Here is a 94,511-nt window from a genome sequence, read left to right on the forward strand (position 1 = left end):
AAGTCCGGACTGCCGGCCAGCGAAGCGGCCATCGTGGTGGACATCGTCCGCGAACTGCGTGAGCAGAGCGTCAACCATCATCGCCCGACCCTGCGCGCCTGTATCGCCATCGCGACCGTCCTGCAGAACTGCAAGCTCAGCCCGCGCGCCGACAACCTGTTCTTCCGCGACATCTGCCGCGACATCCTCGATATGGATGTCGCCAAGGTCCGCCGCGACGGCAACTCCCTGGACGAATCCCCCATCGATGAAGTGGTGGCCCGCATCAGCGGCCGGTCACGGCGCCCGCAGGCCGTCCCTGCGCCGCGCGAACGCGTGTTATAGTCTTCGCAACCGATATCCAGACAGCGACGTGGCGTCGGGGCGGGTTTGACACCCGCCCCCAGCTCCGGGTAGCGCGTTATAGCCATCGGACGTGATAACCGGACGTAGGGGCGGGTTTCAAACCCGCCCCTACACCAAGGGTCTGTCCGGATATCAGGTCGGAAGGCGATAAGGCGCCACCCATGACAACCCGCCGTTGAGCGAGAGGCCCGACCATGCCATCACCGAGCAAGCGAGCCACGGCGCTCGGGCGCTACATCTACGCCATCGTCCCCGATCAGGGTCGGCAGGAACTGGGGACGATCGGGCTTGATGAGGGCTTGGTCTACACCATCGGCGACGGTCGGGTCGCCGCGGTCGTCAGCGATCTGCCCAGCGGGCGCATCCGCCCCCAGCGGCGCTACCTGGCCGCCCACCAGGGGGTGCTCAAGCAGGTACTGCAAACGGTGACCCCCCTGCCCACCGCCTTCGGCCTGGTGGCCGATGACGACACGGCGATTGCCCGCATCCTCAAGGACAATCAATCCGCCTTCCTGAGCCAACTCAAGCGGGTAGAGGACGCGGTGGAGATGGGTATGCGCCTGGTGCTGGACGTACCCAATATCTTCGAGTATTTCGTCGCCACCCACACCGAACTGCGGGAACTGCGCGACGAGGTCTTCCGTGACGGCGCAGCCCTGACGCAAGACCAGACCATCACCCTCGGGCGCGCCTTCGCCGACCTGCTGGAGCAGGAGCGCGAGGACGCGACCGACCGGATCGAAGCCGTGATGCAGACCTGTTGCCGCGAACTCAAGCGCAATAACTGCCGTACGGAAAAAGAGATCATGAATCTCGCCTGCCTGGTGCCGCGCGCCAATCTGGAGCGATTCGAACAGACCGTGATGCAAGCCGCGCAGCCGTTCGACGACAGCTACGCCATGGACTTCAACGGACCCTGGGCACCCCACAACTTCGTGGAGTTGGATATCAAGCTGTAACCTTCAGCCGGGCGTTGATCATCGTTCCGGCCAGTGCCCGTGCGTCGGCCTTGATCGTAATCCCGGCCAGCGGCGTGCGTAGTCAGGGCTTCCAGCCCTGACGGTGTCAGGCCAGGATGGCCTGACTACGCACCCGGCGAGTCCAAGTGGCCGGAATCTTGATCGAGGCCCGTGCGTCGCGCATCGATGACTCCACGATTCCACAATTGAGAAGACCGCTTTCGACGGCGTCGGCAATCATCCTGCGTACTTCCGCCTGTTGAAGGTGTTGCGCTTCGTCTCGTTAGTCGATGGCGCGCAACTCAACCCGACTGTTGCCCAGTTCGATCAGATCCCCGACCGCAAGACGCTGCTCGGAGAGCATGCGCACGTGGTTGACGAAGGTGCCGTTCGCGCTGTTGAGATCGGTGAGGGTCACGAAGGGTATCTGATCCGCCGCGATAACGTTGAATTGCGCGTGTTTGCGGGAGACGCAGTCGTCGCCGAGTTGCAGGTCCGCGCCCTCCGCGCGCCCGATCGTGGCCGACCGGTGAACATGGAGCACGCGTTCGCCGCCGGTGCCGTTCGGCAACTGGATGAACAGCCGAAGATCCGCTTGGCGGGTTTCGCGAATGATGGTGGTTTGGTCCAAGCTCGCTTGAGGCTGGGCTCGCGCCTGGGGGCCCGGCGGCGTCGCCTTGCCATCGACCAAAGCGAGCAGGCGCGCCGCCGCCTGTGCGGGGTTCGAGCGAAAATCGATGTACTGGATGGTCCCGAGTCGCAGGTGGAGTTCGCCGGGGTCGCAGCCGCGCGCCATGACCGGAATGACCCGGCCGCGCAGATGCTCCAGCGCCCAGTGTGTTTCGGACTGCACCCACTCGGACTGCTGGGCGTCCGGGGAGAGGACGACGATGAACCAGTCGGTCTGCGCCAGGGCGCTGCGAATCTGCCGTTCCCAGTCGGCGGCCATCGGGATGTCGGTCGCCGAACACCACGCGAACATCCCCGCGTGATCGAACACCGGTTTGATGTGCGCGAGCACGAAGTCAACGTCCTTGCTGGAATGGCTGATGAAGACGCGTTGGCTCAAAACCGATAGCCAAAGTTCAACTCAAAGCCGTCGATATCACCCTTCCCGTAAATGTATTTCAGACCAAGACCGAAGGGGTGACTCGCAAGGTTTGGCGCCAACTTGTCGGCCGAGCGCCGCGGGCCGATGCTGATGCCGACCTCCTGGTAGTTGTCGTTGTAGAGTGCATCGCCGAAGAACCAGGTGCCGGTGACGAAGAAATCGAGGCTGAATTCCCGGCCCCAATAGCGCTTCTGCAGCGGCATGGACAGCAACAACCCGTTGCGACTGATGGTGTTTTTCAGATTGTAGTCGACGTTGAAATCGCCGATGCGCAGCGGCATCGTCATGTAGTAGCCCAGCAGGTTGCCCATGCTGAGTGAGAATCTGCCGTTATCGAACAGCAGCAGATCGCTGGTCACGGACAATGACAGGAGGTGCCCGAGCGATCCCAAATCCGTGGACCCGGCGATACCGTAACCAAACGACGGCGTCAGCGCCCACCGGGAGACGATGTTCTTCTTGTAGCTCAGACCCAACTGGCCGCGATAGGCCGTGGCGCCCTCGACCTCGATGTAGGTCAACGGCAGCCGTACAATCAGCTTGTCGTGATTGGCGAAGGTGTAGGCGTAAGACATCGGCAAGGTGTAGACGTTCTGCGTAAACTGGTCCAGACCATAGCTGCCGAACCGGGCCCCGATACCGAACGAACTGCCGGGCCCGAGGGTGTCGTAAGCCGGATCCGCACCCGCCTCATAGTCGCCGCTGACCATCTGGCTCAGCAAGCTGGCGGGATTGCCTGCCAGGGGATCGACCGCGGACACCCGCAGCAGCTCGCGAAGGATATCTTCGCCGTTCTGCTTGATGTAGTCTTCAAACAGGTCGTTGCTGGCATCACGGGTGCCGCCTTCGAAGGTCTCATTGATCCCGAGACTCGGCACCGAAAATGCCAACTGGGTGGAGTTCTGAGCGTAATCCAGGGTGACCGGCAGACCGCGAACATCAAGCTGGAACGCTCCGGCGGAAACCGCCTCGTCGTAGCTCGGGAATTGCTGTCGGAGTTCCGCGGTATCGATGGCATCGATGATGTCCTGGATATTGTTCGAACCGATACTCGCGACTTGACCATCGACACAGAGCGTGGCGTTGAAGATGTTGTTGTTGGCCGGCGCCGAGCAGGACTCGGCAAACAGCGCGCCGCTGTTCAGTGCCAAACCGCTACAGATCGCCGCGACCACAAAACCCGAAGCCTGACCCCACGAACCGGAAGTGCTCATGACGAAATCCTCAAGTTAACGACAAACATCGGGTGATGCGGCGATTTCTACCCAAAACTCCCGTCGCAACAACCGGACGGGGCATTCCGGCATGGTATCGCACAGTCGCTCGATCTCAACGCAGCTAGACTTTACGGGTTTTCCCCGATATCAGCAACCGGCGAGCGACGGCTGACTTCACAAGGTAGCAAAGATGATTCGAGCTCACTTCAAGCGCTTGAACGGTGTACCAACGATCATCGCCCTGGCGACAGGATTGTTGACCGCCGGGTGCGTGACGACCGGTGATATCCAGGGGATGGCAACCACCGGGCTGTCAACGCTCACCGGGGGCACGCAACCGCAAACGCAGACCGCCGCCGGCGCGTCACTGACCCCGGCCGAGCAGCGGATGCGCCAGCAGAGCAAAGCCTTCCAGAAAACGGTCTGGGAAGGGGTCTTGATCGGCGCCGGGGCGGGTACCCTGTGGGGCGTCATTCAGGGCGACAAAGCGAAGGATGTGCTGCTGAAGGCCGCGATCGGCGGCGCGGTGGGCGGGCTCGCGGGGGCCTACATCGCCTCCAAACAGAAGCAGTTCTCGAGTAAAGAAGATCAACTCGATGCGATGATTGCCGACGTCCGTCGCTCCAATCAGGAGACCGAAGCGCTGATTGCGAGCGTCCGCCAGGTCATTGCCGAGGACAAGAAGCGGCTGGCCGCGGTCGAACAGCGCTATCGCAAGGGCCAGGCGAGCCAGACCGAGGTGGCTGACGCCCGCCGGCGCATCACGGATAACCGGGCAGTCATCGCGCAGGCGAGCACCGGCGCCCGTGAGAAACAGACCATGTTCCAGGGTGCCGAACGCCAGTATCGACAGGACAATCCGGGCACCGACACCAAACCGATGCAGCGCGAGCTCGAAGTCTACAACCGCAACCTCAGCACCCTGGACAAACTCGCGGGCAGCGTGTCCGTCGCTTAGGAGGCAGCATGATGATTGCACTGGACACGGCGGAGATCGACATCGCGCTGTTCCGCCAATCAGCCTGGCGTCGGCCCATGCGCGGCCTGCGCATGGCGACTGCCGGGCTGGCGCTCGTTCTGGGCGGCTGCGCGACCAGCCCGGACCCGCATCAGGGCGGGTTCGTCAGCGGCATCGTGGGTCTGGCCGGGGGCGGCTATCAGCGGCGGATCGATGAGCGGGAAGGAACCTATCAGGGTGAACGCGACGCCGGGCAGCAACTCAAGGCGCAGGCGCGGGAACTGGAACAGGAACGGGCCGCGGTGCGCTCCGACCTGAAGCGGGCGAATGCGCGGCTCGCGGACCTGGAGCAGCGCCTGGCGCGGCAGCGGGCCGCCCTCAAGGCGCAGGGTGCGGCAGCCAATCGTGCCGAGGCCCAACGCCTCGCCAAGGCCCAGGCGCGGGTGGCCGGCACCAAGGGCAGCTTGCGCAGCATCCGACCCGAAGATCAGTCGGTAGCGGAGCTGAAAGCGCGCTCACAAGCGGTGGCTCGGGATTTGGACGAGATCGACACCCTGGTTGCCGCGGTGCGCGGCACAGGGTTCTGACACAGTTGGCGGTAGTCGCCTAACCGCCGTCCCGCTCACGCAGAAAAGCCGCGCGCTCGGCCGTGGGACCGATGTGAGCGGCCAGCAGATCCCAGAACTCCTCCCGGGTCTGCGCCAGTCCCAGTGCCCGCTGGACCAGTATCCGGGCAATCGGCCCCAAGGTCTTGGCCAGTGCCTGCTGGGCGCGCTCGCGCTCATCCGGCAGGATCGCCACCGGCGAGGCGGGCAGCGGCGGCGGTCCCGCGAGCGTCGGTCCGGCTCCGGACTCGATCCCGGACCCGGATAAGCCAGTGCGGGTGCTCTCCAACGCATCCGCGAGAAATTGCCGACGGTCGTCCGGCTGATCGATCCGTTGAGCCAGCGCATTGCACAGATCTTGCACCGAGGTCGCAGTCCGCATCGACCGATGCATCAGATAGCGGGCGATCGGGCCGACGTGCTGGGCAAATCGACGTTCGATGCCGGAGAGCAGCACTTGGTCGAAAGCGGCCCTACCGGGTGGCGGCACCGCCGACTCACGAGCCCGCACCGCCATCACCGTCTTGTCGATCACGGCCAGCGGCGCTGACTGGACCGCAGCCCCGCCGACCGCCTGGCGGATCGCGTCGGCCATCGCGTCCGCACTGGGAAAGCGGTCTTCCGGCCGCTTGGCCAGCGCCTGGTGCAGCACGGCGCTCAGGCGGGGACCGGCCACGTCCGCCAACGCGGAACCGGCGCTCGGCGGTTCGTTCAGCAGACTGTAGACAACCTCGGTGAAGCTCTTGCCGGGAAAGGGTCGCTGACCGATCAGCAGTTCCTGTAGCACCGTCGCCACGGAAAACAGATCGGTGCGCAGATCGACGGCGCCGCCGCGGCATTGCTCGGGGGACATATAGCTGGGTGTTCCGATCGCCGTACCGGCGTGGGTCAGGTCCGAGTTGTCAATCCGCGCGATGCCGAAATCCATCACCTTGATCCGTCCACCGCTCATGATCAACACGTTCGACGGCTTGATGTCACGGTGGACGATACCGAGCGCATGCGCACAGGCCAAGGCATCCAGCACCTGCAGGATAAACTGGACTGCCGCGGCAGGCGTGAAGCGCTCCCCATGCGCCAGCACGCGATCGAGCCCCAGACCTTCGACGTATTCCATCGCCAGGAAAGGATTCCCCTCATGCAGGGCAAAATCGAAGATCGCAACGATCCCTGGATGATTGCACCGCCCGGCTGCCTGCGCCTCCCGCTGGAAGCGTTCGATATAATTCTGTCGCTCCTCGCCATCGAGCAGATCGGCGCGGATCAGTTTGATCGCGACTTTCCGATCGATCGCCGGATCATGAGCCTCGTAGACAATGCCCATTGCACCGCGCCCGAGGGTGCGGACGACCCGGTAGCGGCCAATCGTCGGCGGCAGGTCCGCGGGTTGGTTGATCTTCAGCCCTCCAGGAGTTTCATCGCATTCTCCAAACTGCGGCGCATCCGGTTGAACGAAGCAGCAAGGGAGGCGATCTCGTCGGTCCCTTTCGGCTGGATCTCCGGGGCATTCATGTTACCCGTGCTGATCTCGTCGGCAATGAGCGACATCCGGCGCACCGGCCGCACGATCATCGTGGTCAACAGAATATTGAGCAGCACCATCATCACCAGGAACACCCCCGCCAAACCGCCCAGATACAGCTTCAGCGCGGTATTGGCCCGGTCAAGCGCAACCTGCAGCGGCACCGAGACGACCTGAACACCAACCACCTCGCCCAGCTTCCAGCCGAATCCGTTGGCTGTGCCATACAGATCGGTCATGGTTGCCGGCGCGGCGGCGGGAGTCGAGTGGCAGGTCAGGCAGGCTGGATCTTTGAGCCGGATGGGCTTGGAGAACGACAGGGTCGGCCCAAACGCCGAGTCCCGCGTACTCACGAACTCGGAGAGTTCCGGATGCCGCGTAAACTCGCCGATGATGTCCGCTTCCCAATCCGTGGCCCGGTCGGCAGGGTTCGTGGGATTCAGCGACGCCTCCTTGTAGGTATAGCTCGGCAATTGCTTTTGCAGGGTCCGCATATTGGTTTGCGCGGCCCAGGACGGCACGGTGTGAGGTAAGAAACGCAGCTTGCTCTGTTCCTGAAGCAGCGGCACGATCTCTTCGACCGTATAGATACGACTGGCGGCAGCCGCGTTGATAATGATCGACGCCTCGCGCAGCACCTCGCGGCGGGCGTCCGCAATCGTGACCTGATAAAGCAGGGCAGCGGCCAGCCCGAGTCCGAAGACGAAGGCCGCGAGCATCGCCAGATTAAACTTGGTCTTGAGGCTCATGTGACTGGCTCCTGGTGGTGTTCACGTGGCCGCGCGTCGCGCCGGCCCCTATCGGCCCCCGGCTAAACCGCGTCCAGCGCGAAAAGCGTAATTTTCATAGTGTGTTCGGCCTTGGGGATTTCACCAACTTCGGTGGAGACGCGGTTTAGTTCCGAATGAAAAGCCGCGCGGCTTGCTCCCCGGTGATGGTGCCCGTCATCGCCACGCCGAGCTCATGCTGAAAGCGGCGGATTGCCGCACGGGTCTCGGGCCCAAAGCGGCCGTCGATGGCGGCCCCGTAATAACCCAACCGGGCCAGTCCTTCCTGCACGCGCCGTCGGTCGTTGTCGCTCATCGCGCCTTCGTTGGGGAACTGGTCCGGAACGGCCGGCTCGGCCCCGGCCGGCATGAAGGCCGGCGGGACTGAAGGGGGCGGATCATCGGCCGCCAGCGGCCGCGACACCGACGGCAAGCGCAGGGCGGCCATGACGGTTCCCGGATGATCCCGCAGTTTCCCCTCCGCCGCGGTCAGCAGCGCGCCGGACTGAAGGTCAGGCGCGTTCAGGCCAGCCGCCAGAACCACCGCCAAAGCGGTCGGTTCGGCCGTGGGCAACGGCGTCGTCGCGGCGATCAGACCCACACCGGGGGGCACGCTCAGCGCATTCAAGGTCTCCAGCACGGGTGCCGTCACGCCAACGGCAGGCATCAGATCCAGTGCCAACACCCCGCGACTCGGCTGGCCGCGCACCAGCATGTCCGACAGCACCTTGGCCAGCACGCCTTGGGTCATGACATCCGTGGGTCGCTGGATCGTCGCCGATACCGGAAGCAAAAAGGGGCGATCATTCATCCCCGCGGTATAACCACAGACATAAACGAACACGCTCGCATCCGGCGCCGCCGCCATCGCACGATTGAATTCATCGATCGCGGCCGCCAACCCTCCGCTGGTCACGTCCTGTCGCTCGATCACCTGAAAGCCCTGCCCGCGCAGCGCAGTTGCAAGTTCCCGGGAGGACACCATGCAAGTCGGTAAGGCCGGGAATGAGGCATAGGCACTGTTGCCGATGACCAGCCCGATCCGCGCCGGCTGCGCCAAGACCGGCCTCACCGTGAGGAGGAGCCAGGCGCAGGTACAGAGCAGGATTGTTCGAACGATCACGGCACCGGAGTTTCGATCGTACATTGCGTGACGCCTCCCGGCGGGTTGGTCTCGGCACTCCGGAACCTGGAGGTCTGCATCTTATCTGAGTCCGATTCCCACGGATTTTAAAATTGTAGCACGCGACCCGGTCTACCAGGGTCCGCGCAGTTCCGTCACCTGCTCAAGGTGCCATGAAAGGTACCGGGCGACGGCGTTGCGAGCATGTGGGTTGGGCTGACAGGACGACTCGTGGTTCAATTCCACCTGACCCGTCGGTAACGGGTCTTTCGCACAGCGACAATCACACTGAGGAAACAACGCAACATGCTCCGCGATCACCCCCTGGCCAAGGCCCTGACCGTCATCCCGCTCCTGTTCGGTGCCCTGGCGACCCCCGCCGCCCCGGCTGCTGAGATCCGGCCGCTGAACACCGCGGTGATCAAGGCGACCACCGGACTCTGCAACCGCGGAGCCATCTGCCACGTGGACAAGGCGGGCGTCTGGATACCGCCGACCCGGGTGGCGATTGTCAGCGTGCTGGCGGCGGAACAGGCGGAGGTCGCGCTCTACGTGGATCTGGAGGTGAGTACCCGACCGGAGATGTACCAATGCGCCGGCAATGACTCCAACGGCTGTATCTTCCGCATGAAGTACGCCGGCCCCGGACTCTATGTCTATGGCGCCAACAGCGGGAACACCTATCTGGGCTCCAATGTCACCGACACCAGCATCAGTTTTCCGACCGGATATGGAATCATCGTCCCGGCCGGAACCCCGGTTTATGTCCACCTGGACGTGCGCAACCAGAGCCTGATCGACCTGAAGGTCGACCAGGACGCCTGGATTTACTATGTTCCGGTCGAGTAGGGCTCGATGGCCAGCTCGATCTGACCTGCCGGCCGCTCACGGTCCAGCTTGATGCGCAGACGCGCCTGGCGGCGTTCCCGCTCCGGCCCCGCCGGCAGGGATTGCGTGAGTAAGAGCGCCCGGGTCAGGTCGCCGCGGTGGTGCTCGCAGTAGCGCGCGAGCGCCGCCCGCGCGTTCGCGTCCCCGCGCGCCGCCAGGGCTTCCCAGATGCCGCTCGCCTGCACCCAATCGCCCGCCCGGCGGTACAACCGTGCCAGGTCGTGCAGTCCCGACGCGTCCAGATCCTGCCGATTGGCGGCCAGGATGCGCAGGGCACAGGCCGGATCGCGGCGCTGCCAGGCGGCGGCGACCAGACGACAGTCCGCCCCGTGGGCGGCCGGGTCCCGATAGACGCCGGCCAGGGCCGGGAGCAGGCCAGCCAGCGAGAGGAGATCGTCGCGGTTGTGCCGCAGCACGGCGGCCAACTGGGCGGTCTCGCCGCGCCGCAGCCAGCCCAGCCAGGCGGCCGGGGCGGCGGCACCCGGCAGGTCGCCGCTGCGCTGAAAACCGAGCAGACGGGACTCGGCGGTCACCAGCCGGCAATCCGGCCACCGTCGAGCGAAGGCCCGGCGCGTGGGACCAAGCAGATCCAGGTGCGGGAGATCGTCCAAGGGATCCGCCCGGCCGGCGAGCCGGAACCGGGTGGCGAGCAGCGGGGCATCGAAGGCGCGGCCGTTATAGGTGAGCAGCGCGGCGGTGCGGGTCAGCTCGGCGGCGATCAGATCCAGATAGACCGGCTCCGCGTCCAACCGGGTCAGCAGATACTGGCGCAGCAGCCACTCCCCGCCATCCGCGCGCAGTAAGCCGGTCAGAAATGCCCAGGTGCCCGTGCCGCCCGCCAGTCCGCTGGTCTCGGTATCGAGACAGAGCCAGGCCCCCGCGGCGCGGGCTTCCAGCCCGCCTCCACCGTTCTGACCCGCCTCACCCCAGGGTAGCTCACCCCAGGCCGTCATCCCGGCCGGCAGCACCCGCCCGTATCGCCGGTCGTTGGAGAGGCGCCGCTCCAGCCGCAGCACCCCCGGCGCCAGGCTCTCGGCCCCCAGGGCGTTCGCCAGGGCGCCCTCGTCGGGCATCCCAACCGGGATCCGGTCGGCCGTCCGCCCGACCCCCACCCGGCGCAACCGCTCGGCCAATGCGGGCCGGTCGGCCGCGGGTGCGGCCGGCGTCGGGTCCGGTGCTTGACCCCGGATGCGGCGCAGCCGCTCTTCAAACCCCATGATCCGCCGCCGCATCGGTCGCACACGACCCTTCCAGCAATCCAAGCACGCGCAGTGTCGCCGCCCGCGGCGTGATCGCCCGCTCCGCGTCGCCGGGCAGCACGGGTCCCACGCAGGCGGGGCAGCCGCCGCTGCATCCGCACCCCGCCACCAGCTCGCGGGCATCCCGCACCAGGGTCTCCGCGGCATCGTAGAGCGGTGCCGAGAGCCCCACCCCGCCCGGATAGTTGTCGTAGAGAAACAGGGTCGGCTCGAAGCGGGCGACCGCGGTCTCCTCGACCAGCGCGTTGTCGGGTCCGCGCAGGTGACCGCGTCCGTCGTTGCCGGTGACCGCAAACCAGGTTCCCTGACCGTCACCGACGGCCCGGCCCAGGTCATGCAACTCGGCCATGGAGCGCAGCGCGGCCACATGATGCAAGGCATAGGCGGCGCCCAGGAACCCCTCGATCGCCTGCTGGCGGTCGGGCAGCAGCGCCTCCAGCGCGGCCGGCTGCGCCTGCCACCAGACGGCCGTGGTGTGCAGTTCCTGATCGGGCAGATCGATGTTGCCGTAACCGATGTTGTCGTGGCTGTAATAGCGGATCTTCTTGTAACCGGGGTAGCGGCGGACCAGATGGACCTCCCCCTGGGCCACCACCCCGCCCGGTGCCGCGCCCGCCCCGCTCGCCCGTCCCTCGAAACGGTCGAGGATCTTGAGCCGGGTATAGTCGATCGCGTCGGTGTAATAGTCGGCCCGGGTGCGGGTGACAAAGGCCTTGCGGCCCGGCCAGTCCAGCCGCTCCACCTGATAGGGCTGCGACTGGATCATGTAAATGGCCCCGACATAGATGGTGCCGGGGGCGCTGGACCAGTCGACCTCGGCGATGATGGTCGCAGCCCCGCCGGTGGTGTCGATCACCACGAAGTTGCCCTCCGCCACCGAGCGCAGCGAGACCGCGTTGGCCGGATAGCTGTCCGCCACCCAGAACCACTGATCCCCCTGACGCTGCAGGACCCCCTCGTCGCGCAGATAGGAGAGCATCTCCGGCAGATCCTCGGCGCCGAACTGGTCACCATCGCGGAACGGCAGTTCGAAGGCGGCGCAGCGCACGTGTTCGAGCAGGATCAGGAGCTGATCCGGATGGATACGGGCGTGCTCCGGGGAGGCATCGAAGAAAAACTCCGGATGGCGGACCAGATATTGATCGAGCGGGTCGCTGGTCGCGACCAGCACCCCAAGCGACGGGCGCAGCCGCCGTCCGGCCCGCCCCAGGCGCTGCCAGGTGGCGGCGATGGTGCCCGGATAGCCGTTGAGGATCGCCACATCCAGGGCGCCGATGTCCACCCCCAACTCCAGGGCCGAGGTACTCACCACCAGATCCACCCGGCCGGCGCGCAGCGCCTGCTCGGCGGCGCGCCGATCGCTCGGCAGATAGCCGCCGCGATAGGCCAGCACCCGCGGCGGGCGGCGCGGGTCCTTGTCGAACACATCCTTCAGGTACTTGGTGATGACTTCCACCATCAAGCGGGAGCGGGCAAAGACGATCGTCTTGAGCCCCGACTTCACCGCCATCCGGGCGATACGGGTGGTCTGCGAACGCGCGGAGGCGCGGATGCCCAGATCCGGATTGATCACCGGCGGATTCCACAGCAGCAGCGAGCGCTCGCCTTGCGGGGCGCCGCTGCGCGTGATGGCGGCCACCGGTTCACCACAGAGGCGCTGCGCCAACTCCGCCGGGTTGGCGATGGTGGCCGAGGTAAAGATGAAGGTGGGCGACACCCCGTAGAAGCGGCAGATGCGCCGCAGCCGGCGGAACACATTGGCCACGTGCGAGCCGAAGACCCCCCGATAACTGTGCAGTTCATCCACCACCACGAAGGCCAGACCCTCGAAAAACTGGGCCCACTTGGTGTGGTGCGGCAGGATCGCCTGATGAAGCATGTCCGGGTTGCTCAGCACCAGATCCCCGCGGGTGCGCACCGCCTTGCGGGCATCGCCGGGAGTATCGCCATCGAAGGTATAGGCACGGATTCCGGTGCCGCCGGCCGCCGTGAGCGCCCGCCCCAGCTCGGTCAACTCGGCCACCTGATCCTGCGCCAGAGCCTTGGTGGGAAAGAGATAGAGTGCCTTGCGACCATCCCGCAGCACGGCGTCCAGGACCGGCAGGTTATAGCAGAGTGTCTTGCCGGAGGCGGTCGGCGTGGCGACCACCAGATGCCGCCCCGCCCGCGCCAGGTCGAATGCTTCGCGCTGGTGGGCATAGAGCCGGGGAACGCCGCGCGCGATCAGGGCCGCGGCCAGGCCCGGCGCCAACTCGGGCGGCAGGTCGAGCCAGGCCGCCGGGGTTGCCGGGCGGACCAATGCGCCGCTGATCCGCGCTTGATAGCGTGTCGTCAGCCGCTCCTGGAGGCGGATCACCGCCTGGTCCGGTGCGGCAGGCAGTCGACCTGAGTCTGGCATCGTCTGGAGTCCCCGGATGATCTGGCACGACCGGCAGGTTACACCGAAGACAAGGCGAGCGCTGAGCCCACCGCGACGGTTGCTTGATGAGCCGCGGACGGTCCGCACAGCGGACCCTACGGTAACACCGTGACCTGTAGGGTCCGCTGTGCGGACCGACGACCGTGCAAATCGCGCGATGGCCGGGTTTATGACCAAGGCGGCCCGCGCGAACGACCGGCGTCGAAGACCGATGTTCTCCCCCGCGCCCGCAAGACTCTTCTCAGGAACCGGCTTCAGGTAAACTGCCGACATTCAATATACCGACCTCCGGAGTCTCAATGGCACGCTATCACGTTTACGGCATCGGCAATGCCCTGGTTGATATGGAATATGAGATCGACTATGCCGACCTGGAAGCACTCGGCATCGACAAGGGGGTCATGACCCTGGTGGACGAGGCCAAGCAGCTCGAGATCATGCTCTACCTCGCCTCGCATCACCATCAGCGCGGCTCCGGCGGCTCGGCCGCCAACACCATCATCGCCCTGAGTCAGTTCGGCGGCAGCGCCTATTACTCCTGCAAGGTGGCCGACGACGAACTGGGCCATTTCTATATGCACGATCTGCGCGAGGGCGGTGTCGATACCAACCATCACACCGAGAAGGATCAGGGTCACACCGGCCGCTGCGTGGTGCTGGTCACCCCCGACGGGGACCGCACCATGTGCACCTTCCTGGGTGTGAGCGGCAACCTCTCCGACAACGAACTGGTGGAAGCCGCCCTGCGCGATGCCGACTGGTTCTACACCGAGGGCTATCTGGTCACCTCCCCCGGCGCCCGCGCGACATCCATCAAGGCGCGTGAGATCGCCGCGGCAGCCGGTGTGCGCACCGCCATCTCACTCTCCGACCCCAACATGGTCACCTATTTCAAGGACGGCCTGCTGGAGATGATCGGCCCCGGTGTCGATCTGATCTTCGCCAACGAATCCGAGGCCATGGGTCTGGCGGGCACCGACAGTCTCGACGTCGCGCTCGATTATCTCAAGACCCTGAGTCGTGAGTTCGCCGTCACCCGCGGCCCGAAAGGCGCCCTGGTCTGGGACGGCCGGACGCTGATCCGCATCGTCGGCAACAAGGTCGATGCGATCGACACCGTCGGCGCCGGGGACATGTTCGCCGGGGCCTATCTCTATGGACTGACCCAGGGTTGGGACCGCCAGCGCGCGGGTGACCTGGCCTCCGCCGCCTCCGCCCGGCTGGTCACCACCCTGGGACCGCGCATCCGGCGCGAGGAAACCCAGGAGATCCTGCTGGGATTTGCCTGATCGGCACGGCCGCAGACCGCCTAGGGCCCGTCCCGCCCCGTGCCGGCAAGGGGCAGTTGCTCCCAGGGCAGCGCCGGATAAGGCGCTAACCCTGCCGCCTTGCGGTTTTTGAACAGGACGTTGGTCTTGTCATAGGGCGTCGCGTTCCGGGCGACGATCCGATTCCCGCCGACCTCGACCTGCACCCGTTCGTCGACCAGATGCAGCAACCGCACGGACCCTTCACGATCGAGCACAATCAGATTGTTGCGCAACACCACCCGGTCTGCCGGGTGGTGCCCCAACCCGGTTTCCAGGCCGAAGCCGATGACATCACTGTTGGCCGTATCGGGCCCCTCGAACAGCAGACTGTCGGTGATCGTCAGAACACCGCCGTTGGGTGCGTCGATCAGGCGGCTATCGACCCCGTTCAGGGAGGCCACGACACTGCGCACGATGGTGGTCTCGGCCGCCCTGGTCTTGATCTCGTGGCCCTCGCCGCGTGCCGCCAGAAACAGACTGTCGGCAATGGCTAAGCGTCCGCCGCCGATATAGATTCCATGCGCCTGCCCGCGATGGCCCAGACGCTCGAAACGGCTCGCGCGGATATCCACCAGCCCAGGGTTCGAGCCGGTCAGTATGCCCTGCTGGGCATCATGGAAATAAACCCGCTCGACTGCGAGATTCCGACCTTCGAAACGGATACAAGCACCATTGCCGTCAGGGACCGCGATCTCGCGGCATTCGATGTCACTGATCCGGACATTGTCCGCGGCGACGACCAGACTCCCTTTGCCGCGGGCCGTCCCCTTTTCGAAGACCACGTGTCCGTGGCCGCGGATGCGGACATTGGAAACCCGAATGATCAGCGGGCTCTTGTAGATTCCCTCACCAATATCGAGCGTAGCGCCGGGGGTCAGCGCATCCGCCGCCGCCTGCGCTGACGCAAACAGCCGGGTGCCGATGCGTGCGGAGCCCGGCGGGGGGGCATCGGGCCCCCCGGGCCGTGGCCGCCAGGCCGGAATCCGGCTGAAGACCAGGTCGTCCGACAACCGCTCGCGCCCCGGATCAACCGCGGCGAGGAGTGGCAGGTGCCCGGTGCCGGTGAGGAAGGCGCTCACCCGTTCCCGCGCGGTCCAGACCAGGTCGGGCTTAAGCACCCAGACAGCGCCGAAGACCACATGCAGCGCGAGGCCGGCGATGACGAAATACCAGAGTAGCAGCAGTTTCAGGATTCTCATAAGGTGATTTCCGGGATAAGGATCTGCCAACGTGTAGGGGCGACTTAAGTCGCCCCTACAGCCCCCAGTAACGCGTCGGAAATACGACAACGATCAAGCATGTCACGTACCGACCGACTCGGTTAAGATCCGCCGATAGCCTGAACCCGGAGTCCACGCGATGCCTGTCTACGAGTTCTACTGCCCCGACTGCCACACCATCTTCAACTTCTTCGCCCGCCGTGTCGACACCGCCACCCGGCCCGCCTGCCCGCGCTGCGGCCGACCGGAGCTGGGGCGTCAGGCCAGCCTCTTCGCGATCAGCAAAGGGCGGGGACAGTCCGCGGAAGCGGACGACACCGCACTGCCGGCCGGCATCGACGAGGAACGAATGATGCAAGCCTTCGCCACCATGGCGGGGGAACTGGAGGGCCTGGACGACACCGACCCCAAGCAGGCCGCACGCCTGATGCGGCGTCTGTTCGACGCCTCCGGGCTCAAGCTGGGCGACGGCATGGCCGAGGCGATCCGCCGCATGGAGGCCGGGGAGGACCCGGAGCAGGTCGATGCCGAGCTGGGCGACACGCTGGAGAGCGAGGACCCGTTCGCCGTCTTGACCGCGGGCAAGAGCGGCGCGGACGCGTTGCGCAACCTGCGCCGCGAACTCTTACCGGCCGCCCGCGACGACACCTGGTATCCCCTGCACGGGTCGGATCATGGAACGATTCGGACAGATGCATGATTGAATAAGCGTTTTTATCAGATACTCGATCGTCTCGCCGGTCGTGCGCGCCGCATCCACCATGGGCCGCACGCGACCCTCACATTTTGAACTGCTGCCGCACGCTCGACCCTGTACGACCGACCGAAGCCCCATGGTACACTCGCCCGCTCATCCGGCAACCCCAGACCGCGACTCTACGGACATGGCAACACAGAAGACTTACCTCGTGATCTCCGCCCTCGGCGAGGACCACCCCGGCATCGTCAACATGCTCTCAAAAACCATCCTGGAGCACGGCTGCAATATCGAAGACAGCCGCATGACCGTACTCGGCGGGGAGTTCGCCGCCATGCTCCTGGTCGAGGGTAAATGGAACACCCTGGCAAAGATCGAGAACGCCATCCCCGAGCTGCAGCGCCAGCTCAACATGACCATCATCACCAAGCGCACCGGTGAGCGCGCCACCGGGCGCAACCTGCTGCCCTATGCGGTGGACGTGGTGTCCATGGACCACCCGGGGATCGTCAACACCCTGGCCGGCTTCTTTGCCGACCGCAGCATCAATATCGAAGACATGGCGACCACGACCTATGCCGCCGCCCATACCGGCACCACCATGTTCTCGGTGCACATGACCGTCGGCATTCCCTCCGATATGCACATCGCCGGGCTGCGCGAGGAGTTCATGGACTATTGTGACGGGCTCAATCTCGACGCGGTCCTGGAGCCGCTGAAGGGCTGACTCCGCGGCGCGGGCTGCCAGCCCGCGCCGCCGACCCTGCTCGTGTCCCCGGCGCCGGCTCACCAGCCGGCGCCGACGCGAATTGCCGCGACCCGCCCCCACCAGGTTCATCGATCAGCAACCCTCTGAGACCAACAGGCAGCACCCCATGAGCACACGGCTAGGCGAACCGGTTCCGGACCTGGACCTCGCACTCACCGGCGGGCAGACCCGCAAACTCTCGGACTACCGCGGTCAGGCTCTGGTCCTCTACTTCTACCCCAAGGCCAGTACCCCCGGCTGCACCCAGGAAGGACAGGACTTCCGCGACGCGGCGGACGCCTTCGCCGACGCCGACACGGTGATTCTCGGGGCCTCGCGGGACGGGATCAAAGCCCAGGAGAACTTCAAGAGCAAGCAGGGCTTCCCGTTCGATCTGGTCGCCGACACCGACGAGGCCCTGTGCCGGACGTTCGACGTCATCAAGCTCAAGAAGCTGTATGGCAGGGAGAGCCTCGGCATCGAGCGCAGCACCTTCCTGATCGACGCCGCGGGCGTCCTGCGCCGGGAATGGCGCGGCGTCAAGGTGAAAGGGCATGTCGACGAGGTGCTCGCCGCGGCGCGTGCCTGACTGACCAGGACTTGCCCCTCGCTTGATCCCCCGACCGGGTGCTCCCGCTGATGGAGCACTTGATCGAGAACGCTTGATCCCAAGGTCCAGCAGCCAGTCGACATCCGATTGACCACGTCGGAAGTACGCGCACGACCGGTTCAGGTGCTTCCCGACTTCTCCCTAACGATTCCCGTGTTGACGGACTCACGTACTCCCGATGATCAAACGCGAAAACGACAAGACCTGCCTCTTCGTCCTCGACACCAACGTCCTGATGCACGACCCGACCTGCATCTTCCGCTTCAAGGAACACGACATCTTCCTGCCGATGGTGGTTCTGGAAGAACTGGATCACGGCAAGAAGGGCATGTCCGAGGTCGCGCGCAACGTCCGTCAGGCGACCCGCTTCCTGGATCAGCTCTTATGCAACGCGGACAAGGCCGAGATCGACGCCGGCCTGCCGATCGGCCCCACCTCGGCCAACGGCGGCGGCATCGTACTGCCCGCCTCCGGGCGGCTGTACTTTCAAACCCAGTTGCTGGAACTGCGGCTGCCCGAGTCCCTGCCCGGCACCTCACCGGACAACAACATTCTCGGCACCGCCCAGGCCCTGCGCGAGCGCCGGCCCGACCGCCAGGTCATCATCGTCTCCAAAGACATCAACCTGCGGATCAAGGCCGCGGTGCTCGGCATCCCGGCGGAGGACTATTCGAACGATCAGGTCCTGGACGACGCCGCGCTGCTCTACACCGGCGCGGAGCCGCTCCCCGCGGACTTCTGGGAGCACCACAGCAAGTCCATGGACTCCTGGAAGGAGCAGGGCCGCACTTACTACCGCATCAGTGGTCCGGACGTGGCCGATTGGTACCCCAACCAGTGTCTCTATACCGCCGATGACAGCGGCTTCGAGGCGATCGTGCGGGAGAAGCGCGGCGCGAGCGAGGCCCTCATCGAGGTGGTGGAGGACTACCGCCTGCCCCGTCACAGCGTCTGGGGCATCAACGCCCGCAACCGCGAGCAGAACTTCGCCCTGAACATGCTCATGGACCCGGATTTGGATTTCGTCACCCTGCTGGGCACCGCCGGCACCGGCAAGACCCTGCTGGCACTGGCCGCCGGTCTGACCCAGGTGCTGGACCGCAGTCTCTACCGAGAGATCATCATGACGCGGGTGACGGTTCCGGTCGGCGAAGACATCGGCTTCCTGCCCGGCACCGAAGAGGAGAAGATGACTCCCTGGATGGGCGCCCTGATGGACAATCTGGAGGTCCTGACCCGCCCCGAGGGCGGTGAATGGGGCCGCGCCGCCACCAATGATCTGATGAAGAGCCGCATCCGCATCTCCTCGCTGAATTTCATGCGCGGGCGCACCTTCCTCAACAAATACATCATCCTGGACGAGGCCCAGAACCTCACTGCCAAGCAGATGAAAACCCTGATCACCCGCGCCGGCCCGGGGACCAAGGTGGTCTGCCTCGGCAACATCGGTCAGATCGACACTCCCTATTTGACCGAGACCACCTCCGGCCTCACCTATGTGGTGGACCGCTTCAAGCACTGGCCCCACGGCGGTCATATCACCCTGATGCGCGGCGAGCGCTCGCGCCTGGCGGACTTCGCCTCAGAGGAACTTTAGACTGGAACTGGTACGGGGCGCCACGGCTGACGCGGCATCGTAGGGTGGACAAGCGCAGCGCAGCCACCAGTGGCGGTGCGGGATTCGGTGGACTGCGCTAGCGCTTGTCCACCCTACGGCCGGAAGGATGATCAAGGCCGCCGACGCCTTCGACGCCAGACCATCAAATCATTAACCGGAGCTACACCCATGAACAAGCTGATCATTGCCGCCCTCCTGGCCACCCTTGTCGCACTGCCCGCGGCGTTCGCCGCCGAGAAGCAGAAGCTCAACGTCGTCTACCACGTCTCCGAGGCCGAGAAGGTCCCGTTCGTACTCAACAATATCCAGAACCATATCGACGGCGTCGGCGGACCGGACAAGGTGCATATCGTGCTGGTCGTCCACGGCCCCGCCATCACCGCCTTCAATGAAGTCGAGGCTACCGAGAAGGTGCGCGACGGTGTGGCGAAGCTCAAGGACGAAGGGGTGGGGCTGGAGATGTGCGGCAACACGCTCAAAGGCTTCAAGCTCAGCCTGGATGAATTGCTCCCGGGCTTCTCGGTGGTCCCCGAGGGCGGCGTCACCAAGATTGCCGAACTGCAATCGCAGGGCTATGTCTACATCCGGCCCTGAACCCGGTGGGGTGATACAGCCACTTCGCGGCGCGGCGGAAGATGGCTGCAACCCCTGGGTTTGCATGGCGTCGCGTGATGCCTATAATCCCGGGGGATAAGAGAACATCGATAGACTTTGGAGCATTCAATGCCAACTTACGATTACCGTTGCGATACCAATGGCCGCGTACTGGAAGTCAGCCATCGCATGAGTGACCGGTTATCCACCTGGGGCGAGCTGTGCGCGCGCACCGGCCAGGAGACTGGCGACACACCCGCGGAGGCCCCGGTGCATCGCCTGGCCACCGGCGGCAACATTATCTCCAGCACCAGCCGCGGCAGCGGCGCCGCCCCGCTGCCGGCCTGCGCCAGCGGCAACTGCTGCCAGGGCGGCATGTGCGGACTGAACTGACGCTCGGCCGGGCCTTGATCATCGTTCCGGCCGGGTGGACAAGCGCTAGCGCAGTCCACCGAATCCCGCGTCGTCCTGGTGGAGTGCGCTGCGCTCGTCCACCCTACGATCGCGCTTGGCCTGAACAACGATCAAGGCGATGAGCCGCCTGATCGCCGCCGCGTGCCCCGCCAAGGACCAGGCAACGACGCGCGGGGGTTTCGTGTTCGTTTAGTATCGAGTGGATGAAGATTGCATCCAACCCCCGCACGCATTCTCCCGGCGCGGCACCTATACTTCGCGGCTAGTCCCAATCAGAGACCGGGTGAGCCATGCCCCGCGCCAACCTGCTGCGACAACGCCTGCTGGCCCTGTTCCTGTTCGCCCTGTTCGCGTTCTTTTCACCCATTGCGACCCGTTTCGAGGGGGTGTCGAACGCCTTCGGCATCCCCGCGCTCTATCTCTACCTGTTCGGCAGTTGGGCCCTGGTGATCGGGCTGGCCGCCTGGATCTGCTCGCGGAGCCGCGAGTGATCACCCGGCCATGATCTCGGGCCCGCTGATCATCGGTGTTGCCTGCGCCTATCTCGGGGTGCTGTTCGCGGTCGCCTACTGGGCCGACCGGCGCGCCGATCAGGGCCGCTCGGTCATCGGCAGCCCCACCGTCTACGCGCTGTCGCTCGCGGTCTACTGCACCGCCTGGACCTTCTACGGCAGCGTCGGCCGCGCCGCGGCCACCGGCCTGGGATTCCTCGCCATCTATGTGGGCCCGACCTTGATGGCCCTGCTCTGGGGCTCAGTGCTGGTCAAGATGGTCCGCATCAGCAAGGCCCAGCGCATTACGTCGATCGCCGACTTCATCGCCTCGCGCTACGGCATGAGCCAGTTGCTCGGCGGACTGGTGACGGTGATCGCCGTCTTCGGGGTAGTGCCCTATATCGCCCTGCAGCTCAAGGCTGTCGCCTGGAGCTTCACCATCCTGCTGCGTTACCCGGAGGTGCGGATGCCGGAGGCGCTGAATCTGCCCTTCTGGCAGGACACGGCCTTCATCATCGCCCTGCTGCTGGCGGCCTTCACCATTCTGTTCGGCACCCGTCACCTGGATGCGAGCGAACGTCACGAGGGGATGGTGGCCGCGGTCGCCCTGGAGTCCATCGTCAAGCTGGTCGCCTTCCTGGGCCTGGGGCTCTGGGTCACCCTGGGCCTGCTGGATGTGAACGGGACCATCGGCGGCCCCGCCCTGCCGCCGGTCGGCGCCGACCCGCGCGCGGCCGCCCTGCTGGACCCCGCGCTCAGTGCGCCGATCGATTGGTTCGCCATTTCACTGCTGGCCGGGCTCGCGGTGATGCTGCTGCCGCGCCAGTTCCAGCTCGCGGTCGTCGAGAACAGCGACGAACACCAGATCCGCCGGGCCATCTGGCTGTTCCCGTTGTATCTGCTGCTGATCAACCTGTTTGTGATCCCGATCGCGCTGGCCGGGCTGCTGGCCTTTCCGGAAGGCCAAGTGAACCCGGATACCTTCGTCCTGACTCTGCCGATGGCCTTCGGTCAGCCCTGGCTGGCCCTCATGGTGTTCATCGGCGGGCTCTCGGCGGCCACCGGGATGGTGATCGTGGAGGTCATCGCACTCTCGACCATGGTCAGCAACGATCTGATCCTGCCGATCGTGCTGCGGCGCCGGCACAACCGCCGGATCGATCTCGGCCGGCTGCTGCTGCGCATCCGCCGCCTGGCCATCGTGATCATCCTGCTGCTCGGCTATCTCTACTACCGGCTGGCCGGGGAGGCCTATGCGCTGGTCGCCATCGGGCTGATCAGCTTTGCGGCTGTCGCCCAGTTCGCACCGGCGGTGTTCGCCGCCCTGTACTGGCGCGGCGGCACCCGCGAGGGGGCGCTCGCCGGGCTCTCGGTCGGCTTTCTGGTGTGGCTCTACACCCTGCTGCTGCCCTCTTTCGCCCGCTCGGGCTGGCTGCCGCCGATCTTCCAGGAGTCCGGCGTCTTCGGCATCGATCTCCTGAAGCCCCAGGCACTGTTCGGGCTCACCGGCTGGAACGACGTGACCCACTGTCTGTTCTGGAGCCTGAGCGCGAACCTGGGCGCCTTCCTCGCCGTGTCCGCCTTGCGCCCGCCCAACGCGGTCGAGGCCGCACAGGCCAACGCCTATGTCGACGCGCCGCGCCACGGCCGGCGGACCGACCTGCCCCTGTGGCGCGGCAGCGTGGAGGTGGCCGAGTTGCGTGCCCTAGCCGAACGCTTTCTCGGCAAGGAGCGCACCGGCCGGGCCTTCGCCGACTTTGCCCGCACGCGCGGCAGCGCCACGCCGGAGGGTCTCCCGGCGGACGCGCAGACCGTCGCCTTCGCCGAGACCCTGCTGTCCGGGGCGATCGGCGGTGCCTCGGCGCGGGTCATGGTCGCCTCGGTCACCGAAGAGGAGACGCTGGGGCTCGACGAAGTCTTGAACATCCTCGACGAGGCGTCCCAGATCCGCGCCTACAGCCACGATCTGGAGCAAAAATCCCGCGAGCTCGAGGCCGCCACCGCGGAGTTGCGCGCCGCCAATCTGCGGCTCCAGGAACTCGACCGCCTCAAGGACGACTTCATGTCCTCGGTGACGCATGAGCTGCGCACCCCGCTGGCCTCGATCCGCGCCTTCTCGGAGATTCTCTACGACGATCCGGAAATCGAGGTCGGCGAGCGCAAACGCTTCCTCGGCATCCTGGTGAGTGAAACCGAGCGGCTCTCGCGGCTGGTGAATCAGGTCCTGGACCTGGCCAAGATCGAGTCCGGACATGCCGACTGGCTGATCGAACAGGTCGACCTGCACGAGGTGATCATCCAGTCGGCGGCGGCCACCGGGCAATTGATCGAGGGGCGCGGAGCGCGGCTCGTACTCGACCTGGGGGCGGCCGCGTGCCCGGCCTGGGTGCTGGCGGACCGGGACCGCCTGGTGCAGGTCCTGGTCAATCTGCTCTCCAACGCCGCCAAATTCGCCCCGACCGAAAACGGGGTCGTAGAGGTACGACTGAGCCGACTGGAGCAACGCTGGCTGGTCTGTGTCGCCGACAACGGTCCAGGCATCCCGGCGGCTGAGCTGGATCTGGTCTTCGAGAAATTCCGCCAAGCCTCCAGCAGCGGTGAGAAACCTATCGGCACCGGGCTGGGGCTGCCGATCAGCCGCCAGATCGTCGAGCGCTTCGGCGGCCGGATTTGGGCCGAGAGCGCAGCGCCCAAAGGTGCTACGCTTTGCTTTGAGCTGCCCGCGGCGCAACCCGATGTCCCGGATGAGACGCTGACTGCATGAGAATCAAGCCATGAGCACCCGTGTCCTGATCATTGACGACGAGCCCAACATCGTCATCTCACTGGAGTTCCTGTTGAAGCGCGAAGGGTTCGCGGTCAGCGTCGCGCGCGATGGCGAGGAAGGGCTGGCCGCCATCCGCGACCTGCGTCCGGATCTGGTGGTATTGGACGTGATGATGCCCAAGCTCGACGGGTTCGCCGTGCTCCAGGCGGTGCGCGCCGATCCGACGCTGGCCGCCACCCGCATCCTCATGCTCACCGCCAAAGGGCGTGAGGCCGAGCAGAAGAAGGGGCTGACCCTCGGGGCCGATGCCTACATGCCCAAGCCATTCTCGACCCACGAATTGATTGCCAAGGCGCGGGAGTTGCTCACCCGTGTCGACTGAGTCCACCGCACTGAGCACGGCCGCCCCGGCCGAGACCGCACCGGAACCGCCCGCGGACCCCGGCTCCGCCGCGGCGTCATCCAGACTGCTGGCGCAAGCCGGCGGCGCCGAACAAGCGCCCCTGCGCACCCTGGCCCGCCGCCGACCACTGGTGGTGGCGCCGGATACGACCCTGCGTGAAACGCTCTATCAGATCAGCCAGGGCCAGGAAGACGCGGCGGTCATCACCGACGCGGCCAGCGGTCTCCCGCTGGGACTCATCAGTCTGCGCGAGCTGCTGCATGTCATCAGCTTCGAGGGCGGCGGGCTCGAGGATCCGGTGGCCGCCCACATGATCGGCGCCCCGCTCACCATCGCCGCGGACGCTCCGACCCATCGCGCCAAGGTGCTGATGGCCAAGCGCGGGGCACGACACCTGCTGCTCACCGAGGGCGATGGCCGGCTGTTCGGGCTGGTCGATCAAGCGGATCTGCTCGGTCTGCGCGCCGGCGGGGCCGAGACCCTGATCGCGGCGATCAGCGCCGCGCGCGACCTGAAGGCCATGATCCTGGCGGCGGATCAGGTCCGGCGCCGGGGCGCCGAACTGTTCCACGCCGGGATGGGGATCGAGGCGCTCTGTCAATGGCAGTCCGGGCTCGACGACCTGATCGCCATGCGGGTCATCGAGCTCATGGAGGACGAGTTCGATCTGCCCGCGATTCCCTGGTGCTGGCTGGTGTTCGGCTCGGCCGGCCGACTGGAACAGACCTTCGCCACCGACCAGGACAACGGGCTGATCTTCGTCCCACCCGAACCGGCAGCGACCGATGCCCTGCGTGCCGCCTTCCTGCCCTTCGCCCGCGCGGTGAACCAGGCGCTGCACAAATGCGGGTTCGAGCACTGCCGCGGCAACATCATGGCCGGCAATCCGAGCTGGTGCCTGAGCGCGGACGAATGGCAGCGGCGCTTCGGCGACTGGCTGGCGGAACCCGATCCCAAGGCCCTGCTGCACGGGACCATCTTCTTCGACTTCCGGCCGCTCTACGGGACCTTCGAGCCCGCGGATCAGTTGCGCGCCTGGCTGATCGGGGCGGCGCGCACCCAGGGCCGCTTCCTGCATAACCTGGCGGAACAGGCACTCGCGATCACCCCGCCGCTGGGCTTCGCCGGCCGGTTCAGTTTCGACCGCAACCGCGACTTCCCTCACACCATCGACCTCAAGCTCCAGGGCGCCCGGCTCTTCACGGACGTGGCGCGCGTCTGGGCACTCCAGTACGGCATCTGGGCGACCAATACCGCCGAGCGGCTGCGCGCCGCGGGGGCGTGTCAGGAACGCTCCGACGCCGACCTCGTCGCCGAGGTCGAAGCCTTTCACCTGATCCAGCGCTTTCGCATCCAGCAGCAACTGCGCACCGCGGACCCGGACGGCGTCAATCGCGTGGACCCCAACGACCTCAACCAGCTCCATCGGTTGATGCTGAAAGAGGCGTTCAAGCAGGTCAAGCGGATGCAATCACGCTTGCGTCAGCAGCGGGGACTCTAGTGGACCGGTCCATCGACCTCGACCTGAACCGGCCCGCGGCCTCGGGTGCGACCCTCCTGATCGTCGATGACCAGCCGGAAAACCTCGCGGTCTTGGCGGATCTGCTGGGCGGACGCTATCCGATCCGCGCCGCGCGCTCCGGCGTCCAGGCCTTGCGGATCAGCGGGTCTACCCCGCGGCCGGACCTGATCCTGCTGGACATCATGATGCCCGAGATGGACGGCTTCGAGGTCCTGCACCGACTGCGGGCCAACCCGGCCACCCGCGAGATCCCGGTGATCTTCGTCACCGCACTGGACGACCGGCAGGCCGAGGTCCAGGGTCTGGAGGCCGGGGCCGTCGACTTCATCAGCAAGCCGTTCCTCCCATCGGTCGTCCTGGCGCGGGTCGCGACCCAGTTGGAATTAAAGCGCGCGCGCGACCGGCTCCGCGAGGAGAATATCTGGCTGGAGCAGGAGGTCAACCGGCGCATGGAAGAGAACGCCCTGATCCAGGAAGTGAGCATCCGGGCCTTGGCCCATCTTGCCGAGATCCGCGATCTGGAGACCGGCAATCACCTCCTGCGCACCCAGGGCTATGTGCGCGCCCTGGCCGGCCGCCTGCGCCATCATCCACGTTTCGCTGCAATCCTGACCGATCGCTTTATCGAGGTCCTGGTCCGCTCCGCGCCTTTGCACGACATCGGCAAGGTCGGCATCCCCGACCAGATCCTGCTGAAACCGGGGCGCCTCACCCCGGATGAATGGGAAATTATGAAGACCCACGCCGCCCTGGGCAGCGACGCCATCGCCTGGGCCGAACGCAGTACCCCGCGCCGCCTCGAGTTTCTCGCCCTGGCGCGGGAAATCGCCCGCTGGCACCACGAACGCTGGGATGGGACGGGCTATCCCGACGGGCTCAGCGGCGAACAGATTCCGGCCTCCGCCCGCCTCATGGCCCTGGCCGATGTCTTCGATGCACTGGTCTCGGTGCGCGTCTACAAAGACGCCATCCCCTACCCGCAGGCACGCGCCATCATTGACCAGGGGCGGGGCACCCATTTCGATCCGGACGTGGTCGACGCTTTCACGGCCGGGTTCGAGACTTTCACCGCCATTGCCGAGCGCTTTCGCGACACGCATGGGCCTGTCGGGGAGCCCGTGCCGGCGTTTTGAGGGGTACTCAGGCCCGTCGTTGTCGTTGTCGTAATCGTAATCGAAAAAACGCTTCAATTTGTTCATGAGCACCCCATTGTCGATCGGGTTTCGATTACGACAACGACAACGAACGGGACGCCAAAGGCGTTCCCTGATCGCTGAACCTCACAGCAACTCACGCACCGGCCCGAAGGTCCGGCGATGCTCGGGACAGGGACCGAGTTGTCGCAGGGCCGCCCGATGCAATTGGGTCGGATACCCCTTGTGCAGCGCGAAGCCATAGCCCGGATACGTCTGATCCAATTGGCACATCAGCCGATCCCGCGCGACTTTCGCGAGGATCGACGCGGCGCCGATCACCGGCACGCTCGCATCCCCACCCACGATGGTCTGCACCGGACAGGCGCAGACCGGCGGCCGGTTCCCATCGACCAGCACCAGTTCCGGCCGGCAGGCGAGCCCCTCCACGGCCCGGCGCATGGCCAGCAGACTCGCCTGCAGGATATTGATCGCATCGATCTCCGCGGCAGTCGCGTAAGCGACCGACCAGGCCAGGCACTGCGCTTTGATCACCACCTCCAGGGCCTCGCGCCGCAACGGGCTGATCTTCTTGGAGTCCCCGATACCGGGGATGACCAGGTCCGGGTCCAGGATCACCGCCGCGGCGAACACCGGCCCGGCCAGCGGTCCGCGGCCGGCCTCGTCGACCCCGGCGATCAGGGGCGGCCCGGCGGCCGTCAGGGTCACGCTGGTCATGAGCACCGCCCGAGCGCGCTGATAGTGCTTTTCGGCATCTTACCCTTTACAGTCAAACGCAGCCCCCGTGGGAGCAAGTCCCGACGCGGAAGACAAAACGCAGTGAGGATATACTATGGCAAGCGGCTTCATCATTCCCAGATTCACCGTACGTACCAGACAGGGCTCACGATTTGGCGAGCTGGCGGATCTGACGCGCGGACACTTCAAGGGGTCGGTTGGCGCGGGCGGCCAGAACCGGCGCGAAGACGTCGGCCTGATCCAGAAAATGTTGAACGCCGCGGCTGTCCCACTCGGTCTTGGTGCGCTATCGCTCAAGGTCGATGGTCGCTGCGGCGCACTGACGATTGCGGCGATCAATGCCTATCAGCAGGCCCGGTTCAACACCAGCGATGGCCGGATCGACCCAGGCCGGGCAACGATTCGCTGGCTCGCACTCGATGCCAAGCAGGGGTCATCATTACTTGACGACGATACGACTCCGATTTTGCAGTCGCAACGGATTGGCGCGGCCCCAAACGATCCGAACTGGGATCCTTGGGCAAAGTCACCGCTGCCGTTACCGATCGCGGCCACGACCAAAGAGCAGGTGCGCGCCAATAAAGCGTTCCGGCTCTTGCCGCTGATCCGCCGACAAGCGCTGACGGCGCGGCGAGTGCTCGATGTTGCACTTGGCAGCGGGCCGGATATCCCGCTCAAGCGCACGGCCATCGCGCTGGTCATCAAACACTTTGCGAGTGCTCGCCAAGTCGATCCGCTGAATACGATACGATTACATCAAGGCAGCATCAATCAAATCTACACGCTGATCGTTGCCAACGTGATGCTGCGGGCCAAACTACCGCAATTACGCGGTCACTTTGTTGGTGTCGATAAGCTGCAGGATCATCCCGACCCGAGCTACTTGGCAGAGGCTCCGCCCGGCGGTGTCTATTTGAATAACCCAGTCGTCTTTCTCGGGGCGACACTCGACACGATCGTGGATGACGAGTCCTGGAGCGGCATCATTCTTCATGAGTTGGCACACAGTGTCGGATCACCACCGGATACACCGACGTTCGTGCAGAGGATCGGCGATCTCTATGCCAGAGATCCAGCGTACCGTCACGCCGAAACCGCCCAACGCATCGTGAGTGCGACGCCATTTGAACTGTTCGCCGTCGAAGCCATGGGCGGCACTCAGAAAATACGGTTTCATATCGATGCCGGCGGCGAGTTCGACCGGCCGCCAATTCTGGCGCAAGGGCTTCAGGTCTAAACGCGGGCCAAGACCTTGATCATCGTTCCGGCCGTAGGGTGGACAAGCGATAGCGCAAGTCCACCGAATCCCGCGCCGTCATCTGGCTCCTACGCTCCAGCGTGGGAGCAAGTTCCGACGCTCCAGCGTCGCGTCGGGTGACGCGCCGCTGGAGCGGCCGGACGGCATTCCCACGCTGGAGCGTGGGAACGAGAAGAAAAGAAGAAGTCATCTGGCTCCCACGCTCCAGCGTGGGAGCAAGTCCCGACGCTCCAGCGTCGCGTCGGGTGACGCGCCGCTGGAGCGGCCGGACGGCATTCCCACGCCGGAGCGTGGGAACGAGAAGACGAGAAGAACGAGAAAACCGCCTTGCCATCGATACCCGCCAACCTCCTATGACCTGCCGGGCACCAGCGCATCATAATCGGACACGAATCCGGCGGCCAGCAACGGCTCACGCAAGGGCGATTCAAGGGCCGGCCGGCCGTCGATGTGCTGGATCAGCAGGCGCCGCCGGCCGGTGCCCGGCGAGCGGCACAGGGCGGCCAGAGCCAAGTCCAGCTCATTGCCCGCGGACGTGAGCGACGCGGGGAAAGTCGTCAGGGTCCGCGCGCTGGTTCCCAGGTACAGCACCGGCTTGCCGGCCACCAGGTACACCCAGGCGCCGCTGACCCGGCGCGGCGCCGTCGCGGTGGACTCGGTGTCCAGGGCACCGGTTGCCGGCCAGGGAAGCAAGGCGCCATAGGGATTGGCCGGGTCCAGCGCGGCCAGCACCCGGCAATCCGCGTCCGTGAAGCCGTCGATCGGCGGCTCCTCCAGACGCGCGGCACGCAGCCGGTCGAGCGCGCCGGCCAGGGCGAACTGAGCACCGGAAAGTCCCTCGACAAAGTAGCCCCGGCGCACCTGACCGCCCTCCTCCATCTGCTTCAAGACTCGGTACAGTGGGCCGAATCCGCCCGGCAGCCCCTCAGCCTGGACCGCCTCCCGGCTCACCACGCCGTAGCGATCGAGCAGCATCCGCGCCTGCGCCAACAGCCGCTCGGTCGGCGTCGGTGCCGCCGCCGCGCGCCCCGCGAGATCGGCGACCAGTGACCAGCGACCGCCCGCCAGAGCCGCTTCCCGCCCATGACGCCGGGTCCGGGCGCCGCCGCCGAGATGCCGCAGCGGGGCGAAGGTGTCGTTGGTGATCAGCCCCACCCACACCAGGTCCCAGAGCGCGGACTCGAAGGTGTCCCGGTCCGGCCGCGGCCCGGCGCGCTCGGCCGCTGCCTGGAGTTCCATCAGAAAGCAGGCGCCGCGTTCGCGCAGATGATCGAGCAGACAGCGATGCAGCGGGGTTTGCTCAGCCGCGACCGGCGGTTCGCCGTCCGCCGGCCGCCATGCCCCGCCGGCCCGCGGATAGAGCGCCACCTTGCCGTCTTTCGGCCCTAGGGCGCCCTGCCCCACCCACACCACCTGACCGGTCGCGGCCAGCAGATCCAGATCGGCCGGGCGATACCCCGGCACCCGCGCCGGCAGCAGCACCCGGTCGAGTTGCGACCAGGGCAGCACCAGTCCGGACAACTGCGCCACCGCCTCCAGCAGCCGGTCCGGACCCCGGAGGTCCTCGCCGATCCCATGCCAGGCGGGCAGGAAGCGACCCAGGGCGGCGCCGTCCACCGGGGCCACGGCGTCGCGCGCCTGGGCCAGGGTGCGGCGGCGCAGACGCCGCAGCACCTCCGTGTCGCACCAGTCCGGCTCGGCACCGCCGGGACGGATTTCGCCGCGCACCAGACTGCCTTGCGATTCCAGAAGTCGCAGCACCGGCTCGACCTGAGCCGGCTGCAGACCCAGTCGGGCGGCGGGTTCGCGGGTGAGGAAGGGACCGTGAGTGGCGGCATAGCGCCGCAACAGCGACTCCAGCGGGGCCTCGACGGCAACGAGACAGGTTTCGGGCAGGCCGGGGGGCGGCACCGCGCCCAGGGCATCGCGGTAGCAGCCGGCATCGTCCGCGGCGATCCAGCGGCGCTCGCCGGCCACGGGGATTTGGACGGCGCGGCGTTGTTGAGTGAGGACGGCGAGCCAGGCAGTCCCGGCCGGATGCGTTTCGGACTCGACTGGTTCCGCCGCGGCGAGGGAATCGCGGCGGGACGCCGCTCCCACGGGGGGCGGGGCTTCGCAGCGAAGGGCGATCTCGGACTCGGTGAGGTCGCCGAGCCGCCGCAGCAGGTCGTGCAGTTCGTCGGGGTCGCGCGCCTGACGGCCGGCGGACAGGTGCTGCAACTCGGCTTCCAGGTCGGCGAGCACGGCGGAGTCGATCAGCTCGCGCAGCTCGGCCTGGCCCAGCAATTCGGCCAGCAGCCCGCGATCCAGGGTCAGCGCCTGAGCGCGGCGCTCCGCCAGGGGCGCATCCTGTTCGTAAAGATAGGCCGCGACATAGGCGAAGACCAGCGAACGGGCGAAGGGAGAGGCCTGGGCCGTCTCGACCTCATGGACGCGGATGGTCCGGTTGCGGATCGCGGTCAGAATCTCCTGCAAGCCGGGCAGGTCGAAGACATCGCCCAGCGCTTGCCGGTAGGTCTCGATCACGATGGGAAAAGCCGGGTAACGGCGCACCGCGGCCAGCAGGCTCTGGGCCCGCAGCCGCTGCGCCCAAAGGGGTTGGCGGCCCGCGGCACGGCGGCGCGGCAGCAGCAGCGCGCGGCTCGCGTTCTCGCGGAACAGGCTGGCGAAGAGCGCGGTGTCGGCAAGCTGTTCGGTGACCTGATCCTCGACCTCCGCCGGATCGGGCAGCAGATCGGTGAGTGACGGCAGGTCCTCGCCGTCGGCCAGACGCAGCACGATCCCGTCGTCGGTCGACATCACCTGCACCTCGAACCCCTCGCGCCGGCTCAGGCGCCATTGCAGGGCCATGGCCCAGGGGGCATGGATGGGCGCACCGAAGGGGCTGAGAATGCAGACTCTCCAATCGCCAAGCTCGTCGCGGAAACGCTCGATGACGATGGTGCGGTCGCTCGGGACCTGGCCGGTGGCCTCGCGCTGATCGCGCAGATAGGCCGCCAGATTGGTCGCCGCCAAATCGTCCAGGGGGGTGTGTGTACGCAGCCACGCGAGCACGTGCTCGCCCTTGAGCCCGGCCAATTCGCGGCAAAAGGCACCGACCGCCCGCCCCAAGGCGACCGGCCGACCGGGACCGTCGCCGCGCCAGAACGGCAGCTTACCGGGCTCACCGGGAGCCGGCGCCACCTGCACCCGATCGCGGGTAATCTGTTCGACCCGCCAGGTGGAGGCGCCAAGCAGAATGCAGTCGCCGGCCTTGGTCTCGAACACCATCTCCTCGTCCAGTTCGCCCACCCGCGGGCCGTCGGCGCCCAGATGCACGGCGTACTGGCCCCGGTCGGGGATGGTGCCGGCGTTGAGCCGGGTGATGAGTGCCGTGCCGCGCCGGGCGCTCAGGGTGTCGGTCGCCCGGTCCCAGACAAGCAGCGGCTTGAGTTCAGCGAAATCGCTGGATGGATAGCGGCCGGAGAGCATGTCGAGCACCGCCTCCAGGGCCGCCCGCGACAGCTCCCGATAAGGTCCGGCGCGCGTCACCAGGGCATGCAGTTGCGCCACCGTGCAGGACGCCGCCGAACACATGGCGGCAAGTTGCTGGGCCAGCACGTCCAGCGCGTTGCGCGGCATCCGGAAGGGCTCCAGTTCGCCCTTGAGCATGCGCTGCGCGATCACCGCGCACTCCAGCAGATCGCCGCGGAACTTGGGGTACAGGCGCCCGATGCTCACCTCGCCCACGCCGTGCCCGGCACGCCCTACCCGCTGCAGACCGCGAGCCACCGAGCCCGGCGACTCCACCAGCAGCACCTGATCGAGCGCACCCATGTCGATGCCCAACTCCAGCGAACTGGTGGCGACGATGGCCTTGAGCTCGCCGCGTTTGAGCGACTCCTCGATCTGCGTGCGCTGCTCATGGCTGACACTGCCGTGATGCGCCCGCACCAACTCCGGGACCGGCTCCGGACCCGGCTCGGCATCCAGTGCCGCCAGTTCGTTCAGCCGTTGGCACAAACGCTCGCACAGCCCTCGGCTGTTGACGAACACCAGGGTCGAGCGATGGGCACGGATGGCCGCCAGCAAGGCCGGATAGACCGCGGACCACAGGCCGGTCTCCGCGGCCGGGCGGCCGGTCTGACGGGCATAGAGCGCTCCCAGGATCGAACCGCTGGGCAGTTCCGCCGGGGCCGGCGGCGGCGGACGCTCCATCTCGGGCACCGGAACACAGACCTTCAGATCCAGACGCGGTGGGGCAGCGGCGTCCACGATATCGACCGTGCGGTCGCCGCCCAGAAAGCGCGCCGCTTCAGCCAGCGGCTGCACCGTGGCCGACAGCCCGATCCGCTGAGGGTCACGGGCGCAGCCCGCGGCCAAACGCTCCAGCGACAAGGCCAGATGGGCCCCGCGCTTGGTCGGCGCCAGCGCATGAACCTCGTCGACGATCACGGTATGCACCGCGTGCAGATGCACCGCCGCCCCTGACCCGAGCAGCAGATAAAGCGACTCCGGGGTCGTGACCAGGATCTCGGATGGCTCCAGCAATTGGTGCCGCCGTTCCGGTGCCGGGGTATCCCCGGTACGGATCGCCACCCGCGGCACCCTGACCGCCTGCCCCAACCGCTCCGCCGCCCGGGCGACTCCGGCCAGCGGCGCTCGCAGATTCCGTTCGATGTCGTAGACCAGCGCCTTCAGGGGCGAGAGATAGAGCACTTGAATGCCGGGGGGACTTGCGCACGGGTCGGTACCCGCCTCCCCCCGCATCAACCGGTCGATGGCCCAGAGGAAGGCGGCCAGCGTCTTGCCGCTGCCGGTCGGCGCCGTGATCAGGGCGTGATGCCCGGCGGCGATCACCGGCCAGCCGCGCGCCTGCGCTTGCGTGGGTGCGGCAAAGTTCTGCGCGAACCAGAGACGGGCGGCGGGGCTGAAGCATTCCATCCGCTTACGATAGCGCCTGCGATGGATCAGCGCAGCACTTCCACCGACCGCCTGCTGCCCTTCTGCGCACCTTGGCACCACGCGTCACAAGGCGTACTGTTCGCCAAGCCGATCCACTCAGCGCTCAGCAATGACCCCAAGCACGCCCGATACGGCACCGCGGACCGCCCACCTCACTCCCGGCGAACGACACCTGCTGGCAACCTTCGTCGAGCGGACACTTGCGACCCTGGGCACCGCGGGGATCGAGCGTATCCTGGTTTTCGGCAGCCGCGCCCGCGGCGGCGGCCATGCCGACTCCGACCTCGACCTGGCGGTTTTCGCATCCGCGACCGCAGCGGCTGCTACTCTGGGGCAACTGGCGGATTTGGCTACTGAGGTACAGGCCGGACTCGAGGATCTCCCGCACCTGCGGCCGCTTCTGTTTCGGGCGGGGGAACCCGTCAATCCGGCGCTGCTGCGCGCCATCACCCGTGAGGGCGTTGAGCTATGGGCGAAGAAGAGCGCCTGAGTGCAGCGTGTAGGATGGGCAGAGCGAGAGCGATGCCCATCCGGCCGCTACCGAAAGGCGCGGCCCACACAAGCCACATCAGTTCCGATCACAACCGCTGCCGCTCAGCGCGTCACGGTCGTACTCACACTGGCCGTGTTGTTGGACGGATCGGCATCCGCCGCGGTGGTCGTGACCGTGGCACTGGCCGGGAGCAGGCCGCGGGCACGCGGCTGCACCCTGAGAGATAGGGTGGCGGCAGCACCCGGGGCTATCGCGCCAAGGTAGCAGTTCACCGTGCGGGAGCCGTAGCAATTACCCTGCGATGGTGCCGAACCAACCCAAGTCACGTTAGTCGGCAGTACCTGCTGATACTTGACGCCGGTTGCCCGTGCCGTACCCAGGTTACGCAGGGTCGCCGTGTAAACGAGTTCACCGCGCACTTTGACCGGGTCCGGCGCATCGACCAGCGTCAGCGCCAGGTCGGCCTGCGGCAGCGGTGGTGGCAGGTCCTGGTCCAGTCGCGCCGTGACACCGCCGGTCACATACACCTGGCCGACGCTGCCCAAGGCGATGCTGTTGGCATAGCCGCTGCCGGAGATCAGCGCGGTCCAGTCGGCGACACCGTCGGCGCGCACCTTGGTTACTCCCATCGCGGTCATGGCGCCGGCCGCCAGGTAAGCGCTGCCGCTGGTGTCCATCAGCAACTGTGCATGTGCCAGCAATCCCACGGTGGGACCATCGGCATCCTGGTTCTCCCAGAGCAACTCACCGCTCGGCGCGTACTTGATGAAGGCTGCACCCCCCAGCCCGGTCGCGGGGAACCCGCTGACGACCGGGGCGCCGTCGGGACCGATTTCGACGAAGAAGCCGGACATCGGGTGCGTACGCTCCCACAGCAGGACCCCGGTCGGCGAGATCTTGCGCAGCACACTGCCGGTGCCGGCCGTGTAGTTGCCGTTGATCAGATAGCTGTTGCCGTCCGCGTCGCCCGCCGCGTCGCCCGCGGTCAGGCTGCGCACCCCGGCGGCGCTCCAGATCGGCTGGCCGGCGGTGTTGATCTTGGCGTAGCCGTTCATGCTGTTGCCGCGGCCGCTGATCAGCAGGTGACCGTCGGGCGTGAGCTTGAAAAGCAGCGGTGCGCCGATGCCGGCGGTATCGAACCAGGACCAGAGCGCCGTGCCGTCAGGTGCGAACTTTTTCACCGTGCTGACAATACCGGCCGGACCGCTCCCCAGACCCAGCACGTAGATAGCATTCTGCGCGTCGACCAGCACACGCTTCGTCGATGAGCCATCGAAAAAGCCCTCGTAGACCCGCCGCCACAGCAGTTGGCCGGTGGGGCTGAACTTCATCAGGATGCTGTTCGCATTCACCGGACTTGAATAACCCGAGCGCAGTGTGCCTGAGACCAGGACGTTGCCCGCGCTGTCGGCAGCCACCCAGGTGGCCATCTCATGCTTGGTGGTATCGGTGTTGTCGTAACGCACCTCCCATTGCAAAACGCCACTCGAACTGCGTTTCGTCACCCAGATGTCACCGGCGGGGTTGTAGTCCCAGGTCGCGGTAAAGACGTTGTCGGCCGCGTCGCGGGCGACCGCAACGCCGCCGGGAAGGTTCACCCAGGCGGTTTGAACCCCGGCTTGAGCGAGACCGGCAGCACAGAGGCCGATGAGGAGTAAGGTGCGTTTCATAAGAGGTATCCGGTAGCGAACAACGTTGGACAGAGGGATGCAGGCGATTCCTGCATCTGCGCTAACACCCGGCAAGCACCTTTTATTCCATCCGCTGACCGCGGCGTTCAGATCGCGGTCTGCTGGTAGATCGCCTCAGCCAGGGCCAGGAGGCCGCCGCGGTCGAGTTCGCCGGCCACCGCGTAGGACAGTGGCCCTTCCAGCCAATGAAAGACCGACACGCCGTCCTCTTGCCCGAAGCGGAAGGCGCTATCCCGCTCGTGATCTTCGTTCAGGCAAGCGTAGAGCACGACGCGCTGCCCCTGGGCGTTCTCATACATCAAGAGCGCACCCGGACCATCGTCGCTCGCGAGCAAACGCCCGCCGACCAGGCCGAAGCCCAGGGTGTCGAGTTGCGGCGCCTGGACCGGCACGCCCATGCGTTTGCTGAGCCAGGTCACCAGGTGCTGTGCCTGGTCGCCGGGGACTTCCACCGGGTGGCGGACCTCGGGGGTGTAAACGGCGTAGGCCATGGCCGCCTCGCGCACGATCGATGGTGTGCCCGCCAGCGGCGCCGTGAGGTGACCCCGCTCCAACTGCACGCCGATGATCCCCCCGGCGGCCAGGAGCATCAGACTCGCGGCCATTGCCGCCATTGGGCGCTGCCACTGCCGGAATCGCGGTTTGCGCAGCAGCCGCGGCGGCACGGGTTCCTGCGCGACCGGACCATAGAGCGCCCGCAGGCCATCCCGCAGTGCGGTGTAGTCGTCCACCTGGCGCTGCGCCCGCGGGTCAGCGGCGAGTCGTGCCGTCACCCGCCGACGTGCCTGGGTGGTCAACTGACCGTCGACATAGGCATGCAAGTCCTCAAGTTCGGGAGAGAGCCGCTCGTTCATCATTTCACCGCCTTCAGAACAGGCTTCGCGTTGGGCGTCGAACCGGGCCGCCGCTCATCCGCCATGAACCCACGCATCCGCTCACGCGCCCGATGCAGGCGCGACATGACGGTGCCGATGGGTACCCCGGTCACCGCGGCCACCTGCTCGTAGGTCATGTCCTCCAGACACACCAGCAACAACACCTCGCGTTGTTCCGGGGAGAGCAGTGCCAGTCCCTGTTCGAGATCCCGCAACGCCAGGGCGTTGTCCGCGCCGGAGGTCTTGGGGTCCGCGTAGTCGGTATGCTCCATGGCCTCGGTCTCAGGTCGCTTGCGACGTGCTGCATTGATATGGACGTTGTGCATCAGGGTAAAGAGCCAGGCGCGCAGGTCGGTCCCGGCTTCCCAGTGGTGCGCCTTGCGCCAGGCCCGCTCCAGACAGTCCTGTACCAGATCGTCCGCCGTCTGCACGTTTCGGGTCAGGGCGCGAGCGTAACGCCGCAGCCGCGGTATCTGCTCGGCGAGTAACCGGCCGTCGATTCCCTGGGTCATCGCGTCCCCGTCAATGTTCTTATGGATTGAGGTGTCATCGGCCGCACCGTGTATGAATTCCGTGGTTATGCCTGTGCCGGTCAGCATACTAAACCGCGCCCAGCGCGCTATGCGATGCTTTTGGATGGAATCGGCACCGGCAGACTCGACGATTGCTGGAGCTGGCGCGGTTTAACTGAGTCAACACGCGCAGCCAGTCGATTATTCCGTGTCTATCTTCAGTCGACAGCGCCCACGACGGGCTGCGATCCTGTCAGCCTGACGCGCTGTCGAGAAAAATTGTGTCCCAGTGGAATAAGCACGTTGCCTGGGTGTTTACCCACCATGAAACGCCCGTTTCAACGACAACCGCCCATCGACGAAAAACGAAAAGGGGGACTAAGATGAAGAAGACCGTCATGCTCGCCTGCGCTTTGCCACTGCTGGCACCCCTGGCGCTGGCCGACAACCTGGGTTTCGACGGCAAGATCGTCGAGCCCGACTGCGACGCCATGGGCGCCTGGTTCAATTGTCGCAAGATCGGCACGGCCCCGGCTCAGGTACGCCGCGGCTATGAGTACATTCACCATACCAGCAAGACGCTCGGCCCCGACGGCAACAAGAAGTACCCCGATGGAACGCCTTATTCCACCACGACCATCGCCTGTTCGAGCTGCCACTTCACCGGCGGGCATGTCCCCTTCGGTACGCCCATGTACCAGTCCCCGGCCAAGTACGCCGGGCTGCCCTACTTCCGGCCGCTCAACTACCGGCGCGACCTGGAGGACTCGATCCTCGACTGCTTTCGCAACTGCATGAACGCCGACCGCACCCCCACCAAGACCGACCCCGTCATGCGTGACATGGTGGCCTATATCCGGTGGTTGTCCGACGGGGTGACGGACCCCAATATGCAGGGACCCGGCTGGGTCAATCTGCCGGGCAACGGACTCCCGGTCGTCGACCCGGACGTAGCCAACATGAGCGGCGATCCCCTGGCCGGACGCAGCCTCTTCAACGCCGAGTGTGCAACCTGCCACAGCAAGGATGGCCCCGGCCGTGGCGAGTATCGCCGCGGCGAGAACCGCCCGCGGGTCCCCGCGCTCTGGGGCAAGGACGGTTACTCCCGCGGGGCCGCCTTTTACAACAGCCAGAATCTGGCGGGCTACATCAAGGAGCACATGCCCTTGGGAGACCCGCTTACCCTAAGTGCGCAGGACGCCCTGGACATGGCCGTCTACATCAATGACCAGCCGCGCCCGGCCGGCATGGCCGACCAGATGTTCTGCCACACCGAGACCGACGGCATCCCCGGCCCCCTGCGCAAACCCGCATCCTGGCTGGTGGGCTGCACGTATCCCGGCGAGCCCTTCACCGACCAGGACATCCTCTACGGACCCTGGGCACCCATCACCGCCTGGCGCAACGCGGAGATCAACCGTCTCAAAGGACTGAACTGACACTCAATGCCATGGCACTGATCGACGCCTCCGGTGAGGGGCCGATTACCTACGTGGAAGGCCCGACCGGGGAATTCAGTTTCCAGAGCCCATCCTGGTCGCCGGATGGGACGCGACTGACCTACCTGCGCCAAACCGGCGGCTCGTGGGGGATCATCGTCGCCAATGCCGACGGCAGCGCGCTGGTCGACATCACACCCGAGGGCTTGGCCGACTTCACCGACCCCCGATTCTCTCCCGACGGCACCCAGATCCTGGTCAGCGCCTACGCGTTCGACACTGGCGAACGCGGTCTCTACGCGATGCCGGCACCGACCCTGGCGCCAGCCCCGTTGGCGGCTGCACCCACCATCAATGCCGCCCGAACCGCTCCGTCCGCTTCACTAGCCGCCGCGCCGACGCTGGCCGCCGCAACGGTGGCCACACCGCTGCCAAGCACCACCGGTGCCTTCAGCGCCGACTGGGCGGTCGCGTTCGACCCGGTGTGCACCATCACCGGGACCGAGGGCCGCGACCGACTCATCGGGACTTCCGGCGACGACGTGATCTGCGGTCTGGGAGGCAACGATGTCATCGACGGTCGCGGCGGCAACGACGTTCTTTTCGGTGATGCCGGAAACGACACCCTGTTCGGCGGCCCCGGCACAGATATCCTGTACGGCGGCGACGGTGCCGACGTGCTGATGGGTGGAACGGGTGACGACACCCTCGCGGGTGACTCCGGTCGCGATCGACTGGACGGCGGGGCCGGTGCCGATCGGATGGAAGGCGGGGCCGGTGTCGACGTACTGATCGGCATCGATCGGGTACGCGGGAACGATCGTCTCGACGGCGGAGCAGCACGAGATGCGTGCAAAGGTGATCGCGGTGACGTCGTCGTGGACTGCTGAGCTTTAGGCGATTTCCGACAATTTGGATACCCGTCAATGTAGGTGCGACTTCAGTCGCACCTGCGTCCGAATCGGTGCGACTGAAGTCGCACCTACATCCGAGCCGGTGGTGGGTGGTATCCGGTGTTCCGGAAATGACGTCACATCATCCAAGGTGACTCAGCGTGCACCGACTGCGGTTACTCAAAGAACCTACCCAACGCTTCAACCGGCCCCGGCCGGCCAAATGCATAGCCCTGAAAAGCGCGGCAGCCGCTCGCGAACAGAAATTCCCGCTGCTCCTGCGTTTCCACCCCCTCGGCGATGACCGCCAGGCCCAGGGTATTCCCCAGCGCGACAATGGTGCGGGCAATCGCCGCATCATTGGGGTTGCTGAGCACGTCCCGTACAAAGGATTGATCGATCTTCAGTTGGTCCAAGGGCAGGCGCTGGAGATAGGCCAGCGAAGAATAGCCGGTGCCGAAGTCATCGAGCGCGAAACCGATACCCAGGTCTTTCAGCGCGGTCATTTTCGCGATGGTATCGGCGATGTCTTCCAACAGCAGGCTCTCGGTCAGTTCCAGTTCCAATCGATGCGGATCGGCACCCTGCTGTTCAAGCACGCCACGCACCTGCTCGGTAAATCCGGGGTCCCGGAACTGGCGGGCGCTGACATTGACGGCCAAGGTCAGATGGGCGGTCTGTGGTGCGCGTGCCCAAACGGCCAATTGCGCGCAGGCAGTCGCAAGTACCCATTGACCCAGCGGCAAGATCAAGCCGGTCTGCTCGGCCAACGGGATAAACTCGGCTGGGGAAACCAGTCCGCGTTGTGGATGTTGCCAACGCAGCAGCGCCTCGGCCCCGGTCATTCTCCCGTCGGCATCCACCTGGGCCTGGTAATAAAGCAGGAACTGGCCATCCCGCAACGCGACACGCAACTGGCTCTCCAGGGCAGTGCGCGCCTCCAGGACGGCTTGCATCTCCGGGTCGAAGAAACGCAGGGTGTTGCGGCCCGCCGCCTTTGCCTGGTACATGGCGAGATCGGCCCGCTTCAACAGATCGTCAACAGTCGTCCGCTGGTCGCTGATCAGGGTGGCACCGATGCTTGGGGTACTGCGGCAGTGGTGACCGGCGACCTCGTAGGACTGGGTGAGCGCGGCCTGAATCGTCGCGCCCACCTGCTGCGCCTTGGCGGCGGCCGCATCGGTCTGCTCGCTGAGATCCTGCAGGATCACGACGAACTCATCACCGCCCAGGCGGGCCACGGTGTCGGCCTCGCGCACCGACGCAAGCAGCCGTTGCGCGGTCTGCTGGAGCAAGAGGTCGCCGATGTCATGGCCCAGGCTGTCGTTCAGTTCCTTGAAATTGTCCAGGTCGATGAACAGCAATGCGCCTTGTCGGCGTCCTTGCCCGCAGGCCGCCAGGGTCTGACGCAGCCGGTCCTGAAACAACCGTCGATTGGGCAGCCGGGTCAGGGGGTCGTAGAAAGCGAGTTGCTGGATCTGGTCCTCGGCGGCCTTGCGCTGGGTGATATCCTGGTTGACAACGACTGCGCCGGCGATCCGGCCGTCGCCGTCACGAATGGGCACGGCCGAGTTGAGAATGATCTTGTGTGTGCCATCGAAACACTCGATCTCGATCTCCTCTTCAATCGATGTCTCACCCCGCTCGATCGCCCGAGCCGCGCCCCATTCGTTGGGGGCGAGCAGCCGTTTCGTGTTAGACCACCACGCCTTGTACTGCCCGAACGCCGCGATGCCGACATAGTGCGCCCCCGCCCAGATCCGTTGGCCGGCGGCATTACCGAAGACGATGTCGCCCTGTGCATTCAAGAACCAGACTCCGACGGGCAGGAACTCCAGGATGGTCCTCAAGCGCTGTTCGTTCTCCCGTACGGCCGCCTCCGCCCGTTCCCGCCGGGTAATATCGTTCAGCGTGACAACGCTGCCGAGTCGCTCGCCTTGGTGCCCCATCAAGGGCCCAATACTGACCAAGAGATTGGCGACCGACTCCGGGCGGATCAGCCGGGCTTCCAACCGACACCGCTCGCCGGCCTGCACGATCACATCCAGGGAAAACGCCGTACCATCGGCTTGATGCAAAGGAAACACGCGCGCGAACGGTTGGCCGAGCGGATTCCCACCGGCCAGGGCATGCGCCACCTCGCTGGCACGGATGATCTGGGTCGCGTTATCGCATACCACGATCGCCTCGGCCGCCTGGTCAAGAATCGACCGCGCCAATCGTTCAGCGGCAACCATCGCCTCGCTGCGTTTCTGCTCGGTCAGGTCGGTGGCGACCAGGCAAAAGCAGCCCTGGATCTCGGCGACCTGCAGGACCGTGAACGAGAGATAGCAGGGAACCGTGGTGCCGTCGCCGGCGACCAGGCTGAGCTCCCGATAGTGACTCCGCGGATCGTCGCTGTGCAGCAAGGCCCAAAAAATTGCCTGATCAGCGGGGGCGATCCAGTGTTCGAACCGCGCGCCGATGACCTGTTCGAGCGGCGTCTTCAACATGTCGGCCAAACGCCGGTTCGCGTAAAAGATCACCCCCTCCATGGTCAGCGTAAGCGCCCCCTCGCTCATCTCTTCGACCAGCACCCGGTACGGATAGTCGGCGCCCTGGAGGGTAAACACCTGCTCACCGTTGACGCCCGAGACCACGAGGGCGTCGACCTCGCCGGCGCGGATCGCCCGCAGGGTCTCCTCGGCCTCCGCCAGACGCGCACTCAGGTCTCGGTTCTCGGCAATCAATTCATTCATGAAGAACGGCTCCCTATCCGTTCCGGCGCACATCCAACCCCACGAGCACCCGCTCGCTGCTCGACATGTCGCCAATGATCCGCCGCAGGGGGAGCGGCAGTTCCTTGATGAGCGTGGGCGCGGCAATGATCTGTTGGCCTTGGGCGAGTTCAGGCTGTTGGTAGAGGTCAACCACCTCCAGAACGTAGCGCCCTTCCAGGTGTTCCTCGCAGATGGTCTTGATGTTGGCAATCGCACGCGCCGATTTCGCAGTTGCACCGGTCACGTAAAGCCGCAGCAAATAGGTTTGCGGGGGCGGACCGGTCAGCCCTGCCTCCGCCGACGGGATCGTATCAGGTACTGGTTTGGTCGACATGACATCGCTCCTCGGTCGCGGTTGGACCTGAAACACTGACAGGCGCGGGCGGTGCACCGGGCTAAGTGCGCGGTAGCAAATCCAGCCCAATCAAGACTCGATCGGTGTTCGACAGGTCACCGATGATCTTGCGCACCGGCGGCGGGAGTTGCCGCACCAACGTCGGGATCGCCAGGATCTGATCGCCGCGCGCCAGTTGCGGGTGCTCCAGCAGGTCGACCACCTCGATCTGGTAGCAGCCGGCCAGGTGTTCCTCGCAGATGCGCGTGAGGTTGGCAAAGGCGGCGATGGATTTCGGCGTCTGCCCGGCGACATAGAGCCGCAGCGTCCAGATGTCGGGGGCGTCACGGTCGGCCGGAGTGCCAGTCGGTATCGCGTCCGATGGTTCGGCGCCTGAGTCGGAGGGTTCCGTGGTCATGATGGCTCTCCGGTTCCGGTCGGGGCGTCTGCCTGGCGGCTCCAGGCCATACCCAGCCGCTCCCGCGCCAACTGCGCCTCCCGCGCCTTCTGGCGTTCGACCAAGGCTTGGGTCTCGGCCTGCTGGGCCTCGAACTCAAGGCGCAGGGCGGTGATCTGTCCGTCGAGGACGACCCGCTTACGCTCCAGTGCACGTTCCTGGCGCTCGATCTCCTGGCGAAGCGCCAACTGCTGCGCGCGTTCTTCGGCCTCTTGCGCGAGACGCGCCGACCCGGTCAAGACGCCGCCCGAACCGGTATAGACATCGCACAACTGCACACCATCGGATGTAATCAGGAATTCGCGCGTCTGATTCGAGTGCGCCATGCCGCGCGATTTGAGGATGCTCAGCACACGATTGCGTTCGCCGCCCGATTCGACGGCCAACAGCAGCAGCCAGGTGTCGATCAGCGATGAAATGGCGGCGTCGGTATGATCGGCGGCGCTGCCGCCCGCGGTCAAATTGGTAAAGAATCCGGTGATCTGACTGAGCTTCAGGAAATCCATCAGCCGCATCAGCATGGCCTTGACCTCGGCCTCATTGCCCGCGCTGATGAAGCTGTTCAATGGATCGACGATGACGATGCGCGGTTTGAATTGTTCAATCGCTTTGTGCATGAGCGTCAAGTGCAGTTCCAGCCCGGCAAAGGTCGGGCGGGCCGCCCGAAACTGGAGCAGACCTTGCTCCACCCATGGCTGCAGAGCGATCCCCACTGAACCGAGATTGCGCATGATCTGGCTGGCCGACTCCTCAAAGGCAAAATAGAGAACGCGCTCGCCCCGGCGACAGGCGGCCTCGGCAAAATGGCCGGCGAGGCTACTCTTGCCGGTCCCCGCGGTCCCTGAGACCAGGACGCTGCTGCCGCAATAATAACCCGCACCGCCCAGCATGGCGTCGAGCCGGGCGATACCGCTCGAGACCCGTTCCTCCGAAACAGGATGCTGCAAGCCCAGCGAGGTGATGGGCAGCACCGAAATGCCGTCCTCATCGATGAGAAAGGGATATTCGTTGGTGCCGTGGGCAGAACCGCGGTACTTGACTACGCGCAATCGCCGGGTCGAGATCAGGTCGGTCACACGCTGGTCGAGCACGATGACGCAGTCGGAGACGTACTCCTCGAGTCCCTGGCGAGTCAACAGGCCGTCGCCGCGCTCGCCGGTGATGATCGCGGTCATCCCCTTGTCTTTCAGCAACCGAAAGAGACGGCGCAGCTCCGCGCGCAGGATCATCGGACTGGGCAACCCGGCAAAGAGCGTTTCAATCGTATCGAGCACCACCCGCTTGGCACCGATCCGGTCAATGGCATAACCGAGCCGGACAAACAACCCTTCGAGGTCGAACTCCCCGGTCTCCTCGATCTCGCTGCGCTCGATGAACACGAAATCCAGGGCCAACCGGCGTTGCGCGATCAATGTCTCCAGGTCGAAACCGAGCGATGCGACGTTCGCCGTCAACTCCGGAACGGTTTCCTCGAATGCCATGAAGACGCCCGGTTCATTGTATTGGGTCGCCCCCCGCACCAGGAACTCCATGGCAAGCAGTGTTTTGCCACAGCCCGCGCTGCCGCAGACCAGGGTCGGCCGCCCGCTGGGCAGCCCGCCGCCGGTGATTTCGTCCAGCCCGGCGATCCCGGTCGGCGTTTTGGGCAGTAATCGTCTCTCGGGGTCCATGATGATGCTCTCGCCATTGCCTTAGGGTCATCCCGTCGTGCCATAATCATAGCCTGGAAACCCGGTCACTGGGGGGTTCTCCCGGTTGATGCCGCCTATCGGCTCAGACTGAGCCACAGCGGCAAGGTGATCATCGACAGCAGCGTAGTGACTGCCACCTGGGCGGCGATGATCCGTCCGTCCCCACCCATGCGATTGGCCAGAACATAGGCCACCGTGGAGACCGGCAGCGCGGCCAGGAGGATCGCGGTCTGAAACCAAATGCCGGTCAGACCGAAAGCCAGTGACAGGCCCCAGGCGACAGCCGGCAGGATCAATAGCTTGACCGCCACCCCGTACCACAGGTGACCACGGGCGTGGTCTAAAGCGTCCAGGCGCAGACCCGCGCCCACGGCGATCAGACCCAAGGGGAGTGCTGCTCTCGACAACAGCTCCAGGGTGGTACCGGCCAGTTCAGGGACTTCCAGACCCGTCAGGCTGAACGCGAGGCCGGCAGCCGTGGCAAGGATGAGCGGGTTGCCGATCAGTTCGCGTAGCCAGCGTCCCTCACCGTGACGGGCCAACACGGCGACCGCGGCCAGATTGGCCATGGGGACCAGGACGCCCATGAGCAACCCGAGGGCGGCGATCCCGGCCTGGCCGAGCAGCGCCTCGGCCACCGCCAGACCGACGAAACTGTTGAAGCGGAAAGAGCACTGAAAGGCCGCGGCATAGACCGGCAGCGGGTCATGAAAGAGGTTCTTGCTGAGCCGGCCGAGGCCCATGCCGGTCAGGGTAAAGAGCACCCCCACCAGCACCATCGGCCAGGCCGCCAACAGATCGAGGCGTGCGTGCGCCAGTGAATGAAACAGCAGGGCAGGAAAGAAGATGAAATAGATCAGCCGCTCCAGGTCTCGCCGGAAGCCCTCGGAAAGACCGCCGTGGCGGCGGATCGCCCATCCCAGCAGGATGAGCGTGAAGATGGGGATGATGATGGCGATGATGGGCATGGCGTGGGCGGGCAACGCCGGGTCATACTCGTGGCGTGGGAGCGAGCCTCCGGCCGCGACAGGGCCTCGCGGTTACCGCGACGCCGCATCGCGGCCGCAGGCCGCTCCCACAGGGTGTCTCGCGTGTGCCGGATACCTATTACCAGCCTCGTCAAGATTCCGGCCGCTTTGGCTCGCCGTTGCGTAGTCAGGCCATCCTGGCCTGACACCGTCAGGGCTGGAAGCCCTGACTACGCATGCCGTTAGCCGGGATTACGATCAAGGCCCTATTACCCCTCGCGGTGATAGGCAAGAATGCGCTCCACTTCGTTACGCGAGCCCAGGATCACCGGCACCCGCTGGTGCAGGTTCTCGGGCTGCAACTCCATGATCCGCTGGGTTCCGGTGATGGAGCCGCCGCCGGCCTGCTCGACGATGAAAGACATCGGGTTGGCCTCGTAGAGCAGGCGCAGTTTCCCGCCCGCCGCCTTGGCCGTCATCTTGGAATCCATCGGATACATAAAGACGCCGCCGCGGGTCAGGATGCGATGCACCTCGGCCACCATGGAGGCGATCCAGCGCATGTTGAAGTCGTCGCCGCGGGGACCTTCCTTGCCGTCCAGGCACTCCTGCACATAGCGGCGCACCGGCGGCTCCCAGAAACGCATGTTCGACATGTTGATCGCGAACTCGCGGGTATCCACCGGGATCTGCATCTTGGGATGGGTGAGGATGAACTCCCCGATGTTCTGATCCAGGGTGAAGCCGTTGACGCCGTTGCCGGTGGTCAGCACCATCATGGTCGAGGGGCCGTAAAGCGCATAGCCGGCCGCCACCTGCTGGGCACCGGCCTGAAGGAAGTCGCGCTCGGTCGGCTCCTGGCAGCCGCCGGAACAGCGCAGGATCGAGAAGATGGTGCCGACCGAGACATTGACGTCGATGTTGGATGAGCCATCCAGCGGATCGAAGGTCAGCAGGTACTTGCCGCGCGGCTTGCCGGCCGGGATGGGGTAGATCTCATCCATCTCCTCGGACGCCATGGCCGCCAGGTGTCCGGCCCACTCGTTGGACTTGATGAAGACCTCGTTGGAGAGGACGTCCATCTTCTTCTGGGTCTCACCCTGCACATTCTCGCTGCCCGCGCTGCCCAGCACCCCGACCAGGGCACCGTGGTTGACATAGTTGCTGATGACCTTGCAGGCCGTGACGATGTCATTGAGCAGAGAGGTGAAATCACCGGTGGCCCCGGCGATGCGCCGCTGCTCTTCGATGATGAACTGAGTGATCGTCGTGCCGTTATGCATGGGTACTCCTCGTGTGAGACAGGGGGTGTGAGACAGGTACAGCGATTCCCGAAAGTCGCGACTGGCCCAGCCCGACAGTATAGCGTTCGCACCTGATATCCAGACAGACCTTCGTGTAGGGGCGGGTTTGAAACCCGCCCCTACGTCCGGTTATCACGTCCGACGGTTATATAAGGACTGCGGACCCGATATCCGAATCCCCAATTGCGGCACAGCAATTCCAAATGTGGGCGGCAGCATGCGACCCCTGGTGGATGCGGCGCGCGCGAGCGCTGTGCCGGGTCCCTGACACCGAGCGGCGCGCCTTATCCACCCTACAGCGGAGCCGGTTTCGTCGGGTGGATCAGCGCAGCGCATCCACCGGCGGCCGGCGGCTACTTCGCCGCCTCATTGGCGACCCCGTGCGGCACATGACCGGTCGCGACATGGCGCCTGGCCTCGTCGCAGTGGATCTCCTGATCATCGAAAAAGATGTCGGCGTCGAAGGCTTCGAGGAAGCTGGACTTGGCAAGCCCGCCGAGGAACAGTGCCTCGTCGATACGGATATCCCAAGCGCGCAGGGTGCGCACCACCCGCTCGTGGGAAGGGGCTCCGCGGGCGGTCACCAGCGCCGTGCGCAAGGGCGCGGCCTCAGCGGGAAAGAGATTCTGCAGTTGATGGATCGCGACCAGGAACCCCTTGAAGGGACCGCCCGGCAGCGGCTCGTAAGCGGACGCCGTCTCGCTGGCGTTGAATACCGCGAGCCCCTCCTCCCGATACAGCCGCTCGGCATCGTCCGAGAACAGCACGGCATCCCCGTCGAAGGCGATCCGCACCTGCGGGTCACCCACGGCCGCGGCGGTCGACGCGGCCGACCGGACGGTCGCCGCGGCGCACCCGGCGCTGAGCGCCAAACGCACGTCGTTGGGGTCGGCGGACAGGAACAGATGCGCGCCGAAGGCCGCGACGTAGCGATAGGGACTGGCTCCGCCGGTAAAGGCGGCACGGGTGATATCGAGACCGTGGCGATGAGCGGAAGTCAGCACCCGCAGCCCGGTATCGGAACTGTTACGCGAGAGCAGGATCACCTCGACCCGTCCGCGCTCGCCAAGTGCCGTATTGAGGCTGATGAGTTTGCGCACCAGCGGGAAGGCGACCCCGGGCTCCAGAATGTCGTTCTCGTGCGCGACCTGATAGGCGCGGTAGGCGTCTACCCCTTCGGTCTCGAACACCCGATGCGACTCGCTCAGGTCAAAGAGGGCGCGCGAGGAAATGGCGACGATCAGGCGGACGGCTTTGGGTTGCGCGCCGGTCATGGGTGCTGTTCGGGTAAGATGTCGATCGGCCGCCGCCCGCCGGCGGCAGTCGGGGTTGCCGACCCACCGCGACCTACCAGGGCAGGAATCCGTTCATGAACTGCATGGGCCGACTGATGCTGCGGTTCATGGTCGACATATCGTCACGCATGGTGGACGTATTGAACGTCATGTGCTGCACCGCCCGATCGAGGTTCTGCATGCTGGTGAGCATCGGTTCCAGGGTGCTCACGTCCCGCGCCATCGAGTCGACCCCCACCGACATGCTGCGCACATTGGCGCTGATCTGTCCCATGTTGTCCGAAATCGACTGCATGTTGCTGGCGAGCACGGTCATGTTGGAGTCCACGCTGATCGCCAGATAGTGAACGTCTTTGGCGAGACTGAACACCAGATAGAACCCGTAGGCCGCCAGGATGATGAAGGCGAACAGACTCGGATAGACGATCAGTTCCCAACGCTTGGCGCTGGTCTCAAAGGCTTGGGAAAGCCGGTCGATGGCAAAGGCATTCGTCTGCGCATCGGTGATATCGGACTCCGGACCACCCACGCCCGCTCCGGCAGCGGGTCCGTTTTCTCGCTGGACTGGTGGGGTGGACGCGCTCTGGGGTTGCTCAGTTGCCGCCATGTTTGGATGACCAAAAGCTCTCTTGATTGATCGGATTCACTCGTGGAGATTTACTCTTGGAGCTTAACAGAAAACGGCCGCTGGACAAGGCCGCCGCGTTGGCCGCTCCCCGGCATCCCGCCGACCGTTCTTGCCACGCGCGCCCATCCCGGAGGCGGCGCCGCGCGCGGATGCTATCGCCGTCGAACGTGATAACCTGATGTCGGGGCGGGTTTCAAACCCGCCCCACCAAGGGTCTGTCTGGATATCAGGTGAGAAGGCTATATCAGCTCACCAGATTCGCATAGAGGACGGCTGCCAGCGCCAGAAATTCCCGCGCCGCTTTCCCCTTCGACTCGAGCTCGAAGACCGCGAGCCCCTCGCTGAACGACCGCCTGAAGACCGTCCGCTGGGACAGGCGCGGCTTGATGAAACGGATGCCGGGCAGGGACACCAGCGCGGCGGCGGCCTCGTTGGTCTCACGCACCGCGTGGTGGGTGTCCCCGCGGTTGATGAAGCCCAACACCTCGGGCGGCTGCGCCCGTTCCACCGAAGACACCAGATGCACGAAGCGCTGTACAGACCAGATGTCCGCCTGAGACGGCTGCACCGGGACAATGACCCGATCGCATAGCGACAGGGCGAGCCGCAGACTCTCCATGTCGGCGGTGCCGACGTCGATCAGGGTCTCGTCCGCGCCGCGCAACTGCTCGCGGCTCAACAGTTGCCGATCGCCCACCCGTAGCGGCGGATCGAAACGCTCCTCCTGGCGCACATCGGTCACGTCGGTCAGGGTCGCCTGGGGATCAATGTCCACCAGTTGCACCTTGACATTCGCCATGGCCAGCCAGACCCCGAGATTGAAGGTCACCGTGCTCTTACCAGAGCCCCCTTTCAAACTGCCGACCAGCGTGATCATACTGCGCCTGCTACTCCGCTTCCGCGTTCGACGATGGGTGGAACCTCATTAACCGCCCGGCTGGGGTGTCGGACCAGGCGCCGGCGCGGCTTTGCGCACGAAACCCGCCGGAACCGCGAACAGGTCATCCGGCTGCGGACCCACTCGAATATTTTTCAACTCACTCACATAGCCGCCGGGGAACTCTTCCCGCACCGCGAGCTTCAGTTCCGGGTCGTACCATTGGAAGGTCGCCAGCGGCTGTTGCTTGGGCGCCGTGGTGGTCATCTCCCATTTCTCCGCCGACCGTCCGTCGATTTTCTCGATTCCGATCAGCTTCAGCTCAACGATCTGGCCATTCGGCATCAGATGCTTCAGCGGCAGGCCGCGTTCCACGTCCAGCCACTGGGCGCCGGTCAGCGTCTGACCTTGATCGGTCGCGGACATCTCCCACTTCACCGCGGCCCGACCGTTGACATCCTCGATGCCGATCCGACGACAGGTCAGACCCGGCACGCCGGCACAGGGATCGGTCTCCGCGCTGGGCATCACCGCGGGCGCCGGCTTCGCGGCGTCGGCGCCGGCGGGAGGCGCGCCCCGCTCCAGATAATTCTTGTCGGCCGGAAACAGCATCCATTCCATACCGCGCTGCTGATCGCTGATCCGCACGACTTCACGACCCTGCTGAGTCATCTCCATCCGGGTCCGGCCATCACCTACGAACATCTTGCCCGAGGTGACCTGACCGTCCGGACCCCGGCGTACCATGTCCGCCGAGAACTGGACGCCTGCGGTGTCGGCCCAAGCCGACCCGGTGGCCACGGCAGCCAGCAATGCCGCCGCAATCATCCGTCTGTGTAATCTCATGATGCCTCGACTCCTGCGCGTTATCGTGTGCTGATAAGTTGTGTTACGCCAAGCGCCTAACGGGACTGCCAGGGAGGCTCCAACCCCGGAGTCGTATCCGCCGGCGCCGGACCGGGCGAGCGGCCTTGCCCCCGACCCGTGGGAGCCGGACGCCAACCCTGAGACTGCTCCTGGCGCCCCCGTTCCTGCTCCGACAACGGGCGGAACTGATAACGGCCGTCAGGGGCCTGGGTCCGCCAGCCGCCGCCCGCGTTCGGCGGATCCCCGCGGAATCGATAACCGGCCTCGGCCTCGGCCTCGGCCGCGGCGCCCGGCGCGTCCGCCGCATCGTCCGGACCCGCCCGGCGCCCGGCGTCGGCGCGCCCGTCCCCAGGTTCCGAACGAAACGAGTCCGAACGAAACCCCAATCCGGGATCATGGTCGTCCGCCTGCTGCCGACGCTCCCCCCAACCCCATTCCGCGGCGGACGACGCATCGCGGAACCGGGCCGGCGCCTGGTCAGGTGGCCGCGCACCATATCGACGGCCATCGTCGATGGACGACCCGTCAGCGTCCCAGGTGCCCGACCGATCGTCTGTCCACTCGGAATCCGGGGCCTGCCGAACCACCGCACCAGGATAAGACACATCACCCGTTCCCGCCGCCGCGCCCAGTCGGGGATCGTCATCCCCGAGGCCCCAGGGATTCCCCGCGGCGGCACCCAATTGGATCGCCAACCCGGCGATCATGAGCGGCCAGGCCCGGATCCAGGTTGGCGGCCTGACGCTTGCACCGGTGCGCGCCATTGAAGCCTGCCACGCGGGGCCAAGCCGGTCGGCCCTGCGGTCGAACCTCACGGATGTTCTCGCGATCCGCCGCGGGTCAATGCCCTTCCCCATCGAGATCGTCATCGATCTTCAGTCGGATGCCGCGTCGCGGCGATTTTTTTTGAACCGATTGCGGCGTCTGATTATCGGTCTTCGACGGGGCGGTCTTGGCTGGGGCCGTCTTGGCCGGGGTCGCCTTGGCTGGGGCCGGCTTCACCGTTGCTTTCTTGCTGCCCGCCGCCTTGGGCGCGGCCCCGGACACCGGCTTCGGTGGCGGTGTGGGCGTCACCTGGGGTGCCGCCGCGGGCGCGGTTGGTTCCGGCGGTTGTGTCGGCGTGGCCGCGGCGGTCATCACCAAGGCCGAGCGCACCGGCGGCGGCGCGGACCCGTCGACCGACCCCGCCTGAGTGATCGCCGCAGGCGTGGATGGCGCCGGTGCAGCCGCCGGGACCGCACCCGGTACCAGGGCCGCGCTGCCGCCCGTACCGCCACCCGCAGGCTGGGGCGCCGGCTGACGCGGCGGCCGGGGACGCGGCGGCGGCTTCGGCTTGAAGGCGTTCTTCACCAGGTCGATGACCAGCAACAGGATGCCGCGCAGACCGTAGAAGACCAGTGTCAACACCTCCCACACCTTGGCCAGGACACCGACCAAGCCGCCACCCGACCGACCCTCGGTGCGGACGGTCGACGACTGCGCCGTCTCGCTCTGGCACGGCAGTCCGGCCGCCGGGAGGTGGGTGGCCGAGGCGGCGGCGACTTCGCACATGTCACGACTCGCGGCCACACACCCCAGGGGGATGACGATCAGGGTCAAAACGGTGGAGACGACGGTACCGGCCAGCAGCGAGATCGCCATGCCCTGGAAAATCGGATCGGTGATGATCACGCTGGAACCGGCGACCAGGGCCAGTGCGGTAATCAGGATCGGCCGCGTCCGGATCTTGCAGGCACGGATCACCGCCTCGGCGACCGGGATGCCGCGCTGGATCTCGTGGATGGAGAAGTCCACCAGCAAAATCGAGTTGCGCACGATGATGCCGGCGAGCGCGATCCAGCCGATCATCGAGGTTGCGGTGAATTCACCTCCGAGTCCCAATTCGAACATGACGAAATGGGCCGGGATGATCCCCAGCAGGGTGAGCGGAATCGGCGCCATGATCACCAGCGGAATCCGGAAATTGCCGAACTCCCAGACCACCAGAATATAGATCAGCACCAGGGCGACCATGAAGGCCGCCCCCATGTCGCGGAAGGTCTCGAAGGTGACGGTCCACTCGCCGGCCCACTCCAAGGACAAGCGGTCGCTGTTGGGCGGAGGGCCGAGCCAGTAGAAGGCGTCCCCGAACCCACCGCCGGCGGCCGGCTTGGTGCCGTCCGGCGCCGTGTAGTCGACCGCGGCCATCAGATCCTGAACTTGGAACATGGCGTAGACCGGCGCCGCCAGTTGCCCGCCGACGTCCGCGACCACGAACTCCACACCACGCAGATCCTTGTGGTAAATGATGTCCTCCTCCTGGGCCCGGCGGAACTGACCCAACTCCCGCAAGGAGATCGTATAGCCTTGGCTCGACTGGATCGGCAGATCGCCCAGTCGCTCGACCTGCGAGCGCTCGGCCAGCGGCACCTGCATGACGATCTGAATCGGCTCATGGCCGCTCTGCTGGCCCTGCGCCTGCTTGATGTCGCCGACCGGTGCACCGCCCAAGGCCATCGCCAGGTTCCGGTTGATCGTGTCCACTGAAATTCCGCGGCGTACCGCCTTCTCGGTGTCCACGTCGAAACGCCAGTAGTCGAAGGCCCCGCGCAGATAGTTGTCCACGTCACGGGCGCTCTCGGCTTGTTCGAAGAACCCGGTCACATCGCGCGCAAAGGCCCGCCGCAACTCGGGTGAGGGGCCGTGAATCTCCGCCACGACGGACTGCAACACGGGCGGTCCCGGCGGCATCTCCACCACCGCGAGCGTGGCCCCGGTGCCCTTTGCCAGCTTGTTCAGCATCTCACGGGCAGTCACCGCGATCTCGTGACTGGTCCGGTCACGATCGTGCTTGTCGGTGAGTTGAACCTGGAGCTCCGCCTGCCAGGGCTCGGACCGCAGATAGTAATGACGCACCATGCCGTTGAAGTCGAAGGGGCGCGCGGTCCCGGCGTAGACCTGGACCGCGGTGACCTCGGGGATGGTGCGCAATTGCTCCGCCAACCGGTGCGTCAGGTTCGCCGTCACCGGCAAGGCCGTGCCTTCCGGCATATCGACGACCACCGAGAACTCCGGCTTGTTGTCGAGCGGCATCATCTTCACCGCCACCCAGTTGAAATAGAAGAAGGAGCAGGTGAACAGGAAGGTGCCCCACAGGACCAGGCGGAAGATGCGGCGTTTACGCCGACTCTCGATCAGGGGCGTCAGCACGGCGCGGAAAAAGCGCTCCGTATATTCGGCGTTCTTGTGCTCGCGCTTCTCCGCCGCCGCCAGATAGGCCATCGACGGCCGCAGCCACTTGGAGATGGCGAGATAGGGCGTGAAGACGAAGGCCGCGAAGAGTGAAATGAACATGGCCACCGACCCCAGCTTGGGAATCGGGGCCATATAGGGACCCATCATGCCGCTCACGAAGCCCATGGGCAGCAGCGCGGCGATGACGGTGAAGGTCGCGAGAATGGTCGGATTGCCGACCTCGCGCACCGCGTCCACCGCGGTCTCGTCATCGGTGCGGCCCTCCTCGAGCCAGCGCCGATAGATGTTCTCGACCACGACGATGGCGTCATCCACCAGGATGCCGATGGAGAAAATCAGCGCGAACAGGCTGACCCGATCGATCGTGATCCCCCAGATCCAGGCCACGAAGACGGTCATGAAGAGCACCACCGGGATGATCAGCATGACCACGATGGCGGGGCGCAAGGCGCGGAAGGCGAGCAGCACCAGCACGAATACGAAGAAGGTCGCCTTGATCAGCTTGAGGATCAGCTCGGTGACCTTCTGATCCGCCGTCTGGCCGTAGTTGCGGGTGACACTGACCTCGACATTGTTCGGGATACGGCTGCCCTTGAGTTCCTCGACCCGCTCCATGATGGCGTTGGCGACGCTCACGCCGTTGGTGAGTTCTTTCTTGGCGACCGCGATGGTCACGGCGGGACGGCCCTGTGCCGCGTCCTGATTGGCCGAGGCGGGACCGGTGTAGTAGGCCACCAACTCGGTGGCATCCTCCGGGCCCATGGCCACGCGTGCCACGTCGCGGATATAGACCGGAACCTCGTTGTGGGTCCCGACGACCAGGCGGTTGATGTCGTCGACCCCCGTGAGGAACGAGCCGGTGGTTACCGTAAAGCGCGAACCGCTGGACTCCACGCCGCCCGCGCTGGCTTCGGCGTTGGCTGTCTTCAAGGTCTGGGCGACCTGGTCCAGACTGATCTGGTAGCCGGAAAGCCGCTCCGGGGAAACATCCACGGTGACCTGCTCGCGGCGGCCGCCGACGATCAGCCCAGGCCCCGTATCCTTCACCTGACCGATGGCCTGCAGCACGTCCTGGGCGAGCAGCCGCAATTGGCCGTCATCCACGTCGGGCACGCCATCCCGATCCAGATCCTTCGACCACAGCGTCAGGGTGACGATCGGCACGTCGTCGATGCCTTTGCTCTTGACCAGCGGCGGCAGGACCCCGGGGGGGATCTTGTCCATGTTGGAGGCGATCTTGTCGTTCACCTTCACCAACGAGGGACCCATCGGCTGGCCCACGTCGAACTCCACGGTGACCAGCCCCTGGCCGCGCTGCGAGGCGGAGTAGACGTGTTTGACCCCGGGGATCTCACTCATGATCCGTTCCAGGGGCTGCATAGCCAGGTTGGCCACCTGCTGCGACGAGGCCCCTGGATACTGCACCATGATGTCGATCATGGGCACGGAGATCTGCGGATCCTCCTGACGGGGCGTCAGGATCAGCCCGAGGAGCCCCATGAGCAACATCGCCACGTAAAACAGCGGCGAGAGCGGGGACCGGATAAAGAAGCGGGCCGAGCGCCCGGCGATCCCCAGGTTCTCTTCGGTGAACGGCGGCTCCTTGCGTTGCGAGGCAGCGGTGGCGTCTTCGCTCATAGTACTTCCAGGCAATGCGCGCCGACGCGGTGCCGGCAACGGCAGGTTTCAAGTCAGTTACGGCCGATCTCCATGCGGATCGGCGTTTCGCTGGATGAGGTCAGCGGTTTGGCGCGGCCTCCTTGGCCCAGCCGGCGGTCACCCGCGGGCCCGGATTGGCGAGAATCCGATCACCCGCCGCAAGCCCGCTCAGTACCGTAACGAAGCCGTTGCCCAGTTCCTCGCCGATGCGGATCAGGCGCAGTTGGGGCTCACCGCCTTCCGCCAGGACGTAGACACCGGGCAGGCTGCCGTTATAGCGGATCGCGGTGGAGGGAATCGCGGGGTTGGTGCGCGCCGGGGCATTGACATCGGGAATCAGCACCCTGGTGTACATGCCGGGTTCGGACACCCCCTGCGGCAGGTCAAACTTGACCTTGACCGTGTGGCGCTGGGCATCGGCCATCGGAAAGATCTGGGCGACCCGCACCGGTACCCGGCGATTGTCGAGATCCAGTTCAGCCTTGACCATCATCCCCTCACGCAGTCCCGGACGCAGGCGCGCCGGGACATCGACCTCCACCTGGAGATATTCGACATCCGCGTAGTTGAGTAAGGGCTGACCCGGCTGAACCGTGTCGCCCACCTCGACGAACTTCTTGACGATGACGCCGGCGAAGGGAGCGATACTGCGGGCATCCCGAATCTTGGTATCCAGTGCCTGCAGTTCGGCCTGCAGGCGCAGCATGGCGTTCTGGGCCTCCTGGATCTGGATGCCGGAGGCGAACAGGTCGGCCCCGCGCTCGGCGCCGCGCTCCCGATCACCGACAATGCTCTCCATCGGGCGGGTGAACATCTGATCGAACAGGTTCGGGATGCCCATACCGCCGGGGGCCGCGCTGGCGCGGGGTGAGAAAATCTCCCGGTTGTACTGCACTCCGGCATTGCGCAGTTGTGCGTCGGCGCTCGCCATCTGCGCGACCATGGCGCGCCGCTTGGCGAGCAGTTCGGCATCGTCGATCGCGACCAGGAGGGCCGCCTCCTTGAACTTATCGCCCTCGATCCCGGCCAGGAAGGTGACCCGCCCCGGCAGTTGAGCCGCCAGCGTGACCTCTTTGTAAGGGATGACGGTGCCGCCAACCGAAACGGTGGGTGCCCCCTGGGCCTGCTGCACCACGATGGACTCACCCAGGTCGCCTGGCCCTTGGGCCACGGCGGTCCCGGCGACCGCGAGGGCGAGCAAACAGGCTCCGACGCTACTTCTAGTCATGTTTCCCATCGAAAGGCATACCAAGGGTATTGGTTCAGGTTCTGCAAACACGTTCGCGTTTCCCGCTGTTGTTATCGTGAATCTGCCGCGCGTCGGGGCGCAGTATGCACGCGCGCCCCGCAAGGATTCAAGCAACCTGGCGAGAACATCAGCGAAAACAGCGGGCTAAATGAGGCCTGCAAGGCCCGCGCGGACGCCGCGCCGGCACCCCAGGTCAGCAAAAATCCCGTTGTTGGCTCGTCACTTGAGTCCAACTCCGCAGGGGCGCGGTTCACCCATGGACCCCGGCGGCGCCCGCTCGGATGCGAGACTACCGCGTCGCGACCGATCGGTATACCATCCGTCGTCAACTTCGGGCGGTTTGGATCGTCATCCACAGCCCCGTTCAACACCAGCCATCGCGGCGCCGTCTCCCACGGACCCCAGGGCCGAGCCCCGGACCGCACGACCGCGCCCGACCCTGTTACCCCTTAAGAGGATAGCCGTCATGCCGACAGAAGAGGTCGTCTCCCAGCGTCTGAAAAACCTGGAGCGACACTTGGAGCAAGAGAACCCGGTGCTCCTCAACGCGGTGCAAAGCTTTCGCGAACTCGACACGGTCGCCCAGGGCATGGGGCTCTTGGCGCGCAACGAATCCTATGCGACCCAGATCCCCTGGTGGCCGCTGATCTCGGTGCTCGGGACCTTCTCGTCGGGCAAATCGACATTCATCAATCACTTTCTCGGGCACAAAATCCAGCGCACCGGCAATCAGGCGGTAGACGATCGCTTCACGGTCATCTGCTACAGCAGCGCCGCGACGCCCCACGCTCTGCCCGGCGTCGCCCTGGACGCCGACCCACGCTTTCCGCTCTACCGCATCTCCTCCAGCATCAATGAGGTGGCGGCCGGCGAGGGGGAGCGCATCGATGCCTACCTGCAACTGCGCGCCTGCCCGAGCGAGCGGTTACGCGGCCGGATCCTGATCGACTCCCCCGGCTTCGACGCCGACAAGCAGCGCACCGCCACGCTGCGCATCGTCGATCACATCATCGACCTGTCGGACCTGGTGCTGGTCTTCTTCGACGCCCGTCACCCGGAACCGGGCGCCATGCGCGACACCCTGCAGCACCTGGTGGCGAATACCATCAAGCGTGCCGACTCGGGTAAATTCCTGTTCATCCTCAACCAACTCGACATCACCGCCCGTGAGGACAACCCCGAGGACGTGGTCGCGGCCTGGCAGCGCGCACTCGGCGAGGAGGGTCTGTCCGCCGGCCGCTTCTATACCATCTATTGCCCGGATGCGGCCAGCCCGATCGATGACGAGGCCCGGCGGCGGCGCTACGAGACCAAGCGCGATGCCGATTTGGGCGAGATCCACGGACGCATGCAGGCGGTCGAGGTGGAGCGTGCCTACCGCATCATCGGCGCCCTGGACAAGACCGCGACCGACCTTGGCGAGTCCGCGGCGCCGATTCTCCAGGAGGCGCTGACCCGCTGGCGTAAGCAGGTGCTGACCGCCGATACGATCTTGTTCGGCACCCTCGGTGTCCTGTTTCTCATCTGGAGTGTGAGCGCCGGCCACTGGCAGGCCGGGCTCACCTACAGCCCGCCGTGGCTCGACCTCCTGCATCAGGTGTCCTGGGGCACCAAGGCGCTGATCGGCGCCCTGCTCGGCCTGGCAGCCGCCGCCCATTTCAGCATCCGCCGCGTGACTGCCGGGCGGCTGATCAACCGGGTGCGCACCCGTGCGGCGGCGTCCAGTGTGCGCGGCGATCTGGTTGGTGCCTTCGAGCGCAACACGGTCTGGTCGCGAACACTCCTGAGCACACGCCCCATCGGGTGGGACAGCGCGGCGCAGCGGCGGGTGGAACAGGTGCTCCAGAATTGTGATGCCTATATCCAGAAGCTCAATGACCGCTTCACCAACCCCTCCGGTCATGCGGCGACTGCACCTGGGCGCAAGTCAGCGAGCCGCAAATCGGCGCCTGTTAAAAAACAATGATCGCGACCATGCGCATCGGTGTTGACCTCGGCGGTACCAAGATCGAAGTGATCGCCCTGGACCAGGGCGGCGCGATCCTGGCGCGACTGCGCATCCCGGCCCCACGCGGCGACTATCGTGCCACCCTGGACGCCTGCGTGGGCTTGATCACCGCCTGCGAGTCCGAGACCGGCCGGCAAGGCAGCATCGGGATCGGCACCCCCGGCGCCATCTCGCCGTTCACCGGACGGATGCGCAACGCGAACTCGGTCTGGCTCAACGGCCAGGCGCTGGATCGGGACCTCGCCGAGCGCCTGGGGCGACCGGTGCGCATCGCCAACGACGCGGACTGCTTTACCCTCTCCGAGGCCACCGACGGGGCCGGCCGCGGGGCGCACAGCGTCTTTGGGGTCATCATCGGCACCGGGACCGGCGGCGGCCTGGTGATCGGCGGCCGACTGCTCACCGGTCCCAACGCCATCGCCGGGGAATGGGGTCACAATCCCCTGCCCTGGCCTCAGCCGGACGAACTCCCCGGACCGCCGTGCTACTGCGGCAAATGCGGGTGTATCGAGACCTTCGTCTCCGGACCCGGACTCGCCGCCGACCATGCCGCCCAGACCGGCCGCGCCCTGAGCCCGCCGGAGATCCAGGCCGCCGCCGCGCGCGGTGAGCCGGGCGCGCTGCAGAGCCTCGCCCGCCACGCCGAACGACTCGCCCGCGGACTCGCCGGCGTGATCAACATCATCGACCCCGAGGTCATCGTCCTCGGCGGCGGCCTCTCCAACCTCCCCCACCTGTATGAAGACCTCCCCGCGCTGATCCGCTCGCACCTGTTTTGCGACGGCATCGCCACGCGCATCCTGCCGCCGGTTCATGGCGACTCCAGCGGGGTGCGCGGGGCGGCGTGGCTGTGGGGGTAATCACCAGACGTAGGGGCGGGTTTCAAACCCGCCCCTACACGAAGGTCTGTTTTCTCGCTCCCACGCTGGAGCGCTGGAGCGTAGGAACCAGAGTACAGGATTCAACGACCAAGGCATGAGGTGAGGATGACCCGCCCGTAACCAGCGCCCGCCGCCGGATCGGCGCCGAAGGTTGCGGCGGTCACCACCGCGCCCTTGCGGCCGATGGCGCCGCGTAACAACAGTCGAGGCCGATTGCCCGATGGCGGTGGGTATGGCGGCCAAAGTCGCCGGTGCACCGGACGGAGGCCGGAATGATGCTGACACCTGAAGGTCAGCGCAGCGTTGTTCGGTGTTGACTGATAGGTCAACGCGTCCTATTCTGGTCCCATGCAACTCCATGCGTTTCTGAAGTCCCGCCGCGCGCAGCTTGGCCTGTCCTTGCGCGCAACTGCCGCAGGCTGCGGCGTCGACCCAGCCCATCTGTCACGCGTTGAAGCGGGCAGCGCGCCGGCCTCGGACGCCCTGCTTGGACGGCTGGCGGATGTTCTGAGCGTCCCCCTGGATGAGCTGCTGCTGGTCGCCGGGCGGGTTCCGCCGTCGCTGCAGCGCCTGGTGGAAAGGGACCCGCATCAAGTCGCGGCGGCGCTCAATGACCTCGCGGGCATGATGGTTGCGGAGCCCGGCGAGTCGTATGGTGGTCCGGTGTTAGGCGGCCCGACCGAGCGGTCCATCGAAGACGGCTTTCCCTTCGAGCACCTGAGCGAAATCGCGGAGGTGGAGAGTTGGCGTAAGGAGGTTTGGCGGCCGGTCTACCACACGCACAAGTGGTGGGCGCAACGCCTCGGCAGCGTGTTCCGGGCGGTGATCCTGGGCTGCGCCACACCCAAGGGGACGGCGGTGATGGACCTCTACGCCAGCGCGGTGAAGCTGCCGGGACCGGTGATCTTCGACCCCTTCATGGGCAGCGGAACCACGGTGGGCGAGGCGCACAAGCTGGGTTGTACCGTGATCGGCCGCGATATCAACCCGGTCGCCTGGCGCGCGGTACGCACGGCCCTGGCACCCATCGACCGCACCCGGTTGCTGGCGTTGTTTGCTCAACTCGAAGCGACGGCAGCCCCGGAGCTACGTGCCCTGCACACCAGCCTTGACGGCGCCGGGGAGCCCTGCGATGTCCTCTATTGGTTTTGGGTCAAACAACTCGACTGCCCGGACTGCGGGTTGGCGGTGGACCTGTTCTCGTCGCGGGTCTTTGCCAAACATGCGTATGTGAAGAAATACCCCAAGGTTCAGTTGGTCTGCCCGCAGTGCGGGGAGATCTTCGCGTCGGACTTCACCAAGACGCGGGCGATCTGCCCGACCTGTCGGCAAGGATTCGATCTTCACGCGGGTCCAGCCATCGGCGCCCATGCGGACTGCGGCGGCTGCGGGACCCGCTTCGCCATCGCCACGACGGCCCGGGCGCGCGGTGAACCGCCCCGCCATCGGCTTTACGCCAAGTTGGTCCTGCGCACTGACGGCTCCAAAGCGTATCTACGGGCAACCCCGGCGGACGCGGCGGCTTATGCGGCTGCGGGCACTCGACTGCGGGACCTGGATCTGCCTTGCCCGCGGGTGGCGATTCAGCCCGGCTACAACACCCGCCAGGTCCTGAATTACGGCTATACCCGTTGGGACCAGTTCTTCAACGACCGCCAGTTACTCGGAATCGGGCTTCTGTCGCGCGCCATCGGCGACCTGCCGGCGGGTGCGGAGCGTGACGCGCTTTTCGTGCTGTTGTCTGGGGTGCTGGAGTTCAACAACCTGTTCGCCAGCTACAAGGGCGAGGGTACCGGGGCGGTGCGGCATATGTTCTCGCACCATGTCCTGAAACCCGAGCGCACCCCCATCGAGGCCAATCTTTGGGGAACGAGCAAATCCTCGGGCTCGTTCCTGAATCTGTTCCAGTCGCGGCTGTTGCGGGCGGTGGACTACAAGGCCGCGCCCTTCGAACTCGCTCTGGACGATACGGGCGGAAAGAAGGCTGGCCGCAAAGTGTTCGGCAAGAGCCGCCCCATGGGTGCGCAGGTGCTGAACGCCTGGCCGCGGGCCGGGCTGGCACCGGGGGCCGTCTATCTCTCCTGCGGTGATTCATCCACGACTGATATTCCGGCCCGGAGCGTCGACGCGGTCGTCACCGACCCGCCTTTCTACGACAACGTGCACTACTCGGAGCTGGCGGACTTCTTTCACGTCTGGCAGCGGCTGTGGTTTGCTGAGGACGCGCAGGGATCGGCCGAGACCACGCGCCATCCGGGCGAAGTCCAGGACACCGAGTCGTCGCGTTTCGCCGGGAAGCTGCAGGGTGTCTTCACCGAATGTCATCGGGTGCTGAAAGACGATGGTCTGCTGGTGTTCTCCTACCACCATTCGCGTGAAGACGGCTGGACCTCGGTCGCCGCCGCGGTGTTGGACGCGGGTTTCAAGCTCGTCCAGATCCAGCCGGTCAAAGCGGAAATGTCCGTCGCCATGCCCAAGCTGGCGGCCAAGTCACCCATCGACCTGGACGTGCTGATGGTCTGTCGCAAGGCCGCCGCGGACCGGCGGCCCGTGATCGCGATTGCGGCCGCGATGGACGCGGCCTTGACCGCGGCGGAGACCAAGGTGCGGCGCTTCAACGGCACCGGACGGCGGCTGTCGCTGAACGATGTCCGAATCATCGTGTACAGCCAGGCGCTGGTGGAACTGTGCGCCGGCCGCCGGCCGAGCGAGGTCCTGGCGGCCTTCGAGGGGTTGCTGAACCAGTGCGCGGCGATCTCGCAAGGGCTCTTCGCGGGACAGGACGACCGGCCGCGCACCGTCGGGTTAGCGGCAACGGGATTACCGGTCCAAGCGTCTTTGTTCTGAGGATGGTCCCGAACACTCAAGCGTGCTCAAAGACCTGGAAATGCCGGATCTGTCCGGCGTCAGGGCGCGGGTTGCCACGCGTGGTCGGCTTGGTCTTGCCGTCCAGATAGATCGCATAGCTCTCCAGGGATGTTGCGAAAAACGTACGTTCCAAGGTCCCCACCTGAATCAGGCGAGCGTCTGACGGAGCCCAATCGGTTGGGAGGATAAGCCGGCAGCGGCCGATTCCTGCCGGATGCAGAGTGAACGGCTGAGGGAATCGGTACATCTTGCGGTCGCGGATGAATCCGTCACCATAGGAACCGAAGCCCTTGATCCCCTCGTTCACATGGGCCGCGGCGACATCATAGTCGGCGTTTATGAGGTCGCCGTGGGCGATGCAAATTGAGTGCACCGGTCGGGGGTTCGCGCCGCCACCAGTGTAGAGGAAGAAAACCAGGAAAATATCGCGATTGCTCTTCCGCCCTGAGGGGATCGTGCTGTTGGAGTCGTAGTCTTTCCGTGGCGGCTTGCCGTTGCTGAAGGCGAGCGACTTGATTTCGTAGCCTTCGGAAGGCGGCTGGGTCGCGTCGCCGACCCAAAAATCGGGGTAACTGTTGCGACCTTGGGGGTACATGGGCAAATCGAGCGAACCAACCCGGTCGGCAAACCAATCCTGTGGAAAATACTCCTTGTCGTTCGCGCTCCGCGGAATCATGTCAACGCCCGCTGCGATGGCCTGGTGGGCCGCGAGGAAGATCTCGATGCTGTGAGTCATGCGGTTGGTGATCCTGATCCGACGGGGCCGCAGTTTAACCTCAAGAAGCACAGTCCCGTCGAGTTTGGCGCGCGTGGAACTGCCCTGGCAAACGGAAACAGACGGTTAACCCGCGCCCTGACCCGACATCCCCGTCGCTCCTTCAGGATCGCTACGCGACTTTCACGGCAAAACGACAACGGTTGTGTTCGTGTTGGTCGTGGTCATGAACCTGGACACCGCGCGATCTGCACGGTCGTCGGTCCGCACAGCGGACCCTACAGGTCACGGTGTTACCTTAGGGTCCGCTGTGCGGACCGTCCGCAGCTACTCAGATTTATCCACAGATGTCACAGATGTGCACAGATGAAGAAAACATCTGTTCTCAGGATCAGAGCACCGCGAAATGGCCGCTGCTACCGCCGCCGCACCAGCGCCTCATCCATGGTGCACGCATCGATATCCAGACGGACGGAGTCTCCGAGCTCAAAGTCGATTTTGGTCCCGGATACCGGGTCTACTACGCGTGGCGAGGAGAAACGCTGCTGCTCCTGCTTGCCGGCGGCGACAAGTCAACGCAGCAATCCGATATCGCCAAGGCGATTCAACTGAACCGCGATTTCAACGAGTAAGACTGATGCCAACAACAGAACGCTCGTCTGCTCGAAAGGCCGACTTCACTCCATACGACGTTGCCGAGCATTTGCGCACACCCGAAGAGATGGCCGCCTACCTGGACGCCTGGCTGGAGGAAGCGCCCGATGATCCTGCCGGTATCGCACGCGCGCTTGGCGCTATCGCACGCGCCAAGGGCATGACACAGGTTGCCAAGGACGCCGGTCTGAGCCGCGAGAGTCTCTATCGCGCGCTCAGTGCGGACGGCAATCCCAGCTTCGCCACCGTACTCAAAGTGACCAAGGCCTTGGGGCTGCAGCTTCACGCACAGGCAACGCCGCAGGTCGCCGAACCGTAGGATGGGGTGAGGAACGGACACTGGTGGCGAATTGCGCTCAAACGGGCGTATCCGCCGCACCGGCTTGGCTCAGATCCGGAATGTCTCACGCCAAGACGCCAAGGTTCTTCAAGGCGTTATCGAAACCGGAGGCGCTCGCGGGTGACGGGGTCGCCGCAGGACTGCGCTCTTCTTGGCGTGCTTGGCGCCTTGGCGTGAGATACGTTCTTTCCAGACTCCGCGGTCGGGAGAATTCGCCGCTAATGTACGTTCCTCACCGCATCCTACGCGCTTAGGATCAAGGCTGCGCGCCCGCGGCGGCATCACCGCTCAATTGCCGTTGCAACCGCCCCGCCAGGGCCTCCACCCGCGCCTCGTCCATGGTGGGCGCATCGAAATCCAGTTCGATCAGATTGGCGCCCACCTGCACCTTGAGCTTGACCCGCGATTCGCGGGTGACGAAGCCCTTGAGGAAATCCACCAGGGCCGGCACCGTGTCGGGCAAGACCGCCAACACGAGCGCGCCCAAGTCCTGACCGAGCCCCTTGGCACCCGCCCCGACCGGCACGGATGCCGACCCCGCCAGGGTCACTCCAGCGGTCAGTTCCGGCACGTCCAACTGACCGCGCAGGGCGCGGGTCAGGTCGTCCACTTCGTCCTGGGTCAGGGCGTCCGGCGGATTGGCTTCAAGAAACAGGGTCATGGTCTGATCGGTCATCGGGCATCTCCTGGGGCGAATAAAAAGGGAAAAAGAATAGAGAAAAAAGGTCAATAGTCCTGGGCGAGGCGGAAACCGAGGGTGTCGCTCCGGTTCGACGGCCCGTCCCAGTTACGGTCCGCGGACCGCAGCCACGATGGCTGGAGGTTCCACGCGCCGCCGCGGACCGCCCGGTTCGGCCCAACGTTGGCATCATTCTTGCTATTGCATTTCATCTCGTTGCCATTGTAAGGGTCAGCATAGGCCGAGCAAGTCCACTCCCAGACGTTGCCGGCCACCTGATGCAGCCCCCAGGGATTGGCCGCCAGGCTGGCGACCGGCAGCGTCTGTTGTCGGTAGACCCCGGTCTTGGCCCCGCAGCCGTTGTAATCGTAGTTGCCGTCATAATTGGCCTGATCGGTGGAGATGCAGTCGCCGGTCCAGAAGGGTTTCTCGGTGCCGGCACGGGCCGCGTACTCCCATTCGGCTTCGGTGGGCAGCCGATAGGTCTTGCCGGTCGCCCGACTCAGCCAGGCGATGTAGTCTTGGGCATCATTCCAACTCACGCAGACCACCGGCGCATCCTCGGTCTGCGCAAAGCCCACAGAACGCCAGGAGAAGGCCTTGTCCTGTTGCCAAGAGCCATCCTTCCAACCGTAACAGCCGTCGCCCTTCTCCGCCTCGGTCTGATAGCCCTTGTTCGCCGCCACGAAGGCCCGAAACTGCGCCACCGTGACCTCGTACTTGCCGATGGCGAAGGGCTTGATCGCCACTGAATGCTGCTGCTCATCCGCTGATCGTTCGGATTCGGTGTCCGGGGAGCCCATCGGGAAAGTCCCGGCGGGAATCTTGACCATCGTCGGCCCGGCGGAACCGTCCTTCTTCAGGGTGTCGGTGAAGGTCGGCAGGGGCACGGTCGGAGCGGACTGCGCGGCGCGCGCAGGCGTGGTCTGAACCTCCACGCCCGCGGAAGCGCTGCCGCCGTCGGTCGGCGCAGACTCCGCAGCCGCAGCGGACGGCGCAGAGCCTGGCTCGATCACGACCGGCTGAGTGGGCTTCGACACCTTTCCGGGGACCAATACCACGGCTGCCGCCACGGCCGCCACGCCAAGCACAACGGGAACCAGCCAACCGGAGCGACGGCGCTTGACCGGCGGCGGATCGGCTTTCACGGGCTTCTTCAGTAAGGGCGCGGCGGCCGGTGCCGGCTCCGACGAGGCCGGCGCCGCCGCCTCGCGCGGGCGCGATGCCTGCTCCGGCGCATCGGGAGCCGCCTTGCTGCGCGCGCCGGACAAACCCTGCTCGGAATCCACGCCTGGGGGACGCCCCTGCATCCCCCCGACCGCCTCCCCGGCACCCGATCCCGTCGTCGGCAGGCCCACCACGCCCTCCCGCGGGATTGCCGCCGTGTCCGCCTCCGCCGCGACGCGCTTCAACGCGGTCTCGATCAAGCCCCGCACCTGAAAATCCCGCTCCCGCGGCAACCGTTCCTCCAAGACCGCGATGACCACCGGCCGTAGCGGCGCCTGATGCATCAAGTTCGCCAGTTCGCCGACGGCGCCGATACGGGTGCGGTGGTTCACCGACGCGAGATCGGCCAACAGGTCGGCGCCCAGCAGATCCTTGGGGTCCAAGGCCGGTGTCCGCGCCTGGGGGTTACGGGCCAAGATCAGCTCACCGCGCACCTGGCCGAACCGTTCCGGCGTCATGCGCCGCGGCCCGGCGGCGGTCGCCTTGACCACCCCGGCATGGACATACCGATAGAGTTGCTCGACGCTCACCGCGGGCGCACCCGCCGCCGCCTCGCCGGTCTCCAGACCCTGGATCAGGAAGTGGGTGAAGAGCGAGCGCTCCACGCCGGCGATGACACGGTTGCCCTCCCAGGAGGATTCGCCGGCGGTCGACGAGGTAAGGATGACCCGTCCGTAACCGGCGTCCGCCACCGGTGCCGCGGCCGGATCGGTACCGAAGGTCGCGGCGGTCACCACCGCGCCCTTGCGGCCGATGGCGCCGGCGTAACAACAGTCGAGGATCAGGATCTGGCGGCCGGCCGAACTGCGGTCCATCACATCGGTGATGAAGGGGGCGGCCAGGGCGGTGCCGTCGAGACAGTCGCGCTCGCTGTCGGGCAGCGCGAGATAGAGCCGGCCGGTGCGGTGATCGAGTTCGCCGTGACCCGAGAAATAGAGCAGCACCAGATCGTCGCGCTGCCGGTTGGCGAACAGCCGGCCGATCGCCCGATGGGCATCCGCGTAATCGGGATTAGGTAGGGTTTTAACCAGCGCTGGATCGAACCCGCCGATGGCCGGATCGGTGAGCACGCGCGCCAGCCCCGCCACGTCCGCCGCCGGGACCTTGAGGTCCGGCAGGCCCTGATAGCGGTCGTTGCCGATCAGCAAGGCATGTTTCTGAGCCGCCGGGGACATGGGTGTCCTTGGGTGCGCCTGGTTCCCGGTATTCTAACCCCGATGGCGGCGGGGCTGGCGGCCAAAGTCGCCGGTGAGACGGGCGGGGCCGCGATGGGCCTTGATCGTAATGCCGGCCAGCGGCGTGCGTCGTCAGGGCTTCCAGCCCTGACGGTGTCAGGCCAGGATGGCCTGACTACGCATCCGGCGAACCCAAGTGGCCGGAATCTTGATCGAGACCTCCGCGATGGGACTTACAGCGGATTGGCAGCCGCTGTCCTGAACGACCGGACCCGGCGGATGACGGGGCGACTGAAGTCGCCCCTACAGATGCGCGATGCGGTTACCTTTTTTCAGGTCACGGTACATGCCCATGGCGGGCACACGGCGGCCACCCGAATGTGGAACCGCGGCGGCGGCATCGGGTGCGATCCAAAGTGATGTGGTCGCAGATGCGCGTAGCACGTAGGACCCCATCAGTTCTAATCACACCCATCGGCATCCCGGAGTTGACGCGACAGGAAAAAGGCGCAACTCTTCGTGATTATCCTCGGCGACCGGCACTTCGCGACACCTGTCGCCGGAGCCGCCGACAGCCCCGGCCCACGCGGAGATCGTACGACGATGAGCAGCATCCCAGCGCAGGAGCAGGTCCGGCGCCCGCTTCAGGTCCCACCTCACCCCCACTGGCCTGCTTTGAGCGACGACGCCAAGGCGGCGCTCACAGGGCGGATCAAGTCCCTGCTGGCACAGGAGCATGCGGTCCTGGTCGCCCATTACTACACCGACGCCGACTTGCAGTCGCTGGCGGAAGAAACCGGCGGCTGCGTCGCCGATTCGCTGGAGATGGCGCGCTTCGGCGCGGCGAGCGACGCCCGGACTTTGGTGGTCTGCGGTGTCCGCTTCATGGGCGAGACCGCCAAGATTCTCAACCCCGAAAAGCGCGTGCTGATGCCGGATCTGGCAGCCACCTGCTCGCTCGATGAGGGCTGCCCGGCGGACGCTTTTTCCGCCTTCTGCGACGCGCACCCGGATCACACGGTGGTGGTCTATGCCAACACCAGCGCCGAGGTCAAGGCGCGCGCCGACTGGGTGGTGACCTCCAGCATCGCGTTGCCGATCGTCAAACACCTGAAGGCGCTCGGTCAGAAGATCCTGTGGGCGCCGGATAAGCACCTGGGCCACTATGTGGAACGGATGACGGGCGCCGATATGCTGCTGTGGGACGGGGCCTGCGTCGTCCACGAGGAGTTCAAGTCGTTTGCCTTGGAGCGGGTGCGCAAACTACATCCGGGAGCGGCCGTGCTGGTCCACCCGGAGGCCCCGGACGCGATCGTCGATCAGGCGGACCTGGTCGGCTCCACCACCCAGTTGATCCGTGCCGTCACCGAGCTGCCGAACCAGGAATTCATCGTCGCCACCGACGCCGGGATTTTCTGGAAGATGCATCAGCTCGCGCCGCACAAGACACTGATCGCCGCCCCGACCGCCGGCGAGGGCGCCACCTGTGAAAGCTGTGCGCACTGCCCTTGGATGGCCATGAACGCCCTGCAGAATCTGGAGCAGGTGTTGCTCACTGGGGCGCAGGAGGTCCGCATCAATGAGGCCGTACGGCAGCGCGCCGTCATTCCGATCCAGCGCATGCTCGACTTCGCCCGCATCCAGGGAGTCGGCGCCCCCGCCCGATCCGACTGAGGTCGTCGTGGGATGGGTCCGCGTGGGCCTTGATCCCTGCGGCCTTCCTGGTGGATGCGGCGCGCCCATCCGCCGTCCCGGGTCCCTGACACCGAAGCGCGCGCCTTATCCACCCTACAACGGGGCCGGTGTTGTAGGGTGGATAAGCGTAGCGCATCCACCATCGGCCTTGCCGCCGCCACTGGACCGTCCGAATTTGGAATTGCTGCATCGCGGCACCTTGGCAAGAGTCGCCGCAATGCCGTACTATCCAGACGTTTTCCAGGTGAATCACCCGTTCGCCCGACCGCAAACCATAACAACAATCGGAGCCGCGACCCAGGTCCAGTCTTCAGCCGCGCTGGAGACCCGACGCGTGTAGTCGTCACCACTTACCGCTGCGAGGACTCCATGTCTCATCCCCCGAGAGGCCAAGGCGTCGGCTCCCTGATGAAGCGCATCGCCGCGCGCTCATTCACGACTTAATCACGCTTTGCTGTGTTACGAATGCACGGGAGACGCCCGCGGGCGGCCCCCGGTCCGCATCGCGGGGGGACGCCTCCGCGCGAACGCTACGCCTGTTCCACACCATCAGGAGGTCACATGGCCAATACACCAACCAGACTGGCCCTGCTCGCCGGGGCCCTCGCCTTAAGCGTCGGTTTCGTCACGCAAGCCGCGGATGCCCCGGCCGCGCCGGCCGCGCCGGCACTGGTCTCCGGAGCCAGCGCCGTCATGCTCGCCGAAACCTGTGCCGGCTGTCACGGCACCGACGGGGCGAGCGTCGGTCCCGCATCGCCGACCCTGGCGGGCATGGACGCCGCCTATTTCACTGAACTGATGCAGGGCTTTCGCGACGGCAAGATCTATTCGACCATCATGGGTCGCATCGCCAAGGGTTATTCGGATGAAGAGTTCGAGCTCATGGCCGGCTATTTTCGCGAGAAGCCCTATGTCCCCGCGAAACAACCATTCGACCAGGCGCTGGTCGCCAAGGGCAAGAAGTTCCATGACAAATTCTGCGAGAAATGTCATAGCGAGGGCGGCGCGCCCCTGACCGGCGAGGCCAAGGCGAAAGAAGAGGGTGAGGCCGAGGAGGAGGAGGAAGGCGAAGAGGGCGGGGAAGAGTACCAGATCCTCGCCGGCCAATGGACCCCCTATCTGGTCTATGCCATGGAAGACTTCCGTGCCGATCGCCGCGAGATGCCCAAGAAGATGAAGAGCAAGCTCAAGGATCTGATCACGAAGGAAGGCGAAAACGGTCTGACGGCGATCTACGCCTACTACGCCAGCCAACAATAAGCGCCCGAGGAGTCGAACCAGATGAAGATGAATCGTCGTGATTTCGTACGGGCCGCCGGCGCGGCGACCGCCGTTGGCCTGATCGGCATACCCCACCTGGCGCTGGGTGCAGCGAACAAGGTCGTGGTGGTCGGCGGCGGCACTGGCGGCGCCACCGTCGCCAAATACATCAAGCGGTTGGACCCGAGTATCGAGGTCACCGTCGTCGAGCCCAACCCAGTCTACTATACGTGTTATTTCAGCAACGAGGTGTTGAGCGGCGAGCGCACGCTCGACTCGCTGCGGGTCGCCTACGACGGCCTCAAGGCACTCGGCATCACCATGGTCCAGGACTCGGCCGAGTCCATCGACGCCGCCAAGAAGGTGGTCAAGACGGGGGGCGGCAAAGAGTTACCCTATGACCGCTGCGTCGTCGCCCCCGGCGTCGAATTGCTGTTCGAGAAGATCGAGGGCCACAGCGAAGCATCCGCCGCGACACTAACGCACGCCTGGAAGGCCGGCGAACAGACCAAGATCTTGCGCGGCCAGTTGGAAGCCATGGCCGACGGCGGAACCGTCGTCATCACCTCCCCGCCCAACCCGTACCGCTGCCCCCCGGGGCCTTACGAGCGGGCAAGCCAGATCGCCATCTATCTCAAGGCCCACAAGCCCAAGTCCAAGATCATCATCCTGGACAGCAAGTCCCAATTCTCCAAGCAAGGGCTCTTCACCCAGGCCTGGGAGAAGTTCTTCCCCGGCATGATCGAATGGCGTCCGGGTCCGGACGCCGCGGTGGTCAAGGTCAGCGCCAAGGGCATGACTGCCGAGACCAGTTTCGGCGACGAGATCAAGGCCGATGTGATCAACGTCATCCCGCCGCAGCGGGCCGGCAAGATCGCGCAGGTCGCGGGCCTGGCCGACGACCAGGGCTGGTGTCCGGTGGATGCCAAGACCTTCGAGTCATCCCTGGCCAAGGGCATCCATGTGATCGGCGACGCGTGCATCGCCGGGGCCATGCCCAAATCCGCCTACTCGGCCAACAGCCAGGCCAAGGTCTGCGCCGGGGCGGTGGTCGCCATGCTCAGCGGCAAGGAAGTCGGCGTGCCCTCCTACGTCAACACCTGCTACTCGATTGCCGGACCCGAGTGGGGCATCTCGGTGGCGGGGGTCTATAAGGTCGCGGCCGACGGCAAGATCGCCGAGGTGCCAGGGGCGGGCGGCCTCACCCCCATGGACGCCCCGGACTGGGCGCACAAGCGTGAGGTCGCATACGCCCATAGCTGGTACAAGAACATCATCCAGGACAGTTTTATGTAAGACCCCGGCAGGCGCGCCGGCAACCGGCGCGCCTGCCGTCTCGATCGTTGTCGTTGTTGTTGTCGCAATCGAATCAGTATCGAGCTGCTTATGCTCAATGCGGATCGCTTCTCCGACTACGATTACGACAACGACAACGACAACGAGTGTATCGCTTGCTTCTAACGCGTTACTTATGATCCGTCATTTAACGATCACTCAACTGGTGGAGAACACCGCCGACGCCATGGGGCTCCTCGGCGAGCACGGTGTTGCCTGGTTCATTGAAGCCGATGAACAGTGTTTGCTCTTCGATACCGGACAGGGCCAGACGCTGCGCCACAATGCCGGGCGGCTGGGTCTCTCACTCGAACGGGTGGAAGCCATCGCACTCAGTCATGGTCACTACGACCATACCGGCGGGCTGATGGACGCACTCGCCATGACCGGCGCGGTCGACCTTTATCTGCATCCCGCGGCCCTGGAGCCGAAATACAACCGCGATGGACGCGCGATCGGCACACCCTTTCCCGATGCGGACGCCCTGCGGGCACAGACCCGGCGTCTCATCATCAGCAGCGAGCCCACCCGCATGGCACCGGGGATCGGCCTGACCGGCGAAATCCCGCGCCGCCATGCGATCGAAGACACCGGCGGACCCTTCTACCGCGATCCGCAACGCGGCCAGCCGGACCTGATCCCGGACGATCAGGCGCTCTATCTGGATACCCCGGCGGGGCTGGTGGTGCTGCTTGGCTGCGGTCACTCCGGTGTCGTGAACACACTGGAGCATATCCAAGCGCTGACCGACCAACGGCCGATCCATGCCGTCATCGGCGGCACCCACCTGCTGCGCGCCGACGCGGACCGCCTGGCGTTTACCGCGCAGGCACTGGAGCGATTCGGCATCGCTTATCTCGCACCGATCCACTGTACCGGCCTCCCTGCCGTCTGCTACTTCCGCGACCGCTTTCCCTCTCAGTTCCGCGAATCACCGGTCGGCACCAGACATCAGTTTGGTGAGTAACGAGGCAAGAACACGTCGGGCAACATCGTTGTCGTTGTCGTTGTCGTAATCGACTGGATGATACCGGCGAGGAATTTCTCGAACCGCATCGTTTCGCTCCAGCGAATCGAAACCCGATCGGAATCGGACCGCGCATGCCGAATTCGAATCGCTTCTCCGATTACGACAACGACAACAATAGTATTTATTGTTTGACTTATTCTACCTCGTTCCTTAACCCGGCCGCCCGTCGGCCCGCGGACTGATCAGCATGGGAGCATGAACCCATAAAAAGAGCCCGAAGGCCAGGAGCCACAAGACGCCGGAAAGCGTCAGCCAATGCAGGTAGGCGGCCGGCCAGAGCAAGGGGGCGAACACCCGCACCACCGCCGCCAGGTTCAGCAGCGCGAAGGCGCTGACCGTCAGCGGCGAGGCAACCATGGCCCGCCCCGTATGGCCCAGCGTGATCCGCGCCATCATCCCCAGGGTGAACACCCCAACCGCCCCGATGGTCAACGCATGCAGGGATGGAAAGGGGGCCAGGAGCCCCAGGTGTGTCAGCGCGTTCAGGACCAGACCAATGATCAGCCAGAGATAGCCGCTGTAGAGAACGGCGAGAATCGGGAGTCCCCACACCCGCCGATCATGCCAACCGGCCAGGCGCAACCCCTGAATCAGTGCCAGGGCCAGGGCAAACAGGGCCGCGGGCACCACGACCGCCAGCCCGGCCTGACTGGCCGCGTCGGTCGCCACCCACACGACCGCTAGGGCGAAGGTCAAACGCTCAACCCAGGGATTCGACCTGGGACTCGACCCCGGACATGCGCTCTGGGTAAAGAAAGGCATGATGCGCCCGGCGACCAGCAGCAAGGTCAGCAGGATCAACCCGAGCATGAGCCGGTCGGCCGCCAGGGCGGTATGGGCAGCGATCCCCAGCGCCTCGATATGCACCAGCATGGACGCCAGACTCATGCTGCCCAGCAGGACGACAAAGACGCGATTCGCCGGATTCGGACCCCGCCACAGGGGCGCGAACAGCGACAGCGCGACGGCTGCCGGAAAACTCAGATCCAAGGCCGCGACCAAAACACCCGGCAGCGGCAGGAAGGGAGCGATCCGACCGGCCATCCATAACAGCACCAGCCCCGCCAACTGGACACCGGAGGCGGTTGCGATGCCGGTCCAATTGCGTGTTGCTGTCAGCAAGAAGCCGGCGATGGCAGCCGTCGCATAACCGAACAGCAGTTCGTGCGCGTGCCAGGTGGTCCCGGCGTAGTAACCGTTCATCGGCATCCAGCCGCGCAACATGGCGAGCCACAGCGCCAACGACAAGACGGCCGACACGCCCGCAACAAGAAAGAACGGGCGGAACCCGAGCGCCAGGATGGCTTGATAAGAACGGATGATCGGGGGCGGCGTTGGGGACACTTGGCTGTTTCCTTGAACCCGGAAAGACGGTGTTTCGGTCGAACCAAAAAAGAGCAGTCACCGCGCTGCTGAACGCTGACCGCTCTTTCCGGATCGAACGTTCCCCAAGCTAACCCAGCGCGCGGCCTTCAGACTTGATCTTGATCAATCCACACCGCGTCGCGCCAAATCGCTCCCGCTCACAGCTCCCCGAGCAACTGGACACGGCCGTTGTCGTCGACGCCCTCCAGACGCACCGTGAAGCCCCAGAGACGGCGGATGTGGCGCAACATCTCGTCCACTGACTCACCCAAGGGACGGCGGTTATGTCGATAGTGGCGCAGCGTCAGGGAACGGTCGCCGCGTCGATCGACGTTGAAGACCTGAATGTTCGGCTCCCGACTCCCGAGGTTGTACTGCTCGGCCAGGGCCTGCCGCACGGTACGGTAACCGCGCTCCTCGTGGATCGCGGTGATCTCGATCGCCTCGGCCCGATCGTCGTCACGAACGGTGAACAAGTGTAGATCACGAATGAGCTTCGGTGAGAGATACTGGGCAATGAAGCTCTCGTCTTTGAAGTTGCGCATCGCGAAATCAAGGACCTTGCGCCAGTCCCCACCCGCGATATCGGGGAACCATTCGCGGTCCTCGGCGGTGGGCGACTCGCAGATCCGGCGAATATCGCACATCATGGCAAAGCCGAGCGCGTAGGGATTGATCCCGCTGTAATAAGGCGCATCGAAATTCGGCTGAAACACGACACCGGTATGTGACTGGAGGAATTCCAGCATGAAGCCATCGTTGACGAACCCCTCTTCATAGAGACGGTTCAGCAAAGTGTAATGCCAGAAGGTCGCCCAGCCCTCATTCATCACCTGCGTCTGGCGCTGGGGATAAAAATACTGGCTTACCTTGCGCACGATACGCACGACCTCGCGCTGCCAGGGCTCCAGCAGCGGCGCATTCTTTTCGATGAAATAGAGCAGATTCTCCTGGGGCTCGGCAGGCCACCGGGCGTCGGCATCCGGCGCGCCGTCATCACCGAAACTCGGGATAGTACGCCACAGATCATTCACCTGCGACTGGATATAATCGGCGCGCTCGGCCTGCCTGCGCTGTTCTTCCGCCATGGTGATCGGCGAAGGCCGCTTGTAGCGATCCACACCATGATTCATCAGGGCGTGGCACGAGTCGAGCAGCAGCTCCACCTCCGCCTGGCCGTAGCGCTCCTCGCAACTGGCGATGTACTTTCGGGCAAATACCAGATAGTCGATGATGGCATCGGCACTGGTCCAGGTCCGAAACAGATAGTTGCCCTTGAAAAAGCTGTTGTGCCCGTAACAGGCGTGAGCGATCACCAGCGCCTGCATGGTCAGTGTATTCTCTTCCATGAGATACGAGATGCAGGGATCGGAATTGATCACGATCTCATAGGCGAGCCCCATCTGACCGCGGCGATACGTCTGCTCCGTACTGACGAACTGCTTGCCGAACGACCAATGATGATAATTGATCGGGAGGCCGACGGAAGAATAGGCATCGATCATTTGCTCGGAGCCGATCACCTCGATCTGGTTGGCATAGGTATCCAGCCCGAAAACATTGTGCGCGAGATGCCCGATTTCCCGGTCGAACCGCTCGAGCAGCGGAAAGGTCCACTCGGAGGAATCAGAAATGATACGACTGCTCATGCCGTCTGCCTCTTGAACAAATCCCTGAATACGGGAAAGATATCCTCGGGACCATCGATTTCGCGCATGGCGAAGTGACGATGGGCACCGGCGATCTCCTGATACGCGTACCACAGACTCTGATGCTGGCGAGGGGTGATCTCGACATAAGCGAAGTAACGCATCAGCGGCAATAGCTTCTCGGCCAGCAAGTCACGGCAGACCACCGAATCGGAATCCCAGTTGTCGCCGTCCGAGGCCTGCGCGGCATAGATGTTCCACACGCTTGAATCGTAACGCTCACGCAGGACATCATAGGCCAGGTTGAGCGCGCTCGACACCACGGTACCACCCGTCTCCCGCGAATAGAAGAACTCCTGCTCGTCGACTTCCTGGGCGATGGTGTGGTGGCGGATGAAAACCACTTCGATGCGGTCGTAATTACGCTTCAGAAAGAGGTACAGCAGGATGAAGAACCGCTTCGCCAGATTCTTGCGCGCCTGATCCATGGAGCCGGACACATCCATGATGCAGACCATCACCGCCTTGCTGGTCGGCTCCGGAAGCTGGACAAAGCTCTGGTAGCGCAGATCGAACGTATCGATGAAGGGCAGCGCGGCGATACGCGTTCGCGCGCGGTCCATCTCATCGCGTAAGGCCAAGACGCGCGGGTCTTCTTCGGCAACGCCGAGGGCAAGCAAGGCTTCCAGTTCCGCTTCGATCTCTTTGATGCGGCGACGGTGAGGTGCGCCCAAAGCGGTACGGCGCGCGATTGCGCCCTTGAGCGACCGGACGACATCGATGTTGGTCGGCGCGCCACTGGTGCGATAGCCGGCCCGCACGCTCTTGAACTCGGTACTGCCGACCAACTGGTTGCGCACCAGATTGGGCAACTCCAGATCGTCGAAGAGCAAATCCATAAACTCCTCGCGCGACAGGTCGAAGATGAAATCATCCTCGCCCTTGCCGCCCCGGCCGGCTTTGCCCTGACCGGAACCACCGCCCCCGCCGCCCTCGGGCCGGGGGACTTTATCGCCGGCCATGAAGTCCTTGTTGCCGGGATGGACCTGATCACGGGTTCCACCCTGGCCATGATGGAACACCGGCTCGGAGATATCCTTCGACGGGATGCCGACCTGCTCGCCCGAGTCGATATCGGTGATGCTGCGCTTGTTCACGGCATCAGCGACCGCACGCTTGAGTTGAGTCTTATAGCGCTTGATGAAGCGCTGTCGGTTGACCGCGCTTTTGTTCTTCCCGTTCAGACGCCTGTCGATGAAATGAGACATGGGGTGATGTGCCTGCTCTAACGCCTGTTCGCCCGCGGATGCCGGGCGCGTGATTCGCACCGCTGGAGCGGGCGCGCCCGGCCCGCTTCGCCGACCGCGCGCAACGCCCCTGACTTATTGCGCCTTGCGCACCCGCAGATACCATTCCGACAGCAGCCGGACCTGTTTGGCCGTGTAGCCCTTGTCGGTCATGCGGTCGACGAACTGATTGTGCTTCTTCTGGTCCTCCACTGACGCCTTGGCATTGAACGAGATGACCGGCAGCAACTCCTCGGTGTTGGAGAACATCTTCTTCTCGATCACGACCCGGAGCTTCTCGTAGCTGGTCCAGCGCGGATTGGCGCCGCCATTGGCGGCGCGGGCACGCAACACGAAATTGACGATCTCGTTCCGGAAATCCTTGGGATTGGAAATGCCGGCCGGCTTCTCGATCTTTTCCAGTTCCTCGTTCAGTCCGCCCCGGTTCATCATCTCGCCGGTATCCGGGTCCCGGTACTCCTGATCCTGAATCCAGTAATCCGCGTAGGTCACATACCGATCGAAAATGTTCTGACCATACTCGGCATAGGATTCGAGGTAGGCGGTCTGCAGTTCCTTGCCGATGAACTCGGCATAGCGTGGCGCCATGTACTGCTTGAGATAACTCAGGTAGCGTTCCTGGACCTCGGGGGGCAACTGTTCACGGGCGATCTGCCGCTCCAGGACATAGAGCAGATGCACCGGATTCGCCGCCACCTCGCTGTGATCGAAGTTGAACACCTGAGACAGGATCTTGAAGGCGAAACGGGTCGAGATCCCGCTCATGCCCTCGTCAACCCCCGCGTAGTCACGGTATTCCTGAACAGATTTCGCCTTGGGGTCGGTATCCTTCAGGTTCTCGCCGTCATACACCCGCATCTTCGAATAGATACTGGAATTCTCCGGCTCCTTGATGCGGGTGAGCGTGGAGAACTGCGCCATCATCTCCAGGGTCCCGGGAGCGCAGGGGGCACTCGCGAGGGAGCTGTTGCGCAGCAGCTTGTCGTAGATCTTGACCTCATCACTGACGCGCAGACAGTAGGGCACCTTGACGATGAAGACGCGATCGAGGAAGGCCTCGTTGTTCTTGTTGTTGCGGAACGTCTGCCACTCCGATTCATTGGAATGGGCCAGAATGATGCCTTGAAACGGCAGCGCCGACAGACCCTCGGTGCCATTGTAGTTCCCCTCCTGGGTGGCCGTCAGCAGGGGGTGCAGCACCTTGATCGGTGCCTTGAACATCTCGACGAACTCCATCAGCCCCTGGTTGGCACGGCACAAGGCGCCGGAGTAGCTGTAAGCGTCGGCGTCGTTCTGGGCGAAACGTTCGAGCTGGCGAATATCGACCTTGCCCACCAGGGAGGAGATGTCCTGGTTGTTCTCATCGCCCGGCTCGGTCTTGGCGATGGCAACCTGCTCCAGAATCGACGGATAGAGCTTGACCACCTTGAACTTGGTGATGTCACCCTTGTATTCCTGAAGCCGCTTCACCGCCCAGGGGGACATGATACAGCGCAGATAATGCCTCGGGATGCCGTAGTCCTCCGTCAGGATCGGGCCGTCTTCCTCAGGTGAGAACAGCCCGAGGGGTGACTCGAACACGGGTGAGCCCTGGATGGCATAGAAGGGAATCTGTTCCATCAGTTCCTTGAGCTTCTCCGCCAGCGACGACTTGCCGCCGCCAACCGGACCGAGCAGGTAGAGAATCTGCTTCTTTTCCTCCAGACCCTGAGCGGCGTGCTTGAGATAGGAGACCAGGTGCTCGATCGACTCCTCCATGCCGTAGAATTCCGGGAAGGCCGGGTAGCGCTTGATGACCTTATTCTGAAAGATCCGGCTCAAGCGCGGGTCGTCGCGAGTATCCACGAATTGCGGCTCGCCGATCGCCATGAGCAGGCGTTCCGCGGCACCGGCATAGGCGCTCCGGTCTGACTTACACAGTTCCAGGTACTCGTCGAGGGTCAGGACCTCCTCGCGGGACGCTTCATACCGGGCCTGGTAGCGATCGAAGATCGACATAGACATACCTCGTTAATAATAATGGTGCTGTTACCCGCCGCGTCCGCGCTCCGAAACGCGGTGCGCCATGATCCTATTGCTCAGGGCAAACCGCGAAAAGACAAGGCTTGCCTGGATAGCTGCAAGGAGCGGACCAAGCTTGGCTCAACCTGACCAGATCCGCGGATGGCGTGGATGTCGCTCTGTTTTGACGCATTCCGCGGGCCATCCTCGCACCAGATGGGTGCGCCCCGAGTTTCCGCAAGCAGTCGGGGGCTGACGCCGAGGCACAGGCGTTCGCGGGCGTTTACGGCGACTTTAGAACACGACAGATGAAACTGGTTCAGCGCCTGGCCGGCCAATCGCCCGCCGGAACCGCCACCGAATCCTGAAGCACCCACCTTCGCCCGGCGCGCCGGGTGCAACACTCAGCGCGCGGAGAGTAACAAGTTGGCGGTACAGATCGCCAGTGGTCCAGAGGGTTCGAACAACGGTTTCACGGTGAAGCGGGATCCGTCGACCGCACACCCGCGGGGAAGAAAAACGGGTTCTGCGACCGGCGCGCGTATCGTCGGAGCCCTGCTTTTGTGATAATCACGGCTCCCGCGGGTTCGCCGCCGGTCGTCGTCTCCGCGCCGACGTCACCACCCCCGCGGTCCCCCGGCCGTTTACAGTCCAGGTAATCCTAGAGAACGTGATCGACATGGAATACGTGGTTTCAGACCCCGCCCGGATAACCGGCCTGCTCGCCGCGCTCCAAACGCACTGGCGACTGGAGGAGGACCCCGCCGAGACTTTGAACCGGACCTTTGTCGACACCTTCGACTGGTCAGTCTACCTCAGCGGTGCAACCCTGGAGTGGCGCGACACCCCGCCGCGCCCATCGCTGATCCGGCACGGCCTGGACCAGGCCGACGCACCGCTGGCGCAGATCGCCCCCGCACCGCCGGCCTTCCCGGCGGACCTGCCGCCCGGCCCGGTGCGGACGCGACTGATGGAGATCACCGACATCCGTTGTCTGCTGCCGATGATGCACATCGAAACGCACATCCGCACCTTCGAACTGCACGGCCTGAATGACAAAGCGGATCACCCGGCGGATCACAAGGCAGCGCATAAGACAGTGGCGCACTTGACGATCGAGGCATCGCGCTTCCGCGACCCGCGCGGCGGGCGCGTGGGAGAACTGCAGGTCCGCGTGCGCGTGCGGATCGAACATGGCGACGAGGACCATGTCAAGGCGACGCTGAAGGACTTGATGGGCGAACTCGGCATCGTATCCGCGCACGAACCCATCCTGCTGGAGGCCCTCGCCGCCGCTGGCCGGCGCCCCGCCGACTACTCGTCCAAGCTCGATTTCCAGCTTGAGCCGGAAACCCGCGCCGACCTGGTGACCAAGCAAATCCTGCGCGGACTGCTGACCACCCTGGAGGCCAATCTGGACGGCGCCCGAGCCAACCTCGATTCGGAGTTTCTCCACGACTTGCGGGTCGCGACACGGCGCACCCGCTCGGCCCTCAGCCAGTTGCGCGGAGTCTTTCCGATGGCCGTAGTCGCGCACTTCAAGGAGGAGTTTGCCTGGCTGCAACAAATCACCGGCCCGGTCCGTGATCTCGATGTCTATCTGCTCGATTTCGCGGCCTATCGACAGTCCCTGCCCGCACCCCTGGGTGCCGATCTGGAACCCCTGCGGGACTTTCTGTTGGCACACTATGCGGCGGAGCAGCGCCGCCTCGCACACGCGCTCGCGGCGGATCGCTTCACCCGGTTACTGACTGATTGGCGATCCTTCCTCCAGGCGCCCGTGGCTGACGCGTCCAACACCCCCAACGGTGCGCGGCCGATCCAACACGTGGCCAACCAGCGTATCCGCGCGATGCTCAAGCGGGTCCGCCGCGAGGGTCGGGCGATTCGCGCCGAATCACCGCCCGAAGATTTGCACGAACTGCGTAAGAGTTGCAAGAAACTCCGCTACCTCATGGAGTTCTTCCAGAGCCTCTATCCCCAGGGCCAATGCCGCGCACTGATCAGTCTCATGAAAGGACTGCTCGATAATCTGGGCAGCTACCAGGACCTCGCGGTCCAGGCCGCCCATCTGCGCGACCTCGCCCAGACCATGCGTGATGAGGCGCAAGCGCAGACGCAGACCGCAACCCTGCTCGCCATGGGCGCCCTGATCGGCAACCTGCTCGGGAGACGGCAAGCGGCCCGCGACCAATTCGATCGGGTGTTTGCCGACTTTCTCAGCGAGAACAACCAACTGGCCTTTCGCAACCTGTTCGACCGTCAACCCTCTCCATGAAGCCCCGCGACCGTCTCGCCGCCGCCATCCTGTCGCTCCTCCTCTCGTTCGGGGCCGCTGCTGCCGCGCACGCGGCAGATCCCAGCACAGAACCTTTCGATCTCGACGACCTGCGCGTCAAGATCACCGCCGCCATGCCCTATGTCGAACTTGGACAGGGCGGCGGTAAGGTTCTGTTGATGCGTCATCAGGACCCGGGGCATGTCATCCCGTCACCTTACGACAAGACCGCGCGTGATTGCCCCCCATACTGCATTCAGCCGATGCAATTGGCACCCGGAGTCGAGACCATCGGCGAACTGGAACTGATCGACTACCTCAAACGCGCGGCCAGCGGCGAGCCGGTCCTGGTCATCGACTCGCGAACGCCGGCCTGGACCGGACACGGCGTGATTCCGGGGGCCGTCGTCATCCCCTATACCCGCATCGATCCGGCAACCGCCTCCCCGTCCGCGGTGGCCGAATTGCTGGAACTGGAATTCGGTGCTGTGCGCGTGGAGGGTCTGTGGAATTTCGGCCATGCCAAGACCCTGGTCTTTTACTGTAACGGCGCCTGGTGCGGCCAGTCACCCACCAACATCCGCGCCCTGCTGGACCTGGGTTACCCCGCCCATCGACTCAAATGGTATCGCGGCGGCATGCAGTCCTGGGAACAGTTTGGACTCACGACCGTCAAGGCATCGCCGCACTAAAACAAAGGCAGGGCCCGTACCCATTGCCCGAGCGTTCGCGGATAATGTCCGGTCGAAGACCGCCAACCCAACCACCCACACAGGTGACCCATGCTGCGCGACTGGTCAGACGTCTACTCCGTCGGCATCGCCGAGATCGACCATCAACACCAGGGATTTTTCGAGGCGTCCCACCGGCTCTACCAACGCATCCTGGAACGTGAGGAACTCCAGGCGGTGGCGGAAGCGCTCACGTTCATGCGCGACTACGCCGCGAGCCACTTCTCCACCGAGGAGTCCTTCATGCGGGACCACGCCTATCCTGCCCTGGCGGCGCACCAGGCTCTCCACGCGGCATTCTTCAAACGTCTGGACGCCCTGGCGGACGACCTCGCAACCTTCGGTCCCAGCCAGGATCTGGCCGACCGCGCCCTTGATCTGACCCAGGACTGGCTGGTCGATCACATCACCGACGAAGACGTGCTCTATGCCCTGCACGCGCGCACGCATGCGACCGATGTGGCGGTCTCCTGACTCTCCATAGGTTACACAAGTCCATTTGGGAATGCCCTTGGCGGCTCGGTCGTTGTCGTTGTCGTTGTCGTAATCGAGTTTATCGTAGCACCCCGGATTCTCTGGCATCTCGTGGCTTCGCGATCCGAGCTTAGTCAGCATCGCAACGATCCGCATCAACAGCGTTTCTCGTTCCCACACGCCAGAGATTGGGCAAGTATTCACCGCAGCAGTCAATCCGCCGCCGCAGGGCGGCGCCTGGGACCGCCGACAGCCTGTCGGCCCCGGCGCAAAGCGCCGGATTCCTTGTCACTGTTACAGCGGCTTATCAGACTTCCATCGGTTCGGAACGCGGCCTGACGGCGGCGCGCCGGCAGGCTGCCGGCGGTCCCGCTTGCGGCTTCGCCGCAGTGTTGGCGCGGACGGTCACAATCTCTCGCGTGGAAATGCCGTCCGGCCGCTCCAGCGGTTGGTGGCGTCACGCGACGGAGCGAATCGAAACCTGAGAGACATCGGGGTGCGCATGCCCAAAGTGAATCACTTCTCCGATTGCGACAACGACAACGACAACGACAACGATGGTATTCGTTGTCTAACCGATGTCTGACTCAGTACCTGGCGACACCTCATCGCCCGGAAGCACGGCCAGCACGGCACGCTCGATCGCATCGAGGTCCACCAGGGCCGCGGGACGACCTCGCAGACGCAGGGTGACCTGAAGAAACGGGTGCCCTTCCTGAGCCGCAAGCGCGTCCTGCGCGCTCAAGCTTTCCGGCGTGACACGCTCCAGGCGCGGCACCCCGGGGCTCTCGATGGCGACAAAGGCCAGACTCGGATCGCCCCCCGGGGCATGGCACACGACGGCCTGACGATGACGCAACTGGTCGTCGGACGACAGGTCCGGGGCGGCCAGACGGATCACCGGCAACTGCAACCCGCGCCACGCCAGATAGCCGATCAGCCAGTCCGGCGCTCCTGACTGCGCCGCCGTCAGCGGCTCGGCGCGCACGATCTCGGCGACCGCGGCGCCCGGCAGCAACAGGTCCCACGGGTCCGGATCGCATGGCACCGGCAGCAGCAGGACCCGCAGCGTCTGTTCATTCTGGTTCATCGCTGTTGCTCCGCCAGCAGGGAGGTGATCTCGTCGAGCAACTCGGACTCCTGGAACGGTTTGCTGAGATAGCGGTTGACCCCGAGCGCCAGAGCGTGATCGCGATGCTTCGGGCCGGCGCGCGAGGTGATCATGATGATCGGCAGATCGCGCAACCGCTCCGACCGGCGGATGTGGCGGGTGAGTTCATAACCGTCCATCCGCGGCATCTCGATATCCAACAGGATCAGGTCGGGCCGCCGCGCGTCGAGCAAGGTCAGCGCCTCGACACCATCGTTGGCGGTGATCACCTCCATCTGCTGGCGCCGCAGCAAGCGCGCGGTGACCCGGCGCACGGTCAGGGAGTCATCCACGACCATCACACAGACCGGCTGAAGCGCGGCAACGGCGACGCCCTGGCTGGGTGGCAGGTAATCATGGACGGCACCGGAGCGTAACAGGGCGAGCACATCCAGAATCAGGGCGACTCGCCCATCCGGCAGGATGGCGCCGCCGGCCAGCCAGCGCACCGTGGCCAACCGGGCGCCCAAGGGTTTGACGAGGATCCGGGCACTCTCGATCAGGGCGTCCACCTGCAAGGCCACACGCAGGTCGCCTACCCGCGCGAGCAGCAGCGGCAGCCAGCGCTGCTCACCCAGGCGGGGCTCCAGACCGGGATCGAGCAACCGACCCAGATAAGCCACCCGATACGCGTGACCCTGATAATCGAAGTCCCGGCCCCGCCCTTGATAGATCGCCGCGAGATCGTCCCGACCGATGCGCGCGACGCCCTCGATGGCGGCATGCGGCAGCGCGTAGACACTCGCACCCACCCGCACCAGGAAGGCATCCAGGATGGCGAGTGTCAGCGGCAGTCGGATACTGAATCGTGCGCCTTGCCCAGGGATCGAGCTCAGGTCGATCGTACCGTTGGCGGCCTTGATTTCGGAAGCCACCACGTCCAGGCCGACACCGCGTCCGGAAATCTGCGTGACCTGCCCCAAGGTGGTGAATCCCGGTTCGAAGACAAACTGCATCAGCGCATCGGCCTCGAGTTCCGCCTGCGCCGGCAACAGACCGCGGGCGACCGCCTGGGCGCGGATCGCCGCCAGATCAAGTCCGCGTCCATCGTCGCTCAGGTGAATCACCACCTCGTTGCCCTCCCGACTCAGGGCCAGGGTGACAGTCCCGGCGGCCGGCTTGTCGGCGGCGGCTCGTCCCGGCGGCGCCTCCAGGCCGTGGTCCACGGCATTGCGCAGCAAATGTTCCAGAGGCGCCGCCAGGCGGTCAAGGATGGAGCGGTCGAGTTCCACTTCCGGTCCGATCACCTCCAGGCGGGCGGACTTGCCCAGGCTCTCCGCCGTCTGACGCACTAGACGATGCAACCGCGGGACCACCTGAACAAAGGGCACCATCCGCGTGCGCAGCAACCCGTCCTGTACATCGCTCGCCAGCCGCGCCTGCTGGGTCAGCAGATCCGCGGACTCGCGTTGGTAACCGCCCAGCAGGTCCCGCAGACTGACCAGATCATTCACCGTCTCGGCCAGACCGCGGGAGAGCTGCTGAAAGGTCGAAAAGCGGTCCAGCTCCAGTGGATCGAAGGCAGGCCCCGACGCTTCGACCGCCCCCTCACGCTCGTAGTGAGCGCGGATCTGGGTCTCGGTCTCGGTCTCCAACTGGCGCAACTGATCGCGCAATCGCCGCACGGTCTGGTCGAGTTCCCCGAGACCGACACTCAGCAAACCGTTGCGTTGAGTGAGACGCGCGCGGTACAGACCGATCTCCCCGGCCGCATCGACCAGCCGGTTGATGAGGTCGGAGCGCACCCGAACCTGCGGTACCGTCACCCCCCCGACGTCCCTGGGTCCATCCGCCGGAGCGGACACCAGGTCCGGTGCCGCCGCGACCTCGGGAGACGCGGGCGCATCGGCAGCGACACTGACGGCCGAGCGCAGGATCGCCCGTTCGGTTTCGTCCGTCGAGCCCGTTGGAACCGGCTCAGGCTCCTGATTCAAAGCCACCACCAGGGCCGCGGCACGCGGGAGCGGCGTGTGCTGTTCCAGCGCATCCATTTGCAGTGACAGGGTGTCCACGGTCCGCTGCGCCAACTCCAGGGTCGTATCGTCGACCTGCCCCCGAGCGACGCGGACCGCGGTCAACCGCGTCTCCAGCGCGTGGCTCAGGTCGCCGATGGGAGTCAGGCCAGCCAGGCGCGCACTGCCCTTGAGCGTATGCAATAGCCGGTTGATACCGTCAAGCACACCAAGGTCTTGAGGCGCCAACTGCCAGCTTCGAAGCTTGGCATCGATCCCGTCGAGCAGATCGCGGCCGTCCTCGAGGAACAGGCTCAAGAGATCCTGATCGTCGGGCTCGCCTGCCGGTTCGCAAGGCGGATCTGTGCGCTCCTGGCCTGCCGGTTGACTGGCCGGCACGGACTCGGGACCTTCGGTCAACTCACTCGCCGGGGGTAAGGTGACCGTCTCCAGTTCGGCGTCCAGGGCGTCAACCGCCGCCTCCAGTGCAGCGGCCAAGCTCTCCGCGGCAACCCTGCCGGGATCTTGCGGACGCGGCGCGCGCACTGGCGTCAGCTTCGGCAATTCGTCTACTGACCGCACCGCTCCAGACGCGCCGGAACGATCGCTACCACCCTCCTCAGAGAGCGCACGCTCATCGGACAAATCGAGGAAAGCGACCAGCTCCAAGTCCCGCTGCGCCGCCTCGCCCCCGTTGACACCGCCCGCCACCGCGGGATCAGACACCGACCGCGCGTCGGATTGCGCAGGGTCGATGAACCGCGGCTCAAGCCGCCCCTGATCCAGCAAGACACTCACTGCCTCGACCGGGCCCGACTTACCATCGTCGTCGGATACCACCGGCGCAGAATCAGGCAGCCACAGCGGTGGTAGGCTGAAACCCTCGAGATCAAGATCGAGCGACGATGCCGGCACCACGGGCGCCTCCCAGGCCACCGCGGATACGCCCTCCGACACCGTGATCGCGGTCAGGTCCGCGGCCAGGGCGAGCAACAGATCCGCCCCGGTATCGATCGCGGGAAGTTCCGCGGTGCGCTGCGCAATGCCATCCACGGCCCGCTCGATCAGCTCCAAGGTGACCGCGGTGGCGGCCTCGGCGGCGATTTGCAGCGCGCGCAGACGCCGCTCCAGTAACCGCGCAACATCCGCGATCGAGTCGATGCCCGACATCCGGGCACTGCCGCTGAGCGTATGCAGCGCGCGTACGGTCCCCTCATCCGGCACCGCATCACCGGCTGCCGCCCGCACCAGAAAGGCACGCACGTCATCCAGATGACCGCGGGTCTCGGCACGAAAGATGGCCAGGAGTTCGTCGTCCGCGACAAACACACTGGCGTGATCCGTCAAGTCCGCCGCGGTCACCGCGGCGGCCTGCGGTGCCTCGGGCGGCGCCGCGGCGGCGACCACGGGTGCCGTCGCGGGCGGCGCATTCAGCCAGTCGAGTTGCGCCGCAAACCAGCGATCAGCCGATTCAACGAGCAACCCGTCCGTGGGCCACTGCGTCACCGCCGCGGTCACGTCGGCGCCGGACCCGATCTCCTGCTCCCCCTCGTGCCGCGCCTCTGCCGGGCGAGCGGCGGGCACCAGCACCTCCGACGACTCCGGCCAGGCGCTCGCCGGCGCGTCCGCCGACTGTCGATCCGGGGACGTCAAAGCGGCCGATCCGGCACCGGACGGCTGCCCCAGTTGCGCCGCCCGCGCCACCAGACCGGCGATGTCCAGCGGACGCTGCTGCGCCTCCGCGGCAACCAGATGCGGCAGCACCTCGACCACCTCGGCCAGCCAGGCGACGCCTGCGGCATCCGGTACGAGACCCAGCTCCAGCAGCCCGTTGAGGACTCCCTCAGCGGCCTCAGTGAGGTCGGCAACCCGCACGGCACCAACCAGCCGCCCGCTCCCCTTCAGGGTATGGAAGCTTCGACGCAACGCACTGAGCTCAGACTCATCGGCCAGGTTGTCTTGCCACCGCGCGAATCGCTCGCCGATCGCTTGCGTCTCCTCCTGCGCCTCCTCCAGGAAGATATCGAGAAACTCGGGCGAGATACCCGTTGCTTGGGCGGGACGCGCTGCACCTGCATCGGCAACAGCCGCGACAGCGTCGCTGTCGACGAGCGCGGGTGCGGGCGCGGGTGCCGCAGCGATGCGCTCCACGGTGTCGGCCTGGTCCGCATCGCCTGGCGCGGCACCGAGCGCGCGATCGAGGTCACGCAGCGCATCGGCAGACTGGCGAATCAGGTCGTGATCCTCCGGCTCGCCTTCTTCGACCCGCTCGATGTGGAGTTCCAAGGCGGCGATGGCATCCGCCAGAAAACCGAACTCCAAGTCCCGCGGCCAGCGATCCGCCGCCAGATAGCGGCGCCGAACCATCACCGCGAGGTCCGTGGCGACCTGGGCCGCCGCATCGTCGCCAAGGATCTGCAAGGCTCCGGCCACCCGTGACAGGCACTCAGGGACTTCGCGGAAACGGGCCGGATGGGCCCCCTGAACACGGCAGGCAAGGATCGCGTCCCGCACGCCCACGAACTCGGCCCGTGCTTCGCGCAAGGTGGCCTTCTGCAACTCCGCGACATAGAGTCCGGGCGCGATGACGCTACCCGTGGGGGGGTCACGATGCTCCGCATAGGCCTGTATCACGGCCTCGATGCCCAGCAAATCGGCCGCCAGCGCTTCCAGCCGCTGGATCTCCTCGGCCGTTTCGGCCGGCACCAGCTCGCCGAAACCGTCCGCCAGCAGGCGCAGCCGCTCGGGCAGATCGCCGGTATCGGCAACGTCCAGCGTGCGCGCCAGAACCCGCAGACCCGTCCTGATCTCGTCCAATGGAGCCCGATCATCGCGCCCACCGCGCACAAAGGCGTCCAGCCGTTCCTTCAGGGGCGTCAGCTCGCTCAACATCGCCTGGGCCAGGCCGGCCAGGGCATCGGACGCGGCATTGCCGGCGTGCGTTCGGTCGGCGGCCAAACCATGCACCCGCTGATAATGGGCCTGGATATCGTCTACGCTGGAGGTCTGAATCGAGTGACCGGATAGCGCGCCGAGAAAGGCATCGATCAGTTGGCGGGCTTCCGCGTCGGGCCATTCGGGCGGTGTATCGACCAGCGGCTTGAACACCCGATCCAAGCGCCCGACCAGGGTCTGGGCATCCGCATCGGCGGCGATCTCCCCGCCTTGCATGCTCACCGCATAGGCTTCGGCCAAGCGAAATAAGTCCGCCAGAATGCCGTCTTTCAGGAACCGGTGGAGTTGATGGAACAGACGCCCGAGTTTGATCAGGCCCTCACTGCTGGTCGCCGGGCGGTACCACTCGACCAGATCGCGGTGAAAATGCGGCCGCACCTTACGAAAGACCGCGGTGAGTGCCTCCAGCGCCTCCGACGGCAGGTCTTCCTCCTCCTCGGCCAGTACCGAACCCGGAACCAGCAGCTCCGCCTGAGTCAGCGGGGGAGCACCCCGCGATGCGCGCAGATCGTTGATGGTCGGCCACAGGCTCAGGGGGTCGCTCGCGACGCCGACGTCCAATCGATCCAGATGGTTCGGCAGTTGGATCAGGGCCAGCATCATGGCCTCGGCAGCCTCCTTGGGGCTGCGCACGCGATCCTCGGCCATGGCATCGCATAACCGCTGCATCTCGTCCGCCAGACGCGCGGGCAGAGTGAGTTGCAGCGCGAGCAGCACCCCGCGAATCTCGAACAGGGCGTCCACCGCATCGCCCAGGGACCCGGATTCGCTGGTTTGCCCGTAGACTTCGACGCGTTCGGTGACCCGACGCAGGGTCGCGGCGATTTCGCTCTTGACCCACTTCAGACCGCCGACAACCTTTTCTGCCATGGGATCACTGCCCCTGGGTGAGGCCTTGGACAAGGCACTGAAACCGGCCGCGAGCCAGGCCGCGGTCCATCAGCTCAACCGAAAACCCGCCACCGAGCGCTGCAATTCGGTGACCAGACTCACGAGTTCCTCCACCGCCGCGGCGGCCCGCCGGGTCCCGTCCGCGTTCTCCTCGGTGATCCCCCGGATTGCCTGCACAGTCGCGTTGATCTCCGCCGACTGATCGGATTGAAGCGCAGAGGAATCGGCGATGCGCTTGGTCAGGTCGGCGATGTACGCCGAGACGTTCTCGATCTCGCGCAGTGCCTCCCCGGCGTTCTCGGCCAGATTCGCCCCCTCCACCACGCCCGCGGTGCTGGCCTCCATGGAACTCACCGCCTCATTGGTGTCGGCCTGAATGGTACGCACCAGCACCTCGATTTGCTTGGTCGCGTTGCGCGAACGCTCGGCAAGGCGCTGCACCTCGTCGGCAACCACCGCAAAACCGCGTCCGGCGTCGCCGGCCATGGCCGCCTGCATGGCGGCGTTCAGGGCCAGGATATTGGTCTGATCGGCGATGTCGTCGATCAGCTCGACGATCTCGCCGATTTCCTGCGAACTCTCGCCGAGCCGCTTGATGCGCTTCGCGGTCTCCTGGATCTGTTCGCGGATCGCGTCCATGCCCGCAATGGTGTCGCGCACGGTCCGGGCACCCCGCCCCGCCACCTGTAGCGACCGCGAGGCGACCTCGGCCGACTCGATGGCGTTGTTGGCCACTTGATTGATCTGCTCCGTCAATGACCGAATGGCCCCGGACGCCAGCGTGATCTGCGCGGCCTGCGCCGCGGCCGCCTCGGTCAAGCGCACGGCGATGGTGCGGCTTTCCTGTGACGCCTGCGCGACCTTCGCGGCAGTGGCATTGATGGTCGCAACCAGGCCCCGCAGGGCCTCCACCGCAAAATTGACCGAGTCGGCGATGGCCCCGGTCTTGTCCTCGGTCACCGTGGCCGTCACGGTCAAGTCGCCGTCGGCCAGATTGCCCATCTCGTCGAGCAGGCGCAGGATGGCCTGCTCGTCACACCCGCTCTGGGCCAACGCGGCCGCCACGCGCCGCCGCGCGTCCGACACCACGCGGACACCGAGCGCGATCAACCCGGCCAGTGCCAGGGCGGTGAACAGCGGCACCGCCCAGGGCCCGACCGGCAGGGGTCCGACCCGCGCTTCCAGCGGTGCCTCGCGACCGGCAGCCGCCAAGGTGTCCAGCGCGGTAGCGAACGCCGACCCGGCCTCCTGCAAGGGTGCCAGGGCATCGATCGCCGGCAGCGCCCGCGGCACCAGTTCGCGCAGCGCATCGACGCCGGTGCGCATCGCGGTCCACAGCAGGGCGGTCTGCGCCAGTGCATCGCGCGTTGCGGTCGCGCCGCGGGTGCCCGCCTGCGCGGTCAGCGCCTCCAGGTGCACGGTAAACTCTTTGGTCACGGCATCGTCGGCATCCCCCGCCACCGACCCCGGCTGACCACCGACCAGCAACCGCTCCAAACCGGCATTCATGGCCTGGAGGCGCGCCAATTGGCGACCGGCCTCCCAGGCCTGCCCAGCGGGCGCGCCCTCGGCAACGATCAACTCGGCGGATCGGGTCATGGCAGCCCCGACGTCCGGCAGCAGGGCCGCGGTGGACTGAATCAGGTCGCGCATCCCCAGCAGATCGGCCTGTGCGTCAAGGATGCGATCCGCCGTCCCGCGATAGGCGATCCAGGCGGTCTGCGCGGCGCGCAGGTGCGGTTCGACGCGCGCCAGTGAGGCCGACAACCCCTCGGCTGCCGACCCGGCCGGCAGCGCGTCCATCCCCCGCTGCACCTGATCCCGCTCGGCCCGCAGCCGATCGAAAGCACCCGGATCACCAGCGACCGCCGCGCCCGCGGCAAGGGTCATTTGCTGACCCGGGGCCTGCTGAGCAGCCGCTGCCAGTGACAAACGTGCGTAGCCATCCGCGACCTTCCTCATCAGGACATCACTCGCCAGCGCCAGGGCGGCGCAGACCAGGGCGAACGCCGCCCAGCCGATCACCGCGCCATTGAGCGCGCCGACGGTGTTGCCCCGCCCTAAATCGCTTCGCTTCGCCATCGCGTTCCAACTCCGGGTCCGGTTGAAGTTTCCTGGCTGACCAGGGAATCCGCGAGCAGCAGGTCCAGAGCGATCACCGGAACCACCGCACCCGCCAACGAGAAAGCGCCTTGGGCGAAGGGTTGCAGCACACCGAGTCCGGCAGACGGCCCGGCACACCGCTGCGCCTCCGCAAAATGACGGATACCGAGCACCTCGTTCGCCACCAATCCGCAAGGCAGGTCATCCTGGCGCACCACCAGAACGCGGTCCGTCTCCCGCCGCGCCGGCACGCCGCCTTGGGTCAGCGTGGCCAGGTCCAGGAGCGGGAGTAAGGTTCCGCGGTTATTGGCGACACCCAACATCCAGGGCTTGGTCCCCGGCACCGGGGTCAGGTCGGCGGGCACACTCAAAACCTCGACCACCTGATCCAGGGGGGCGAGCAGCCGTGACGCACCGACCCGGAACAGGATCCCCGACCAGCGCCCCGCCGCCGGCGCGTCCTCCGGCAACCGCGTGGTCAGTGCGCGAAAGCGAGCCTCGACCCCGGCCAGCAGGTCGAACAACGCGGCGCCCGTGGCAACCGGTGAGTCCATCGCCATCAGCGCTGGAGCGCCGCTTGGACGCGCGCCAGCAACTCGGTCGCGGCCACCGGCTTGATGAGATAGTCCACGGCACCCTGCCGCATCCCCCAGACGCGGTCGGTGGGCTGGTCCTTGGTCGTCACCATAATGATCGGAATGCCTGCCGTCGCCGCGTCCCGGTGCAGCATGCGAGTGGCCTGGAAGCCGTTGAGCACGGGCATGATCACGTCCATCAGGATGACATCCGGCTGAAGCCGCCGCGCCATTTCGATCCCCTGCTCACCGTTGGTCGCCGTCTCGACGTGGTACCCGGCCTTGCTCAACACATTGGAAAAAATGCGGGACTCGGTGGGTGAGTCATCGACGATCAGTACGGTGGCCGGCGCGCATTCCGGTCCGCCGCCGGGCGAACCGGTGCCCGGGCTGGGACCAGCCTCGTCGCGACCGCGGGAAACATTGATCATAGCTAGGCTCTATGTTTGACGGAACTCGTCTTGGTCCGCGCTGCCCGCGCGGCGCCGCAACGAGCCGCGCACCGCATCGAGCAACTCCTCACCGGTGAAGGGCTTGGACAGATAAAGGCCAGCCCCGACCAGGCGGCCCTTCGCCCGGTCGAATAATCCGTCCTTGCTGGAGAGCATCACCACCGGCGTATGCCGCAGTTGCGCATTGGCCTTGATCAAGGCGCAGGTATGATACCCGTCCAGCCGCGGCATCATGATATCGACAAACACCAGATCCGGCTTGAACTCCATGATCTTGCCCAAGGCCTCGAAACCGTCCTCGGCGGTCCGCACCTCGCAGCCTGCCTTGGTCAACAGGCCCTCGGCGGCACGGCGGATCGTCTTGCTGTCGTCGATCACCAGCACCCTCGCCCCGCGCAGGTCACTGTCCGCGTCCGCGTCATTCATGGGCTGCAACCCCGCCATGCGATTGGTATCCGCGCTCGAACACTGCCGTGGCACCACGGCGGTCCGCCCCGCACAATCCTGGGGCGACTCAAGTCAAAACCCTGACATGGCACCTTGCGCCACGTGTCTTTGTGCTGACCAATGTTGTACCACGTGTACCAGGGACTGGTACAGCCGTGGATTGTAAACCGCGCTTCAAGTCACAGTTCCCGTTCCGATCCGACAAAAAAACACATAACGGATACCCGCAAAAATCCCGCTGATGACCAGGGCGCGGATCGGGGCGCGTCGCGGAACTGGGGAAGCGCGGCATCGCTTCACCGCAGTACCGTTTCCCGAATAGTAATTTCAAGCAGGGCATGACGTTCGCGTGCATCCTGAATCAAGGAGTCGGCATCGTACTGGCTGATCGCAAAAAAAGTCTCGATGGTTTCCCGGATCTCCATCCCCTCATGCAGCAGTTCCTTCGGCATCCATTGCTCGAATTGTTCACGGTATTTCCCGGTCAACAAATCATCGATACAAGCCTCTTGCAGCAACTCGCCGTCGCGGTTGATCCAGCCGATATCAAGCAGTTGAGTGATGAAAGACGGCACTTGCCGGATCCCGGTCAGCGCCTTGAAACCGACCGCCAGCTTGGATGTGAACCGGCGACAGACCTCCTTCGCGATCAGCTTGGCGATCAGCTTATCCAGATCGTCACTGAGTCGTTGATACTGAACCAGATCGTTCCGTCCCTGCTGCGCCCGCTCCAGCACTTCGCTGGGCACGATATGGATTGAGATTTCCATTATTTTCTGATCCTCGTCGCTGACGGTCAACTGTATATCCATATTCAGACTCTTCATCTGCCGAATCAGTTTCCGTCGTTCCTCCGGAGAACTATTTGCCGTCAACCGCTCACCGTGCCGTTCCATGTCGAGGATCGTTCGCACCAGACCGGAACCCATTTTCGGGAAGAAAATATTGGAAAAGCGATAAAGGGCAAGTAACTTCTCCGTGGAAACATTGTCCGCGTTAAGATAGATCGGCGAGAAGAGAATCGGATCAGCGCGCAACAACGACGCTTTGTGGCCCATGACATCAACCTTCAGGCGTTGTATATCGTTCCGATACTGCGGAAGGGCAGACGATAAATAACATAAGAAACCTGAAACTCTTTCGGCTCATGAGGCCAAGTGTGTGAGCCTTTATTAATTTAGAATGATAGACGATAATGAAATACCGCACAGCACATAATTATCTTTTTGGACTGATATGCTCATTTTTTCCGTCATCGAGTTAATGGACGAACAGAAATGCTATGATTTCTTGGTTAATATACTTCATCCGACTGGTCTAGGGTGCCCTGTTTGTCAATGCCCAGTTGAAGATTCGAAAATTCACAGAAGAGATCGCGCGCCAGTTCTATACTACAAATGTGCTAACGGACATATTTATAACGCA

General features: G+C 65.2%; 73 protein-coding genes. 33 read left to right on the top strand and 40 right to left on the bottom strand.

The window, feature by feature from the left end:
* A partial coding sequence (locus A39O_RS33000) for a hypothetical protein (RefSeq protein ID WP_040527685.1) occupies positions 1 to 324 on the top strand: 324 nt, incomplete at its 5' end.
* A gap of 215 nt (positions 325 to 539) precedes the next feature.
* Positions 540 to 1,304, top strand: a complete 765-nt coding sequence (locus tag A39O_RS0110500; protein WP_020504615.1) for a GvpL/GvpF family gas vesicle protein — start codon at positions 540 to 542, stop codon at positions 1,302 to 1,304.
* A gap of 283 nt (positions 1,305 to 1,587) precedes the next feature.
* Here A39O_RS0110500 and A39O_RS36465 read toward each other — a convergent pair whose 3' ends face one another.
* Together A39O_RS36465 and A39O_RS0110515 are read right to left on the bottom strand one after the other, a co-directional pair.
* A complete protein-coding gene (locus A39O_RS36465) occupies positions 1,588 to 2,373 on the bottom strand; it encodes a TIR domain-containing protein (RefSeq protein ID WP_020504617.1) in 786 nt (261 codons plus the stop codon).
* A complete protein-coding gene (locus tag A39O_RS0110515) occupies positions 2,370 to 3,629 on the bottom strand; it encodes a hypothetical protein (RefSeq protein ID WP_020504618.1) in 1,260 nt (419 codons plus the stop codon). Before A39O_RS0110515 ends, A39O_RS36465 begins: the two co-directional genes overlap by 4 nt.
* Positions 3,630 to 3,822: 193 nt before the next feature.
* Here A39O_RS0110515 and A39O_RS0110520 point away from each other — a divergent pair, with 193 nt between their 5' ends.
* Entirely contained in the window at positions 3,823 to 4,590 is a 768-nt protein-coding gene (locus tag A39O_RS0110520) for a hypothetical protein (protein ID WP_211211567.1), read from the top strand.
* 11 nt (positions 4,591 to 4,601) lie between these two features.
* Complete coding sequence (locus A39O_RS0110525) at positions 4,602 to 5,177, top strand: hypothetical protein (protein WP_169338432.1); 576 nt, start codon at positions 4,602 to 4,604, stop codon at positions 5,175 to 5,177.
* Between the two features lie 19 nt (positions 5,178 to 5,196).
* Here A39O_RS0110525 and A39O_RS0110530 read toward each other — a convergent pair whose 3' ends face one another.
* The 3 genes from A39O_RS0110530 to A39O_RS0110540 form a co-directional block, all read right to left on the bottom strand.
* A complete protein-coding gene (locus A39O_RS0110530; protein ID WP_322786444.1) occupies positions 5,197 to 6,597 on the bottom strand; it encodes a serine/threonine-protein kinase in 1,401 nt (466 codons plus the stop codon).
* Positions 6,594 to 7,466: a c-type heme family protein gene (locus A39O_RS0110535; protein ID WP_020504622.1), complete on the bottom strand. Its 873-nt coding sequence runs from the start codon at positions 7,464 to 7,466 to the stop codon at positions 6,594 to 6,596. The genes A39O_RS0110530 and A39O_RS0110535 overlap by 4 nt, the downstream gene beginning before the upstream one ends.
* Positions 7,467 to 7,611: 145 nt before the next feature.
* Positions 7,612 to 8,631: a peptidoglycan-binding protein gene (locus A39O_RS0110540; protein WP_020504623.1), complete on the bottom strand. Its 1,020-nt coding sequence runs from the start codon at positions 8,629 to 8,631 to the stop codon at positions 7,612 to 7,614.
* A 282-nt stretch (positions 8,632 to 8,913) separates the two neighbouring features.
* Between A39O_RS0110540 and A39O_RS0110545 the strand changes: the two genes are divergently transcribed.
* Positions 8,914 to 9,456, top strand: coding sequence for a hypothetical protein (locus A39O_RS0110545; RefSeq protein ID WP_020504624.1), 543 nt, complete (start codon positions 8,914 to 8,916; stop codon positions 9,454 to 9,456).
* Here the strand turns inward: A39O_RS0110545 and A39O_RS33015 are convergent.
* Positions 9,438 to 10,712 carry a ribonuclease H-like domain-containing protein gene (locus A39O_RS33015; RefSeq protein WP_157639957.1) on the bottom strand — a complete coding sequence of 425 codons (1,275 nt, stop codon included), beginning with the start codon at positions 10,710 to 10,712 and terminating at the stop codon, positions 9,438 to 9,440. The genes A39O_RS0110545 and A39O_RS33015 overlap by 19 nt on opposite strands.
* Complete coding sequence (locus A39O_RS0110555; protein ID WP_020504626.1) at positions 10,702 to 13,152, bottom strand: DEAD/DEAH box helicase; 2,451 nt, start codon at positions 13,150 to 13,152, stop codon at positions 10,702 to 10,704. The genes A39O_RS33015 and A39O_RS0110555 overlap by 11 nt, the downstream gene beginning before the upstream one ends.
* A 320-nt stretch (positions 13,153 to 13,472) precedes the next feature.
* Between A39O_RS0110555 and A39O_RS0110560 the strand changes: the two genes are divergently transcribed.
* A complete protein-coding gene (locus tag A39O_RS0110560; protein WP_020504627.1) occupies positions 13,473 to 14,462 on the top strand; it encodes an adenosine kinase in 990 nt (329 codons plus the stop codon).
* A 20-nt stretch (positions 14,463 to 14,482) separates the two neighbouring features.
* On the opposite strand, the gene A39O_RS36470 is transcribed toward A39O_RS0110560, so the two are convergent.
* Positions 14,483 to 15,682, bottom strand: coding sequence for a right-handed parallel beta-helix repeat-containing protein (locus tag A39O_RS36470; protein WP_020504628.1), 1,200 nt, complete (start codon positions 15,680 to 15,682; stop codon positions 14,483 to 14,485).
* 160 nt (positions 15,683 to 15,842) lie between these two features.
* On the opposite strand from A39O_RS36470, the gene A39O_RS0110570 reads away from it, so the two are divergent.
* The 11 genes from A39O_RS0110570 (at position 15,843) to A39O_RS0110625 (ending at position 26,703) form a co-directional block, all read left to right on the top strand.
* The gene (locus tag A39O_RS0110570) at positions 15,843 to 16,403 is read left to right on the top strand and encodes an FmdB family zinc ribbon protein (RefSeq protein WP_020504629.1); all 561 of its coding nucleotides are present in this window, start codon (positions 15,843 to 15,845) and stop codon (positions 16,401 to 16,403) included.
* A 184-nt stretch (positions 16,404 to 16,587) separates the two neighbouring features.
* Entirely contained in the window at positions 16,588 to 17,127 is a 540-nt protein-coding gene (locus tag A39O_RS0110575) for a glycine cleavage system protein R (RefSeq protein ID WP_020504630.1), read from the top strand.
* Positions 17,128 to 17,275: 148 nt separating this feature from the next.
* Positions 17,276 to 17,737, top strand: a complete 462-nt coding sequence (locus tag A39O_RS0110580; protein WP_020504631.1) for a peroxiredoxin — start codon at positions 17,276 to 17,278, stop codon at positions 17,735 to 17,737.
* Positions 17,738 to 17,936: 199 nt separating this feature from the next.
* Positions 17,937 to 19,355, top strand: coding sequence for a PhoH family protein (locus tag A39O_RS0110585; RefSeq protein ID WP_020504632.1), 1,419 nt, complete (start codon positions 17,937 to 17,939; stop codon positions 19,353 to 19,355).
* Between the two features lie 189 nt (positions 19,356 to 19,544).
* Positions 19,545 to 19,970 (top strand): DsrE family protein, encoded by a 426-nt coding sequence (locus A39O_RS0110590; protein ID WP_020504633.1) that lies wholly within the window; start codon positions 19,545 to 19,547, stop codon positions 19,968 to 19,970.
* Positions 19,971 to 20,099: 129 nt separating this feature from the next.
* Positions 20,100 to 20,363 carry an FmdB family zinc ribbon protein gene (locus tag A39O_RS0110595; protein WP_020504634.1) on the top strand — a complete coding sequence of 88 codons (264 nt, stop codon included), beginning with the start codon at positions 20,100 to 20,102 and terminating at the stop codon, positions 20,361 to 20,363.
* Between the two features lie 311 nt (positions 20,364 to 20,674).
* Positions 20,675 to 20,875 carry a hypothetical protein gene (locus A39O_RS0110605; RefSeq protein WP_020504636.1) on the top strand — a complete coding sequence of 67 codons (201 nt, stop codon included), beginning with the start codon at positions 20,675 to 20,677 and terminating at the stop codon, positions 20,873 to 20,875.
* A gap of 10 nt (positions 20,876 to 20,885) precedes the next feature.
* Positions 20,886 to 23,642 carry a sensor histidine kinase gene (locus tag A39O_RS0110610; RefSeq protein WP_020504637.1) on the top strand — a complete coding sequence of 919 codons (2,757 nt, stop codon included), beginning with the start codon at positions 20,886 to 20,888 and terminating at the stop codon, positions 23,640 to 23,642.
* 10 nt (positions 23,643 to 23,652) lie between these two features.
* Entirely contained in the window at positions 23,653 to 24,027 is a 375-nt protein-coding gene (locus A39O_RS0110615) for a response regulator transcription factor (protein WP_020504638.1), read from the top strand.
* Positions 24,017 to 25,549 (top strand): DUF294 nucleotidyltransferase-like domain-containing protein, encoded by a 1,533-nt coding sequence (locus A39O_RS0110620; RefSeq protein WP_020504639.1) that lies wholly within the window; start codon positions 24,017 to 24,019, stop codon positions 25,547 to 25,549. Before A39O_RS0110615 ends, A39O_RS0110620 begins: the two co-directional genes overlap by 11 nt.
* On the top strand, positions 25,549 to 26,703 hold the full coding sequence (locus tag A39O_RS0110625; RefSeq protein WP_020504640.1) for a response regulator: 1,155 nt from the start codon (positions 25,549 to 25,551) through the stop codon (positions 26,701 to 26,703). The genes A39O_RS0110620 and A39O_RS0110625 overlap by 1 nt, the downstream gene beginning before the upstream one ends.
* A 147-nt stretch (positions 26,704 to 26,850) precedes the next feature.
* Here the strand turns inward: A39O_RS0110625 and rnhB are convergent, their stop codons facing one another.
* Complete coding sequence (gene rnhB / locus A39O_RS0110630) at positions 26,851 to 27,441, bottom strand: ribonuclease HII (RefSeq protein WP_020504641.1); 591 nt, start codon at positions 27,439 to 27,441, stop codon at positions 26,851 to 26,853.
* A gap of 115 nt (positions 27,442 to 27,556) precedes the next feature.
* On the opposite strand from rnhB, the gene A39O_RS0110635 reads away from it, so the two are divergent.
* The gene (locus A39O_RS0110635) at positions 27,557 to 28,699 is read left to right on the top strand and encodes a peptidoglycan-binding domain-containing protein (protein ID WP_020504642.1); all 1,143 of its coding nucleotides are present in this window, start codon (positions 27,557 to 27,559) and stop codon (positions 28,697 to 28,699) included.
* A gap of 372 nt (positions 28,700 to 29,071) precedes the next feature.
* Here the strand turns inward: A39O_RS0110635 and A39O_RS0110640 are convergent, their stop codons facing one another.
* Positions 29,072 to 33,643 carry an Lhr family helicase gene (locus tag A39O_RS0110640; RefSeq protein ID WP_020504643.1) on the bottom strand — a complete coding sequence of 1,524 codons (4,572 nt, stop codon included), beginning with the start codon at positions 33,641 to 33,643 and terminating at the stop codon, positions 29,072 to 29,074.
* 130 nt (positions 33,644 to 33,773) lie between these two features.
* On the opposite strand from A39O_RS0110640, the gene A39O_RS0110645 reads away from it, so the two are divergent.
* Positions 33,774 to 34,154: a nucleotidyltransferase family protein gene (locus A39O_RS0110645; protein WP_020504644.1), complete on the top strand. Its 381-nt coding sequence runs from the start codon at positions 33,774 to 33,776 to the stop codon at positions 34,152 to 34,154.
* A 104-nt stretch (positions 34,155 to 34,258) separates the two neighbouring features.
* Here the strand turns inward: A39O_RS0110645 and A39O_RS0110650 are convergent, their stop codons facing one another.
* From A39O_RS0110650 to A39O_RS0110660, 3 genes are all read right to left on the bottom strand, one after another.
* The gene (locus A39O_RS0110650; RefSeq protein WP_020504645.1) at positions 34,259 to 35,827 is read right to left on the bottom strand and encodes a DUF11 domain-containing protein; all 1,569 of its coding nucleotides are present in this window, start codon (positions 35,825 to 35,827) and stop codon (positions 34,259 to 34,261) included.
* Positions 35,828 to 35,934: 107 nt separating this feature from the next.
* On the bottom strand, positions 35,935 to 36,702 hold the full coding sequence (locus A39O_RS0110655) for an anti-sigma factor family protein (protein WP_020504646.1): 768 nt from the start codon (positions 36,700 to 36,702) through the stop codon (positions 35,935 to 35,937).
* A complete protein-coding gene (locus tag A39O_RS0110660) occupies positions 36,702 to 37,235 on the bottom strand; it encodes an RNA polymerase sigma factor (RefSeq protein WP_040527700.1) in 534 nt (177 codons plus the stop codon). The genes A39O_RS0110655 and A39O_RS0110660 overlap by 1 nt, the downstream gene beginning before the upstream one ends.
* Before the next feature lie 383 nt (positions 37,236 to 37,618).
* Between A39O_RS0110660 and A39O_RS0110665 the strand changes: the two genes are divergently transcribed.
* Together A39O_RS0110665 and A39O_RS36475 are read left to right on the top strand one after the other, a co-directional pair.
* On the top strand, positions 37,619 to 38,674 hold the full coding sequence (locus tag A39O_RS0110665; protein WP_020504648.1) for a c-type cytochrome: 1,056 nt from the start codon (positions 37,619 to 37,621) through the stop codon (positions 38,672 to 38,674).
* A gap of 11 nt (positions 38,675 to 38,685) precedes the next feature.
* The gene (locus A39O_RS36475) at positions 38,686 to 39,564 is read left to right on the top strand and encodes a calcium-binding protein (protein ID WP_051088797.1); all 879 of its coding nucleotides are present in this window, start codon (positions 38,686 to 38,688) and stop codon (positions 39,562 to 39,564) included.
* Between the two features lie 179 nt (positions 39,565 to 39,743).
* On the opposite strand, the gene A39O_RS33030 is transcribed toward A39O_RS36475, so the two are convergent.
* The 13 genes from A39O_RS33030 to A39O_RS0110735 form a co-directional block, all read right to left on the bottom strand.
* A complete protein-coding gene (locus A39O_RS33030) occupies positions 39,744 to 42,305 on the bottom strand; it encodes a sensor domain-containing protein (protein ID WP_020504649.1) in 2,562 nt (853 codons plus the stop codon).
* A gap of 13 nt (positions 42,306 to 42,318) precedes the next feature.
* On the bottom strand, positions 42,319 to 42,660 hold the full coding sequence (locus A39O_RS0110680) for a circadian clock KaiB family protein (RefSeq protein WP_020504650.1): 342 nt from the start codon (positions 42,658 to 42,660) through the stop codon (positions 42,319 to 42,321).
* 61 nt (positions 42,661 to 42,721) lie between these two features.
* The gene (kaiB, locus tag A39O_RS0110685; RefSeq protein ID WP_020504651.1) at positions 42,722 to 43,078 is read right to left on the bottom strand and encodes a circadian clock protein KaiB; all 357 of its coding nucleotides are present in this window, start codon (positions 43,076 to 43,078) and stop codon (positions 42,722 to 42,724) included.
* Positions 43,075 to 44,787 carry a circadian clock protein KaiC gene (gene kaiC / locus A39O_RS0110690; protein WP_020504652.1) on the bottom strand — a complete coding sequence of 571 codons (1,713 nt, stop codon included), beginning with the start codon at positions 44,785 to 44,787 and terminating at the stop codon, positions 43,075 to 43,077. The genes kaiB and kaiC overlap by 4 nt, the downstream gene beginning before the upstream one ends.
* A gap of 95 nt (positions 44,788 to 44,882) precedes the next feature.
* Positions 44,883 to 45,776: an AEC family transporter gene (locus tag A39O_RS0110695; RefSeq protein ID WP_020504653.1), complete on the bottom strand. Its 894-nt coding sequence runs from the start codon at positions 45,774 to 45,776 to the stop codon at positions 44,883 to 44,885.
* A 269-nt stretch (positions 45,777 to 46,045) separates the two neighbouring features.
* The gene (locus A39O_RS0110700; RefSeq protein ID WP_020504654.1) at positions 46,046 to 47,059 is read right to left on the bottom strand and encodes a class 1 fructose-bisphosphatase; all 1,014 of its coding nucleotides are present in this window, start codon (positions 47,057 to 47,059) and stop codon (positions 46,046 to 46,048) included.
* Between the two features lie 374 nt (positions 47,060 to 47,433).
* Complete coding sequence (locus A39O_RS0110705; RefSeq protein ID WP_020504655.1) at positions 47,434 to 48,354, bottom strand: 5'-nucleotidase; 921 nt, start codon at positions 48,352 to 48,354, stop codon at positions 47,434 to 47,436.
* A 73-nt stretch (positions 48,355 to 48,427) separates the two neighbouring features.
* Entirely contained in the window at positions 48,428 to 48,982 is a 555-nt protein-coding gene (locus tag A39O_RS0110710; protein WP_026199308.1) for a hypothetical protein, read from the bottom strand.
* A 265-nt stretch (positions 48,983 to 49,247) separates the two neighbouring features.
* On the bottom strand, positions 49,248 to 49,880 hold the full coding sequence (locus A39O_RS0110715) for a nucleotide-binding protein (RefSeq protein ID WP_020504657.1): 633 nt from the start codon (positions 49,878 to 49,880) through the stop codon (positions 49,248 to 49,250).
* Between the two features lie 48 nt (positions 49,881 to 49,928).
* Positions 49,929 to 50,726, bottom strand: a complete 798-nt coding sequence (locus A39O_RS0110720) for a LolA-like protein (protein WP_040527686.1) — start codon at positions 50,724 to 50,726, stop codon at positions 49,929 to 49,931.
* Between the two features lie 56 nt (positions 50,727 to 50,782).
* Positions 50,783 to 51,562 carry a hypothetical protein gene (locus A39O_RS0110725; protein ID WP_169338433.1) on the bottom strand — a complete coding sequence of 260 codons (780 nt, stop codon included), beginning with the start codon at positions 51,560 to 51,562 and terminating at the stop codon, positions 50,783 to 50,785.
* A gap of 25 nt (positions 51,563 to 51,587) precedes the next feature.
* Positions 51,588 to 55,619 carry an efflux RND transporter permease subunit gene (locus tag A39O_RS0110730; protein WP_020504660.1) on the bottom strand — a complete coding sequence of 1,344 codons (4,032 nt, stop codon included), beginning with the start codon at positions 55,617 to 55,619 and terminating at the stop codon, positions 51,588 to 51,590.
* 100 nt (positions 55,620 to 55,719) lie between these two features.
* Positions 55,720 to 56,868: an efflux RND transporter periplasmic adaptor subunit gene (locus tag A39O_RS0110735; RefSeq protein WP_026199310.1), complete on the bottom strand. Its 1,149-nt coding sequence runs from the start codon at positions 56,866 to 56,868 to the stop codon at positions 55,720 to 55,722.
* Between the two features lie 487 nt (positions 56,869 to 57,355).
* Between A39O_RS0110735 and A39O_RS0110740 the strand changes: the two genes are divergently transcribed.
* The 3 genes from A39O_RS0110740 (at position 57,356) to A39O_RS0110755 (ending at position 62,625) form a co-directional block, all read left to right on the top strand.
* On the top strand, positions 57,356 to 58,855 hold the full coding sequence (locus tag A39O_RS0110740) for a dynamin family protein (RefSeq protein WP_020504662.1): 1,500 nt from the start codon (positions 57,356 to 57,358) through the stop codon (positions 58,853 to 58,855).
* Between the two features lie 8 nt (positions 58,856 to 58,863).
* Positions 58,864 to 59,757: an ROK family protein gene (locus A39O_RS0110745; RefSeq protein ID WP_026199311.1), complete on the top strand. Its 894-nt coding sequence runs from the start codon at positions 58,864 to 58,866 to the stop codon at positions 59,755 to 59,757.
* 369 nt (positions 59,758 to 60,126) lie between these two features.
* Positions 60,127 to 62,625 carry a DNA methyltransferase gene (locus A39O_RS0110755; RefSeq protein ID WP_020504665.1) on the top strand — a complete coding sequence of 833 codons (2,499 nt, stop codon included), beginning with the start codon at positions 60,127 to 60,129 and terminating at the stop codon, positions 62,623 to 62,625.
* Between the two features lie 16 nt (positions 62,626 to 62,641).
* On the opposite strand, the gene A39O_RS0110760 is transcribed toward A39O_RS0110755, so the two are convergent.
* A complete protein-coding gene (locus A39O_RS0110760) occupies positions 62,642 to 63,382 on the bottom strand; it encodes a hypothetical protein (RefSeq protein ID WP_020504666.1) in 741 nt (246 codons plus the stop codon).
* A gap of 335 nt (positions 63,383 to 63,717) precedes the next feature.
* Here A39O_RS0110760 and A39O_RS43140 point away from each other — a divergent pair, with 335 nt between their 5' ends.
* Both A39O_RS43140 and A39O_RS0110770 read left to right on the top strand, forming a co-directional pair.
* The gene (locus A39O_RS43140; protein ID WP_020504667.1) at positions 63,718 to 63,993 is read left to right on the top strand and encodes a type II toxin-antitoxin system RelE/ParE family toxin; all 276 of its coding nucleotides are present in this window, start codon (positions 63,718 to 63,720) and stop codon (positions 63,991 to 63,993) included.
* 5 nt (positions 63,994 to 63,998) lie between these two features.
* Positions 63,999 to 64,334, top strand: coding sequence for an addiction module antidote protein (locus A39O_RS0110770; protein WP_026199312.1), 336 nt, complete (start codon positions 63,999 to 64,001; stop codon positions 64,332 to 64,334).
* 277 nt (positions 64,335 to 64,611) lie between these two features.
* On the opposite strand, the gene A39O_RS0110775 is transcribed toward A39O_RS0110770, so the two are convergent.
* Positions 64,612 to 65,031, bottom strand: a complete 420-nt coding sequence (locus A39O_RS0110775) for a hypothetical protein (protein WP_020504669.1) — start codon at positions 65,029 to 65,031, stop codon at positions 64,612 to 64,614.
* A 50-nt stretch (positions 65,032 to 65,081) separates the two neighbouring features.
* Positions 65,082 to 67,436, bottom strand: coding sequence for a caspase, EACC1-associated type (locus A39O_RS36480; protein ID WP_020504670.1), 2,355 nt, complete (start codon positions 67,434 to 67,436; stop codon positions 65,082 to 65,084).
* Between the two features lie 603 nt (positions 67,437 to 68,039).
* On the opposite strand from A39O_RS36480, the gene nadA reads away from it, so the two are divergent.
* From nadA to A39O_RS0110805, 4 genes are all read left to right on the top strand, one after another.
* Positions 68,040 to 69,110 carry a quinolinate synthase NadA gene (gene nadA / locus A39O_RS0110790; protein WP_026199313.1) on the top strand — a complete coding sequence of 357 codons (1,071 nt, stop codon included), beginning with the start codon at positions 68,040 to 68,042 and terminating at the stop codon, positions 69,108 to 69,110.
* 582 nt (positions 69,111 to 69,692) lie between these two features.
* Complete coding sequence (locus A39O_RS0110795) at positions 69,693 to 70,391, top strand: c-type cytochrome (RefSeq protein ID WP_020504673.1); 699 nt, start codon at positions 69,693 to 69,695, stop codon at positions 70,389 to 70,391.
* Positions 70,392 to 70,412: 21 nt separating this feature from the next.
* Positions 70,413 to 71,687: an NAD(P)/FAD-dependent oxidoreductase gene (locus A39O_RS0110800; protein ID WP_020504674.1), complete on the top strand. Its 1,275-nt coding sequence runs from the start codon at positions 70,413 to 70,415 to the stop codon at positions 71,685 to 71,687.
* 175 nt (positions 71,688 to 71,862) lie between these two features.
* On the top strand, positions 71,863 to 72,693 hold the full coding sequence (locus A39O_RS0110805) for an MBL fold metallo-hydrolase (protein WP_020504675.1): 831 nt from the start codon (positions 71,863 to 71,865) through the stop codon (positions 72,691 to 72,693).
* Positions 72,694 to 72,906: 213 nt separating this feature from the next.
* Here A39O_RS0110805 and A39O_RS0110810 read toward each other — a convergent pair whose 3' ends face one another.
* From A39O_RS0110810 to A39O_RS0110825, 4 genes are all read right to left on the bottom strand, one after another.
* Positions 72,907 to 74,100 (bottom strand): NnrS family protein, encoded by a 1,194-nt coding sequence (locus tag A39O_RS0110810; RefSeq protein ID WP_020504676.1) that lies wholly within the window; start codon positions 74,098 to 74,100, stop codon positions 72,907 to 72,909.
* A 179-nt stretch (positions 74,101 to 74,279) separates the two neighbouring features.
* On the bottom strand, positions 74,280 to 75,770 hold the full coding sequence (locus A39O_RS0110815; RefSeq protein WP_020504677.1) for a SpoVR family protein: 1,491 nt from the start codon (positions 75,768 to 75,770) through the stop codon (positions 74,280 to 74,282).
* Positions 75,767 to 77,038 carry a YeaH/YhbH family protein gene (locus tag A39O_RS0110820; protein ID WP_020504678.1) on the bottom strand — a complete coding sequence of 424 codons (1,272 nt, stop codon included), beginning with the start codon at positions 77,036 to 77,038 and terminating at the stop codon, positions 75,767 to 75,769. The genes A39O_RS0110815 and A39O_RS0110820 overlap by 4 nt, the downstream gene beginning before the upstream one ends.
* 114 nt (positions 77,039 to 77,152) lie before the next feature.
* Positions 77,153 to 79,075, bottom strand: coding sequence for a PrkA family serine protein kinase (locus A39O_RS0110825; protein WP_020504679.1), 1,923 nt, complete (start codon positions 79,073 to 79,075; stop codon positions 77,153 to 77,155).
* Between the two features lie 682 nt (positions 79,076 to 79,757).
* Here A39O_RS0110825 and A39O_RS33045 point away from each other — a divergent pair.
* From A39O_RS33045 to A39O_RS0110840, 3 genes are all read left to right on the top strand, one after another.
* Positions 79,758 to 81,356, top strand: a complete 1,599-nt coding sequence (locus A39O_RS33045; protein WP_020504680.1) for a CHAD domain-containing protein — start codon at positions 79,758 to 79,760, stop codon at positions 81,354 to 81,356.
* Complete coding sequence (locus tag A39O_RS0110835) at positions 81,353 to 82,048, top strand: rhodanese-like domain-containing protein (RefSeq protein WP_020504681.1); 696 nt, start codon at positions 81,353 to 81,355, stop codon at positions 82,046 to 82,048. Before A39O_RS33045 ends, A39O_RS0110835 begins: the two co-directional genes overlap by 4 nt.
* A gap of 90 nt (positions 82,049 to 82,138) precedes the next feature.
* Entirely contained in the window at positions 82,139 to 82,561 is a 423-nt protein-coding gene (locus tag A39O_RS0110840) for a bacteriohemerythrin (protein WP_020504682.1), read from the top strand.
* Between the two features lie 571 nt (positions 82,562 to 83,132).
* Here the strand turns inward: A39O_RS0110840 and A39O_RS36485 are convergent.
* The 7 genes from A39O_RS36485 to A39O_RS0110875 all read right to left on the bottom strand — a co-directional run bounded on the left by A39O_RS36485 (position 83,133) and on the right by A39O_RS0110875 (position 94,144).
* Complete coding sequence (locus A39O_RS36485) at positions 83,133 to 83,651, bottom strand: chemotaxis protein CheW (protein WP_020504683.1); 519 nt, start codon at positions 83,649 to 83,651, stop codon at positions 83,133 to 83,135.
* Positions 83,648 to 89,488: a hybrid sensor histidine kinase/response regulator gene (locus A39O_RS0110850; RefSeq protein WP_020504684.1), complete on the bottom strand. Its 5,841-nt coding sequence runs from the start codon at positions 89,486 to 89,488 to the stop codon at positions 83,648 to 83,650. Before A39O_RS0110850 ends, A39O_RS36485 begins: the two co-directional genes overlap by 4 nt.
* A gap of 69 nt (positions 89,489 to 89,557) precedes the next feature.
* Positions 89,558 to 91,591 (bottom strand): methyl-accepting chemotaxis protein, encoded by a 2,034-nt coding sequence (locus A39O_RS0110855; RefSeq protein WP_020504685.1) that lies wholly within the window; start codon positions 91,589 to 91,591, stop codon positions 89,558 to 89,560.
* The gene (locus A39O_RS33055; protein WP_083924629.1) at positions 91,570 to 92,166 is read right to left on the bottom strand and encodes a chemotaxis protein CheW; all 597 of its coding nucleotides are present in this window, start codon (positions 92,164 to 92,166) and stop codon (positions 91,570 to 91,572) included. The genes A39O_RS0110855 and A39O_RS33055 overlap by 22 nt, the downstream gene beginning before the upstream one ends.
* A gap of 5 nt (positions 92,167 to 92,171) precedes the next feature.
* A complete protein-coding gene (locus tag A39O_RS0110865) occupies positions 92,172 to 92,618 on the bottom strand; it encodes a response regulator (protein ID WP_020504687.1) in 447 nt (148 codons plus the stop codon).
* Between the two features lie 9 nt (positions 92,619 to 92,627).
* Positions 92,628 to 93,065: a response regulator gene (locus A39O_RS0110870; RefSeq protein ID WP_040527712.1), complete on the bottom strand. Its 438-nt coding sequence runs from the start codon at positions 93,063 to 93,065 to the stop codon at positions 92,628 to 92,630.
* Between the two features lie 317 nt (positions 93,066 to 93,382).
* The gene (locus A39O_RS0110875; RefSeq protein ID WP_020504689.1) at positions 93,383 to 94,144 is read right to left on the bottom strand and encodes a hypothetical protein; all 762 of its coding nucleotides are present in this window, start codon (positions 94,142 to 94,144) and stop codon (positions 93,383 to 93,385) included.
* Positions 94,145 to 94,511 lie beyond the last annotated feature (367 nt).

It is taken from the genome of Lamprocystis purpurea DSM 4197, from assembly GCF_000379525.1.
In the GTDB taxonomy this organism is placed as follows: Bacteria; Pseudomonadota; Gammaproteobacteria; order Chromatiales; family Chromatiaceae; genus Thiodictyon; species Thiodictyon purpureum.

Excerpts from the sequence above, each read along its gene's own strand:
- A39O_RS0110595 (WP_020504634.1), top strand. The coding sequence starts at position 20,100 with ATGCCAACTTACGATTACCGTTGCGATACCAATGGCCGCGTACTGGAA.
- A39O_RS33015 (WP_157639957.1), bottom strand. The coding sequence starts at position 10,712 with ATGGGGTTTGAAGAGCGGCTGCGCCGCATCCGGGGTCAAGCACCGGAC.
- A39O_RS0110610 (WP_020504637.1), top strand. The coding sequence starts at position 20,886 with ATGATCTCGGGCCCGCTGATCATCGGTGTTGCCTGCGCCTATCTCGGG.
- A39O_RS36470 (WP_020504628.1), bottom strand. The coding sequence starts at position 15,682 with ATGAGAATCCTGAAACTGCTGCTACTCTGGTATTTCGTCATCGCCGGC.
- A39O_RS0110795 (WP_020504673.1), top strand. The coding sequence starts at position 69,693 with ATGGCCAATACACCAACCAGACTGGCCCTGCTCGCCGGGGCCCTCGCC.
- A39O_RS0110590 (WP_020504633.1), top strand. The coding sequence starts at position 19,545 with ATGAACAAGCTGATCATTGCCGCCCTCCTGGCCACCCTTGTCGCACTG.
- A39O_RS0110720 (WP_040527686.1), bottom strand. The coding sequence starts at position 50,726 with ATGAGATTACACAGACGGATGATTGCGGCGGCATTGCTGGCTGCCGTG.
- A39O_RS0110525 (WP_169338432.1), top strand. The coding sequence starts at position 4,602 with ATGATTGCACTGGACACGGCGGAGATCGACATCGCGCTGTTCCGCCAA.
- A39O_RS0110660 (WP_040527700.1), bottom strand. The coding sequence starts at position 37,235 with ATGACCCAGGGAATCGACGGCCGGTTACTCGCCGAGCAGATACCGCGG.
- A39O_RS0110740 (WP_020504662.1), top strand. The coding sequence starts at position 57,356 with ATGCCGACAGAAGAGGTCGTCTCCCAGCGTCTGAAAAACCTGGAGCGA.
- A39O_RS0110535 (WP_020504622.1), bottom strand. The coding sequence starts at position 7,466 with ATGAGCCTCAAGACCAAGTTTAATCTGGCGATGCTCGCGGCCTTCGTC.
- A39O_RS0110545 (WP_020504624.1), top strand. The coding sequence starts at position 8,914 with ATGCTCCGCGATCACCCCCTGGCCAAGGCCCTGACCGTCATCCCGCTC.
- A39O_RS0110680 (WP_020504650.1), bottom strand. The coding sequence starts at position 42,660 with ATGTCGACCAAACCAGTACCTGATACGATCCCGTCGGCGGAGGCAGGG.
- A39O_RS36485 (WP_020504683.1), bottom strand. The coding sequence starts at position 83,651 with ATGAACCAGAATGAACAGACGCTGCGGGTCCTGCTGCTGCCGGTGCCA.
- A39O_RS33045 (WP_020504680.1), top strand. The coding sequence starts at position 79,758 with ATGGAATACGTGGTTTCAGACCCCGCCCGGATAACCGGCCTGCTCGCC.
- A39O_RS0110570 (WP_020504629.1), top strand. The coding sequence starts at position 15,843 with ATGCCTGTCTACGAGTTCTACTGCCCCGACTGCCACACCATCTTCAAC.
- A39O_RS0110875 (WP_020504689.1), bottom strand. The coding sequence starts at position 94,144 with ATGGGCCACAAAGCGTCGTTGTTGCGCGCTGATCCGATTCTCTTCTCG.
- A39O_RS0110500 (WP_020504615.1), top strand. The coding sequence starts at position 540 with ATGCCATCACCGAGCAAGCGAGCCACGGCGCTCGGGCGCTACATCTAC.
- nadA (WP_026199313.1), top strand. The coding sequence starts at position 68,040 with ATGAGCAGCATCCCAGCGCAGGAGCAGGTCCGGCGCCCGCTTCAGGTC.
- A39O_RS0110515 (WP_020504618.1), bottom strand. The coding sequence starts at position 3,629 with ATGAGCACTTCCGGTTCGTGGGGTCAGGCTTCGGGTTTTGTGGTCGCG.
- A39O_RS0110665 (WP_020504648.1), top strand. The coding sequence starts at position 37,619 with ATGAAGAAGACCGTCATGCTCGCCTGCGCTTTGCCACTGCTGGCACCC.
- A39O_RS0110800 (WP_020504674.1), top strand. The coding sequence starts at position 70,413 with ATGAAGATGAATCGTCGTGATTTCGTACGGGCCGCCGGCGCGGCGACC.
- A39O_RS0110735 (WP_026199310.1), bottom strand. The coding sequence starts at position 56,868 with ATGACTAGAAGTAGCGTCGGAGCCTGTTTGCTCGCCCTCGCGGTCGCC.
- rnhB (WP_020504641.1), bottom strand. The coding sequence starts at position 27,441 with ATGACCAGCGTGACCCTGACGGCCGCCGGGCCGCCCCTGATCGCCGGG.
- A39O_RS0110715 (WP_020504657.1), bottom strand. The coding sequence starts at position 49,880 with ATGATCACGCTGGTCGGCAGTTTGAAAGGGGGCTCTGGTAAGAGCACG.
- kaiB (WP_020504651.1), bottom strand. The coding sequence starts at position 43,078 with ATGACCACGGAACCCTCCGACTCAGGCGCCGAACCATCGGACGCGATA.
- A39O_RS0110855 (WP_020504685.1), bottom strand. The coding sequence starts at position 91,591 with ATGGCGAAGCGAAGCGATTTAGGGCGGGGCAACACCGTCGGCGCGCTC.
- A39O_RS0110835 (WP_020504681.1), top strand. The coding sequence starts at position 81,353 with ATGAAGCCCCGCGACCGTCTCGCCGCCGCCATCCTGTCGCTCCTCCTC.
- A39O_RS0110640 (WP_020504643.1), bottom strand. The coding sequence starts at position 33,643 with ATGGAATGCTTCAGCCCCGCCGCCCGTCTCTGGTTCGCGCAGAACTTT.
- A39O_RS0110770 (WP_026199312.1), top strand. The coding sequence starts at position 63,999 with ATGCCAACAACAGAACGCTCGTCTGCTCGAAAGGCCGACTTCACTCCA.
- A39O_RS0110605 (WP_020504636.1), top strand. The coding sequence starts at position 20,675 with ATGCCCCGCGCCAACCTGCTGCGACAACGCCTGCTGGCCCTGTTCCTG.
- A39O_RS0110865 (WP_020504687.1), bottom strand. The coding sequence starts at position 92,618 with ATGATCAATGTTTCCCGCGGTCGCGACGAGGCTGGTCCCAGCCCGGGC.
- A39O_RS0110705 (WP_020504655.1), bottom strand. The coding sequence starts at position 48,354 with ATGACCGGCGCGCAACCCAAAGCCGTCCGCCTGATCGTCGCCATTTCC.
- A39O_RS0110805 (WP_020504675.1), top strand. The coding sequence starts at position 71,863 with ATGATCCGTCATTTAACGATCACTCAACTGGTGGAGAACACCGCCGAC.
- A39O_RS36475 (WP_051088797.1), top strand. The coding sequence starts at position 38,686 with ATGGCACTGATCGACGCCTCCGGTGAGGGGCCGATTACCTACGTGGAA.
- A39O_RS0110580 (WP_020504631.1), top strand. The coding sequence starts at position 17,276 with ATGAGCACACGGCTAGGCGAACCGGTTCCGGACCTGGACCTCGCACTC.
- A39O_RS0110635 (WP_020504642.1), top strand. The coding sequence starts at position 27,557 with ATGGCAAGCGGCTTCATCATTCCCAGATTCACCGTACGTACCAGACAG.
- A39O_RS0110695 (WP_020504653.1), bottom strand. The coding sequence starts at position 45,776 with ATGCCCATCATCGCCATCATCATCCCCATCTTCACGCTCATCCTGCTG.
- A39O_RS33055 (WP_083924629.1), bottom strand. The coding sequence starts at position 92,166 with ATGGACTCACCGGTTGCCACGGGCGCCGCGTTGTTCGACCTGCTGGCC.
- A39O_RS36480 (WP_020504670.1), bottom strand. The coding sequence starts at position 67,436 with ATGTCCCCGGCGGCTCAGAAACATGCCTTGCTGATCGGCAACGACCGC.
- A39O_RS33030 (WP_020504649.1), bottom strand. The coding sequence starts at position 42,305 with ATGAATGAATTGATTGCCGAGAACCGAGACCTGAGTGCGCGTCTGGCG.
- A39O_RS0110760 (WP_020504666.1), bottom strand. The coding sequence starts at position 63,382 with ATGACTCACAGCATCGAGATCTTCCTCGCGGCCCACCAGGCCATCGCA.
- A39O_RS0110850 (WP_020504684.1), bottom strand. The coding sequence starts at position 89,488 with ATGGCAGAAAAGGTTGTCGGCGGTCTGAAGTGGGTCAAGAGCGAAATC.
- A39O_RS0110775 (WP_020504669.1), bottom strand. The coding sequence starts at position 65,031 with ATGACCGATCAGACCATGACCCTGTTTCTTGAAGCCAATCCGCCGGAC.
- A39O_RS0110645 (WP_020504644.1), top strand. The coding sequence starts at position 33,774 with ATGACCCCAAGCACGCCCGATACGGCACCGCGGACCGCCCACCTCACT.
- A39O_RS0110745 (WP_026199311.1), top strand. The coding sequence starts at position 58,864 with ATGCGCATCGGTGTTGACCTCGGCGGTACCAAGATCGAAGTGATCGCC.
- A39O_RS43140 (WP_020504667.1), top strand. The coding sequence starts at position 63,718 with ATGTGCACAGATGAAGAAAACATCTGTTCTCAGGATCAGAGCACCGCG.
- kaiC (WP_020504652.1), bottom strand. The coding sequence starts at position 44,787 with ATGGACCCCGAGAGACGATTACTGCCCAAAACGCCGACCGGGATCGCC.
- A39O_RS0110575 (WP_020504630.1), top strand. The coding sequence starts at position 16,588 with ATGGCAACACAGAAGACTTACCTCGTGATCTCCGCCCTCGGCGAGGAC.
- A39O_RS0110820 (WP_020504678.1), bottom strand. The coding sequence starts at position 77,038 with ATGTCTCATTTCATCGACAGGCGTCTGAACGGGAAGAACAAAAGCGCG.
- A39O_RS0110840 (WP_020504682.1), top strand. The coding sequence starts at position 82,139 with ATGCTGCGCGACTGGTCAGACGTCTACTCCGTCGGCATCGCCGAGATC.
- A39O_RS0110560 (WP_020504627.1), top strand. The coding sequence starts at position 13,473 with ATGGCACGCTATCACGTTTACGGCATCGGCAATGCCCTGGTTGATATG.
- A39O_RS0110650 (WP_020504645.1), bottom strand. The coding sequence starts at position 35,827 with ATGAAACGCACCTTACTCCTCATCGGCCTCTGTGCTGCCGGTCTCGCT.
- A39O_RS0110520 (WP_211211567.1), top strand. The coding sequence starts at position 3,823 with ATGATTCGAGCTCACTTCAAGCGCTTGAACGGTGTACCAACGATCATC.
- A39O_RS0110870 (WP_040527712.1), bottom strand. The coding sequence starts at position 93,065 with ATGAATGACGCGGACGCGGACAGTGACCTGCGCGGGGCGAGGGTGCTG.
- A39O_RS0110815 (WP_020504677.1), bottom strand. The coding sequence starts at position 75,770 with ATGAGCAGTCGTATCATTTCTGATTCCTCCGAGTGGACCTTTCCGCTG.
- A39O_RS0110700 (WP_020504654.1), bottom strand. The coding sequence starts at position 47,059 with ATGCATAACGGCACGACGATCACTCAGTTCATCATCGAAGAGCAGCGG.
- A39O_RS0110825 (WP_020504679.1), bottom strand. The coding sequence starts at position 79,075 with ATGTCGATCTTCGATCGCTACCAGGCCCGGTATGAAGCGTCCCGCGAG.
- A39O_RS0110655 (WP_020504646.1), bottom strand. The coding sequence starts at position 36,702 with ATGAACGAGCGGCTCTCTCCCGAACTTGAGGACTTGCATGCCTATGTC.
- A39O_RS0110710 (WP_026199308.1), bottom strand. The coding sequence starts at position 48,982 with ATGGCGGCAACTGAGCAACCCCAGAGCGCGTCCACCCCACCAGTCCAG.
- A39O_RS0110730 (WP_020504660.1), bottom strand. The coding sequence starts at position 55,619 with ATGAGCGAAGACGCCACCGCTGCCTCGCAACGCAAGGAGCCGCCGTTC.
- A39O_RS0110555 (WP_020504626.1), bottom strand. The coding sequence starts at position 13,152 with ATGCCAGACTCAGGTCGACTGCCTGCCGCACCGGACCAGGCGGTGATC.
- A39O_RS0110585 (WP_020504632.1), top strand. The coding sequence starts at position 17,937 with ATGATCAAACGCGAAAACGACAAGACCTGCCTCTTCGTCCTCGACACC.
- A39O_RS0110615 (WP_020504638.1), top strand. The coding sequence starts at position 23,653 with ATGAGCACCCGTGTCCTGATCATTGACGACGAGCCCAACATCGTCATC.
- A39O_RS0110755 (WP_020504665.1), top strand. The coding sequence starts at position 60,127 with ATGCAACTCCATGCGTTTCTGAAGTCCCGCCGCGCGCAGCTTGGCCTG.
- A39O_RS0110540 (WP_020504623.1), bottom strand. The coding sequence starts at position 8,631 with ATGTACGATCGAAACTCCGGTGCCGTGATCGTTCGAACAATCCTGCTC.